Below are 113,648 nucleotides of genomic sequence, written 5' to 3'. Positions count from 1 at the left end.
GTCAAATATGCATCCGAGCATAGGGTGAGAATAGCGAACGATGGCAATCAAGCAAGAAAACGTAAACCTGCTGGAGCGCAGCAAGACCAAGCCGCCCAAGCTGTACAAGGTGATCCTGCTGAACGACGATTTCACCACCATGGAATTTGTGATCGACGTTCTGAAGACTTTTTTTTCGATGGGCCAGGAACGAGCGACGCAAGTCATGCTCCAAATACATAATGAGGGTTCGGCCGTGTGCGGCGTCTACCCGAAAGACATCGCCGAGACCAAGGTATCTCAGGTATCGGCGTTTGCAAAGCAGCATGGGCATCCTTTACGATGCCAGACGGAGGAAAATTAAATGATCGCGCAAGAACTGGAAGTCAGCCTGCATCTGGCATTTGTCGAAGCCCGCCAGAAACGGCACGAATTCATCACGGTCGAGCACCTGTTGCTCGCCATGCTGGACAATCCGTCGGCAGCCCACGTGTTGCGTGCCTGTGGCGCGGATATCGAGGAATTGCGTGCAGTGCTGGTGCAGCACATCGAGACCCACACCCCGGTGGTGCCAGGCACGGGCGAGGTGGACACACAGCCTACCGTCGGCTTCCAGCGCGTGATCCAGCGCGCCATCCTGCACGTGCAATCCACCAACAAAAAGGAAGTGACCGGGGCGAACATCCTTGTGGCGCTTTTCGGCGAGAAGGAATCGCATGCGGTCTATTTCCTCAACCAGCGCGCCATCACCCGCCTCGACGTGGTGAACTACATCGCGCACGGCATCAACAAGACCGCGGAAATACAGCCTTCGACGCAGAAGACGGCGAATGAAACCGATGCCGATCAGGAAGGCAGCAACGACAGCGCGCTCAAGAATTACACGCTGGATCTCAATGCACACGCCTTGGCAGGCAAGGTCGACCCGTTGATCGGACGCGGCATGGAACTGGAGCGTGTGATCCAGACTTTGTGCCGTCGCCGCAAGAACAACCCTCTGCTGGTCGGCGAAGCCGGCGTCGGCAAGACAGCCATCGCCGAAGGCTTGGCACGCAACATCGTCGAAGGCGAGGTGCCCGACATCCTGAAAGATGCACACGTCTATGCATTGGATATGGGCGCCTTGCTGGCCGGTACCAAGTACCGGGGCGATTTCGAACAGCGCCTGAAAGCGGTGCTGAAGGAATTGAAGGACGCACCGAACGCGGTGCTGTTCATCGACGAGATCCACACACTCATCGGCGCGGGAGCCGCGTCTGGCGGTACCATGGATGCGTCCAACCTGCTCAAGCCTGCGTTGTCGGGCGGGCAGCTGAAATGTATCGGCGCCACCACCTATCAGGAATATCGCGGCATCTTCGAAAAAGACTCGGCCCTGTCGCGCCGCTTCCAGAAGATCGACGTCTCCGAACCCTCGGTCGAACAGACGATCGAGATCCTGAAAGGACTGAAGTCGCGCTTCGAAGAGCACCACAGCATCAAATTCAGTTCCGCCGCCATCACCAGCGCCGCCGAGCTTTCTGCGCGTTACATCAACGACCGCCATCTGCCGGACAAGGCGATCGACGTATTGGACGAGGCCGGTGCAGCGCAACGCATCTTGCCCAAATCGAAACAGAAGAAAGTCGTCGGCAAGCACGAGATCGAGGAGATCATCGCCAAGATCGCCCGCATCCCTGCGCGCACCGTGTCGCACGACGACCGCAATGCGCTGAAAAACCTCGACCGCGACCTGAAAGCCACCGTGTTCGGGCAGGACAAGGCCATTGACGCGCTGGCCCGCGCCATCAAGATGTCGCGCAGCGGCCTCGGCAATCCGCAGAAGCCCATCGGCAGCTTCCTGTTCTCCGGCCCCACGGGTGTCGGCAAGACGGAGGTGGCGCGCCAGCTTGCCTACAGCATGGGCATGCCCATACACCGCTTCGACATGTCCGAGTATATGGAACGCCACGCCGTCTCTCGCCTGATCGGCGCTCCTCCCGGCTATGTCGGCTTCGATCAGGGGGGCTTGCTCACCGAAGCCATCACCAAGCAACCCCATTGCGTGCTGCTGCTGGACGAGATCGAAAAGGCTCACCCGGACATTTTTAACATCCTGTTGCAAGTGATGGATCACGGCACGCTCACCGACAACAACGGACGCAAGGCCGATTTCCGCAACGTGGTGATCATCATGACCACCAATGCCGGCGCCGAAGCACTCAACAAGACTCAGATGGGCTTCACCAGCGTCTCTTCCGCAGGAGACGAAATGGTCGACATCAAACGCCTGTTCACGCCAGAGTTCCGCAACCGCCTGGATGCCATCGTTTCGTTCGCACCGCTGTCGAAGGAGATCATCCTGCGCGTAGTGGACAAGTTCCTCATGCAGCTGGAAGAACAATTGCACGAAAAGAAAGTGGATGCACTGTTCACCGATGCGCTCAAGGACTACCTGGCGGAACACGGTTTCGATCCGTTGATGGGCGCCCGCCCGATGGCGCGGTTGATCCAGGACACCATCCGCTCGGCCCTGGCCGACGAACTGCTGTTCGGCAAGCTGGCGAACGGCGGCAAGGTCACCGTGGACGTGAAGGACGGCAAGGTGGTGCTGGAGTTTGAAGAGGAAGCCGTCCCTGCCTGATTCCGGTTACCGGGGGCGTTTCGCCCCCTCCCCCACCGGTCCCCTGCACTTCGGTTCGCTTGTCGCCGCCGTCGGCAGTTTTCTCGACGCGAAGCATCACCACGGCACCTGGCTGGTACGCATGGAAGATCTCGATGCACCGCGCTGCATGCCGGGTGTGGCAGAAGACATCCTGCGCACGCTGGATGCGTTCGGCCTGCATAGCGATGAGCCCATCCTGCATCAGAGCCAGCGCACGACGGCTTATGCCGAGGCATTGCGCAAGTTGCAAGTCGGCGATGCAGTGTATCCGTGTTGCTGCACGCGCAAAGAGATCGCAGATTCCGCATTGCACGGCATCGATGGACCGGTCTATCCCGGCACATGCCGCAAGGGCATCCCGGCCGGGCGTGAAGGGCGGGCCTGGCGCGTGCGAACGAACGACAAGCCGGTTGAATTTGATGATGCATTACAAGGCCGAATCTCCCAGCGCTTGGAAAGCGAGGTCGGCGATTTCGTGGTGAAACGCGCCGATGGCCTGTTTGCCTATCAGCTGGCAGTGGTGGTGGACGATGCGTTCCAGGGCATCACACATATCGTGCGGGGTGCCGACCTGCTGGATTCCACACCGCGCCAGATACACCTGCAACGTTTGCTTGAACTCCCCAGGCCACGCTACATGCACCTGCCTGTCGCGGTGGACAAAGCGGGGGAAAAGTTGAGCAAGCAGACGCTGGCTGCGCCAGTGGATGAATCGCATCCCGCCAGGACGCTGTTGCGCGTGCTGGATTTCCTGCAGCAATATCCACCAGAGAGTTTGGCCACCAGCGACGTGAGAACGATTCTGGATTGGGCGATACGATACTGGAACCCCGCCCGCCTGCAGGGAATCACGATGCTCCCCGTATCCGCCTGAACGGTCAGTTCGCTCCCCGGCGCTGCCGGACGAATTCGAAGATGGCTGGAAGGAAGGAAACAAAAATGATGGCGATGATCATCAAGGTGAGGTTGTTCTTGATGACCGGGATGTTGCCGAAGAAGTAACCCGCCAGCGTCAAACTGCCGATCCAGGCCAAGCTGCCCAGCGCGCTGAACACCACGAACAGCCGATAGCGCATGGTGCCAATGCCTGCCACGAACGGAGCGAAGGTGCGAACGATGGGCAGGAAGCGTGCGAAGATGATGGTCTTTCCGCCATGCCTTGCATAAAAATGGCGAGTCCTCTCCAGATGCTCGTGCCTGATGAAGCGCTGACCGGAGCTGTTGAGCAGCCGCAGCCCCAGCAAGCGCCCGATCCAGTAATTGGTATTGTCGCCACCGAAAGCCGCGAGTACCAGCAAAGGCAGCAGGATATGCAATTCCAGCGAACCCATGCCGCACAAGGCTCCCGTCACGAACAACAGCGAATCGCCCGGCAAAAAGGGGGCGACGACCAGCCCGGTCTCGGAGAAGATGATGGCGAACAGGATGGCATAGATCCATACGCCATAGTCATGCACCAGTGCCAGCAGGTGTGCATCCAGGTGCAAAATGATGTCGAGCAAGATCGGAGCCCCTGGCTTACGGCAACACTTCTTCTGCTTCGGTCTTTTCCGGCTTGATGAAATCTTCGCGCGACACGCCGAACATCATCAGCAACGGGCTGGCCACCAGCACCGAGGAATAAATACTGAACAGGATGCCGATGGTCAGCGCCAATGCAAAGTAGTGCAACGTTTCGCCGCCAAGAAACAGCATGGAGGTCACCATGATCTGCGTGCAGCCGTGGGTGATGACGGTACGCGACATGGTGCGGGTGATGGCGTTGTCGATGATCACGGCAACTTCGGTCTTGCGCATCTTGCGGAAGTTCTCGCGGATCCGGTCGAACACCACTACCGATTCGTTCACCGAATAGCCCAGCACCGCCAGCACCGCAGCCAGCACGGAAAGCGAGAATTCCCACTGGAAGAAGGCGAAGAAGCCGAGAATGATGACCACATCGTGCAGGTTGGCGATGATCGCCGCCAGACCGAATTTCCACTCGAAGCGTATCCACAGATAACCGACGATCCCCAGGCTGACCAGCAACAGCGCCATGGCGCCGTTATCGACCAGATCCTTGCCGACTTGCGGTCCGACGAATTCGACACGGCGCAGTTCGACATTCGCATCCTGCTGATGCAGGGTGTCCATCACCTGCTCGGAAAGCTTGGCGCCAGCCTTGTTCTGCTTGAGCGGAATCTGCACCAGCACATCCTGGCTGGAACCGAAGTTCTGTACCAGTGCGTCGTTCAGGCCGATGCTGCGCAGCTGTCCGCGCACCTTTTCCAGATCGGCCGATTGGGCGTAATGCACCTCCATCACCGTGCCGCCGGTGAAGTCCACACCGAAGTTCAGCCCCCTGGTGGCCAGGAAAAACACGGCAAACAGGAAAGTCACGAGCGAAATGGTCGTGGTGTAACGACCATAGCTCATGAACGGGATGTCTTTTTTGATACGGAAGAATTCCATGTCTTAATTCCCTTATGCGTCTCGCTACGCGAGCGGACTAACCTATCGCGACCTTGTTCAAACGCACCTTGCTGCCATAAATCAGGTTCACCAGCGCGCGCGACACCAGCACCGCGCTGAACATCGATGTCAGGATGCCCAGGCACAGCACAACGGCAAATCCCTTGATCGGGCCGGAGCCGAACATGAACAGGGCGACACCGGCGATCAGGGTGGTGATGTTGGAGTCCAGGATCGTGGCAAAAGCGTTCTCGTAGCCGGCATGGATCGCCGTTTGCGGCGGCACGCCGTTACGCAACTCCTCGCGGATGCGCTCGTTGATCAGCACGTTGGCGTCGATCGCCATGCCCAGCGTCAGCGCGATACCTGCCATGCCGGGCAAAGTGAGCGTAGCCTGCAACATCGACAGCAAGGCAACCAGCAGCAGCAGGTTCGCGCCCAGTGCCAGCACCGACACCGTGCCGAACATCAGGTAATAGACGACCATGAACACGGCGATGGCGATGAAGCCGATCTTGGTGGAATCGAAACCGCGCTTGATATTGTCCGCCCCCAGGCTCGGGCCGACGGTGCGCTCCTCGACGATCTCCATCGGCGCGGCCAGCGCTCCGGCACGCAGCAGCAACGAAGTATCCTTGGCCTCCTCCGTGTTCATCTTGCCGCTGATCTGCACACGCCCGCCGCCGATCTCTTCGCGGATCACCGGGGCGGTAACAACCTCTCCCTTACCCTTCTCGAACAGGATGATGGCCATGCGCTTGCCGACGTTCTCGCGCGTGGCTTCCTTGAATTTGCGCGCCCCCACCGCGTCCAGGTTGATATGCACGGCAGGCTCGTTGCTGCGGCTGTCGAAACCGGGTTGTGCATCGTTGATGCGCTCGCCGGTCAGGATCACGGTCTTCTTCACCAGCAGTGGCGTACCGTCGCGATCCTTGAACATATCGGTGCCGAAAGGCACGGCTGCCCCGTCGACATAATGGTGCTCGTCATCCACCAAACGCACTTCCAGCGTGGCGGTACGCCCAAGGATATCCTTGGCGCGCGCGGTATCCTGCACGCCCGGCAACTGCACCACGATGCGGTCGGCCCCTTGCTGCTGGATCACCGGCTCGGCCACCCCCAGCTCGTTCACCCGGTTGCGCAATGTGACCAGGTTCTGCTGCACGGCGGATTCCTGTATGCGAATCTGCTCTTGCTGCTTGAGATGGGCGAGCAACAGGAACTCGCCGCCTTCCTCGCGCGTGCCGAATTCCAGCCCGCCGAAATGCTGCTTGAGCTCCTCCTCGCCTTTGCCGCGCGCATTGGCATCGCGGAATCGGGTGGTAATCGAACTGGCATCGCGGGTGACGCCGGAATAGGGGATGTTCGCTTCACGCAAAGTACTGCGGATATCGCTGGAAGCCGATTCCAGCGCCTTGTCCAGCGCAGCCCTCATGTCGATCTGCAGCAGAAAGTGCACCCCTCCGCGCAAGTCCAGACCAAGGTACATCGGCAGGGCATTCAGGTCGGCCAGCCACTGCGGCGAACGCGCCAGCAGGTTGAGCGCCACCATATAGTCGTCGCCAAGCTGGGCATGCAGCAGGTCTTTCGCCTTGATCTGCGTATCGGTGTCGTTGAAACGCGCCTTGACGCTGGTGGCATCCAGCGACATGGCTTGCGGATTCAGTTGCGCCGCCTTCAGCGCCTCTTCCACCCGCGCCATCAGGGCCGTATCGGCCTTCAGGTTGGAACGCAGCGGCAGCACTTGTACCGCCGGCGCTTCGCCGTACAGGTTGGGCAAGGCATACACTAGGCCCAGCAGCAGTACAGCCAACACCAGCAGGTTCTTCCACAGTGGATAGCGGTTCATTGCGACACCTTGATTTGCGGCATGGTTGAAATGGATCAGATCGACTTGATCGTACCCTTGGGCAGGACGTTCTGCACTGCGGCTTTTTGCACCTGGACCACGACGTTGTCGGATATCTCGACCGCCACATTGTCTTCGCCGACCTTCACGACTTTGCCGAGCACGCCGCCGACGGTGGCGACCTCGTCACCCTTCTGCAACGCCTCTATCATGGCCTTCTGCTCTTTGACGCGCTTTTGCTGCGGGCGCAGGATGAGGAAATAGAACACCGCCAGCAAGGCGACCAAAGGCAGGAACTGCATGAAGTCCCCGCCCTGCGGGGCCGCCGCTGCGCCGTCCGCATAAGCGTTGCTGATGAACATCTCGCTGATAGAAATCATAACCACTCCTGTCGAAAAATAGGGTTCAAAAATCAAAGGCGGGCATTCTATCACGGAAGACATGACTGTCTTGCTACGCGCCCGCCGGCCTACAAACCAGCCCGCGCCCGGCGAAATCCGGCCGCAAATTCGGCAAACTGTCCGCGCTCGATGGCCGCACGCATGTCCGCCATCAGTTCCTGGTAGTAATGCAGGTTGTGGATGGAATTCAGCCGCGCACCGAGTATCTCGTTGAGACGGTGCAGGTGGTGCAGGTAGGCACGGCTGAAATTCCTGCAGGTATAGCAAGTGCATTGCGCGTCCAGCGGACTGGTATCCAGCCGGTATTGCGCATTCTTGATGCGCACATCGCCGAAACGCGTGAACAGGTGGCCGTTGCGCGCATTGCGCGTAGGCATCACGCAGTCGAACATGTCGATGCCATGCCCCACCGCATCCACCAGGTCTTCCGGCGTCCCCACGCCCATCAGGTAGCGCGGCTTGTCCTGCGGCAGTTGCGGCGCAGTGTGCTGCAGGATGCGCAGCATATCCTCTTTCGGCTCGCCCACTGACAGGCCGCCGATGGCGAAACCGTCGAAACCGATATCCATCAATCCGCGCAGCGATTCGTCGCGCAGCTGCTCATGCATGCCACCTTGCACGATGCCGAACAGCGCGTTGACATTGCCCTCATGCGCCCGCTTGCTGCGCTCGGCCCAGCTCAACGACATGCGCATCGACTCCCCTGCCACTTTCTCGTCTGCCGGATAGGGGGTGCATTCGTCGAAGATCATCACAATGTCGGAATTCAGCACGCGCTGGATGCGCATCGACTCTTCCGGGGAGAGGAAACATTTGTCGCCGTTGACCGGCGATTTGAATTCCACGCCGCCGCCGGTGATCTTGCGCAGCGGCCCCAGGCTGAAAACCTGGAAACCGCCCGAATCGGTGAGGATGGGCCTGTCCCAGCCCATGAAGCGATGCAGGCCGCCGTGGGCGGCGATGACTTCCAGCCCCGGGCGCAGCCACAGATGGAAAGTATTGCCGAGCACGATCTGCGCCCCCATGTCCTTCAGCTCCTGCGGGGACATCGCCTTGACCGTGCCATAAGTGCCGACCGGCATGAAAGCTGGTGTCTCCAGCTTGCCGTGAGCCAGATCCAGCGTCCCGCGACGGGCGGCACCCGAGGTGTTATGTAAAGTGAATTTCATTGTTCTCTTTCTATCAACATCGCATCGCCATAGCTGAAGAAACGATATTCCTGTTCCACCGCATGACGGTACGCCGCAAGCATCTTATCCATGCCCCCGAAAGCGCACACCAGCATGAGCAAGGTGGATTTCGGCAAATGGAAATTGGTGAGCAATACATCGACCACCCTGAAACGGTATCCGGGCGTAATGAAGATGGCCGTCTCGCCAGCCCCCGCCGCCAATCCGCCGCCGGATGCCGCACTTTCCAGGGCGCGCAGGCTGGTCGTCCCCACCGCGATGACCCGCCCCCCCTTTGCCATCGCTGCCGCAACTGCATCCACTGTGGCTTGCGGAATGCTGTAGCGTTCGCTGTGCATGACATGCTCATCGATCCGTTCGGCGCGCACCGGCTTGAAGGTCCCTGCGCCGACATGCAAGGTCACGTAGGCGATATCCACACCTTTGCCACGCAGGGTTTGCAGCATCTCCTCGCCGAAGTGCAATCCGGCCGTGGGGGCCGCCACAGCGCCGGGCTCCCGTGCAAACACGGTCTGATAGCGTTCGTCGTCCTCCGCTTCGGCAGCATGGGTAATATAAGGCGGCAAGGGCAAATGGCCATATCGCTCCAACAGGGTATATACCGGCTCATCGCCCTCGAAATGCAGCCGGAAGAATTCGCCGTCACGCCCCAATACCCGCACCCACAACTTTTCGGCCAGCAACAACCGGCTATCCGGTTTGGGGGCCTTGCTGACGCGGACTTGCGCCAGCACGCCATGCTCATCCAGCACCCGCTCGACCAGCACCTCGACCTTGCCCCCACTCTCCTTTTCGCCGAACAGGCGGGCCTTCAGCACACGGGTATCGTTCAGAACCAGCAGGTCATGTTCCCGCACCAATCCCTGCAGATCGACGAATTGATGGTCTTGCAGACCCGATCGCCCAACCAGCAACAAACGGCTCGCCCCTCGCCGGGCGGGCGGATGCTGGGCGATCAATCGCTCTGGCAAAATGAAGTCGAATTCGTCGGTGCGCATGAAAACCCACTGGATACCGGAAGAAAAACGCGCATTGTAGTTGATGAGGGGTGGCGTTTCATGGATAATTCGCGCCCTTCCCTTGCCGGGGTGATGGAACTGGTAGACGTGCCGGACTCAAAATCCGGTGCCTGAGAGGGCGTGGGGGTTCGAGTCCCCCCCCCGGCACCAAATTCGCGGTTTGTGTCAACGCGACAATAACCAGCCGCGTTATAGGTTCCGACACAGTAGTGTCATAAACGTTTATCAACTACTCATGGAGCCTCAAATGAAACTGATGTCCACTCTGATCGCTGCCGTATTCGCTCTGGTTTCTTTCTCTGCCGTTGCCGCTGATGCCGCTGCTCCTGCCGCTGCTCCTGCCGCCGCTGCCGCTCCTGCTGCTGCCAAGGAAGAAGCGAAGCCAGCCAAGAAAGCCCACAAGGCTAAGGCAAAGAAAGCCAAGAAGTCCAAGAAAGCCAAGGCCGCTGACGCAGCTGCCAAGTAATCTGGCTTCATCCAAGAAAGGCAGGGGCAACCCTGCCTTTTTTATTTCGTTTAGAATCCCCCCATGATCTGGAAACCACACGCCACCGTCGCAGCCGTCCTCGAGCAGGATGGCAAGTTCTTGCTGGTGGAAGAACACACCCCGCATGGCCTGCTGTTCAACCAACCAGCCGGGCACTGGGAAGCAAACGAGACCCTGCCCGCAGGGGCGGTACGCGAAGCATTGGAAGAATCCGCCTACGAATTCGAGCCGGAATACCTGATCGGCGTCTATCGCTGGCATTCCACCGCATCCGACACCACCTATCTGCGTTTTGCCTTCGGTGGTCGCATCCTCGCCCATCATCCCGAACGCGCGCTGGACAAGGGCATCGTGCGCGCAGTATGGATGACGCCGGATGAGATCCGTGCCACCCAGGCACGCCATCGCAGCCCTCTGATCCTGCGTTGCGTCGAAGATTACATCGCGGGCAAGCGTTATCCGCTGGATTTGATTACGCACTATGAGTAAAGGGCAATCCCTCACCCGAACCTTCTCCCAGAGGGAGAGGGGCCAATCGTGAAAAGCAATCGTAAAATCACTGTCGTCGTCGGGATGTCCGGCGGCGTGGATTCTTCCGTCACGGCACTCCTGCTGAAACAACAGGGCTACGAGGTCATCGGCCTGTTCATGAAGAACTGGGAAGAGGATGATGACAGCGAATACTGCTCTTCGCGCCAGGACCTGATCGATGCCGTCGCCGTGGCCGATACCATCGGCATCCCCATCGAGGCGGTGAACTTCGCCAAGGAATACAAAGACCGTGTATTCAGCTACTTCCTGCGCGAATACGAGGCCGGGCGCACGCCCAACCCGGATATCCTGTGCAATTCGGAGATCAAGTTCAAAGCCTTCCTCGATCACGCCATCCGCCTGGGTGCCGATGCCATCGCCACCGGACATTATGCGCAGGTGCGCGAAGCCGATGGCGCATTCCAGCTGTTGAAAGCCAGGGACGACAGCAAGGACCAGAGCTATTTCCTGCACCGGCTGAACCAGCAGCAACTGGGCAAGGCAATGTTCCCGCTGGGGCAACTGCTCAAGTCGCAGGTGCGCGATATCGCCCGCGAAAACGGCCTCGCCAACCACGCCAAGAAGGACAGTACGGGCATCTGCTTCATCGGGGAACGCCCGTTCCGCGAATTCCTCAACCGCTACCTGCCCACCAAGCCCGGTGACATGGTCACGCCGGAGGGTAAAGTGGTGGGGCAGCACATGGGGCTGTCGTTCTACACCTACGGCCAGCGCCAGGGGCTGGGCATCGGCGGTTCGCGCGAGACCACCGGCGAGCCGTGGTTCGTCGCCGGCAAGGACATGCCGCACAACCGCCTGATCGTGGTGCAGGGCCACGATCACCCCTTGCTGCTCAATCCGCAGCTCGATGCACTGGATATGCACTGGATCAGCGGCCATGCACCCGACACCGCGCGCAGCTACGCCGCCAAGACCCGTTATCGCCAGCAGGATGCTGCCTGCCACATCGCCCTTGCCAGCGCCGATACCGCGCACTTCACTTTCGACGAAGCGCAGTGGGCCGTCACGCCGGGCCAGTCCGTCGTGGTTTACGACGGCGAGATCTGCCTCGGCGGCGGCATCATCAAGTAACCTGCGCTCCCATGTCCATCAACCTGAGTCCCGAGACCATCCGCCTGCTGCTGATCCTCGCTGCCACCGTTGCAGCTCATGCCGCGGCACGGCTCGTACTGCAACATGCGGAAAAGATCGCTGCCCGCACCAGCAACATATGGGATGACTCGCTGATCGAGGCTGCACGCAGACCGCTGCCGGTCCTGATCTGGCTCGGCGGCATCTCTTTCGCGCTGCACCTGATCCATCGCCAGACCGGCGAGCAGTTGCTTGAATACGTTGCTCCCGCCCGCGACATCGGCGTCGTTGCCTGTATAGCCTGGTTCCTGTTCAAGCTGATCCGCGAGCTGGGCAACAACGTGGTCTCCGCACGCAGCCGGGCCGGAGAGGAAGTCGATCGCACCACGGTAGACGGCCTGAGCAAGGTGGCGCGCATCACCGTGGCCGTTGCCGCCGCGCTGGGTGTGATGCAAACCCTGGGATTCAGCATCTCCGGCGTGCTGGCCTTCGGCGGCATGGGCGGCATCGCAGTCGGCTTCGCCGCGAAGGACCTGCTGGCGAATTTCTTCGGCGGCCTGATGATCCACCTGGACAGGCCTTTCAATGTGGGCGAAACGATACGATCGCCGGACAAGCAGATCGAGGGCAAGGTGGAACATATCGGCTGGCGCCAGACCCGCCTGCGCGCCACCAACATGTCACTGATCTATGTGCCCAATGCCCTGTTCACTTCCATCGTGGTGGAGAACCCGTCGCGCATGTCGCACCGCCGCATCCGCGAGACCATCGGCCTGCGCTATGACGATCTCGGCAAGATGAGCGCCATCGTCGCGGAAGTGCAAGCCATGCTGCAGAACCACCCCGATATCGATACCGGGCAGGACACGGTGGTGGCTTTCGATCAATTCGCCGACTCCTCGATCAACCTTGTATTCCAGGCTTTCAGCAAGCACACCAAGCTGTCCCAGTTCCATGCGAGCAAACAGGACATCCTGCTGCGAATTTCTGACATCGTTGCCAAACACGGCGCCGCGTTCGCCTTCCCCACTCGCACACTGCACCTGAACCAGCCTGCCTCCTGACGTTGCGCGGGAATTGACTATTGCCTGTCTCGTCCGCCCTTCCCCAGCGCGCTGGGAAAAGCGGGAAAGGGGGAACGGGCACAGCAAACTCCCTTGCCAAGGTTAAGACATGCCGTGCCCGTTGGCGCGCTTTCACGTAAAATGCGCGCCTGAAACTTTTCCAGCCCATACACCATGACTCTCTCGGCACTCACCGCACTCTCCCCGCTGGACGGGCGTTACCACAGCAAACTGGAAGGCCTGCGCGGCCACTTCAGCGAATACGGCCTGATCCGTTATCGCGTATTGATCGAGATCGAATGGCTCAAGGCGCTGAGCAACGAGGCCGGCATCAAGGAATTGCCGCCGTTCTCCCCCGCCTCCATCGGCCATCTCGTGCAGCTCGCCGCACAGTTCTCCGAAGCCGATGCGGAGCAGATCAAGGCCATCGAGCGCCGCACCAATCATGATGTGAAGGCCATCGAATACTGGTTGCGCGAGAAACTTGCCGACCTTCCGGAGACCGCCAAGGCGCTCGAATTCATCCATTTCGCCTGCACCTCGGAAGACATCAACAACCTGAGCCATGCATTGATGCTCAACCACTCGCGCGCCGAGGTGATGCTGCCCACGCTGCAGGTCCTGATCGAACGCCTGCAACATCTCGCGCACCAGCATGCCGACCTGCCCATGTTGTGCCGCACCCACGGCCAGACTGCCACCCCCAGCACCCTGGGCAAGGAAATGGCCAACGTGGCTTACCGCCTGCGCCGCGCTGCGCAGCGCATCGCCGACGTCGAAATACTGGGCAAGATCAACGGCGCGGTGGGCAACTACAACGCGCACCTGTCGGCCTATCCCGATGTGGATTGGGAGAGCTTCGCGAAAAGATTCGTCGAGGCGCGCGGACTGACCTTCAACCCCTACACCATCCAGATCGAGCCGCACGATTGCATGGCCGAACTGTACGACGCCTATGCCCGCGCCAACACCATCCTGATCGACCTGAACCGCGACATCTGGGGGTATATCTCGCTCGGTTATTTCAAGCAGAAAGTGGTAGCCGGCGAAGTCGGTTCCTCCACCATGCCGCACAAGGTCAACCCGATCGACTTCGAGAACTCCGAAGGCAACCTTGGCCTGGCCAATGCGCTGCTGAAGCACCTGTCCGAAAAGCTGCCGGTTTCGCGCTGGCAGCGCGACCTCACCGACTCCACCGTGCTGCGCAACATGGGGGTCGCGCTGGGCTATACCCTGCTGGCCTACGAGTCCTGCCTGAAAGGCCTGGGCAAGCTGGAAGCCAACCCGCAGCGCCTGGCAGAAGACCTGAACAACAGCTGGGAAGTGCTGGCGGAGCCGATCCAGACCGTGATGCGCCGCTACGGCATCGAGAACGCCTACGACAAACTGAAGGAACTGACGCGCGGCAAGGGTGGCATCAACAAGGATAGCCTCGCTGCCTTCATCCAGACGCTGGACATCCCGGCCGGCGAAAAACAGCGCCTGCAGGCGCTGAGCCCGCAGACCTACACCGGCAAGGCTGCGGAACTGGCAAAACGCATCTGAGTCATTTTTCAGTCCGCACAAACAACAAGCCCCGCATCCGCGGGGCTTTGTTCATTCAGGCTGCCGCCTGCACCGGTATCTTGTCCCGCCTGTCGATAATGCGGTTGTTCTCGTCCACATAGACCAGCGTGGGATGGTACTTCTGCAATTCCAGTTCGGAATAGATGGAGAATGCCGCGATGATGAGGATATCGCCCGGCTCGGCCTTGTGCGCTGCCGCGCCGTTCACCGAGATGATGCCCGAGCCGCGCTCGGCACGAATGGCATACGTGCTGAAACGCTCGCCGTTGGTGACATTGTAGATGTCGATCGCCTGATATTCCCTGATGCCGGAAGCATCCAGCAGGTCGTCGTCGATGGCGCACGAACCCTCATAATGCAGTTCTGACTGCGTCACGCGCACGCGGTGCAATTTGGCCTGTAGCATGGTTCGTTGCATGGTCACCTCCTGAGCCCTCTCTAACTTTCTCCCGCGAACGGAGGAAAGGATGAACGAGAAAGCGATCTTAAACTCCAGCCCAAAGTTCGGGGGCGCGAATTATAAACGCCCCGGAATCAAAGACCAACCTCGATATTGTCGATCAGCCGGGTCTTGCCCAGCCTGGCAGCCGCCAGTATGACCAGATTGCGTTCTCCTTCACCCGGAACGCCAAGATCGGCCTGTCTGCGCACCGCAACATACTCCACCTGCCAGCCCCGCTTGGCAAGCGCCGCACCCGCCTTTTCCTCGAGATCGGCATAACCAGCCTTCCCTGCTTTCAGAGCTACTCCCATCCCACGCAAAGTTTGACTCAAAAAAGCCGCTTCGGTTCGCTCTTCTGCGGACAAGTACTGGTTGCGCGAGGACAGCGCCAGGCCGTCCGCCGCACGGGCAGTTTCCGCGCCGATGATCGTGATGGGCAGGTTCAACTGGATAACCATTTGACGGATGATGGCAAGCTGCTGGTAATCCTTCTTGCCGAAGATGGCGATTTGCGGCTGCACCAGATTGAAAAGTTTCAGCACCACGGTCGCCACGCCGAGAAAATGGCCGGGGCGGAAAGCTCCGCATAATTCGCTGGCGATGGGAGGCGGTTCAACGAAGACGGTCTGTTTTTCCGGATACATCTCGCCCACCATCGGGGCAAACACCACGTCCGCCAAGCCCTGCAGCTTGGCGCAGTCGGCTTCCAGCGTGCGCGGATACTTGTCGAAGTCTTCGTTGGGGCCGAACTGCAGGGGATTGACGAAGATGCTGACCACTACGCAGCTGCCGTGCCGGCGGGCGATACGCACCAGTTCGAGATGCCCTTCGTGCAGATTGCCCATGGTCGGCACAAATGCGACCGACTGTTCGCCAGCCAGCCTTGCGCGCAGTTCGGCTACGGAATGAACGAGTTGCATCAGAAGCAATGTTCCTGCGCAGGGAACGCCCCCGACTTCACTTCGGCAACATAGTTGGCGACCGCCTGGGCGATGGAACCCGCACCAGGCATGAAGTCCTTGACAAAGCGCGCTTTTTTGCCGGGATAGATGCCCAGCATGTCGTACACCACCAGCACCTGCCCGGAACAAGCGGCGCCCGCGCCGATGCCGATGGTGGGAACGGCCAGCTTCGCAGTGACTTCCGTCGCCAATGCCGCAGGAATGGCCTCCATCAACACGATGCCCGCCCCGGCCTGCTGCAAGGCCAGCGCATCGCGCAGCAATTTCTGGGCGGCAGCGTCGCCCTTGCCCTGCACCCGGTAGCCGCCTAACTGGTGCACCGACTGCGGCGTGAGGCCGATATGTCCGCACACCGGTATGCCGCGCGTGCTGAGGAACTGCACCGTGTCGGCCATCTCCTCGCCCCCCTCGATCTTGACCATGTGCGCCCCCGCCGCCATGAGCTGCACGGCATAGGCAAAGGTCTCGCGCGGACTGACTTGCGACGTGCCAAACGGCATGTCGGCAACGATGAACGCCTGCTGCGAACCGCTCGCCACACACGCAACGTGGTATGCCATCTGCTCGATGGTTACCGGCAAGGTGGTAGCGCGCCCCTGGATGACCATCCCCAGCGAATCGCCGACCAGCAAAACATCCACGCCGTTCGCTTCCATCATGCTAGCGAAACTGGCGTCGTAGCAGGTCAGCACGGCGATCTTTTCGCCCTGGTTACGCATGGTCTGCAATGTCGTGAGCGTCTTCCGCATCATGAGCCTACGTTGAAATATTCACGCCGCCCGCGCATCTTGCCGATGCGGTCGAGCAGCAGGTTGAAGTGATCGGCATTATCCACAAAATTCAGGTGTTCGCTGTTTACCACCAGCAATGGCGCATCGTCGTAATGATGGAAGAACTCGCCGTAACTGTCGGCCAGGCGCGCCAGGTAGTCATCCTGGATCGTGCGCTCATAGCGATGCCCGCGCCGCCGCACCCGCTCGGACAGCGTGTAAGCAGGCGCCTGCAGGTAGATCACCAGATCCGGCGTGGGCGCCTGCGGCGACAGCCCCTGGTAAATGGTCTGGTAAAGCTTGTACTCGTCATCGCTCAGGGTCAGGCGAGCGAACAGCGCATCCTTCTCGAACAGGTAATCGGAGACCGTGCGGCTGCGGAACAGGTCCATCTGCGCCATGTCGCGCGCCTCGTTGATGCGCTGGAACAGGAAAAACAGCTGCGTGGGCAAGGCGTAGCGTATCGGGTCCTGGTAGAAATTGGCCAAAAAAGGGTTGTCCTGGGGCTTTTCCAGCAGCGGCTGCGCTTCGGCATGATCGGCCAGACGCTGCGCAAGGCTGGTCTTGCCCACGCCGATAGGGCCTTCCACCACGATGTAGCGATATTTACTCAGGGACATTCCGGCAAAACCTTTCTAACATCGGCGCTTGGCCCGCGAACTGGCCGGTCGCCATGTGCCTAAACCACTTTCTCAAGCTTCTGATCTCCGCAACGCAGCGCCGCCTCCGCTGCCGGACCGATCCCCGGGATCAGGCAGTCCGGTGCGAGTTCCAGCAAGGGCTGCAACACGAACGCACGCAGATGCATCTGCGGATGCGGGATGGTCAGCCCGTGCTCATGATGCTGCAAGTCGTCGTACAGCAATAAATCGAGATCCAGCGTACGCGGCGCATTGCAGAATTCGCGCGTCCGGCCATACTCGTGCTCCAGCGCCAGCAACGCATCCAGCAAGGCGCGCGGTGTCAGTCCGGTCTCCAGCTGCGCCACCGCGTTGATGAAATCCGGCTGCTCGAGATATCCCACCGGGGCGCTGCGATATAACGAAGATCTGCGCACCACACGCAACTGCGGCAACCGCCCCAAGGCATCCAGCGCGCTCGACACCTGCGCCAGCGGATCGGCCAGATTGCTGCCCAACCCAATGAATGCCGAATGCTTCATCAGTCTATGGGCAATTCCGCCTGTACAGCAGCAGGTTTCTTGCTGCGGCGGCGGCGTTTCTTGGGTCCGTCGCTGTCTGGCTGCAGCATCTCGGCGCGGCGCTCGTCGCCGGCATGCTGGAATTCTTCCCACCATGCCCCCAGTCCTGCATCCACCTCGCCGCTCTCGCAGCGCAACATCAGGAAATCGTAGGCGGCGCGGAAGCGCGGCAATGCCAGCAGCCGGAAGGGGCGCTGCCCGCCGCGCTGCTCGAAACGGGGCTGCAGCAGCCATAGCTCCTTCATCACCGTGTCGTACCGGCGCGGAATGGCAAGCTGCGCGCGCTGCCTGTCCAACACCTCATCCATCGCCGCATGCATCGCTGCCACCGGGCGCTCGCCGGCTTCCTGCCGGCCCTTCCAGGCCGCCAGCACCTCGTGCCACAACAAGGCGGCAAACAGGAAGGCGGGCGATGCCGGTTTCTCTTCGGCAATGCGCTGATCGGTGCTTTGCAGCGCCAGCATGACGAATTTCTCGCCCAGCGGCTGTTCCAGAATCACGTCCAGCATCGGCAGCATGCCGTGGTGCAGTTCCATCGCGCGCAGTTTCTTGATGCAGGGCATGGCGTGTCCGGACAGCAGCAGCTTGAGCATCTCGTCGAACAGGCGCGCTTCCGGCACGTTGCTCAACAATTCCTTCATTTTCGAGATCGGTGCCGCGGTGGACGGATCCAGCTTCATGCCCAGTTTGGCGGAAAGACGTACCGCGCGCAGCATGCGCACCGGATCCTCGCGGTAACGCACTTCCGGGTCGCCGATCATGCGCAGGGTGTTGGCGCGGATGTCTTCGTAGCCGCGGTGGTAATCGAATATCTCCTGCGTGGCGGGATCGTAGAACAGCGCATTGGCGGTGAAGTCGCGCCGTGCCGCGTCCTGCTCCTGGTCGCCGAATTCGTTGTCGCGCAGGATACGTCCATGCTCGTCGGTTTCCGCATCTTCCGCATCGATAGCGCGCCGGAAGGTGGAAACCTCCACCGTCTCCTCGCCGAACATCACATGCACCAGGCGGAAACGCCGGCCGATGATGCGCGCGCGACGGAACACCCGTTTCACCTCCTCCGGCGTGGCATCGGTGGCGACATCGAAATCCTTGGGCTGGCGGTTCAGCAACAGGTCGCGCACCGCGCCGCCGACCACAAATGCCTTGAATCCGGCGGCCTGCAAGCCGTCGGTCACGCGGCGCGCGCCGTAGCTGATGCCATCCCGGCTAACCTTATGTATCTCATATGGAATCACATGCGCCGAGCCCGCCGTACGCGCCGGAACAGTCTTGCCGAACACCCGCTTGATCAGTCTTTTTATCATCGTCAGAAAAGTTGAAATCGCCGCGTTGATGCGGCGACAGGCGGAATTATACACCGCCCCTCGGGACCTTCCGTTCAGCGCAGGGAGATGACCGGCCAGCCGTGCTTTTCGGCATGTGCGCGCAAGGTCGCATCGGGATCGACGGCGACCGGGTGCCGGACCTTGGAGAGCAGCGGCAAATCATTCAGGGAATCGCTGTAAAACCATGTTTCATCGAAGCTTCCCCAATTCCAGCCGCGCCCGGACAGCCAATTCTCCAGACGCACCACCTTGCCTTCGCGAAAGCTCGGTACCCCGGCGACATTGCCGGTGAACTCGCCGTCGTTCTCCTCCGGTTCGGTCGCGATCAGGTGCGCCACACCGAAGGCGCGCGCGATGGGAGCGGTCACGAAGCTGTTGGTGGCGGTGACGATCACGCACACATCGCCTGCCAGCTGGTGCCTGGCCACCAGGTCGCGCGCCTTCTCCCCCATCATCGGGCGCACCTTGCGGCGCATGAATTCCTCGTGCCACTCGTCCAGCAACTTGCGCGCATGGCGCGACAAGGGCTTGAGCTGGAAATCGAGGAATTCGCCTATGTTCAGCGTGCCTGCCTTGTATTGTTCATAGAATGCAAGGTTCTTTGCCTCGAACAGCTCGCGGTCGAGCACGCCCTGTTCGATCAGGAACTGCGACCATTCGAAGTCGCTGTCGCCGTTCAACAGGGTATTGTCCAGATCGAATAAAGCCAGATTCACCACTCTCACCCCCAAAACAAGAAGCCAAACCTGACGCACCATGCAGCCAAGCTTGCGATCAGTAACAGCTTCAGACTTGACTGACCGCGCCTAACGGCTGTACCTGCAACAGCCGATCCCTTTCGAAAATTCGGCACCGGGCCACCACCCTCAACCGGCGCGCATCACCTCTTTCAGCAACGGCACGGATGCGGCTCGCTTCAGGCGCATGCAATGTTCGTCCAACGCGTCCAGCGTCGCCAGCAGGGCAGGCAGGTCGCGACGTCCGTGGCGCAACAGGTAGGTCGTCACCTCCTGCGGCAATTCGAATCCGCGCGCCAGGGCGTGCTGCCGCAGCGCCTGCTCTTTTTCCGCATCGCTCAACGCATGCACCTGATAGACCAGCCCCCAGCCGAGGCGGGTGCGCAGGTCGTCGCGCAGCGCCAGAAAAGCCGGCGCCTGCGTGCCGCTCACCAGCAACATGCCGCCGTTCTCGCGCTGGCGGTTGTATAGCGAGAACAAGGCAATCTGCCCTGCATCGTCCAGTTCTTCCACATCGTCCACCGCCACCACCTGTGCGGCTTCGGGCACTGCACCGCTGGCATAGACCGCCGCCAGTCCGGATGCACGGGCACGCCCCACCGCCGCCTGCAGCAGATGGCTCTTGCCGCTGCCGGCTTCGCCCCAGACATACAGTCCGCGATCGCCCGCTGCCGCGGCGAGCGCATGATTCAACGCGGCAAGCAGTTCCCCGTTGCGCCCGGCGACGAAATTTTCCAGCGTCGGAATCCATTCCGGGGCGATGCCCAATAGCAATTGCGTCATGGCCAGATGTACGCCTTGCACATCGGCAAGCAGCCACTCAGGCGGTACAGCCCGGCCGGCAAAACGACAGCGGCGGTCTGCCGGAACATGGCAGCGAAGCGGGATGAGGTCATTTCGGGTAAAATTCGCGGCTTGGAAACGTGCCGCACTTTACCTTTAAGAAAGCGAGAACTCAACTTGAGCCAGCCCACCAACAGCCTTTCCTACCGCGACGCCGGGGTCGACATCGACGCGGGCGACCAACTGGTCGAGAACATCAAACCCTTTGCCAAGCGCACCATGCGCCCCGAAGTCCTGTCCGGCATCGGCGGCTTCGGCGGCCTGGTCGAGATTTCGAAGAAATTCAGGGAGCCGGTGCTGGTCTCCGGCACCGACGGCGTCGGGACCAAACTCAAGCTGGCGTTCGAATTGAACCGCCACGACACCGTCGGCATCGACCTCGTCGCGATGAGCGTGAACGACATCCTGGTGCAAGGCGCCGAGCCGCTGTTCTTCCTCGACTACTTCGCCTGCGGCAAGCTCGACGTGCCCGCCGCCACCGAGGTCATCAAGGGCATCGCCAAAGGCTGCGAGGATTCCGGCTGTGCGCTGATCGGCGGCGAGACCGCCGAGATGCCGGGCATGTACCCGGTGGGCGAATACGACCTGGCCGGCTTTGCCGTCGGCGTGGTGGAAAAGAGCAAGATCATCACCGGCGAGCATATCGTCGCCGGCGACGTGGTGCTGGGACTGGCTTCCAACGGCGCGCACTCCAACGGCTACTCGCTGGTGCGCAAGATCATCGAGCGGAGTAAACCTGATCTGAACGCCAGGTTCGACGGCGAGCGCACGCTGGCCGACTGCATCATGGCGCCGACCCGCCTGTACGTGAAGCCGATGCTGAGCCTGATGGCAAAGATCACCGTGAAGGGCATGGCGCACATCACCGGCGGCGGCATCACCGAGAACGTGCCGCGCGTACTGCCGGCCAACGTGGTCGCCGATATCGACAGCAAGACCTGGCAGATGCCCAAGCTGTTCCACTGGCTGCAACAGGGCGGCAATGTAGCCCAGCAGGAGATGTTCCGCACCTTCAACTGCGGCATCGGCATGGTGGTGGTGGTCAGCGCGCAGGATGCGGATGCGGCAATCGATCACCTGCGATCCGTCGGCGAGACTGTATCGCGCATCGGCGTCATCCGCGCACGCAACGGCGACGAGCACCAGACCCAAGTCCGCTGAGCCGTGAAAAGCATCGTCATCCTCATCTCCGGTCGCGGCAGCAACATGCAGGCGCTGCTGGAGGCGAACCTGCCCTGCCGCATCGCCGCAGTGATCAGCAACCGCGCCGATGCGCAAGGCCTGGAGATCGCCAGGGCGCGTGGCATCCCGACCGCCGTCGTGCCGCACCGGGACTATGCCGACCGCGCGTCCTTCGATACCGCACTGGCGGCGGCGATCGACCGCCATGCCCCCGATGTGATCGCACTGGCGGGTTTCATGCGCATCCTTACCGACCAGTTCGTCGAACGCTATCGCGGCAAGCTGATCAATATCCACCCGTCGCTGCTGCCGGCCTATCCCGGCATCGACACGCATGAACGCGCGCTACAGGACGGCATCAAGATACACGGCTGCACGGTGCACTTCGTCACCCCCACGCTCGATCACGGCCCCATCATCATCCAGGCCGCCGTGCCCGTCATGCGCGATGACACTCCGCAGACCCTGTCCGTCCGGGTCCTGCGCGAGGAACATCGCATCTACACGCAAGCCATCCGCTGGTTGTGCCGCGACCAGGTATGGCTGAACGAACAAGGCCGGATCTCCAGCAACCGCCTGGAGCAGCCGGGAGCGACACTCATCTCACCGGGAGTGGAATAGACCATGCGCTCATACATCGCCCTGCTGCTGTGCTGCATCCCGCCCGCGCTGTTCGCCGCCCCGCCGGCCCAGCGCATCGAGGCGAGCTACGACGTCTCCACCAAGGGCGTGAAGATCGCCGAGATCACCGAAAAATTCACGCGCAGCGGCAACCATTACCGCATCGAGAGCGTGACCAAGCCGGTCGGCCTGCTGGCCCTGTTCAAACCCGACACGCTCCATGTCGTCAGCGAAGGAGATATCACCGCACAGGGACTGCGCCCGCAGAACTTCATCTACCGGCGCTCGCAGGAAACGCTCAAGAACACCGCCGCGAGTTTCGACTGGGGCCAGACCACCCTCATGCTCAGCGACCGTTACGGCCAGCGTTTCGAACCGCTGCCGCCGGATACGCAGGACCGCCTGAGCGTGCAATACCAGTTCCGCTACATTCCCTTCCTGCACGAACACAAGGAACTGGTCATGCATATCACCAACGGCAGCAAGATCGACACCCGCCATTACGTGATCCGTTCCAGGGAAATGCTGTCGGTTCCGATGGGGACGCTGGAAACGCTCTATCTGAGCACCCCGCCCGAAGCGACTGCCTGGAAGACCGAGATCTGGCTGTCGGTCGAGAACGGCAACGTTCCCTGCAAGATCGTATTGACCGAGGACAGCGGCGACCAACTGACACAAGTCCTCACCGCACTGAGCATCACCCAGTGAAACTCAGGCTGGACAGCACGCCGCGCCGCGTCGCGCTCGCCATCGGCATTTCCCTGCTGCTGCATGGCCTGATGCTGTGGGGACCGGAGATCCGGTTGCCCAGCTTCAGGCCGGCGCTACCGTCCCTGACCGCCAAACTCGAAGCGCTGCCGACCGAAGCGGTGAAGCCAAAGCCCAGACGCAAACCCAAAGCGGCGGCGCAACCACCGGCCCCCTCCTCGACCGCATCCGTGCCGGCGGCATCGCCGCAGCCGGATGTCGCGCAGGCTGCCAGTGCGGCGGTCGCGGCCAGCGCCCCCGTCTCGACCGAACCCATCGCATCGGCTGCCGACCATGCCGCCAAACGCCCGCCCTTGCCCCGGCATGCGCAACTGACCTTCGCCGTGAACAAGGGAACCAGCAATTTCCGCGTCGGCGAAGCTATACATACGCTCGAGATCAAGGACGGCCGCTATGTGCTGAAATCGACCACCACTACCGTCGGCCTGGCCAGGCTGTTCAAGAGCTACGAACTGGACCAGTACAGCAACGGCAGCTACGACAAGGATGGCCTGCATCCCGAGCTGTTCACCGAAGAGCGCATCGAGAAGGTCGCCACCCAGCGCAATGCGGTGGAGCTGGACCGCACGGCGCAGCAGGCGCGCTTCTCGAATGGCATCGAGATGGAACTGCCGCCGGACACGCAGGACATCCTGAGCGTGCTGTACCAGTTCCCGCCGCTGGCCCACGCGGAAACCACCACCGTCTCGGTCTGCAACGGCAAGAAGATCGAGCAATACCAGTTCGCGGTCTTCGTCAACGAAACGATCGACACGCCGCTCGGCAAACTGCTCACCGTGCATTTGCGCAAAATTCATGGCCCCGATGAAGAAGGTCTGGAAATATGGCTGGCTCGGGAATATCGATTGTTCCCGGTCAAGATGCGTTTCCTGGAAAGAAACGGAGATATCACCGGCGAGGCTGTCATCACCGACATCCGCGTGTCGGAAGAACAAGGAGCAAGAAGCGATGCTGTTAACTGAATACCGTCTCGACCTGGTGGTGCAAGCCCTGCGTAGCGCATTGAAGATGGAACATCCGGCCGATGCCGTGTTGCGCCATTTCTTCCAGGCCGAACGCATCGGCTCCAATGAACGTGCACTGGTCGCCGAAACCCTGTTCGGCGTTTTGCGCCATCGTTTGCTGCTCGAACACAGCTGCACGCTCGATGACAAGGGACAGGCCACGGCGCGGCGCATGGCGCTGGCGTACTGGGTCAGGTTCGGCGGCTACAACCTGCGCGAACTGGAGCCCCTGCTCAAGGCCAAGGAAGCCGAGTGGCTGGGCAAGGTCAAAGGAGTCGCCGGCGAAGCCCTGCCGCTGTCCATCCAGGCCGAACTGCCGGACTGGATCGTCGACAAGCTGCGCCCACACCACAGCGAAGCGGACATCCTCGCGCTGGGCCTCGCCATGCAGCAGCCGGCGCCGCTGGACCTGCGCGTGAACACGATGCTGGCGAACCGCAACGAGGTGCTGCAGGCGCTGCAGTCCGAGGGGCTGAACGCGCAGGCCACGCCCTGGTCGCCGGTCGGCATCCGCCTGAAGGACAAGCCGGCGCTGAACAGGCATGCGCTGTTCCTCACCGGCAAGTTCGAGGTGCAGGACGAGGGCAGCCAATTGCTGGGATTGCTGCTCGCGCCCAAGCGCAACGACATGGTGGTCGACTTCTGTGCCGGCGCAGGCGGCAAGACGCTGATGCTGGGGGCGCTGATGAATTCGCAAGGCAGGCTGTACGCCTGGGACATCTCGGAGAAACGCCTGGCCAACCTCAAGCCACGGCTGAAACGTTCCGGACTCAGCAATGTGCAGCCGCAGCTGATCGCCCACGAGAACGACAGCAAGGTGAAACGGCTGGCCGGCAAGATCGACCGCGTACTGGTCGACGCCCCCTGCAGCGGCCTGGGGACGCTGCGCCGCAACCCCGACCTCAAGTTCCGCCAATCGGCGCAGAGCGTGGCCGAACTCAACGAAAAACAGGCCGCGATCCTCTCATCCGCTGCGCGCCTGCTGAAACAGGGCGGGCGGCTGGTATATGCCACGTGCAGCGTGCTGCATGAAGAAAACCAGGCCATCGTGGAAGCCTTCCTCGCCACCCATCCGTCATTCACGCTGGTGCCTGCAGGTGAAGTGTTGCGGCAGCAGCATATCGACCTGGCGATGGGCGATTACCTGCAGCTGACCCCGCAACTGCACGGTACCGACGGATTCTTCGCCGCCGTGCTGGAACGCACGGGCACCTGACCGGCGGCCGGCCCCCGCTAGGACACCTGCTGCGGTGTTCCCGCCGTCCTGAACCTGTCGGCCATGGATCGCAGCCAGACGATGAAATCGTCCACATAGGTGAATACCACCGGGATCACCAGCAGGCTCAGGAAAGTCGAGGTGATCAACCCGCCGATCACCACGATCGCCATCGGCGAGCGGAAGCTGCCGTCGCCCACGCCGAGGTCGAGCGCCACCGGCATCATGCCGGCGCCCATCGCCATGGTGGTCATCACGATGGGACGCGCGCGTTTCTTGCATGCATCCAGCAACGCCTCGGTACGGTTCATGCCGCGTTCGCGCCGCGAGACGATGGCGTATTCCACCAGCAGGATCGAGTTCTTGGTGGCGATGCCCATCAGCATGATGATGCCGATCATCGACGGCATCGAGATCGCGGTATGGGTCAGGAACAAGGCCAGGAAGGCACCGGGGATCGACAGGATCAGCGCCCACAGGATCGTCGCCGGCTGCATGAAATCCCGGAACAGCAGCACCAGCACGATATAGATGCACATCACGCCGGTGAACATCGCCAGGCCGAAGCTGGCAAACAGTTCCTGCATCATCTCCGCATCGCCGACCGGCGCCAGCTCGATCCCGGCAGGCATGTTCCTGATGGATGGCAGGGCCAGCACGGCGGCCTGCACTTTGCCCAGCGGCTGCCCGGCCAGCTCGATCTCGAACGAGATGTTGCGCTGGCGGTCGTAACGGTCGATCTCGGCCGGACCGCTCTCCAGGCTGAGGTTAGCCACGCTGCCCAGCAATACCGGCCCGCGCGAGCCCTGCACCACCAGATGCGACAGCAGTTGAATGTCCTGGCGGGCATCGTCGCGCAGCTTCACCACGATGGGCAGCTGCCGGTCAGTCAGGTTGAGCTTGGCCAGCGACTGGTCGTAATCGCCGTTGGTGGCCACGCGCAGGGTTTCGGCGATCTGGCTGGAGGTCACTCCCAGATCGGCCGCACGGGCAAAGTCCGGACGCACCACCAGTTCCGGGCGCAGCACGCTGGAATTGGACACCACGTTGCCGATGCCATGGATGGTGCGCAGCTCCTGCCCCACTTTCAGCGCATAGCTGGCGAGCAATTCGCTGTTCTCGCTGGTCAGCACCAGCTGGTATTTGTCGGAAGAAGACCCGAGTCCGACCTTGAACCGCACCCCGGGCAGCGCCATCAGCGCCTCGCGCAACTGGTCCTCGATCTGCTGCTTGCGCAGCTTGCGCTCGCCCCTGGGCTTGAGCTGGATGGACAACGTGGCCTTGCGCACATCGGATGCGCCGCTCGGCTCGAACACATTCCCCCCGGTCGAACCTGCGCCGATGGCGGTATAGACCAGCGTCACGTTTGGGTTCTGCATGATGATGTTGCGCGCCTGTTCGGCCATGGCGTAAGTCTGGTCGAAGCGGGTCCCCGGCGGCAGGGTCAGCGTCACCTGGGTCTGCGACAGGTTGTCCTTGGGCTGGAAGGCGGTGGGCAGGGTCCCGGCCAGCACGAACGAGCCGACGAAGAACACCGCGGTGAAGGCCAGCGTCTTCTTGCGGTTGTGCAAGCACCACTGCGCCCAGGTCAGGTAGATCTGCAGCCATTTCGGCATCGCATGCAGCTCGCGCGGACGCAGGAAATAGGCCGACATCATCGGCGTCAGCAGACGCGCCACCACCAGCGAGAACAACACTGCCACGGCCGCCGTCCAGCCGAACTGCACGAAGAACTTGCCCGGAATCCCGCTCATGAAGGCCGTCGGCAGGAACACCGCGACCAGCGTGAAGGTCGTCGCGATCACCGCCATGCCGATCTCGTCGGCCGCCTCCATCGCCGCCTGGTAGGGCGTCTTGCCCATCTCCAGGTGGCGCATGATGTTCTCGATCTCGACGATGGCATCGTCCACCAGCACCCCGACCACCAGCGACAACGCCAGCAAGGTCACCAGGTTGATGGTGAAGCCGAACACATGCATCAGTGCGAACGTCGGAATGACCGCCAGCGGCAAGGCCGTCGCCGCCACGATGGTGGCACGCGTGTTGCGCAGGAAGAAGATCACCACGATCACCGCCAGCAGGGAGCCCTCGAAGATCATCTCCATCGAGCCCTTGTAGGTCTCATAGACCTGGTCGACCGTATTGAACACGCGCTCCACGGTGACCTTCGGGTGCGTTTGTTTCAGGCTTTCCAGCGCCCTGGCCACCCCGTTGCCCACTTCGACATCGCTGGCACCGAGCGAACGGATGATCTCGAAACCGACCACTTCCTTGCCGTCATGCAGTGCAGCGGAACGGCGTTCGGCGATGGAATCGCTGACGTCTGCCACCTGGTCCAGCCTGATGCGGCGGCCATCGCGGATGCTGATCTCCATCTGCGCCAGCTGTTCGGCCGTCTGCACCGTCGCCAGGGTGCGCACGGATTGTTCCATGCCGCCGAGATCGGTGCGCCCGCCCGGCGCTTCCTGCTGGATCTTGTTCAGCTGCGTGGACACTTCCGTGGCGGTGATGTTCAGCGCCAGCAGTTTGGCCGGATCGAGTTCGACGCGAATCTGGCGCGTCACCCCGCCGACACGGTTGACCGCCCCGACACCTTTCACGCCGAGCAGCAATTTGGTGATGTTGTTGTCGACAAACCAGGACAGTTCTTCCTCGCTCATCTCAGGGTCGGCGATGGTATAAGTGACGATCGGCTTGCCGCTCAGCTCCACCTTGGTGACCACCGGATCGAGCATCTCCTTCGGCAGGTCGCTGCGGATGCGCGTCACCGTCGAGCGCACATCTTCCAGCGCCTCGCGCGTATCGCGTTCCAGCCTGAACTCGGCAGAGATGACGGCAGTGCCGTCGGTGACGTGGGTATACAGATGCTTCAGGCCCTGCGCACTGGCCAGCGCGTTCTCGATCTTGCGCGCCACCTCGGCCTCCATCTGGTCGGGGGAGGCACCCGGCATCGAGGCCGTGACCATCACCGTCGGCAGGTCGATGTCGGGGAACAACTGGATCTTCATGGATTTGAACGACATCACGCCGAGGAACGTGAGCATCGCAAAACCGAGTACCGCCGGAATGGGGTTGCGTATCGACCAGGAGGAAACGTTCATTTCACCACCTGCACGACGTCGCCCTCGGTCAGGAACGCCCCTCCGCTCTCGACCACCGGCTCGCCCTGCTTGAGCCCCTGCCTGATCTCGACCCGGTCGCCATTGCGCTGGCCGACCGCCACTTCGCGCTCGTGCACATGGTTGTCAGCGCCCACGACCAGCACGAAAGTCTTGCTGCCGCGTTGCAGCACGGCCGCCTGCGGCAACGACCACAACGCCTTCTTGCCGCTGATGTCGAACGTGCCGCGTGCGAACAGGCCGGCAACGACGCCCGAGCTGTCGGGCAGGGTGACCAGCGCATAACCGTAGCGTGTCTGCAGATTCACCGCGGGCGAGATGGCGCGCACCGTACCCTTGATGACGCGGCCTTCCCCGACGGCGACTTCGGCCGCCATGCCCTTGCGCAGCAGCATCAGTTCCTCGGCGGTCAGTTCGGCACGCCATTCCAGCCGCCCGTTGCGGATCAGCCGGAACAGTTCCGCCCCCGGCTGCGACATGGAGCCGGAATTGGCGCTGGCTGCGGAGATGACCCCGTCATAGGGTGCGACGATGCGGCCTTGTGCGGAATGGGATGCGTTCGGGTCGTCGCTGAGGCGCGCGAAGTTATCCAGCGTCACCAGCACATCGCCCTGCTTCACATGGTCGCCGATGCTGGCCTTCACCTCGGCGAGGCGCACGCCCTGCACCTGCGCGCTGATGATCGCCTCCTGCCACGGCACAATGCTGCCGTTGGCCGTCAGTGTGCGTCCCCATTTGTCTTCGTGCAGCATCGTGGTACGCACCGTCAGCGCAGGACGGCTTACCGCAGTTGCAGCGGGCTCGGCACTGGAGCGGCCGCTATCGAGCATCCAGGCGATCGCCCCGGCCACGAGCAGCGTCGTCAGGGCGATCCTGGATATCCTGGGGGCATGTTTGCTGGTCTGGATCATTGCTCTTGTTCCTTATGATTCGCGTTGGGCTTTTGTTCGTGCAACAACCGTACGGCGCTTGCGATCCGCCTCGATCAGCGCCGCCGCATAATCGACCAGCCTTTCCGCCATCGCCTCGCTGGCCTTCTGTCCAGCGATCAGCTTCGGGGCGAAATTGCTGACGGCCGCACGATTGTGGAAATAAAAGGTGGCCATACCGAGCAGCGCAAAGGTGATGCGGTCGACCTCGGCATCCGGCTTCTTCAAACCGAACTCGCGGCATAACAGCGCCTGCAGTTTCTCGTGACTCGGCCGGAACGCCTGCATCATCGCATCGCCCAGCACACCGCTGGGTTCGGCCTCCTCGCGCGCGTGCAAGCGCATGAACAACTGCAGCATCGGGTCTTCCTCGGCGACCGGCGGAAAGAACCACTGGTAAAAGGCATGCAGCCCCTGTTCGAGAGAGACGCTCGCGATGTCGAGCGTGTTGAACGTGTTGCATTCGTTCAGGAAAGGCAGGCGGAACACCTCGCGGTACAGCTCCGCCTTGTCCCCGAAGTGATAATGGATGGAAGCCAGATTGACGCCGGCGCGCTTGCATATCGCGCGTGTCGTTGCCGCATGGTAGCCGACCTCGGCGAACACCTCGCTCGCCGCCTGCAGCAAACGCCAGCGCGTCTCTTCCTGGGCGGCAGGCTGATGCCCGAGCACGCGCAGCGCTGTCTGCATCAACAGGCACCTGTTTTCTTTTTTGGCGGTCACATCGCGGCCCGGGTCCGTGGAGGGACGCCCAAGGTAATTCAGTCATTTGCTTAAGTCAAGCGACTGAATTTATTCCGAGGGCTGACCCGCCGGTCAGCGGGCGAGCAGTTTTTCGAACTCGGCCGGCGACACGGCATGCGAATACAGGTAGCCCTGCAGGTAATCGCAGCCCAGCCCGACCAGCATATCCCGCTGCGCCGCGGTCTCGACACCTTCGGCGATGGTCTTGATGCCGAGCTTGTGCGCCATCACGATGATGGCCTCGATCAAAGCCTTGCTGGATTCGACTTCATTGCCATCCTTGACGAAAGAGCGGTCTATCTTCAGGTAATCGATGTCGAACTGCGTCAGGTAGGAGAGCGCCGAGAAACCGGTGCCGAAATCGTCGATCGACACCTCGATCCCCAGCTTCTTGAACTCGACCAGCTCGTTCCTGACCCTGATCGAATCCGTGATCAGCAACCCCTCGGTGATCTCCACGGCGATGCTGGAAGGCGGCAGGCCCGAACGGACCAATCGCTCATGCCAGGGATGCCGCTCGGCACGGACGAACTGGATCGGCGATTTGTTCACACTCACCTGGACCAGAAGACCGGTGCTGTGCTTCCATTGTTCGACTGCCTTGATCGCCTCGATGAACACCCATTCGCCGATCTCCAGTATCAGGCCGGATTCTTCGGCCAACGGAACGAAGGTGGCCGGGCTGATCATGTCCCGGACGGGATGGTTCCAGCGCAACAGCGCCTCGGCCTTGACTATCCTGCCGCTCGCAGCTTCGACGATAGGCTGGTAGTAGACCGCCAGTTCGTTCCTCGCGAGCGCCTGGCGCAGGTCGTTCGTCAGGCGCATCTTTTCCTGCGCCTCCTGCTGCAAGGACGTGGTGAAGTAGCTGAATCCGTTGCGCCCGGCATCCTTGGCGGCATACATGGCCTGGTCGGCATGCTGCAGGAGCTCCTCCAGGTTGCCCGCATCTTCAGGATAGAGCGTGATGCCGACGCTGGCCGACACATGCCCGAAATCCCCATCGCCCAGATCGAAAGGGCTGGCGAGTTCGCGCAGGACGTTCTGCACGATGCGGTCTATGTTCGCGGTCTCGGCATATTCCGGCAGGATGACGGTGAATTCGTCGCCGCCCAGGCGGGCGAGCGTATCCGTCTCGCGTATGTGTTTGCGGATGCGCCTGGTCGCCTCGATCAGCAACGCATCGCCCTTGGCATGTCCCAGCGTGTCGTTGACCTCCTTGAAGCGGTCCAGGTCGATGAACAGCAGCCCGAGGGAATGTCCCGTCCTGGCGGACTTCCTGGTTTCCTGTTCAAGGCGATCAAGGAACAGGCGCCGGTTGGGCAGCCCCGTCAAGGTATCGAAGTTGGCATGGCGCCAGATCTGCTCTTCCTTCTTCTTCTGCTCGGTGATATCCGAGAACAGCGCCACATAGCGATGCACGCTGCCGTCGTCGCGCTTCTCCACATTGATGGTCAGGTGTTCCGCATACACGTTCCCGTCCTTGCGCCGGTTCCACAGTTCGCCGCGCCAATGCCCGGCTGCCTGTAACTGCAGCCACATGTCCTGATAGAACTCCTTCGACTGCAGGCCGGATTTCAGGATCCGCGGCGTCTGCCCGATCACCTCCTCCGCCGTATAGCCTGTCAGCTTGGTGAAGGCAGGATTGATCGCGACGATGCGCGACTCGGCATCCGTGATCAGCATGCCTTCGCTGCTGCTCCGGTACACCGATGCCGCAAGGCGCAACTCGTCCTCGTTCTGCTTGCGTTGCGTGACGTCCACAAATACGGCGAGCGAGGCCGGCTGATTCTCGAACAGCACCGAGATGGCACCAACCTCGGCGTAAAACACGCTGCCGTCCAGCCTGACCAGTTTTTCCTCGATCACCGCCGAGTTCTCCCCCTGCTCGATGGCGGCGCGGGCGCGCTGCATGACGATGCCCCGATAATCGGGATGCACCAGCTGCAGTACCTGGGTGCCGACCAGGCTTTCGGACTCCCCGGCCCGCAACAGCGTTGCCGCCGTCTGGTTGGCGAAGAGCACCTTTCCGTCGCGATGGATGAGGACGCCATAGGGCAGCAATTCGATCAGGTGACGGTACTCCATCTCGCTCTGGAACAGCCTGACGGTATACAGCTTGCGCTCGGTGATATCGTAGAACCAGCCCAGCACCGCATCTTCGCCGCGATACCTGATCGGCATATAGGAGGCGAGCGTCCAGACCGAACCGCTGCCGGGGATATGCAGCTGGACCTCGCGGTTGATGATGGGCTTTCCGCGCGACAGTTCGGCCAGGATCTCGTCGTATTCATCCTCTCTGGCGTAATACTTCCCGGGATCGTCGCCGATGGCATTGGGATTCCTGATCAGTTCTGCATAGCCGGCATTGCAGAACAGCACTTTCCGCTCCTGTCTGGAAGCGATCCGCACGGCGATGGGGCTCAGGTTGAGTATCTCCAGCAGGCGCTGCTCGTTCTCGACCACCAGATCTTCCGCTTTCCGTTTCTCGGTGATGTCGTTGCCGATGGCGATCAGGAAACTGGCCTTGCCGCTGCCGTCCAGGATCAGTGCGTTCGTCCAGTTGAACAGCCGCACCTTCCCGTCGCGGCTCATCCAGAAGTTCTCGTAGTTTGTCGAGATCTGTCCGGCCAGGGCCGACTCGAACACGTGCTCGACCCCAGCCTGCTGCCAGGGCGGCAGGAACTTGCGCCAGAAGTAGGGCCTGTCCCTGACTTCGTCGAAACGGTAGCCGGTGAATTCTTCCGCCGCACGGTTGAAGCGGACGATGGAGCCATGGCGGTCGAGCACCAGGATCAGGGGGCCGGCGGACTGCAGGATGGCGGCGACGAAATCGCGCTCCTCCTGCAAATGCCTCTGCAGCTGCTTGCGTTCCGTGATGTCGCGCGAAGAGTTGAACAGCACCGGCTTGCCGCCCAGCATGAGCGCAAACCCGCTCACCTCCACGTCGAAGATCGTACCGTCCCGGCGTCTGTGGCGCGTTTCGAACTGGGATCGGGCCGGATAATCGAACTGCTTTTTGACGACGGCACGCAACTGGCCGGCATCCTCGAATCCCGCATCCCACTGCGACACATTCATCCCGATCACTTCATCGCGCCGGTAACCCAGCATGCTGCAGAACGAGTCGCTGGCCTCGATCACATTGCCGGCAGCATCGAGAATATGGATCCCGTCGCTGGCATTGCGCAACAGCGCCAGGTTTTTTTCGTTCTCCTGCTGCAGCGCCTCCCTGCTGTCGATCAGGCTCTGGTTGAGATCGACCGCAAGCTGGATGGCGCGCCTGCGGCCATTGATCGTCAGCCAGGTGATCAGCGCGAGCAGCAGGCTGACCACGCCCCCGCCGGCCGCGATCCAGTAAGGCTGGCTGGTGTTGAATCGCGCCTCCATGGCCGGCTGGGAACCGATCTGCATGGTCCATTCATGGCCGGCGATCTGCAGATGCCGGATCGCCAGGAAGCGCGGATCGGGATTGTGGCCGGAACCGGATTCGTACATCAGGGTGGGGCCGGATATCTCGTTTCCATCATGGAAACGGATGTCCAGTTCGTTGGCGCGCTCTCCGAAAATGCCGCGCATCAAGTCGCCCATGCGGAACGGCGAATAGACCCATCCGGCCAGATTGGCACGCCGCTCGGCCAGCGTGGCATGCGGCGTCCCTCCGCGGTAAACCGGGAAATAGAGCAGGAATCCGGCTTGCACATCCTGGCTGGTCTCCTGAACCAGTTCCACCTTGCCCGACATCGCGGCCTGCGCGGTATCGCGCGCGGCCTCCATCGCTCCGCGCCGCACCGACTCCGAATACATGTCATAGCCGAAAGCCCGCCGGTTGCGCCAATCGAACGGTTCCAGATAGATGATCGAGGTATAGGACTCGCGCGCGCCCGCGGGCCTGACTGTGTAGTCGGGAAAGCCTTGCCTGCGCATGGAGGCGATATGGCCTGGCAATTCCCGCGGCGCGATACGCAGCGAAAAACCGATGCCCTGGATGCCGGGGTATGTCGTGCCCAGATTCAGGCTCGCTACATATTTCCTGAACTCGTCCCGATCGACTTCGCCGGTGGCATCAAACAGGGCTTGCGCCCCGCGCAGGGCCTCCTGATACAGATGCAGCCGGTTCTCCGTCTTGTCGACCGTGTCGTTCACGCGGAAGTCGAAATAATCCCTGGCGTTCTGCTCGACCGCCTGTTCCTGCACATTCCATAGCAGGTAGGTGGCGATCAACGAAACCATCAGCACCAGCCAGGGCAGGTAGCGGCCGTAATTCTTCCATTTGCTCGCCTGGGATTGATCGATCAGGAACTGACCGGAAGGTATCGATGTTTGAATGTCGTTGCCCATGAATCGCCATTTCGCCTGCCCATGCAGTCGAACCGAAATGCCCGGAGTGGGAGATGAATAATTTTTATATGTAGGAAGGTTCCGGCTATCCATGCCATGCCGGCATCGAACGGCCTTGCAGGGTGAACAGGGAATCAATCATGCACTGGCCGGATTATAACAACTAACCCGACCAATCGAACGTACGCCGATGCACCATATTACCCTTTAAACTCATGTGGATATGCATGGGAATGGGGGTTGAAAACAGGCTCCAGGCAACGGCCCGATGCCGCACACACAGCAAGCCTGATCGCCCCCATAATCCCGGACGACACCCCGGCTGGCTCAAATCCTACCGAGCGGGCCGAAAAAGATTCATAATCGGCGCAGAAAATTCGAACGGGAGGGGATATGTCGCGCAATTCTCTTTGCACCATCGCCGTTGCAGCTGCGCTTGCGGGATGCGCAGCGAAACCGGTCGTCGTGGCCGACGACTCCCCCCTCCACCCCACCGCCGTGATAGAACGGCATGTCGTCAACAACGGCATCAAAGGCTTCTTCCCCACCGAAAGCACCGAACTGGGTTATGTGCGCAGCAACATGCGCCGTGACGAATCGATGTTCAAGGGCACCGGCACCTTCTCCGGCTATCTGATCGGATCGAAATCGGGGATCCGGATTTCGCGCATCGACCGCAACCTGCAGTGGCTGCTCGACACTGAAAAACAGGAATACAGCGAATGCCCCCTGAAGGGTTGCGCCGAAACCTCGAAGCGGGCAGCGCCCAAACAAAACGATACTCAGCAACCGCCCAAGGCGCGGCATGAATCCGGTTGCACCATGAGCATCGCGCACACCAGCTTCACGGTAAAGGCGACTGGGCAAAAGAAGACCATCAACGGTTTCGACACGGACGGATACCAGGTCGCCTGGGTGGTCAAGCTGCGCGACAACGCGGCGCGCAATTCGACCAGCACGTTGAACATGGACATCTGGACCACGCCGATGTCCCGTTCCATACGCGATGCGCTGAATATGGAAGAAGCCTACGCCCGCGCATTTGCGGGGGCCGTTGCCCCTGCCGGCAAGCAGCAGATACTCCCGTCCGATGCCGCCAAGCTGATCGCGGCATACATGGCAAGCACCCTGAAACAGGCAGATCTCAAGGCGTTCCTCGACGCTGGCAGGCAAATGGAAAAGATCAGGGGATACCCGATCTCGACCCATCTGGCATGGAGCATGGACGGCAACGCCTGCGCGCCCAAGGAAACCAGGGAAGAGCCGGCCCGCCAGGAATCGATCTCGGCCAGCCCGCAAGGACTGGTTTCCGGCCTGACCGGGATGTTCGCAAAACAGAAGACCGAAGAGACGATGAAAGCGGCCGAGGGCGAGCCGATATTGTCGTTCACCGTCGAGGTCAAATCGCTCAAGCTCGACCAGCTGCACGACAGCCTGTTCACGGTGCCGGCGGATTACCGCCTGGTGTCGAAACCATAAAGCCTCTGCGAGCCGGTAGTCGGCTGCGTTTCAGTTGCGCGGCGCAGATCGATCGGCGGGAGCATCCGGTTTCTCCAGGATGACCAGCGCGATTCCGCCGAGTATGGCGACAGATGCGAATGCCAGACGCAGCGTGAGCGGTTCGGCCAGGAATGCGACCCCGCCGACCGCGGCCAGCACCGGGACGCTCAGCTGTACGGTCGCCGCATGCGTCGCTTTCAGCGCGGGCAGCACGGTGTACCAGACGGCATAGCCGATCCCGGAGGCCAGCGCACCGGACAATACCGCGTACAACAATCCGGCGCCATCCACGGCAGCAGCATCATGCAGCGACAGGCTCAAGAAAGCGGCAATCGCGGCTGCTCGCAAGAAATTCCCGGCGGTCACCCTGGTCGGATCGCCGGCCCCCTTCCCGCGCAAGGAATACACGCCCCACGCGACACCGGCGCCCAGCATCAACAAGGAGCCAAGCAATGGCGGCGCGGACAGTCCCGGCAGCAGCAGGCCGACCAGTCCGGCGAGCGCAAGCACAAGGCCCGCCAGCTGTATTTTTTGCAGCCTTTCTCCCGCCCGGATGCCGTATCCGATCATCGTTGCCTGCACAGCGCCGAACAGCAACAATGCGCCGGTGGCGGCGGGAAGGCTCACATAGGCAAAGGAAAACCCAGCCGCATAGGCGAATAACGCAAGCGCCGACCACCAGTTGCCCTGGCCCGGGAGCGCGCCGCGCTGCATCCGCACGACCAGCCACAGCACCGCCGCACCGGCGGCCAGCCGGATCGCGGTGAAACTCGCCGCATCGATGCCGGAATGCCGCAATGCGACGCGGCACAGCAGCGAATTGCCGGCGAACGCGAGCATCGCCAGCGACGTCAGGGCAATGATGCGCGTACGGGATCGCGCTGTGCTGGTTGCCGGCATCCGCTGCTTCAGAACGGCAGGTCCCGGATCAGCAGCTTGACCAGTGCGTCTGCGCTATCCTGCAGCATCGCCTTGGGATGTTTGTCGCAATACACATCCGTCCAGTCCTGGATCGAGATCTTGTCCGAGTTCCGGATGAAGTCCCGCGCGAGCATCTCGCCGTACATGCCATTCGCCCCGGAGAGATAGCCATTGAGCCAGACCGCATACGCCTCGGCATCGGCGGGCCTGTTCTTCCTGTCCTGCCATTGCGCGCAGGAGACCGCCCCGATCACGGTGTTCGCATTCGCCGGCCCCGCCGCCAGACCGCACACCAGTATTGCCAGCAATATATAAACCTGCGTCTTCATGGATCACCTCCGGCGAAATGTTTTCACGATATCGGCACATACCCGGTCGCCCGCTTGGTGACAGACCGGCATCAGGACATTTACAACTCGATACTCTGGTAGACGATCTCGACCACCACCAGTTCTTCCACGCCGTCGGGCAGGCGCAACATCACGGCATCCTCCACGCGCGCCTTGAGCAGCGTACGCGCCAGCGGCGACACCCAGCTGATCAGCCCGCTGCCGGCATCCGCCTCGTCGATGCCGACGATGCTGTAGGTCCGCTCCGTGCCGTCGCCGTGGCACACCGTGACCGTCGCGCCAAAGAACACCTGTTCGCAGCCCCGGCGCTGTTCCGGATCGATCACCTCGGAATTTTCCAGTCGCTTGGCAAGGAAGCGCAGGCGGCGGTCGATCTCGCGCAGCCGCTTCTTGCCATAGATATAGTCCCCGTTCTCCGAGCGGTCGCCGTTGGAAGCCGCCCAGGCCACGGTCTGCACCAGCGCCGGACGTTCCACATCCAGCAGGTGCATGTATTCCTCTTTCAGGCGGCGGTAGCCCGCCGGGGTGATGTAGTTCTTGCTGCCGGCGGGGATGGCGGGCAATGACGGCCCCGCATCGTCGTCATCGTCGTCGGTTTCACGGGTGAAGGCTTTGCTCATGTTCATTGCAGCGTTTTGGTCTCTGCCAAATAGTAACTGAAAAAACGCCTGCGGTAGTGGTACGGATATTGCTGAATTTGGCACTCCATCATTCAACACGACAAGGTGCACCATGCTATTCGACACTTACGAACAAAAAAGTTTGCTGTTCAACATGAACTTCAAAGAATCCGAGGGGGCTTATGCCGCCTATCGCGGCGACCTGGTGCTGGAGCTGGGCGAGATCGGCGACGCGCTCGGCCACCGCAAGCCGCCCACCGCCACCATCAAGAACACCATCGTGCTGGCGGAAAAGGACCGGATCAAACTGTACGTCGGCAGCCTCGACGAACTCGCCCTGCTGCCGAAGGTGCTGGATTACTATCGGGCCGATTTCGCCCCGGATGTCCGCATCATCCTGTTCGTAGTCAACATCGGCAAGCCGCTGGTGATCGAGATCGACGGCCTGTCCATCGCCGCCATCGGCATGCAGGAAGGACTGATCTGGAACGAGCTGATCGACATCGCCGCGCTGGACAAGGGCGACTTCAAGGGGCAGTCGGCGACGGAGAAGATCGTCACGGTCTACCAGGCCCTGACCGACTACAAGCCGAAGGGCGACAAGGTCCCGTTCGATGAAGCCCTGAAACGGACGGTCGAACTCAAGCGCGCAGGACGCGGACCTGTCTGATCCTGACTGTCGCATCGACTGCCGATTGTCGCGTTCGCGACAACCGGCAGCCCACCCCGGGAGACCACATGCCACACATCGGACTTTTCTTCGCCAGCAGCACCGGCAACACACGGCGTATCGCCAAACTGATTAAGAAGCGTTTCGACGACGACATCATGGCCGACGCGCTGAACGTCAACAAGGCCAGCGCCGGACTGGTAGCCGGATATACCCATCTGATCCTCGGCACCTCCACGCTGGGCGGCGGCCAGTTGCCCGGCCTGTCCACCGATTGCATGGGCGGGGGGTGGGAGGAGTTCCTGCCGCAGCTGCAGCAGGTTGATTTCAGCGGCAAGACCGTCGCCCTGTTCGGCCTGGGAGACCAGGCCAGGTATCCGGAGGAATTCGCCGATGCGATGGGCATCATCCACGAGTTCGTCGCTGCGCGCGGCGCCAAGGTGGTCGGTGCATGGCCTGCCGACGATTACGATTTCATCTCCTCCAGAGCATTGCTGGACGACCGCTTCGTCGGCCTCGTGCTGGACCAGGAGAACCAGAAGTCGCTCACCGATACCCGGCTGGATTCCTGGCTGAAATTGATCGCGCCGGAATTCGGCTTGCCGCTCTAGCGCCATCCCTCCCGGCCTCGCTCCGTGACACCCTCCTCGTGTCACGGAGAACGATGCTGCACGACCGTGCCACAACGCGCCAATCAGGCGTAACATTCCGCCTGCAAGCCCACAAGCAGTCTGAAGATGTCCTTTGGTTTCTTTCATGCAAGCTAAGGAGAGGCGCGATGACCGGCAGCACACAATACATTTTCGAATTCGAAAAAGGCGACGGTAAAAACAAGATGCTGCTCGGCGGCAAGGGGGCGAACCTGTGCGAGATGACGCAGATCGGCCTGAACGTCCCCCCCGGCTTCACCATCACCACCGAGGCCTGCCTCGCCTACCTGGAAAAGAACCAGCTGCCCGCAGGCCTGATGGACGACATCAAGGCCCACATGAAGTCGCTGGAGAAGAAGACCGGCAAGGGCTTCGGCAGCAGCGACAATCCCCTGCTGGTCTCGGTGCGTTCGGGTTCGTCCATGTCGATGCCGGGCATGATGGACACCATCCTCAACCTCGGCCTCAACGAGATTTCGCTCAAGGGGCTGATCAAGCAGACCGCCAACGAGCGTTTCGCCTACGACGCCTACCGCCGCTTCATCCAGCTGTTCGGCAAGATCGCGCTCAACATCGGCGACGAACATTTCGACACGCACATGACCGCGATCAAGCGCAAATTCGGCGCCTTGCAGGATGTCGATCTGAAGACCGAGCATCTCAGGGAAGTAGCGGCCGGATTCCTGGAGATCGTGCAACGCCACAGCGGCAAACCGTTCCCGCAGGATCCTTACGAACAGCTGGAGATCGCGGTGGGCGCGGTGTTCCATTCCTGGATGGGCAAGCGTGCGGTGGATTACCGCAAGCAATTCAGGATCACCAAGGACATGGCCAACGGCACCGCAGTCAACGTCTGCACCATGGTGTTCGGCAACATGGGCAACGATTCCGGCACCGGGGTGGGCTTCACCCGCAATCCCGGCACCGGCGAGAACCTCATCTATGGCGAATACCTGACCAATGCGCAGGGCGAGGACGTGGTGGCGGGGATCCGAACGCCCAAGGCGATCTCCGAAATGGAAAAAGAGATGCCCGAGATCTACCACCAGCTCATCGCGCTGCGCGACCGGCTGGAATCGCATTATCACGAAGTGCAGGATTTCGAGTTCACCATCGAGAAAGGCATCCTGTACTGCCTGCAGACGCGCAACGGCAAGATGAATGCACGCGCCATGGTGCGCACGTCGGTGGAGATGTTCAACGAAGGACTGATCACCAAGGACCGCGCGCTGCTGCGCATCGATCCGGCGACGCTCGAACAGCTGCTGGTACCGCAACTGGCGCCCAACTTCCGCGGCAAATCGCTGGCGCAGGGCCTGCCCGCCTCGCCCGGCGCCGCCTCCGGCAAGATCGTGTTCGATGCGGACACGGCCGAGATCCGCGGCCGCGCCGGCGAGAAAATCATCCTGGTGCGCGAGGAGACCAAACCGGAGGACATTCACGGCTTCTTCCAGGCCGAAGGCATCCTGACCAGCCGCGGCGGCAAGACCTCGCACGCCGCCGTCGTCGCCCGCGGCATGGGCAAACCCTGCGTCTCCGGCTGCGAGCAGATCGTCATCAACGATGTGTTGCGCAGTGCGCAGATCGGCGAGACCACCCTGCATGAAGGCGACGTCATCACCATCAACGGCGGTACCGGCCACGTCTATGCAGGCGAGGTGCCGACCGTGCATGCCGAATTTTCCGGCGAGATGGCGACGCTGCTGTCCTGGGCGGACGAGGTGGCCAGGCTCAAGGTGATGGCGAATGCCGACACCCCCAACGATGCCGCACGCGCGCGCGAATTCGGCGCGATGGGTATCGGCCTGTGCCGCACCGAGCGCATGTTCAACAGCACCGACCGCCTGCCCATCGTGCAGGAGATGATCCTGGCCGAAACGACCGAAGCGCGCCAGGCGGCACTCGATCGCCTGCTGCCGATACAACGTGCCGACTTCAAGGGCATCTTCAAGGCGATGAAGGGGCTGCCCGTCACCGTGCGCCTGCTCGACCCGCCGATGCACGAGTTCCTGCCCACCGCCGCGCAGCTCGAACTGGAGATCGCGCACCTGCACCAGCTGCGCGACACCATCAAGGGACTGGAAGAGCTGCCGGATACGCTCAAGATGCTCAATCCCAAGCTGTACCAGCAGTATGCCGACGGCCTCACCAAGCTGATGGGCGGGCTGGGCGAATTCAAGGAGTCGCACCTGGAAGAGGACGTGATCAGCAACAAGGAAGTGGTGCTGAAGAAGGTCCGTGCGCTGGCCGAAGTCAACCCGATGCTGGGCCATCGGGGCGTGCGGCTGGGTATCACCTATCCCGAGATCTACTCGATGCAGATCCGCGCCATCCTCGAAGCGGCGGCGCTGTGCGCCAACGAGGGCATCGAGATCCATCCCGAGATCATGGTGCCGCAGGTGGCGACGGTGGAAGAACTCAAGCGCATCCACAGCTATGTGCAGCGCATCCATGAGGAGGTGAAGGCGACCCACGGCATCGACGTGAAATTCAAGTTCGGCTCGATGCTGGAAGTGGTACGCGCCTGCATGCGCGCCGGGCGCATGGCGGAAACCGCCGAGTTCTTCTCGTTCGGCACCAACGACCTGACCCAGGCCACTTTCTCGTTCAGCCGCGAAGATGCGGAGAACAAGTTCCTGCCCGCCTACACCGAGAGCGGCATCCTCGAAGACAATCCGTTCGAGGTGCTGGACATCAAGGGCGTCGGACAGTTGATGAAGATGGCGGTACAGAAAGGCCGCGCCACCAACCCCGAACTGAAAGTCGGCATCTGCGGCGAACACGGCGGCCATCCCGGCTCCATCCGTTTCTGCCACTACGTCGGACTCAATTACGTTTCCTGTTCCGGTCCGCGCGTACCCATCGCACGCCTTGCAGCCGCCCAGGCCAAGCTGCTGGAAAGCCAATACCAGGAACCGAACTGACGCCCGTCATACCCGCAGCAGCCTCCGGCCGCGATACGGGCCGGAGGCCCCTCCCCCCTTCAACCGCAAGCCTCCCCGCCGCACTTCGTTGCAAATCCCACAACGCGTTCCGCGCAGCGTGACAAGTCCGACAAAGTACGGATCGCGCGCGCAGGAATGATGCGGCAAACCGCTTGGCAAGCGGGAAAACCGACTTTTCCAAATGCAGGCACGCGCTTTGCTTATACAATATCGTTATGTATGAATATGCATAACGAAAGTCGACGACCTGCCCGGCGTACTGCTTTCTTTCGACAATTCAACGATCAAGGAAATCTCATGCTAAATCTGAACCATGGCTGCAAACTGGCGCTCGGCAGCGCCGTGCTTGCCGCCAGCGCCGCCTATGCGGACACGCCTGCCGACCAGCCACTGCCGGACTTCAAATTTTCGGGGAACATCCGCGCTTATTCCTTCAGCAGGGATTACACCAATAGCACCCTGACCGACCTGCACTCCACTTCGCTGGGAGGCCGGCTGAAAGTGGAGACCGCGAGCCCTGACGGCCTCGGTGCGGCATTGGGCGTGTATTTTGCGCAGGACATCGGCCTGAACAATCACGACCAGAACAACAAATACATCAACCCGCTGCTGATGGGGACGGACTACGGGATATACACGCTCGGCGAGGCCTACGTCCAGTACAGGAAGCCGGAGTTCCTGGCGCGGATCGGCAACCAGAACATCGACAATCCCTGGATCAACCCGTCCGACGGCTTCATGATCCCCAACCTCTATCAGGCCGGGGTCGTCTCGTACTCGCCCATCCCGGGCCTGCAGCTTGAAGGGGACCGCGTCTTCCGCTACGAGAACCGTACCGCATACAGCTTCTCGAACAGCAACATCTTTGCCCTGCCATACGACAACCCCCATTACACCGGCGGCAACATCGGCGCAGCGGCTTTTGGAATGACCTACAAGAACGACGGCATCAGCGCCAGGACCTGGCTGTACCGCTTTTACGATTTCGCGCAGATGGCATGGCTGCAGGGCGGATACAAGATGAACCTGGACGGGGTGTCACCTTTCGTCGATCTCCAGTTCATGCGCGAAACCGGCGACGGCGCCAACCTGCTCGGGGCAGTCGACAGCAAAGCCTACGGCGCCAAGACCGGCATCGCCTTGCCGGACAAACTGGGCAGCGTTTATTTCGCCTTCAACAAGGTGCCGGTCAATCCGACCGCCGGGATTTCCAACGGCAATCTGCTGTCGCCGTATACCCAGGTCTACAATACCGACCCGCTCTACACGACCGTGATGAACTACGGCCTGGTGTCCTCGCGCGGTGCCGGCCACGCCTGGAAGATCGGCAGCAACCTGAAGCTGCTGAACGAGAAGCTGGATGCCGAGATCACCTACTCCCGCTACGACACCGCCCCTTATGTCGCCAACGTCAACGCGCTCATGCTGGATCTGGCCTATCACCTGGACGGTTCGTTCGCGGGCCTGACGATCCGCGACCGCCTGGGCATCGAACACGGACTGGCGAGCTGGGGCAGCTCTTATGTGGACAATCGCGTGATGCTGCAGTACGCCTTCTGAACCCGCATCGGCAGGACCGGCAAGGCAGCGGCCCGGATTACGCGGTGCGTATCCCGGCCGCTTTCGCCGATGCACGGATTCACTTCGCCGCCGAATACGTCATACAATCGCACCAGGTGCCGGGCACCAGAAACGGGAAACGCAAAACAATCAGGGAGAATGGCATGAAAACATGCTGGAAAAAGGCGGCTCTCGTCCTGTTTGCCGTCGGCGGAACGATGCTCCTCGGCGGCAATGCACAGGCATACATCGACATGCCGGAACGGGAACACGTCCAGACGCTCGTCTGGATCATGGAGGCGGTCACACTGGTCACCATCGTGACGGTGTTCTGGTTCCTCTGGCGGATCGGCAAGCGCGCCCAGCAAAGCAGGAATCCGAAACAGGACGATACGCCGGAGTGACCGCATGCATCGCCCCGGCGTATATGCCGGGGCCCAGTCAAGCAGTTACCCGTGAGGTCCTACCTGAACCAGCGCTCCATCGACGCCAGCAGTCTGTCTATCAGCCCGAAACGGGCCAGTATGAAGAACAGCGCGATCCCCAGCAGTGTTCCGATCCCGAACGCTTGAGCCATCGGATTCATGATCTATCTCCTTTAACCTTGATTGATGAAATTCGTTTCGCGCCGACACCAGGTCAAAACATTTCCCACACCTTATCCCGGTTGACATACGCCAGCGCCCAGGCGCCGATGGTGAAGGCCCAGGCGATGATCTTGACGATGATCGACTTGATGATCAGCATGTCCAGTTGCAGCAGCACGGTGAATGCGGTGATGTTGAAAGCGATGATCATGTAGACGATCACGGCGGGTAGCTTGAACATTGGGTACTCCTTCCCGTTGAGTTGTCGAATCCTGTTGCCCGCTCAGGGCGCCTTGGCGGCATGTCCAGCCCGCCCCTGTGCGTTGGCGGTGTTCTGTTGCACGCATTGTTGCCAGCGTCCGCTCGCTTCGTTGCCGGGGTCCTGCTCCAGGTAGCAGGCGCATTTGCAGGCAGCCGCCCGGTAGCAGGCCCCCATGTCGCCGCCTTTGCACGATTGCTGCTGGATCTCGCACTGGCTGTTGCAGACTTTGGCCAGCTGGCGTTCCTTGAGTTGCTGTTCGAGCGGGATCTGCGCCGGGATCTGTTGCTGCGTGTAGATGCCCCAGGCCATCATGGCGACGCCGGCCAGAAAGAAGGCGCCCACCGGCCAATTGAAGCGGATGAACAGGGTGCGCAGGGTGTCCCGCCAGGTGGCATCGCGGCGCGCTTCGCCGAATTCGAAACTCAACAGGCCGGCAGTACCGGTCTTGGCATGCAGACGGTCGCAGGCGTCGATGCATTCGCCGCAGTCGATGCAGCTGTCGTCGATGGTGATGTGGGTCGGTTCGATGCGGGTGATGCAGCTGGCGGCGCAGTAGTTGCATTTGTTGCATTCGGCGGCGCGGGTGCTGTCGTAAGCGATGTGCAGGGCGTCACGGGTCTTGAACATCTTCTGGCCGATGCGGTACAGGCAGGCGTAGTCGCACATGAAGTAGCGAATGACCGCGATGTCGATGAAGATGAGGAAGACGGTGAAGTAGTAGAGCCTTTGCATGAAGGCGGAGAGCTGGCCGCTGGGACCTGCGCTGAAGAACGAGCGCACTTCGCTGAACGGGAAGAAGAACAGGAAAGGGATGAGGGCGAGGACCAGGGAGACGGCCAGGAAGGTGAGTCCGAGCAGGGCCCAGTTCCAGATCTTGTTCTTGGCGGCGGCGACCTTGAGGCCTTCGCCGTTGACGTCGACGCTGGCGCGTTTGCCCAGCAGTTTGTAGGTGAGGTTGTTGGCCCATTCGGACAGCAGGTTCTGCGGGCAGGCCCAGCCGCACCAGGCGGTGCCCAGGGTCATGTAGATGATGAGGGGGACGGTGATACCCACCAGGGCCAGGCCGAATACGAAGGCGAAATTGGACCACCAGATCTGGCTGTCCAGCATGGTGAAGCTGGCGGTACTCAGGTCGATGCGGAAGAAGCCCAGCGCCGGGATCAGCGCAATCAATGCCAAAGTGCCCAGTTGCACGAGCCTTCTCTTCCCCCGGTACGCCGATCTTTCCATCTGGTTGCCTGCCTGCTCTGTGCTGATGCAGCCCCGGACTGCATGCGTTCCGCTCGCATGCGGGACCGGGCCATTGCGCCTGCCTGTTGACGGGATATACCTGAAATCCATCCGGTATATTAGTTAGTATTAATATACCAATATTCAAATCGCCCCGCAAGTGTCCGCGACAAGCGACGGCAGATCATTCGTGCCGATCCAGCGTCGCGAGCATCGTTGCGACATCGACGAGTTTGTCGCGCGGCGCCCCGCGCCATTCCCCGCGCGCGACTTCGATCCGGTCGAGCTGTTTCCAGTCGTCGAAGGAAACCGGCTGCACGCCGCGTCCGCGCAGCAGATCGATGATCGCTTGCCGCTCCGGCAATATACGGGCCGGAAGCCCGATCCCGTCGGCCATCATGTGCTCGACGACGCGGGCCGAGGCCGCCTTGTGCGAACCGATGAGCCCTTGCGGTCCGGTCCTGGCCCAGCCGACGACATATTCATTGGCGACCACCGCACGGCTGGCCGCATCGACCACGCGCCCGTCCTCGTTGGCGATCACGTGCGCCTTTTCGTCGTACGGGACTCCGGCAATCCGTTCGGCGCTGAACCCGATCGCCGGCAGCACCATGCCAACCTGCAGCGTCTCGAACACACCGGTACCGCGCGCAGCGATGCTACCGTCGGGCCGCATCTCCAGCCGGTTCTTCTCCAGCCTGAGCCCGGCCACGTTGCCGTCGGCACCGGCAAGGACCTCGGTCGGCGCAAGCAGGAAACGCATATGCAGTTTGCGCGTCTTGCCCTCCGGCAGCCGCGCAGCAAATGACCGCAGCACTTTCAGATTCTTGTCTTGCGGCGAATCCTGCACCGGCTCCGGCACGGCTCCAGCGGCGATCTCGTCCAGTTCGACGACAGGCTCGGCATCCGCCATTTCGCCGAGCTCCTTCAGTTCGGCCGAGGTGAACGATGCCTGTGCCGGGCCGCGCCGGCCAAGGACGAACACTTCGCGCACCTTGCTGTCGCGCAGGGCTTCCAGCGCATGCGCAGCGATGTCGGTCTTTTCCAGCTCGGCAGGCGTACGCAACAGGATCCGCGCCGCATCGATGGCGACATTGCCGTTGCCCACTACCGCCACGCGCGACACCGACAGGTCGATCTTCGCGTCGCGGTAATCGGGATGTCCGTTGTACCAGCCGAAAAACACGCTCGCCGGGGTACACCGCGGCATGCCTTCGCCGGGAATGCCGAGCCGGCGGTCTGCCTCATTGCCGACCGCGTAGACGATCTGGTGATAGTGCAGACGCAGGTCCTCCACCGTGATGTCGCTGCCGAGACGGACATTGCCCAGGAACCTGAATGCGGAGCGCGCTGCCGTCCTTTCATAGACGCGCGTAACAGCCTTGATGTTCTGGTGATCGGGAGCGACCCCGCCGCGCACCAGGCCATACGGAGTGGGAAGGCGGTCGAACATGTCCACCTCGACCGCTGCGTCCGTGCGCCTGAGCAATGCCTCCGCGGCATAGAATCCGGCAGGCCCCGAGCCGATGATCGCCACACGCATCAACCACCTCCACAGCACAAGTAGATGCGCCGCATTATGCGGGATTCCGGCGGCCCCGATATGCCTCCGTCCCGGGGCGTGTCATTTTTGCCGTTGGCTGGCAGATGTGCCGAAACCGGATCACCCTTGTCCTATCGCAGCGGCCAGCGCATCCGCCAGCCTGCCTGCGCCCGGCCAGTCCAGTTCAAGCGTGCCGGTCCGCACGGCAATGCCGATCCCGCCATCCCGTACCGCACCGACGAAAGCAGCGTCGCTGGCGATCGGGCTCAGGTATATCTCGCGCTCCGGGCTGATGCCGCAGCGCACCGCCGCCAGGGCAAATGAGAGGCTGGACGCCTCGACCGGCGTGAATCTCAGCACCAAGCCATCCGCGAACTCGACCTTCACCAGCGGCCCCAGTGCGCGGTGCAGGCAGCCGCTCACGACGAACGGCGGCACGCGCGCTTCAACCATGCGCCCCCCTTGCCGCCTTGAGCAACCGCAGGCACTGCGGATTCGCGGCCAGTTCCAGCGCAGTAAAATCGTCCAGCGTCATCAGGCCGGCATCCGCGCCCGCATCCAGCAACAGCCCAACCAGCGGCGTTTTGCCGGCCGAGGCACAATAGATCAGGGCCGTGGCGCCGTTGACGTTCTGGCTGTCGAGCGGCGCGCCGGCCCGTATCAGCGCAGCTGCACAGGCCAGGCTATCGGCAAAGCAGGCGAACCACAGGGCGCCGTTCCCGTCCGCATTCAGCAAGGCCGGATCGGCACCGCGCGCCAGCAACGCATCGAGCGCCTGCGCATCGCCCATGCGGGCCGCATGCATCAGCGGCGTGGTGGCGTTCGCTATCGTGCCGTCGATACCGGCTTGCAGCGTATCGGGCAGCGCAAATCCGGCCCGCAACAGCCAGTCCCGCAGCGAGCGGTCATCCATGTCCGCCCTCCTCCTCTGCTTCGTATGCCGGCAACGTCAGCAGCCGCGGATCGTCCACCGCCATCCCGACGGCATAGTGGTAGATCACCTGGAAACGGTTGTCCGGCAGGCCGAGCAACTCATGGTCCGCATCGTCGAAGAAGCAGCCGATGCCGGTACCGCGCCATCCTGCCGCTTCGGCCTCCAGCGTGACCACATGCCCCAGCATGCCGGCTTCCCAATGCAGGTGGCGATAACCAGCGGGATCGGCCGCAACCGGCCCGGCAAACTCTGCCAGCAGCATGAAGGTGACGGCTCCCTCGGCGGCGATGGCCTGGTGGCAACATAGCGTGCGTGCCGTCTTGCCGGTCCGTGCAGCGACCAGCTGGAACAGCGGCAATCCAGGATCGGCGGGCTGCCAGGAGAACGTATCGCGCAGAACAGACTGCAGCATGCCTTTGGCCGCTGCGGTGCGGGGCAGCGCATACAGGCCCGGTTCGATCCCCTCCACCCGGTGCACCAGCAACAGCGGATGCACCCGGGCTGGATGCGGCCACAGCTTCCACGCCGGAGAACCGCCCGGCAGCAAAGCGGTCAGCAGGCGCCTGAATACGCCGGCCGGCATCGTCGAGCGACCGTCGAATGCCTGTGCACTGCGGCGCCGCAGGATCACTTCGACGGCATCGATATCGGCAGCGCAGTCGCTCCTGCACACGGCGGTATCTGCAGACGCCGCCCCGGCGACCGGCGGAGCACCCCGCGTCGCGACAGCCACTTCGTCGATCACCGGCCATCGGTACAGCGGCCGGGGGTCGAGCAGGCCGGGCTTGCCCGCCCAGTGCTGCCAGTCCGGCGGCAGCACGACGTCCGTTTCCAGTGCAACCAGCACCTCGGCCTCCTCCTGCTCCACCCCGGCAAAATCGCCGGCACGGTCCAGCCCCAGATGTCGTGCCGCGCCGACCGTATCGATATTCAAGAGGCGCGGTCGCCAGCCTTGCAATGCCGCCGCATAGCTCACTGCAGCGAGCACATGACCGAGATCGAGCTGGCAATAACGGAAGGCGCGTTCGCCGTATTTCCATGCCTCGCGCCAGTGGATGGAGCTGAAGCCCAGACATGCGCCGCGCGCCCGCACCGGAGTGCCCCACGCACGGCGCTCCAGCGCATGATGCAGGTTATGGTAGTGATAGAGCCCGTCATCCAGCCCTGCCACACCGGCGGCGATCAGCCATGTCTCGGTGGGATGCAGGTTGCCGGACGAGGGATGCGCGCGCAGGGACCAGCGCGATCCGGCATATTCCTTCCATGCCGTCAGGCCCACGCACAGGCGCAAGAACGATCCCAGCCCGGCGCTGTCCGGCGGAACGGCCGGGCGTCCGGCCGCGACCTCGCCCCAGGGAATGGCGGCTACGGCGATATCGCGCGGCAATGCGATCCGCTGCGTGCCCGCCCAATCGCGGAACGCCGCAGGCTGGGCATCCCAGTCCAGGGTGCCCGGACCCGCAGCATAACGATCCAGAGCATGCTTGCTGCGGGCGTGGTAGGCCAGCACGGTCGCAAGCCGGCTATCGCTCATGGCTTGCCGGGTTCGCAGAGCTCTTCGCCCAGGCAACCGATCGGTTCGGACAGCACGCCCGACGCCGCAGTCTCGAAGCGCACCAGGTAGATCTCCGCATCCGGCATCTCCTGCGCATGGCCGACGTTGACGACCACGCCACGCGTACCGGCGACCGTCAGCAGTGCGCCCGGCGCGACACCGGGGATACCGCTCTCGCCGCTCTCTTCCAGAGGCTCGTTGAACAGGTCCTGCGCAGCGAACACCATGTCACCCATCTGGAATCTGCTCATCGTCGACCTCATACGCAAGGGATCAGTTTCGCCTCGCACCGCAACGATTCGTCGTCGCCCCATGCCGTAACCATCTCGACGAACCAGCGCGGGTCGCGCGGGTGCTGGCAGAACAGATCGTACTCGGCAAAGAAGCTGTTGTCGCTGTTGATGGTCAGGCTGCCGCAACGGTCATGCCGCGTATTGCGCCAGATGCCCTCATAGCCGGGCAACTGGTTGCCGGGATCGATGACGCGGACAAACTGCAGTGCGGATGGTTCGATCTTCGGCGCGGCACCGATCGCCGTGTAGCGAACCGCCTCCTGCTGCAGCGCCGCAACGACGCGTTCCACCAGCATCTCCAGTTCTGCCGGAAGCCGCGATGCCGCTGTGCCGGCTACCATATGTCCGCCGGCGCGAGCAGCCGCTCTACCGGCTTGTCGCCCAGCAGGTGTTCTTCGAATATCTGACTCACGTCCGCCTTGCTGACATTGCCGTACAGGATGCCTTCGGGATAAACCAGGACATTCGGCCCCATGCCGCACGGGCCGATGCAGCCGCTCGGCGTCACCAGCACCCTGGCAAAGCACTGGCGCTGCTGCCACTGCCGCATGAATTCTTCCACCACCTCGCCGCATCCCTTCTGTCCGCAGGAGCCGCGCGGATGACCTGCGGGCCGGCTCTGCGAACAAACGAACACGTGTTTTGCCGGCCTGGTCATGGTCAGGCTCCCGCCGGCATGGGTTGGTGGGTATGACACTGCTTCGGACACACGCGCCCGCACGAGCCGCAGCCGATGCAGTCCAGCATATCGGCGAGCGTCATCACCATGCTGTTGTCTTCATCCTCGTCATAGTTCTCGTCGTCCTCGCTGCGTTCCACCAGTTCGAACACCTTGCGCGGGCAAACCTTGTAGCAGCGGCCGCAACCGATGCAGTTGGCCGCGTTCAGTGCGGTGACGAAGGTGGGTTCGTAAGGCGTGCCGCCTCGGGTGATGCCGGTGATGTTGGCCATTTTTATTTCTCCATCTCTAAACTTGCATCTCTTTCTGCGCCGCACTCAATCTCGCGTTCGCCTCGGCCCAGGCCTGGCACGCGTCGTAAGTCGACTGTGCGATGCCGGGTATCTCGCGGTAGCCGGCAGGCAATTTGTCCTCGACCAGGTCGTGCAGCTGCGAAGCCCATTCGCTGGCGATGCGCTTCAGTTTCTTCACCTCCCTGTCGAGGTTCTTCAGCTCTTCTTCGGTCATGCGGCGCTCCTTACATGCCAGCGACTTCGGGATATTTGCCCACGATCTCCAGCGCGACCGACAACAGTTTGTCCGCCTCGTCCTTCATCTTCGACAGGCTCTCGTAACCGTAGCGGTGCACGTCGCGCAGGGTCTTGTCCATCACCACCAGCTTGCCCACGGTGATCACCGCGCGGCCGAACCCTTCGTGGGTGATATTGATCATCGGCACGGCCATCAGGCCGCACTCCTTTTCCACCAGCGAGGCGATGGCGTTGTAGAACGCCTTGATGCGCGACAGCAGGATCTCGTCCGGATCGCCGATCACCGGGATGGCGCGGCGCTGCTCCTTGGTCACCACGTAGGGGGCAAGGATGCGCTCCACCGGCCAGCCGTCGTAGGTGCCGTAGCTGTCGATGGCGCGCATCTGCTTGACCATCTCCTGGATGAAATCGGTGGACAACAACGGGTCCTGCGCTACAGCTTGATTCATGGTGTTTCTCCTTTAATAAATTCAAAACCTTTGAGCCACGCGGAACACAGGGACACGCAGAATCGGTTAACGGGGGAATGGGCGGTTGCTCGCAAAACCCGCTTACTCCTCTGCAATCTCCGTGTGCTCTGTGGCCAATCTTTTCTTGCCTTCAACCTTCATGTGCGGTGCCCAGCCGGTGATGCGGCCGAGCAGCAGGCCGACTGCCAAGCCAACGGCCGCGCCCACCACTGCGGCCACATCGCCATGTGAAGCCGTCACACCCGCACCGACCAGGGCCAGCACGCTCGGCAGCAGGTAGGCCAGCAGCCCGGCCTTGAGCATGTCGCCCTCATCCATGCTCAGCTGCAGCTCGTCGCCGGCGCGCACGCCGGCATCGCACTTCACTTCGATGGCCTTGCGGTTGCCTGAAAAATACTTGCCCAGGCCGGATACGCCGCATGCGCTGCGCGACTTGCAGCCGCCGCAGCCGGATTCGCCGTTCGGCTCGACCAGGGCCGTGCCGTTGCCCGCAGAAACCACCTTTGCCGATGTCTCGATCATTCCTGCCACTCCTCGTCTTCGGCAAAGCGTCCGCCGACCGACTGTTTCTTCAGGTGCTTCGCCAGCCATACCGGCGGCTCATTCGCCATGCTCCTCTGCAGGCTGCACAGCAGCTCGTCGATGAGCGTGCCCTCGTCCACGCGCATCGGCTGGATGCCTTTGGCCAGCAGCTGCTGGATGGCCGAGGCCCCCACCGCATTGCAATACACCGCAGCACAATCGCCCAGCAGCTCCACCTTGGCGGCGAGCTTGCCTTCATGGCCGTCCATCGCTGTCTCGATGAATTCGGCCACCTCGATGAGCCGTGTCTCGCTCTCGCCCAGCTCGTAAACGGCAAACGATTCGGCCGCGCCGAAGTGCTGGTTGACCGCACGACGGTCGCTGGTCGCAAAGGCGATCTTCACTTTCATGGCATGCACCTTAGTGCTTTCCACCAGCCGCAGATGCCGCATGGCGCACTCCTCGGTGGTAGATGGAAACGTAGGGCTCGGGCTCGCGATGCCCATGCTCCGCCAGCACATTGGCCAGGTCGAACAAGTACTGGCGCGTACCGCGATAGCCGACCCACAGGCGCTGATAGCCGCCCAGCAGGTCGTACTGCGGAAAGCCGGCGCGCAGCAACGGCACGCCGAGCCGGCGCGCCGTCTCCACGGCATGCGAATTGCCGATCACCAGCTGTGCCCCCGTTCGCATGGCAGCGGATTCCAGGTCCTCCAGGTCGCCGATGCCAACCTGGGCTGCGGCCACTTCGTTGAGGATGTCGGCACGCGCCGGCGCCACTGCGGCGACCACCTCCCCCCCCATCTCGGTGACCAGGCGCGCATGGCCATAGAGCAGATCGGGATCGGCCGCGATGGCGATGCGTGCGAAACCCAGCATGAAATGCGCGTCCACCATCGCGTCCTGCAGTTGCGCGCGCTGGCGTTCGATTTTTTCCGGCACCGGCCTGCCGCTGATCCCGGCCAGCGCCGAGACAAAGCCGTCCACCGCATCCAGCCCCATCAGGCTGTTGAAACGATAGTCCGGCACCCCGGTCTGTTCTTTCAGGTAATCGGCAGCCGCAAACAGCGAATTGCCCAGCACCAGCGTGGCGATGGATTCGCCCATGCTGGAGATATCGTTGACCGGTGTGCCGCCCACCGTCAGCGGCGAGCTCTCCGTCTCGGCAAGATGTCCGTCGAGCGAATCGCCCAGGTCCGGCAGCACCAGCGGACGCAGGCCGAACGCCTCGACCAGTTCCTTGACGTGTTCGATGTCGCCGGGCGTCAGGAACGATCCGGCCAGCACGTTGACCTGTTTCTTGCGTCTACCCACATTGCTTTTCGCATTTGCCCCCTCGCCCGCAGGCGGGAGATAACCGGCGACTTGCCCGCTTGCGGGCTTGGTCGAATGGCTAGTAGTTCCATCAGGGTTGGGGTGAGGGACATGTTGGGGAAGCAAGGTTTCTAGCACTGCCTTCACCGCCAGCGCATAGCCGCTTTCCAGGCAGCCGGTGAAATCGGGGGTATTCACCGGCACCACGGGAATATGCGCGAACTCGGGATAGGCGATGTAGAAATCCTTCACTAGCCGCTTGATGTCGGTGCCCTGCGTTTCGGAAAGCCCCGTGGTCGGCAGGCCGATCAGCGCCGGTTTGCTTTTCTCGCAGATGGTTTTCAAACCGAGGATCACGTTTTCGTCTGCACTCATCACGGTGGAAACCTGGTCCATCGCGGTGGTCTGCAACGGGATGGGTTCGCGGAAGTGGCGCACGAAATAGACCTTGCCGAAGGCGGTGCAGCCCTGCGAACCATGCATCATCGGGATCGCCCGGTTGATGCCGAGGAAGGCCAGCGATGCGCCGACCGGCTGGCTGGCCTTGAGCGGATTCACCGCGAGCGCCTTGTTGCGTTTCAGGATTTCGGCCATGTCACCTCCCAGTCATGCCGGCACAGGCCGGAATCCGGAGAAAATAATCAGCCCGCATAGAGGAAAACTCCAATCTGCAGTCCCGCTTGCGCGGGATATATTGATCAACCGGATTCCGGCCTGCGCCGGAATGACGGGTTAAATTTAGCGCCATGCTCACGCCCCCAACTCCACACCCGGTACGCTCGATTTCGCCCACGGTGCCGGTTTGCGCACCGACTGCCACACCGGGCTCTGCAAGGTCAGTGCGAGCTGGCGCGCCAGTTCGACCATGCCGCTGTAGCCTTCGTAGCCGAACTCGCGTTCCTGGTTGATGTCGAGGAACGGGATCTTCGCTTTCAGCGCGGTGTACATATTGCGTCCACCGGCGATGAGGATGTCCGCCTGGTATTCCTTCACCACGCCGAGCAGCGCCTTGGGGCTGCCGTCGGTGATCATCTTGGTCTTCTCGCCCATGATCTCGCGGATGCGCGCCTTGTCTTCCTCGGTGGATTTGCTGGTGCCGGTGGCCACCACTTCCATGCCCAGGTCCTGCAAGGCGGAAACGATGGACCACGATTTCACGCCGCCGGTGTAGAGCAGAACGCGCTTGCCGCGCAGACGTTCGCGCCACGGCTCGAGCGCCACGTTGATCTTCGCTTCCTCGCGCGCGATGAGCGCCTCGGTGCGCTCGGTCAGCGCAGGATCGTTGAGCAACTTGGCGAATTCGCGGAATGCCATCGAGGTATCGGTCACGCCGTAGAAGCTGCCCTCGAAGAACGGGATTTTGTAATCGGTCTGCAGTTTGCGCGCCACGTTGAGCAGCGCCTTGGCGCACACCACCATGTTGGCTTCGGCGCGGTGCATGGTCTGCACGTCGCGGAAACGCGCATCGCCGGACAGCGTGCACAGGATGCGCAGGCCGAGCTCGTCGAACAGCGGCAGCACGTTCCAGAATTCGCCGGCGATGTTGTATTCGCCGATCAGGTTCACGTCATGCACGGTGATGCCGGGACGCTGCGCTTCGGCCGGAACCGGCAACGGCTCCACCGTGCCCACCACATGCTTGAACATCGCCTCGCCCGCGATGCGGTTACCCAGATTCTTGGTGCCGTAGAAACCGGCGCAATCCACCGGCACCACCGGTACGCCGCACTTTTCCGCCGCGGCCTTGCACACGGCGCCGATGTCGTCGCCGACGAGCGCAGGCACGCAGGTGTTGTACACAAATACCGCTGCCGGCGAATAGCTGTCCACCGCCTGCCTGATGGCGTGGAACAGCCGCTTCTCGCCACGCCCCATGATGACGTCCTGCTCGGTCAGGTCGGTGGTCATGCCGATACGGTACAGGGTCGGGCCGGACGATCGCGTGCCGCGGTTGTCCCAGGAACTGCCGGCGCAAGCAATCGGGCCGTGCACGATGTGCGCCACGTCGGCGATCGGCAGCAAGGCGATCTGTGCGCCGTCGAACGAACAGCCACCAGCCGTCGCGCCCGGCTTGGGTCGCGCGCAGCCCGACTTGGACTTGGTGTTATGGGTGCATGCCGGTTCGTTCAGCAGTTCGGCGATGTCCTTGGCTTGCATGGCATTCACTCGCGATTGATGACAGCCTCATATTCGCAAATGCCGTGCCAATGACACCACATTGATTCCAATAAGTTTTATTGCGGAGCGTGTTGTAGCAAACCCGACAAGCGCACCGCACGCAACAAATTCGGGATATCCGCGAACCCCGGCCGCCCCACCTCAAAGGCTGTCTCGCGGAGGATTTGCATTCGCATCGATTTGCTACGATTATGGCCGTCCCGGTTCGGCCAGCAGGAAACGGCAACGTGAATTTGCCGTGATCGACAACCGTAACGACCGGATCCTTCGCCCCACGACTGAACGAAAGGAGACATCATGATCACGCGCCGCACGTTCCTGACCGCCACGACCGCAGTTACCGCCGGAGCCGCCCTCGGCATCGCTCAATCCGCCAGTGCGAAACCTGCATCGCACACGAGCAAATATGCCGGACCGCACGAATTGCCCAAGGGCCTGACCTTGCTGTCGATCTCCCAGCCCGACGGCAGCGAGACGCTCGGCATAAAGACCGGCAGCGCCGTCATCGATGTTCGGGCAGCATCCAGCCTGCTCGGCATCCCGGCGCCGCTGACGATGGAGGAACTGCTGCGCAAGGGAAATGCGGCCGCGCTCACCAGGATCATGGCCAGCAATGGCAGCCCGAAGATCAGGCCCGCCCTGCTCGACGAAGCGCACATCACTTACGGCCGGCTTTTCACCAATCCCGGAAAGATCGTCTGCGTCGGCCTCAATTACAAACGCCACGCACACGAGATCGGCATGCCGGAACCACGGGTACCGCCGCTGTTCAACAAGTTCAACAATGCGCTGGCCGCGCACAATTGCACCATCGAACTTCCGCCTGCCGGGATCGCGCACAAATTCGACTACGAAACCGAGTTACTGATCGTCATGGGCAAAGCGGCCCGCAATGTATCCGAAACCGATGCGCTCGATTACGTTGCCGGGTATTGCACGGCGAACGACTTTTCCGCCCGCGACCTGCAGCTGGAACTGCCGAGCAGCCAGTGGATGATCGGCAAGACACTCGACAAGTTCGCGCCGATAGGCCCCTATTTCGTCTCGGCCGACCTGGTTGGCGACCCGAATAACCTGAAGCTGGAGACTCGGGTGAACGGCGAGATACGCCAATCCTGGAACACCAACGATTTCATCTTCAACACCCAGCAGATGATCGCCTATATCTCCAGGCACTGGACGCTTGAGCCCGGCGACATCATCTTTACCGGAACCCCGCATGGCGTGATCCTGGGATATCCGAAAGACAAGCAGGTCTGGCTCAAGGCCGGCGACGAGATCGTCAGCTCGATCGAGAAATTGGGCGAGTTGAAATTCAGGCTCGCATAGCCCCTTACAATAGCCGGGATGGCGCATACCGGACCGGACACTATCAGGCAGCAGGAAGATCCATGACCACGAACACGCCGCGCAAGGCATTCAGCAAGACCACAGAACACCTGGATGGCTGCCAGCTCTCGACCGCTTTGAGCAACGAGCACGCCCTGTCGCTGGCAGAGATGCTTGCCAGTTCCGAGCCGTGGGCAAGCCTGAAATTCTCCGCCGCTTCGTTAGCAAGCTATCTGCTCCGTGACGATGCGGCACTGCGCCGATACGCGATCTCGGTCGACGGCGACCTGGCGGGGGTGATCTGCATACGCCATCCATGGCTGCGCGGCCCCTATATCGAGCTGCTGGGCATGTCCCCCGGCTACAGGGGACGCGGCATCGGCAAACAGGTATTGGCCTGGGCAGAGACGGAAGCACGTTACGAAGCCAGGAACCTGTGGGTCATCGCCTCGTCGTTCAATCATCAGGCCCTGAATTTCTATCAAGGCCTGGGCTTCTACCCGATCGGCCCGATCGAGGGACTGGTCGCTCCCGGATTCGACGAGATATTGCTTCGCAAGCCCCTGGGCTGAAACCTCGACCCCAACCCGGAGATCGCAGCTATGGCAAAGTGGCTCATCATCGCCGGCATCATCCTCGTACTGCTCGGCATGGCCTGGCCCTGGTTGTCCAAACTCGGCCTCGGCCATCTTCCGGGCGATATCCATATCGAACGGAAAGGCTACAGCTTCCATTTCCCGATCACGACCAGCATTGCTGTCTCCCTGCTGCTATCCCTGCTGTTCTGGATATTCAGGAAGTGATCCATGGTCGCCGCGCCTGGCCGGCGGCGTATTGAGCCTGGCAACGACAAAGAGGCATAATGCAGCCCGGCGCTGCGACAGGAATTGCTGCCCAGCGCGGTCGGACGGATATCACTGCAAAGAGGAATCATGCGCGCACTCGCTGCCACCACGCTTCTCCCCCGCTTTCTCGGCCTGCTCATGCTGGCCTTGCCGCCGCTTGCCCATGCCAGCCTGCCCCAGTCCTCCAATGTTCCCGGCGGCATTGCAGTCGTTCCGCTCGGCAGCACTGCAGCGGCGGACCGGCCGCAAACCTGGCTCGGCAACCAGCCTGTGCTGGTCACTGCCGACCACGATCAATGGTATGCGGTGGTCGGCCTGCCCCTGGACATGAAACCGGGTCCGCATGAATTGAGCGTCAAAATAGGCAGCGAGACGAAAGTGGAGTCCTTCGTGGTAAGCCCCAAGGACTATCCAGAGCAACATGTCACACTCAAGGACAAGAGCAAGGTGGACCTGTCGGCTGCCGACCTGGCCCGCGCCGAACGCGAAATATCCACCATCAAGGAACTGAAGCGCCATTGGCGCACTGCGACCGATACCGACCTGGCCTTCATCGTTCCCGCCGAAGGCAATCTGGCAGGGCGCTTCGGGGTGCGTCGATTCTTCAACGGCGAGCCACGCTCGCCGCATGCCGGTCTTGATGTGGCAGTCGCGAGCGGCACGCCGGTCAAGGCCAGCGCACAAGGCCAGGTGCTGGCGATCGGCGATTATTTCTTCAACGGCAAAACGATCTTTGTCGACCATGGCAACGGGTTGATCACCATGTACTGCCACCTTGCGCGGATCGACGTGCGGGCGGGCGAAACGGTGGGCAAAGGCCAGCTGCTCGGACTTTCCGGCAAGACAGGGCGCGCCAGCGGCCCGCATCTGCACTGGAGCGTGGTGCTTAACGGAGCGATGGTCGATCCTGAACTGTTCATCCCGGCGACTGCCCGTCAATAGTTGCCTCGAAAATTGCCGGATAGCGATTGCGGCCAGTCCGGTCGATCGCTGATGTCAGCTCCCCGCTTCCCATGTATTGGCGCAAAAAAAAGCCCGGCCTAAGCCGGGCTCCCCAGATATGTTCGTTGGGTCAAAGCAGAACCATGCCGCTATCGGTTTGGTTGGCCAGCAAACACGATCATGAACACCAGCACGATGAACGGCGACATGACAAAAACGAGTGGCAGAGCAATCATGGAATCCTCCCGAACAGGTTGAATGAAGCTGAAACGACGCGCAGACCACAATTGAAAGCGTGCCGGGGTAAAAAACCCATGACAACTATGGGCCTAAAAACCCATGACTGTCAAATTGTTATTTATCCCTGAAAAGCATGTGTGAATTTGCAGTGGCGCCGCATTCTTTCCCCGGCGGCGATATCTGGTTGCCGCGCAACCGGATATCCGCACCCGCCCGCACTTTGTTTCGAGCTTTATTTCGAGGTGCTATCCAGAATGTGCCGGAATTGCCGTTAAACCGTTACCTGTCATCGCCATGCCATCGAAATCCGGAGTCATAACATGCTAGAAACACTGAAAGTACGCAGCCGTCTGGGAATCATCGTCCTCGCCGCCTTTGTCGGCTTTGCCGTGCTTGCCACAGCTTCCATCTTCCACCTGCGCGACACCATGATGCAGGATCGCCAGACCAAGACCCGTCATCTGGTCGAGGTCGCCATCGGCGTCGTCAACGCATTCCACGAACTGGAAGTACAGGGAAAACTCAGCCGCGACGAGGCGCAGGCCCGTGCCGCCGATGCGGTGCGCCGCATGCGCTACGAGCAGGACAAGGAATATTTCTGGATCAACGACATGCAGCCCAGGATGATCATGCACCCGATCCGCCAGGATCTGCAGGGAAGCGATCTCGGCGATTTCAAGGACAAGGCGGGCAAGCTGCTCTACGTCGAGATCGTCAATATCGTGAAATCGCAGAAGGCCGGCTTCCTGGACTATATGTGGGCACGCTCCAAGGATGCGAAACCCGAACCGAAGATCTCCTACGTACAGGGTTTCGAACCATGGGGCTGGGTGATCGGCACCGGCATCTACATCGATGACGTCGAAACGGCCTTCTATGGGCAGATACAGACCTATGCCTTGTTGCTGAGCGCCATCTTTGCTGCGGTCATCCTGCTTTCCTATTTCGTTGCACGCAGCGTGCTGCGTCAGTTGGGCGGAGAACCGGCTTATGCGGTGGAGATCATCCGGAATGTCGCCAGCGGCGACCTGACCGTCACCGTCAATACCGACTCCGGCAATCCGGCCAGCCTGTTGTCATCGCTGGCCAACATGCTGCAAAGCCTGCGTAGCATGATGCAAGGCGTGGGCAACAGCGCTCAACAAGTGACCAACGAGTCCCGTGCCATCGCCCAGACGGCACACGAAGTCGCCATGGCTTCCAACACCCAGGTGGACGCCACCTCCTCGATGTCTGCTGCAATCGAGGAAATGACCGTCAGCATCAGCCATATCTCCGAAAACGCGCAGGAAACCGAAGTGAATTCCACCCGTGCGGCGGAACTCGCCCAACAGGGGGAAAGCAGCGTCACTTCGGCATCCGATGAAATGAGCAAGATCGCCGGCACAGTGGAACAGGCTTCGTCGCAAATCCGCGAACTGGCCAACAGGGCCAACGAGATCGCCTCGATTGCCAGCGTCATCACGGATATCGCCGCGCAAACCAACCTGCTCGCGCTCAATGCGGCGATCGAAGCCGCACGCGCAGGCGAACAGGGGCGCGGATTCGCGGTGGTCGCCGACGAAGTGCGCAATCTGGCGGAACGTACCGCCAAAGCCACCGTGCAGATCGACGAAATGATCTCCATCATCCAGAACGACACCAAGCAGGCCGTCACCGTCATGGATGACATCGCACCGCAGGTGCAGATCGGCGTCGATCTTGCCCGAAGTGCCGCCGCACTGCTGCGGGACATTCGCACCGGGGCGGGCGAAACGCTGGTCCGCATTCGCGAAGTGGCGAACGCCACGCGTGAACAAAGCTCGGCGAGCAACGATATCGCCATCCAGGTCGAACAGATCGCCCAGATGGTCGAGAGTACCAGCACCTCAATGGCGGGCACCGCGCAAACGGCCGATCGGCTGGATCGCCTGGCCGGAGAATTGAATAACGTCGTCGGACGCTTCCGTTACTGACGCCCACGCGAGAGCGGATCCCCCCGTAAAACGGAAACCATCCCGCCTCGCTTGCGACTCCTAGACTGAATACGGTGCCGCCACCCAGTTCCTGATCAAGACGGCCTCGGTATCCGGCAGATAACTGAAGCCGGCATCCAGGTCACGCGCCACGGCATAGGCGACCTTGGGCGGGGCGATGGTGCCAGCCACCAGATGCGCATACCAGGCCGAGGCATATCCGGCGGCACGGTCGAATGCCTGCAACTGCGCACACATCTCCACGCCGGCCAGGTCCGGGTTCCACTGGAAGGGTTTCAGTTCGCGCGCATGGCGCGACACCAGCGACGCGGACACCACCGGATTGCGATAGCGGTCCTGATGTTCGCGCAGCGCGACGATCCAGTGGTCGCTGAAATGGCCGCGCGCAGCGGCGCTGCTGTGCGTCCATTCGGAAAGCAGGCGCGACAAGCCGGCATTGCGGGCATCCGAAGCCGCGGCCCTGGCGACGGTCTGCCGCATATCGATCAGCCTGCGGAAACGATAACGGGGTGCGGCCACCGCCTGTGCTTCCAGCGTTTCGGGCAGGATCGGTTCCGTCAGCTCCTGCAGATCTTCCGGCGGCTTGCCGGCATCGACCAGCTGACGGTCGAGCACTTCCTGCAACTCTTCGACTTCCAGCTGCAGGAAATCCGCCGGCGCCGGGCCGCAGGCCGCGACAAAGTAATGCGTACGTCCGATGTGGCGCGTCACCAGCAATCCGCTGCCTGCGTAGCGCTCGACCAGCTCGTGCATGTCGCCGCCGCAGATCTGCAACTCCGCCTTCGCCCAGGTTTCCAGGCTGTCGGCAACGCGTCCGCCATCCGGCCTGATGATGCCGCCGGGGCGGTACCAGCCGCCGCGATTCAGCGCATAGCGGAAGGCACAGCCCGGCCGTATGCAGTTGGCCGCCTCCAGCAAGGCGCTGTGATGCGGGCGCGGAGGAAGGGCCTCGATCTCGCCGGCCAGGTTGTACAACATGGATTCATCAAGCGCATAGATACTCATTGGTCGTCCCCAGGAAAAAATTCATTCAGGCGCTGCCGCACCGCAGCGCGCACATCCGCCTCGGCGTCGTCCAGCGATCCGGATATCGATTCCAGAGGTGCCCGCTGTACAGCCTCCAGGCGCACCACCCAATCCGGGTCCGCCAGCATCTTCGCCGCATCGGCAGGCAACATGCGCGAGGCGGCGATGCGCCGCACTTCGTTATCCGCGTCTTGCGCCAGCATGCTCAAGGCGAACGACGGCAGCCGGCGCGCCACCTCCTTGCGCACTTCCCGGTCCGCATCGCCCACCATGCGCCGCAACTGCCCATGCGGCAGGCGCCTGGCGGCCTGCAAGCGCACCAGGTAATCCTCGTCCGCGATCAGCGCATCCAGGCGTTCCGGGGCAATGCGTTCGGCCACCGTCATGCGCACCTCGCGATCACTGTCGTGCAGGTAATCGTCGAGTTCGTCGATCGGCAAACGGCTCGCCACCACGCGGCGCACCACTTCATCCGCATCGCGCGGCATCTGCCGCACCCGCTCCAGCGGCGCATAGCGCGCAGCGATGGCACGGCGCTCCCAGAATCCGTCGTCCAGATAATCCTCGGCGAGCTGCGGATTGCGTCGCAGGAAACGGTCGATCTGCCGCCCGCTCTGCGCGACCAGGCAGATGTCGCCCGGCACACATCGGCCCTCCGCCAATAACGCGCGCTGGGGGCAGGCCGAGCAATCGGCATACATCCTCCCCGCCAACGGTGACGCCTCCGATTGACGTTCCGGCATCTTCAGGACTTCCAATTGTCGCTCCGCAATAAATCCCCATGGCAGACGAGCAACCCCCGTGCCAGCACACCGGATCGCGCACAAAGCCCGCAGCGACGCGGATTGGCCATAAGGTGTGGAATTGTCGGCGCGGCGGGTTTTGTAGCGATTGCGACAAAACCGCGCGAGTCAGGACAAGGGCTTGCGCAACACCCTCATTTGCGAAGAAGTAAATCCGAGCTTGCGATAGAAATCCAGCGCTGCCGCATTGTCGCGGTCGGCCAGCAGGGTGGCGCGCGTCATCCCCTGTTCACGCGCCCACGCCAGCACATGCTCCACCAGCCGCCGTCCCAGTCCGCCGCCGCGATGTTCGCGGCGCACGATCACGTCTTCCAGCAGCAATACGCGCCCGCCTTCCGCGGTGCTGACGGTGATCAGCGCGTTGGCCATGCCGGCCACCCGGCCGTCGATGCGCAGCACGAACAGGCGGCCGACTGCCGGGTTGTCGAGGATGGCGCGCAGACCGCGCAACTGCCTGTCGCGCCCGGGCTGGAAATCGTTCTCCAGCGTGAACAGCTCGGCCAGCAGTTCGGCGAGCTGCGGCAGTTCTGCTGCGGTGGCGAAGCCGATCTCAATGTTCATGCAGCCCTGCTCCCGATACAAAGATGTTCCCGCCGCCGGTTCGGCCGGCGCCCGGCATTCAAGCCATCAGCGCCACGCTCTTCACCTGCGCATACACTTCCATCCCGACCGCCAGATCGAGCAGGTCGCGCGAACGGCGCGTGATGCGCGACAGCAGCACCTGCGCATCGCCGACCGTCATGCGCACGTTCACCTTGTCGGCCCCCTCGTCGCGGATCTCGGCGATGTGCGCGCGCAGGATATTGCTGATGCTGGAACCGTGCGGCTGCTGCGTGGCGATGCTCACGTCGCGCGCCAGCACCCGGGCACGCACCCGGCTGCCCGGCGCTTGCGCCACCTTGCCCACCCACAGGCTGCCGCCGGCGAAGTCGACCCGCGTGAGGTGATAGGTTTCATCATGCTGCGCCACGGTTGCCTCGACCACCGCCCCGGCATCGTCGAAATGCGCAATGGGCAGATCGAGCCGCGCAAACGTCTCTGCCAGCGCACCGCTGGCGATGACGCGCCCCCGTTCCAGCAGCACCAGGTGGTCGGCCAGACGCGCCACTTCGTCCAGCGCATGGCTGACGTAGAGCACAGGGATTTCGAGTTCGCGATGCAGGCGCTCCAGATACGGCAGGATGTCCTGTTTGCTGCTGGTGTCGAGCGCAGAGAGCGGCTCGTCCATCAGCAGGATGCGCGGGCTGGTGAGCAGCGCGCGGCCGATGGCGACACGCTGCCTCTCGCCGCCGGAAAGCCTGGCCGGGTCGCGGCGTTCGACGAGGCGCTCCAGGCCCAGCCATTCCACCACCTGCTCCAGCCGCACCTTGCGCTCGGCGGCAGGAATGCGCTGGTAACCGTATTCCAGATTGGCACGCACCGACAGGTGCTGGAACAGGCTGGCTTCCTGGAACACGTAGCCCAGCGGACGTCGGTGCGTGGGCACGAATGCGGTTTCGTCCTGCCACGTCTCGCCGTTCACCTGCAATGTGCCGGCGGCATGTTCCAGCCCGGCGATGCAGCGCAGCAAGGTGGTCTTGCCCGAGCCGGAAGGTCCGAACAGGGCGGTGACGCCCGTCGCCGGCGCGCTGAATGCGGCATCCAGCGCAAAGCTTTCCAGTTGCAACCTGAAATGAGCTCGTATCTCGCTTGCCGGCCCGTCGTTCATCGCACGACTTTCAACAGTTTGCCGCCCGCAAGATAGAGGGACAGCAGCACGACGAACGAGAACAGCACCATGCCTCCCGCCAGCCAATGCGCGGTGGCGTATTCCATCGATTCGACATGGTTGTAGATGGCGACCGAGAGCACGCGCGTCTCGCCGGGAATGTTGCCGCCCAGCATCAGCACCACGCCGAATTCGCCGACGGTATGCGCGAAAGCAAGGATGATCGCAGTGATGAAACCCGGGCGCGCCAGGGGCAATGCCACGCTGAAGAAGCGGTCCCACAGGCTCGCGCGCAATGTCGCTGCCACTTCCAGCGGGCGCTTGCCGATCGCCTCGAACGCATTCTGGATCGGCTGCACGGCAAAGGGCAGCGAGAACAGCACAGAACCGACCACCAGCCCGGCGAAGGTGAACGGCAGCGCGCCGAGATGCAGGGCCCTGGTCAACTCGCCCACCGCGCCATGCGGCCCCATCAGCAGCAACAGATAGAAGCCCAGCACGCTGGGCGGCAACACCAGCGGCAACGCCACCAGCGCCGCAACCAGCCCCTTGTACCACCTGCGGCTGTGCGCCAGCCACCACGCCAGCGGCGTGGCGATGAGCAGCAGCAGGAAGGTCGCGACGCTCGCCAGCTTGAGCGTCAGCCATACCGCCTGCAGGTCGTCGGCGCCTAGCGCATCCATGGCAGTCCTGGATCAGGGCTTGTCATAGCCGAAGCTGCGGATGACCGCCGCGGCCTGTTCGCTTCGCAGGAATTTCAGGAAAGCCTGTGCCGCGGTCTGATCCTTTGCGCCACTCAGCAACACGGCGCTTTGGCGTATCGGGCTGTACATGTGCGGCGGCACCAGCCACCACGAACCTGCGGTCACCTTGCCGTCCTGGGTGACCTGCGACAGCGCGATGAAGGCCATGTCGGCATTGCCCGTGGCCGCAAACTGGTAGGTCTGGGCGATGCTCTCGCCCGTCACCAGTTTGCCTTGCACCGCGGCGTTCCAAAGTCCCATGGTTTGCAGCGTCTCCTCTGCGGCCAGGCCGTAGGGCGCGAGCTTGGGATCGGCATAGGCCAGCTTGTCATAGCCCCCCTTGCCCAGCACCGCTCCCTTGTCGTCCACGAACCCGGGCCTGGCGCTCCACAGCACCAGCTTGCCCAGCGCATACACGAAGCGCGTGTTGGCGACCGCCAGCCCTTCCTGCTCCAGCAGCTTGGGATTCTTCTCGTCCGCCGCCAGGAACACATCGAACGGTGCGCCCTGCTTGATCTGGGAATAGAACTTGCCGCTGGAACCGAAGCTGAGCTTCACCGTATGCCCGCTCTGCTTCTGGAACAACCCGGCGATCTGCTGTGCCGGCGCGGAGAAGTTGGCCGCCACCGCAGCGTTCACCTCGCCCGCATGCGCCCCATCCATCGCACCGAACAACAGTGCGCCAACTGCCAGCCACCGATTCAGATTACGCGTTTTCATCGCCGCTCCGCCTTATGCATTGACAGCCAGAATGACATGCGATGCCTTGATCAGCGCACACGCCTTGACCCCTGCCTTGAGGCCCAGCGACTTGATGCTGTCGTTGGTCACCACCGCAGCGACGGTCTTGCCGCCGGCCAGCTCGATGATCACCTCGCCGTTCACCGCGCCTTCCTGGCAACGCACCACCGTGCCGTGCAGCTCGTTGCGCGCACTGGTCTTGAACCCGTCCGAGGTGGTCACGATCACCCACGGTGCCTTGACCAGGGCATACGCTTCAGTGCCGACCTTGAGGCCAAGATGGCCGACACTCTCGTTGGTGATCACCGCGGCCAGCACATCCCCGCCGCCGATCTCCATGATCACCTCCGCATTGATCGCCCCGAGCTTGATGCTCTTGATCGTGCCAAGGAACTGGTTGCGCGCACTCGTCTTCATATCGAATCTCCTGATCAAATGATAATACTCGTCAAAATCGTCCATGACCTGTGCGAGCTTCTTCAGCACCTCTTCGCGTTCCTGCTCCAGCCGCCGATACGCTCCTGCCACCCGGCGGCCATGAGTGGTAAGGGTGGTACCGCCCCCCTTCTTGCCGCCGGTCTTGCGCTCGACCAGGGGCTGCTCGGAAAGATTGTTGATCGCCTCCACCGCTTCCCACGCAGCCTTGTAGCTCATGCCCATCGCATTTGCCGCCGCCGAGATGGAACCCGTCGCATCGATACGCTCCAGCAGTTCCAGGTGATCCCAGCGACGTCCCCTGGCGATCTTCAGCCTGGACACCGTCCCGGTCCCGGTTTTTTTCTCGACTATCGATTGAGCCATGACAGAACCCCGCACGTTATAACCAGTCACACCCTGACGATGAGCAAAAGCGATGCCAATTTATGCATTTCCGCCTCCCATCCCTCGCCCACACTTGCTTCACGCGAATCTGCAGCGCCTTCCGGGCAGATCCCACAACATCCTGATTTGTATATTTTTAGACAAATTGTGTCGTTCGCTACAAACAATGCGGGGACGTCCGCCGGCCCCGATCTGCCAGCGTTATGCATCAAAATATACAACCGGATCGATTATCTCACAGGAACCGCAGGGAAACGGCGGGAGGAAGCCCGCGGCAACATGCATCGCGCCAGAGGGCTGGCGAGGGAAAAGAGGGATCAATCGCGCGGAAATTCATACCCGAATCCGCGCATCACCGCGCGCGCTTTCTCGCTCTGCAGGAAAGCCAGGAACGCCTTCGCCGCGACCGGGTCTTTCGCTAAGCTCAACAGCACTGCACTCTGCCGGATGGGCTTGTGCAATTCGGGCGGGACGATCCACCAGGAACCCTGCGTCACCTTGCCGTCGCGCATGACCTGCGACAGCGCGATGAAAGCCAGGTCGGCCTTCTCGGTTGCCGCAAGCTGGTAGGTCTGCGCAACGGTGTCGCCCCTGGTCAGTTTGTCCTGTATCGAATTCCACATGATCAGCTTGGTCAGCGTCTCTTTCGCCGCCACGCCGTAGGGCGAGGACAAAGGATTGGCGATCGCCAGCGCGCTGAAATTTCCCTTGTTGAGCACCGCGCCGTTGTCATCCACCAGATTCGGTTGCGCACTCCACAGCACCAGCCTGCCGGTGGCATAGACGAAGCGCGAACCGCCGACCGCCGATCCTTCCTGCAGCAAACGTTTCGGGAACTCTTCATCCGCGGACAGGAAGACATCGAATGCAGCGCCGCCCCTGATCTGCGCATACAACTTGCTGCTCGCACCCAGGCTGACCTTCACCGTGTGCCCGCTCTCCTTCTGGAACAAAGGGACAAGACGCTCCATCGGCGCCGCAAAGTTGGATGCCACCGCCACGCTGATCTCGCCGGCCATTGCAGGCGTGCTCATCAGTCCGCACAACAGCAGGAGCGTGGCGACAAAGGCATGCAATGGGAAAGTCATCATTCAACTCCGGATCAGGATGGGTGCAATGATAGCAAGCTGCATCAAGGCCAGCGACTATATAGGCCTTTTGGCATATTGACCGGGAGTTGTCGGGCAGGTACGGTACGAGCCAGCCAACATTCACCGACTTCTCGCCAAAGGCTCAGGAATGCCTTCACCCGCCGCCACCCCACAGCCGCCCTACTACGCCGTCATCTTCACCTCCGTTCGCACTGACGGCGACAACGGCTACGGCGAGATGGCCAAACACATGGTCGAACTCGCGGTCGAGCAGCCCGGTTTCCTCGGCGTCGAAAGCGCGCGGCAGGAGATCGGCATCACGGTTTCGTACTGGTCCAGCCTGGAAGCGATCAAGACATGGCAAGAGCATCTCGACCACCGTCAGGCACAGCGCCGCGCCGGCGACTGGTACGCGCGGTTTCGCGTCCGCATCTGTCGCGTCGAGCGCGAATATGGATCCTGAGGCCCGACATGGCTGCTCTTCCGGCCATTAAGTTCCGGCAGCATACAAATGCGATAAAAATTGATAGCCTTGGCGGTCTTTGCCGTACAGACAGAAACATCACTTCAGATATCTACCTAAAAGGAATCTCGCAATGAAAAGAAGCATCGGATCTTTGCTGTTGGCTACCTGGCTCATCGTCACTGGCCTGGCGCACATCCTGCATTTCAGTTTTTCCGGCATGGGTACGGTCATGTCGGTCGTGGCGATCGCGGCCGGCATACTGATCGTGCTGGGACTGTGACCGGATCGCAAGCCCGCTAGCGAACCGCTTCCGCACTGCCGAAAGGAAGACCTTGCGATCAAAGTGCCTCAGTATCGGCCTGGCCCTGCTGCTGTTCGGCTGCAAAGGGGAGGTCAACGACGACTGGCAAAAGTCGGCCATCCCGCCGATCAGGCCCGACGCGGCGGTCAAGCTGCGCGTCGTGCACGCCATCAATCCTCGCCTCGCCCGCTTCTCCCCCGACCACCTGAAGATCATCCTGGCATCGGCCCAGCTGACCGTGTGGAAGAACTTCGGCGTCTACATCGAGTTCACGGATGTGCCGGAAATGCGCATCGACCAGCTGTTCGCGCTCATCCCGCCTGCCGTCATGCAGGAACGCCTGTCGTCCATATACGATTTCAAATCGGGCAAGGGCGACCGGCAGAAGCTCGTCGAGGGCATCGATGCCACGCTGACCGAGCGCGGCACGAAACTGGAGGATGCGCTCTCCTTCGCGGCCCCCTACCTGCCGGCAAATGCCCACCCCGAAGACCTGATGGCGCTTTCCGGGCTGTTGGCCGATGTCATGCTGGAGAGGCTGCAGCAATGGCGCCGCCTCAATGCCGCCGACGGCGCACCGGTGCTCGATGCCTCGCCGTACAACGAATGGGTGTACTGGGACACGCTGGGTTACGGCAACCTGCCATACGACCTGGTCATCACCAACCAGCCGATCGCGAGCGCCGAATACTACGGCGCGGACCTCCACTCCGCCATTCGCGGCGGCCTCACCGTCGGCACCACGTCGTTCAGCCGCGACAGCAAGTACGGTTCGTACATCGTAATGAGCACCTTCCCGTTCCAGGATGACTCCGCGCTGACGAAGCTGTTGCGCGGCGGCGAACAGTATTCCGAAGAGGATGCGGCGGAACTCGCCGGTGCGTATCTGGCGCACGAGATCGGGCACCTGCTGTTCCAGCTCGGCCATCCGTTCGGGCAGAAGAGCTGTGTCATGAATCCCGTCAGCATGCTGCGCTTCAGGGAGTGGGCCCGGCAGCTCGACGGCGCCGAATGCCGCATAGGCAGCCGCCCCGAGATGACCGCAGGCGCCATCCCGCCGACCTACAATGCCGCCTGGATGAAGATGCTGCAGCCCCGCTAGGCAAGACCATGGACAAAGCCGAGATACGATTCTCCGGAAAGGTTCGCGATTACCTCCTGTCCTCGCTGCGCGAGCCGGAGATATTGCAACGTCTGCGCGCGGAGACCGCGCGCGACCCGCACGCCATCATGCAGATACCGCCGGAACAGGGGCAATTCATGTCGTTCCTGGTCAAGACGCTGGGGGTCAGGCAGGCGCTGGAGATCGGCACCTATACCGGCTATAGCGCCTTGTGCATCGCACTGGCGCTGCCGGACGACGGCCGCCTCATCGCATGCGACATCAACGAGGGCTGGGCGGACATCGCCGGAAGATACTGGCAGGAAGCCGGCGTGGCGCACAAGATCGATTTCCGTTTCGGCAAGGCGCTGCGCACGCTGGATGGCCTGGTCAAGTCCGGTGCGGCCGGCAGTTTCGACTTCATCTTCATCGACGCCGACAAGGTGAACTACGATGCCTATTACGAACGTTCGCTCGACCTGCTGCGGCCGGGCGGCGTGATGGTGATCGACAATGTGCTGCTGTTCGGCGCAGTGGCCGACAAGAACCTGCTGGATGCCGATCTCGGGGCAAGGATAGGCGATGCGGATATCGAGGCCATGCGGAAACTGAACGCGAAGATCAGCCGCGATGCGCGCATCGACCAGACCATGCTGCCCATTGCGGATGGCCTGACGCTGGTGCGCAAGCGGTAAGCCCCGCTCCGGGGAATCGATACGGAAGACTTTCGTTTGGGAGGCACACGTGGAACAAGCAGACCCCGCAGTCAATGCCCTGTATACCTATACCAAAGCCTTGTCGGTCGCGCTTGGCTACCGCGACCGCCTGACCCAGCTGCATTCCGAACGGGTGCAGGTTCTTTCCGCCGCGATCGGCACGGCTTGCGGCCTGTCATCCAGCGAACTGCTGGCACTCAGGATCGCCGCCTCGTTCCACGATATCGGCAAGATCGGCATCCCCGATCACATCCTGCTGAAACCGACGCAGTTCGACGATGCCGAATGGGAGGTCATGAAGACCCATACCGAGATCGGCGAGAAGATCATGGCGGCAACCGCACTCGAAGGAGCGGATCATGCCGCCCGGATCATCCGTCACCATCACGAGCATTACGACGGGTCGGGCTATCCGGACGGACTGGCGGGAACAGGCATCCCGATCTGCGCGCGCATCATCTCCATCGCCGACAGTTATGACGCGATGGCAGTGACCAGGTCATACCACCACGCGCGAGCGCACCCGGAGATCATGGCCATCCTGCACCAGGAAACCGGCGAGAAACACGACCCCGCCCTCATGCAGATATTCAGCGAGCACATCGAAACCAGCGAGTTCAGGGCGGGCAGGAGCTAGTCCGCATCGGCCCGGCTTACGCCATGCATGGCGTAAGTCGCCCCTGCCGCATCCCGGAAGAAACGCAGTCACTCGTCCACATACGCCAGCACCACGCCGATGGCCTGCGCCGGATCGTCGGTCAGGCTGAGGCAGTGTTCGCTGCCGTTGATCAGGTACAGGTTGAATCCCTCCCGCCGCAACGCAGGCGGCAGGCGCGCCGGCATATCCTCGTCGCTGCACAGGGTGAAACGCAGGTCCGGCCAGGTCTGCTTCAGGCTGGCCAGCGCATCGTCGTTCAACTCGCCGAATGCGGCAGCCGCACTGGCGATCCGGCTCAAGGTCTCCGGCACGATCATTGGTCGGCTTCCGCGGCAAACCTGCTCAGCGATTTCGCCTGCACGCCGAGGATCTTGGCCAGCCAGGGCGGCGGCGCGTCCAGCACGGCCTGCAGGCGTTGCAACGCGATCTCCGACTTGCCGCCCTCGGGCGTCTTCACCGGATGCACGTTAACGCGCACCGCCTTGGCCGCGGCCGGCCCGCCGATGGATTGCACGTAGACGATCTGGCAATCGCCGATGAGTTCGGCGCGCGCGCTGTTCTTGTCTTCCGCCTCATCGGTGATGAAAGTCGGGCGCACGTCGATCAGCCGGATCTCGCCGCGGCCCACCTGGTAGACGAGGAAGCGCGGACAGGAACCGAAATGCCCGTCCACATTCTCTTCGGTATTCGAGGCGACGGCCACGCGCAGGCTGCCCGGCATGTCCCCCTCCCGGTAGGGCTGCGGCTTGGGCAGGTTCTCGACGTCGCCGGCATCGCCCCACAGCTGACGCACTGCCAACTTGAGGCTCGCCGGATCGACATCCGGCTCCACTGTCTCTTCGCCGGAAAGCATCAGCTTGAGGTCGGCCACCGTCAGCTTGGCCAGCTTCTCCTCGGTGATGGGCAGGCCGAGATGGTCGCCGATCCGCGTGGCCAGCGCGGCGACGTCCACATCGTCCATGGTGCGTGCCGCCAGCGCGATGCGCAAGGCAGCGGATTTGGTGATGATGCCGTTGTTCATGGCGATACTCCTTCAGGCCAGCCCGGATGAAACTGCCGATCCGGGCTGTCGCTCGTTAAGCTGCCAGTTGCGTGATGCAGCCCTTGATCGGGCACACTTTCACGCATTGCGGTTTGTCGTACTCGCCATCGCACTCGGTGCATCCGCTTGCGCTGATGACATACAAACCCTTCTTCACACTGATGGATGCCGTCGGGCATTCCGGTTCGCAGTCGCCGCAAGCGGTGCACAGATCTGCGTTGATCTTCATTGCCATGATTAATCTCCTTTCAAGTTCAGGGAAGGGAGAAGAGCGGCCGCAAGCGGCCTGAAGGGGGAAGGGGCACTGCGGTCCTAGTTTTAAGCGCCACAGACGAGCTCCCTTCCCTCTTTACCCTTCCCCGCAGTTACTCCGCCGCATCCAGACGGCGCGCCCGCACCGAGTAAGGCAACCGTGCCGGTGCCGGCTGCGGCTCGATGTAGTACGTGCCGCCGTTGTTCAGCTTGATCTCGCCCCCCCACTTCTCCGAGGTGTCGAACTCCATCGAGACGATGGTGTCCTCGAGATCGCGCTTGGGCAGGTAGAACTGGTAACTGCCCTTGGCATCGCGACGGATCATGATGTTTGCCATTGCAACTCCTTGAGTTGCAGTACTGAGCGCTGAGTGCCGAGTACCGAGTAAAAACGCCCTGCTCACTCAGCACTCAGCCCTCGCGGCTCAGTCCTGCCTTTAACGCACGAGATCGTGGTTGTAGTCGGTCGTCCCCATCCCGCGGGTCTCTTCGTCCAGGCGCTCCATCACCGCATTCACGATGGTGGTGAGCATCTGCATGGCGCCTTCGTAACCCAGCGTCGTCGCACGATGCAGGTGGTGGCGATCGAAGATCGGGAAGCCGATGCGAATCAGCGGGACCTCGAACTCCTTGCCCTTGTGCAGCGTATCGCGCTGGATGAACTTGCCGTAGCTGTTGCCGATCATGAAGTCGGGTTTCTCGGTCAGCACCAGCGAACGGAAATGCCACAGGTCGGCGCCGGCAAACAACTGGGTGTTCTTGCCGTAAGGCGTCTCGTCCAGCATCTTGCGCATGGCCTTCTCCCATTTCTTGCCGCCGTTGTTGCACAGCACGTGCAGCGGCTCGACTCCCAGCTCGGTGAGGAACTTGGTCATGCCGAAAGTGAAATCGGGATCGCCGTACAGGCTGATCTTCTTGCCATGCAGCCAGGTGTGGCTGTCCATCATCATGTCCACCAGGCGTCCGCGCTCCTTGACCAGCGAAGGTGCGATCGGCTTGCCGCTGGCTTCGGACACCTTCATCAGGAACTCGTCGGTCCACTCCAGTCCCATCGGGATGCTCATCTTCGGCACGTCATGCTTCCAGGTGGCTTCGACGAATTTCTTGGTCTTTTCCAGCTGCATGGGCTGCAGCAGGAAGGTGGTCCTGGCGTTCGGCGCATCCTTCACTTCAGCCTGGGTGGTGCCGCCCGCATACATGCGGAATTGGCCGTCGGCCGGCGTATCGAGCACTTCGGTAGGATCGCTCAGCATGGTGTAAGGCACGCCCATCTCGCCCAGCATGCGGTGCATCACACGGTAGTTGCCGAGGTAGGTCTCGAAACCGGGAACGATGTTGATCTTGCCGTTCTTGCCCGGTTCCTTGTCGTCCATGTGGTTCAGGGTGAAGTAGCGGATGATGCCCTCGAACATGTTGTCCCAGCCGGTGACGTGCGAACCGACGAACGACGGGGTGTGCGCGAACGGCACCGGGTACTCTTCCGGTACGTGACCGGCATTCTTGCTGTTGCGGATGAACGCGTTCAGGTCGTCGCCGATCACCTCGGCCATGCAGGTGGTGGACACCGCGATCATGTCCGGCTTGTACATCGCCTTGGCGTTCTCCAGGCCGTCCTTCATGTTCTGCTGGCCGCCGAATACGGCTGCGTCCTCGGTCATGGAATCCGACACGCAGGAGACCGGCTCGCGGAAATGACGGTTGAAATAGGTACGGAAGTACGCCACGCAGCCTTGCGAACCGTGCACATACGGCAGGGTCTTCTCGAAACCGAGCGCGCACAGCACGGCGCCCAACGGCTGGCAGGCCTTGGCCGGATTGACGGTCAGCGCCTCGCGCTTGAAGTTCAGCTCGCGATACTCCATCGTGGTGGTCCAGTTGAAGGTCTCCTGGATCTTGCCCGCATCGTGGCGCTCTTCAAAGTTGTCCTGCTTGTTCTTCAGCGTTGCCTTGTATTCGTCCTGACGGAATAGCGGATAACAAGGTTTGATATCGTCGACTTGTTGCATGTTTGTCTCCTTAGCCGCACTGCTCATGCGCAGATGCCGGCACAGATTGATTATTGGACGGCGGCAAGCGCCGTCCCCAAACTACTTACGCAGCCTTCTTCTCCTCGACCGGCTCGGCCTGCTTCAACCAGGGCGGAGTCAGCTTGCTCCAGCAGGGATTATTCAGGGTCATGTCCATGTCGCGGGCGAAGATGGCGAAGCCGTCATAGCTGTGGTACGGACCGGAATAGTCCCAGCTGTGCATCTGGCGGAAAGGCACGCCCATCTTCTGGAAGATGAACTTTTCCTTGATGCCGGAACCGACCAGGTCAGGCTTGACCTTTTTCACGAATTCTTCGAACTCGAGTCCGGTGACGTCGTCGTACAGCAGGGTGGCGTTGCCCATCTCCTTGATGGTGCGGTCGTAGTCGTCGTTGTGCGCAAACTCGTAACCGGTGCCGACCACTTCCATGCCGAGATCCTCGTAGGCGCCGATCACATGCCGCGGACGCAAGCCGCCGACATACAGCATCACGCGCTTGCCCTGCAGGCGGGGCTTGTACTTGTCGATGATGGCCTGCATCATCGGCTTGTACCTGGCGATGACCTTCTCGGTGTTGGCCTTGATGGTGTCGTCGAAGAAATTGGCGATGTTGCGCAGCGACTCCTCGATCTTGGTCGGGCCGAAGAAGTTGTATTCCATGTAAGGAATGCCGTACTTCTCTTCCATGTGACGGCTGATGTAGTTCATGGAACGGTAGCAGTGCAACAGGTTCAGCTTGGCCTTGGGGGTGTTCTCCATTTCGGCCAGGGTGCCGTCGCCGGACCATTGCGCGATCACGCGCAACCCCATCTCTTCCAGGATGGTGCGGGTAGCCCAGGCATCGCCGCCGATGTTGTAGTCGCCGATGATGGTCACGTCATAAGGCGTGGAAGCGAACTCCCTGGTGTCGCGGTTGCCCAGCACCCAGTCGCGGATCGCATCGTTGGCGATGTGGTGGCCCAGCGATTGCGACACGCCGCGGAATCCTTCGCAGCGCACCGGTACGACCGGCTTGTTGATTTCCTTGGCTGCCTTCTTCGACACCGCCTCGATGTCGTCGCCGATCAGGCCGATCGGGCATTCGGATTGCACCGAGATGCCCTTGTTCAGCGGAAACAGCTGTTCGATCTCGCCGATCAGTTTGGCGAGCTTCTTGTCGCCGCCGAACACGATGTCCTTCTCCTGGAAATCGGAAGTGAAGTTCATCGTGCCGAAGGTGTTCACGCCGGTGGTACCGACGTAATAGTTACGGCGACCGGCGCGGGAATACTGGCCGCAGCCGACCGGGCCGTGGGAAATGTGGATCATGTCCTTGATCGGGCCCCACACCACGCCCTTGGAACCGGCGTAGGCGCAACCGCGGATGGTCATCACGCCCGGCAGCGATTTGCGGTTGGAGGTGATGCACTTCTTGGACTGCTCGATGGATTGATCGTTGACCGCCAGGTGCTTGGCGCGGTCTTTCTTGGCTTTCTCGGGATAGACCTCGAGCACCTCCTGAATGAGGGCTTCGGTCTCTTCGCGTGTCAATGCTGTCATTTCATTCTCCTTTATTGACCCACCAATCTGTGGAGTCTGTCAGGGTTGGGGTGGCCGGGAATTACCCGGCACACACTGCAAAGTCAAAAACATTTTTGCCACAGAGTTCACAGAGACCAGAGAGAAAGACAACACCGTAAAACCGGCGGATTGGCATTTCCGGACTCTGTTCGCGTTTCTCCGCAAACCCTCTCTGCGTCCTCTGCAGCTAAATGGTTTTGCAGTTTCAGGCTGCCACTGCCGCCTTGCCGATGATGGATTCGTCCTCTGCTTCCATGATGCCGAATTCCATCAGCAACGCTTCCAGCTCGTCCATGGTGATTGGAGTGGGAATCACAAACTTCTTGTTCTCCACAATCTTCTTCGCCAATGCGCGGTACTCGTCGCCTTGCTTCGCCTTCGGATCGTATTCGATCACGGTCATACGACGGATCTCGGCGTGCTGCACTGCGTTGTCGCGCGGGATGAAGTGGATCATCTGCGTACCCAGTTTTGCAGCCAGGGCCATGATGAGTTCGTCTTCGCGGTCGGTGTTGCGGCTGTTGCAGATCAGGCCGGCCAGACGTACGCCGCCGGAATTCGCATACTTCACGATGCCCTTGGCGATGTTGTTGGCGGCATACATCGCCATCATCTCGCCGGAACACACGATGTAGATCTCCTGCGCCTTGTTCTCGCGGATCGGCATCGCGAAACCGCCGCACACCACGTCGCCCAGCACGTCGTAGAACACGAAGTCGAGGTCTTCGTCATACGCGCCTTCTTCTTCGAGGAAGTTGATGGCGGTGATCACGCCGCGGCCTGCGCAACCGACGCCGGGCTCAGGGCCACCGGACTCGACACACTTCACGCCGCCGAAACCGACGGACAGCACGTCTTCCAGTTCGAGGTCTTCCACGCTGCCCGCTTCGGCGGCCAGTTCCATCACGGAGTTCTGCGCCTTGGAGTGCAGGATCAGACGGGTGGAATCGGCCTTGGGGTCGCAGCCGACGATCATCACTTTCTTGCCGGCTTCAGCCAGGGCTGCCACCAGGTTCTGGGTCGTGGTGGACTTGCCGATCCCACCCTTCCCGTAAATTGCGCATTGACGCAGTGCCATGTTAGTCTCCTTAGAGGTTGCCAAATTTGAATCGCGATTGAAAACTGTCGCTCGCACCTTCTACATCGCAAGCTCCGTGCCACCCGTCCGACAAACGCACAACCGCATGAAATGCTTGAGAAAAATTATTCAGCGCACAACACACCTGCGGATGTGGAACGCAACAAAGATCCGGCCTTTGTAGCAGTGCCGACAAGCCAGAATGTCGCCCTGCCGCGCACGGCACGACTGCCCATCAACCGCTGCAACCTGCCCGCCGACATCCTCGGCGGACTCACCTTCCAGCACTCCCCCGTCGCACTCGAACTCGACGGCGTCGCCCAATTCCATCGCGGCCTGTTTGCGCTGCTGGCCGGGATCGCAGACGCAAAAGAAAGAGCCGACGCATTCACCATGCACATGAACGCCTCGTTCTACCTCGACGAACCGGAACAGGCAGGCTACACATCCAAGGCGACACACAAGAGACAGAAAGCCGATTACCTGCGCATGGTGCGCGGCTGGAGCTTCGATGCGGATGGCCGCGAAGGTGCGGCACTGAAGGGTTGGGTGGAATCGCGTTTCGGATTGCTGCCCAGACACCACGGCGGACAGATACGCGACCTGTCGGGTGAAGCTTACCGCCGCTACCTGGAGATGCGAGCGACGGCGCTGTATGGAACCAATGCGCTGGAATCGCAGTTCGACCTGCTCTACTCCTATTGCCAATACGAGCTCGCACGCCGGCATCCCGGCCAGGCACATCTCACCCTGTATCGCGGCGTGAACCGCGTGGACGACTATGAGACGCTGGCCACGCTGGACGACAAACGCAGAGTGGTGCTGTTCAACAGCCTGAGCTCGTTCACCGCCAACCGCGAGCGCGCCGACGAGTTCGGCGACTACCTGCTCACCGCACAGGTGCCGCTGGCCAAGGTGTTCTGCCATACGAGATTGCTGCCGGGCATGCTGCAGGGCGAAGACGAGTACACCGTGATCGGCGGGTTGTATGAAGTGAGTATTGCAGCGTATTGACTTGGCTTTTGAACCAGCAGCATGGCCTCATGCACATTCCCGGATATGCGCAGAGCTGATGCAGACCTTCAATCGTACTTGCCGGCCAGCCACTGCTCGAATTCATCCGGTGGCAATGGTCTGGAGTACAGATATCCCTGTCCGTAATCGCATCCTGCGGCAGCCAGCAAGTCGTGTTGCGCGCTAGTCTCCACGCCCTCTGCGATCACTTTGAAACCCAGCTTGTGCGCCATCACGATGATGGCCTCGCAAAGCGCGAGATCGTTTGTTTCCGGGCCGAGGTTTCGCACGAAGGACTGGTCGATCTTCAGGTAGTCGATGTCGAATTCCTTGAGATAGGAAAGCGACGAGTAACCCGTGCCGAAGTCATCGATCGCCACCTGGATGCCTGCATCGCGGAATCTCAACAGTTTTTTGTTGATCTCGACCTCGGCATCCAGCAGCAATCCCTCGGTGATCTCCACGGTGATACCGTCACCGCTCACGTGCTGCTGTTCAAGATACTCTGGCCACGAGACGGATTCGGCATGCCGAATCTGTACCGGCGATTTGTTGACGCTGATCTGGAACGACGGGTGAAATTTGCTGCGCCACTGCACGACCTGCTGCACGGCCTGCCTGAACACCCATTCGCCGATCAGAACGATCAAACCGGTCTCTTCCGCCAACGGAATAAAGTCCATCGGACTGACCATGCCGCGCTCAGGATGCTGCCAGCGTATCAAGGCTTCCGCCTTGTATGTCCGGCCGCTGCACATCTCCACGATGGGCTGGTAATGGACACGGAACTGCCCGGCTGTTACAGCGATGCGCAGATCGTTGGCGAGGTGCATGCGCGCCTGCGCAGCCTTCTGCATGTCTTTCGTAAAGTAGTTGAAGCGGTTGCGCCCCGCATACTTGGCGACATACATCGCCTGATCGGCGTTCTTGAACAGGATATCCAGTTCGGTCGCATCGTTCGGGTAAAGCGATATGCCGATGCTGGCGGAAATATAGGCCGGCTCGGCATCGAGCTTGAATGGATCAGCCAGGAAGTCAAGGATGTTCTGGGCGACACGATCAATACTTGCTATATCCTCAAGTTCGGACAGGATGACGATGAACTCGTCACCCCCCAGCCGGGCGACCGTATCCGATTCGCGCACACAGGTGCTGATCCGCCGCGCAGCCTCGATCAACAATATATCGCCCATGTCATGCCCGAGCGTGTCATTCACTTCCTTGAACCGATCAAGATCGATCAGCAGCAACGCCATCGCCAGTCCGGCGCGATGCGCTTTCTTGGCTTCCTGCTCCAGCCGGTCATGGAACATCTGGCGATTCGGCAGTTTGGTGAGCGAATCATAATTTGCCTGCCTCCACATCAGCTCTTCGATTTTCTTGCGCTCGGTGATATCGGTGAAGAGGGCTACATAACGATAGCTCGCACCCTTGTCATCCCTGATGACGTTGATGGTCAGCAGCTTGATGTACTCTTCGCCGTTCTTGCGTCTGTCCCATACCTCCCCATGCCAGTAACCATCCGTGTTCAATGCGTTCCACATGGAATGATAGAAGTCCCGGTCATGCCGCCCGGATTTGAACATCCGCGGATTTTTTCCAAGCACTTCTGCCGCAGCGTATCCCGTCATCTGCTCGAAGGCCGGATTGACCGCGATGATCAGGTTGTCGGCATCGGTGACCAGGATCGCTTCGCTGCTGTTTTCGTACACCATGGCTGCCAGACGCAGCGCCTCTTCCGCCTGTTTGCGCTGGCTAAGATCCATTACGAAAGCGAAAATTCGCCCTTGCGACATGGGGGCGAAGGTCGTGACAACCTGTACCGGAAAGATGCTGCCATCTTTTCTCCTGTGTTCACTCTCGAACCGGGCATAGCCGTCGCGCTGGATAGCTGCGATATGTGCCGCAGTCTCCTCTGGTTTTTCGCGGGCCTCGATCTCCGGAACGGTCAGTGCGAGCATCTCCTCCCGGGTATAGCCAAGCTGGCGTGCGGCCGCTTCATTCACCTCGACCAATCGCCCCTGCATATCAACCATCCAGAATCCGTCCACCGCGGTCTCAATTGCGAGGCGGTACCTGGACTCCTTTTCAATTATCGCGGCTTCCTTCTGCTTGCTACTGGTGATATCCCGTTGATAACCAACCCAGAGCTCCCCCATGTCCGCGTGCTGGAACGTAGCAGCATTCAGGAAGGTGCTGATAGTCGTACCATCTTTTTTGCGGTTGAGTACCTCCCCGCTCCAGACTCCCTCTTTTTGCAGATGCTGGTTGATCTCATGCGCAGTTTCCATCTGGGATTTGCTGCCCGGCGCGTTGATAATTGAAATATGCTTGCCGTTCAATTCGCCCGGGGCATAGCCGAAGAGCGTTTCGAACTGCCGGTTGGTGTACTGAATCGTGCTGTCGCTTGCCTTGATCAGCACGATACCCTCAACGGCATTTTCCACAATCTGGCTCTGCAGCAGCAATGCCGCCGCCTTCTTCTTGTCTTCGGTGACATCAAAGGTGATGCAGACCAGGAACAGAGGTTTGCCTTCTTCATCGAAAATCGGGTTCTTGATGACGAAACCGATGCGATTCTCCTTGAGTTTCGCATTCCAGAATGGCGCCTCATATTCGATCTGCTTGCCGCCGGCGATCACTTCACGGTCTTTTTCCCGAAACGCCTCAATTTGCTCAGGAGGAAAAACCGTGCTGCCGTCGGTACCAACAAGCACATCGAACGATATGCCCCATTGCTCCTCGCAAGCATGGTTCATATAAACGATCCGTCCATTCGCATCCTTGATGAACGTGGCCGTCGGAATCGAATCGACGACATCCTGAACTTGCTTGTTGAGTTGGCGATCCATTTGGCCGGGCGAAATCGGTTTTTGATGTGTCGACTCTAATTGGGGACATGGTCGTTTTTCGCATTGTGGCAAACATGGATATTTGCCACAAGCAAAATTTACAACTGCCGCGCAGTTGAAATGTCCGGCTTGTGGGTCGCAAAGTGTGCGCCTAATATCCAAACAAATTCGGAGGCCATCATGCGCATCACCACCCTCGGTTGCAATGCCAGCATCACCGGCGATCTGCGCACCACCTGCTACCAGGTGGACGACGACATCCTGATCGACGCGGGTTCGGGCGCAGGCGACCTGAGCCTGGAACAGGCCATCGCCATCAACACCGTATTCCTCACCCACTCGCATCTCGACCACTGCGCTTTCCTGCCCATGCTGGCCGATGCGGCGGGAAGTTTCCGCAACGCCCCGCTGATCGTATATGCGCTGCCGGAAACCATCGCCACACTCAGGCAACACATGTTCAATGGCCACTTATGGCCGGACTACACCGTGCTGCCCGCACCGGGAAATCCCTACCTCCGCTTCCACCCGGTCCGGCCGGGCGAGACTGTGGAACTGGATGGACGATGCATCACCGCACTGCCCGCCAGCCATTCCATTCCTTGCGCCGCTTACCGGGTCGACAGCGGAGCGGCAAGCTGGGTGTACAGCGCCGACACCACCTTCTGCGCGGGTTTCTGGCAGGCATTGAACCGCATCGACAACCTGAAGTACCTGCTGATCGAAAACACCTTCCGCAACGACAATGCTGTCGGTGCAGCGCGTTCCGGCCACAACACGGCAGATTTGCTGACACAGGGACTGCGCATGCTGGAACGCCCGGTGGAGCTGTTCATCGTGCACATGGAAGCCGGGTATGAGGAAATCACCATGCGCGAAGTACTGCAGGCAGTTGGCGAATTCAAGCCGCAGATGTTGCAACGCGGCCGCGTATTCGAGCTCTGACCGCCCTACCCCCGCACCCTTGTCCGACAAGCTTTCCGGCTTTGTCGCTTTTCCTCCAAAGCCTGCCCCGCCGCAACCCGCGCCAATGCTGGACGGTCGCTCTGGCCCGTTTATTGCGAATGGTTGGTCGTCATTCACCAGAAGGAGTCGTCCCCATGAGTAGCGCCTTTGAAAACATTCTTGCCGGCCTGTCCGACGGCAGCGTCGTGCCCTATCTGGGCGCAGGCACACTGAACGGCGTGATCGATCCGGCCACGGGAAAAACCATCCCTGCAGACAGCGACAGCCTGATCATCGCCATGAACAACGGCCAGCCGATGGCCCCCAAGCTGATGTACGAGTTTCCGCGCGCCGCAATGAACGTGGAGTTGAAACGCGGCCGCACCGCGCTGAACAAATTCCTCGATGCCACGTATCGCGATACCCAGTGGAGCACTTCCGCACTGCACGCCTGGCTGGCACGGCAAAAGCTGCCCTACCTCATCGACACCAACCGCGACACGCAGCTGCAAAAACAATATGCCGCTACGCCCCACACGCTGATCGTCGGCGTCGCCCGCGTTTCCGGCAAGGCGTTCCGCTTCCGCATCTTCAAGTACGATGGCACGAGCTATTCGGCCATCGAGCAGGAAGCCGTGGATACCAGCCTGCCCATCCTGTTCAAGCCCTTGGGCACGCCGTTGCCGGAATCGAACTACATCGCCTCGGATGCCGACTTCGTCGACTACATCACCGAACTGATGGGCGGTTTCGCCATCCCGTCCTTCGTCAAACGCATGCGTCAGAACAAGCGCTACCTGCTGCTCGGCCTGCGCCTGAACCGCGACACCGACCGCATGGTGTTCTCCGACATCATTTTCGGCGCCGACAGGCCTGCAGGCTGGGCGCTCATCCCGCATCCGACCGACAAGGAGAAGCGCTATCTCGGCAAGCTGGGCATCGAGATCGTCAATGCCGACGTGGCCGACTTCCTCACTGCGGCACAAAGCTGGCACGGCAGCCTGGCAACCGCATGAGCAAGCATCAAGCAGTATGGGATGAGGCACGCCATACGCTGGGCATGGAAGAGATCGATTCCGCGCATCATGAATTCATCGAACAAGTCGCGGCGCTGATCGCGGCCAGCAATGCGGAGTTCCCCGCCTTGTTCCAGGCGCTGGTCAATCACACGGCGGCTCATTTCAAGGCAGAAGGCACGCTGATGCGTGCCTCACAATACCGCGGACTGCCTGAGCACGAAGGGGAACACCACCGCGTGCTGGGCGAACTGCAGCAACTGAACCGCAGCCTCAAGCGCGGGCATCTGCCGCTGGTGCGCGCTTATGTGAAAGAAGGGTTGCCGGAGTGGTTCGATACACATCTGGCGATGATGGATGCCGCGCTGGTGACGCACCTGAAGAAGCAATCGGAATAGACCAGCAGCTTTGTGAAATCCCGAAGACCTGATCCGGATCACTTTATTCCATCCGGCTCCACCCATAGAACCATTTCAGCAGGAATGGCGGTGACATTGTGGTCAACGCGATCACAATGAGCAACGCGGCATACAGTTCACCATTAAGAATGCCCTGGCTGAACCCGAGTTGCGCGAATATCAGCCCCACCTCGCCGCGCGGAATCATCGACAAACCGATAGCCATCTGGTTGTGACGCGATTCACGGATGCAAAACCCGGCCGCCAGCTTGCCGAGAAAGGCAACGAGCAACAACAATGCCGCAAGCTCCCAGATGAATGAGGAACTCCAGTTCACTGCCTTGAGGTTGAGCGATACGCCAACCATCACAAAGAACATTGGCGAGAAGGTGTGGATCAACGGGCGCATCTGTTCTTCCAGTCTGTGCGCCAGCTTCGGACTGGGCTTGAATACCAGCGCCGCCCCCTTTCCCATCCACAGCCGGAAACCGAAGTGCTGGCTAAAAGCCAGGCCCGCCGCGAAGCCCCCCATTATTTCGGGAGCACCAACGGCATGAGCCAACCATGAAAATAGCAGAATCAAAGACAGCGCCATGGTCAACAGCAATCCTGGAGTGGCGGCATGCTGATCGAAGTGTTCTATCAGTATCGAGGCCAGCTTGGCTACCAGCGGAGCGAGTACCATGAATAACAGGATGTACAAGCCGACCTCGCCAACAGCCTTGACCGAGACTTGCTGTTCCACCGCGAACTGGTACAAGATAGCCAGCACCAGTACGCCGAGAATATCGTCCAGCACCGCTGCTCCAATCACGATCTGCGCTTCGTCTGTTTGGCGCTTGCCCAGGTCATCCAGAACTCGCACGGTAATGCCAATGCTGGTGGCAGTAAGCGTGCCGCCCATGAACAACGCGGTCAATTCGGGCAGTCCGAATACCCAAGTGCTGATGCCATAGCCCAGCACAAACGGCAAACTGAAACCAACCAGCGCAACCACCACAGGCTTGCTGCCGGAACGCGCCAAACGGGACAGGTCAGTATCCATGCCCACCTCAAACAGCAGCAGGATGATGCCGATCTCGGCCAGCAGCTTCATGATGGTGTCGGGCGAAACCCATCCCAGCAAGGAAGGGCCGATCAACAGACCGGCCACCAGTTCACCGATCACCGACGGAACTCCGAGACGCGCCGCCGTTTCCGACAGCAACCGCGCCGCGACCAGGATGATGGCGAGGAAAAGAAAAAATTGGTGCAGCTCCATGAACTCAGCCTCCAAGTGGCATCGCGACTTTCCCGAATGGCCTGTTCGCGTTCTTCCTAGCATGCAGCACAGAATGATAACCGGGATCGGATCAAACGCTGCTCGACGACGCTGCCACCGCACTGGCAGCATACACCGGACGTGCCATTTTACAGGCGGTTGCGCGCCACCTCGCGGCGCTGCTTCTCGCGTTGCACGAAACGCACAGCCTAGAGTGCCTGACTTCAGCGTACCAGGCTCACCTGCCGCGAATTGTGCAAGGCACAATCGGGCGTAGTCGTCCTTGACACAGGTGTCCCGAATGTGTCGACCACAAACTGGAGGGTCGCTTGCCACATTGGCTGTCACCCGGCACGCCGCACATCTTGCACGCCATGGGCGAATGCTGCGAATGACCTAGCCATATGCAATCGTGACCACACTGATCACCGGGCTGACGCTGCTCCGACCTACCCAGCTCCGGAAACCGATATACCATTATCACGGCAATATCAGAATTACCGCGGCTTCGTTTTTGACGCAGGTGACGAATATCGAGCGATGGGCCGAAGTTCCCCCCTTTGTATTGGCAGGGATTTGACTCACACTGTGCCAAAGGACATTGGACGTTGCACAACGAACTGGGCAGAGTAAATCATGACTGATTTTCATCATCTTTCTCCGCAGGCGGCGCTGGACACCGTCGATTCGAACGCACAGGGGCTAAGCCATGAAGAAGCCGCACGCCGACTCGCACAATACGGCCCGAACCGGTTGAAGCCGGCGCGCCGGCGCGGCCCTTGGCTGCGCTTTCTGCTGCAATTCCACAATCTGCTGATCTATGTGCTGCTGGCTTCGGCCTGCATCACCTCCCTGCTTGCGCATTGGGTGGATACCAGCGTGATCATCGGCGTGGTATTCATCAATGCCGCCATCGGTTTCATCCAGGAAGGCAAGGCCGAGAGGGCGATGGATGCCATTCGCCGCATGCTTTCGCCTGAGGCAATTGTCATGCGCGAGGACAAGCGCGTGGTGATTGCGGCCGAGGCGCTGGTGCCGGGCGATATCGTGATGCTGCAGTCCGGCGACAAAGTGCCTGCCGACCTGCGCCTGCTTTCGGCAAAGAACCTGCGCATTGAGGAAGCCGCACTGACCGGAGAATCTACTGCCGTGGAAAAGAATTATCGATGCCGTTGACGAGAAAGCCGTTCTGGGCGACCGCTATTGCATGGCTCATTCGAGTACGCTGGTGGTTTACGGCCAGGGCACCGGTGTGGTGGTCGCCACCGCCGACAGCACCGAGATCGGACGCATCAGCGCCTTGCTGGGTGAAGTGCAGAGCATGACTACCCCGCTGCTGCGGCAGATGGAAGAATTCGGGCGCTGGTTGACCATGGCGATCATGACGCTGACTGCCATCACCTTTCTGTTCGGCTGGCTGGTACACCATTTCGGCATCGGCGACATGTTCATCGCCACCGTCAGCATGGCCGTGGCGGCGATTCCGGAAGGTTTGCCCGCGATTTTGACCATCACGCTGGCGCTGGGCGTGCAACGCATGGCCAGACACAACGCCATCATCCGCCGCCTTCCCGCGGTTGAATCACTGGGGGCGGTGACGGTGATCTGCACCGACAAGACCGGCACGCTCACGCGCAACGAGATGACCGTGCAGCGCGTACTCACCACAGGCCATGTGTTCGAGGTGAGCGGCGGCGGCCATGCCCCGCACGGCGGCTTTACTCTGGACGGGAAGGAAACGGACGTCACCGACGACGCCGACACCATCGACCTGTTACGTGCCGGATTGCTATGTAACGATGCCGCCCTGCATGAGAGCGGCGGTACATGGCAGGTAGCGGGCGACCCGACCGAGGCCGCGCTCATCACGCTGGCCATGAAGGCCGGGATGGATTCCGTGCACGAACATGAATCGCTGCCGCGCACCGACCTCATCCCATTCGAATCGGAGCATCGCTTTATGGCGACCTTGCATCACGATCACGCGGGGCATGCGTTCATCCTGGTCAAGGGGGCCGTCGAACAGGTGTTGGCGATGTGCAGCGTACAGCGCGTTGACGGCAAAAACGTACGACTCGATCTGTCACAATGGCACAAAAAAATGGCCGAGACCGGCGCGCTCGGCCAACGCGTGTTGGCGCTCGCGCAAAAATCCGTTGAAACCGGAAAACGCGAATTGAGTTTCGATGACATGCAAGGCGGCTTCGCCCTGCTCGGCATGGTCGGCATCACCGATCCGCCCCGCGATGAAGCCATCGCCGCCGTGCGCGAATGCCATTCTGCCGGTATCCGCGTCAAGATGATCACAGGCGACCATGCCGAGACAGCAATCGCCATCGCCAAGCAACTAGGCATAGGCAATGGTCGTGCTCTGAGCGGAATCGAACTGGATGCAATGGACGATACCGCATTGTGCCAGGCCCTGCGCGAGGTGGATGTGTTCGCGCGCGCCAGTCCGGAGCACAAACTGCGCATAGTGCAGGCGCTGCAAGCCGATGGCGAGACCGTCGCCATGACCGGCGACGGGGTTAATGATGCCCCGGCATTGAAGCGTGCCGACATCGGCGTAGCAATGGGCATGAAAGGCACGGAAGTCGCCAAGGAAGCCGCAGGGATGATACTGACGGATGACAACTTCTCCACCATCGCACACGCGGTGGGAGAGGGTCGCACTGTCTACGATAACCTCAAGAAAGCCATCGTATTCATCATGCCCACCAACGGCGGCGAGGCCGGCATGGTGCTGATCGCCATCCTGTTCGGCATGACGCTGCCGATCACGCCGGTGCAGATCCTGTGGATCAACATGGTCACGGCAGTCACACTGGCGCTGGCTTTGTCATTCGAGGCGTCCGAGGCGAACGTGATGCGCCGCCCGCCGCGCGCAGTCGGCGAACCGCTACTGTCCGGCTTCGTGATCTGGCGCATCGTTTTCGTATCTGTATTATTGACCGCAGGCCCAACGACACTGTTTCTGTGGGAAAGCGCGCGCGGTGTCGGCATTGAAGGGGCACGCACCGTCGCGGTCAACGCACTGGTGGTCGGCGAAATGGCATACCTGTTCAACTGCCGCTATTTGCTCGCCCCGGTACGCAGGTGGAAAGACTTCGTGGGCAATTTCTACGTGTTGCTCGCAGTCGCCATCTTGGCGCTGATCCAGGGAATATTCACCTACGCACCGTTCATGCAAAGCGTGTTTGGCGTAGGCGGCATCGACCTGGCTGCTTGGAGACTCGTCCTGGGCTTCGGAGGGATATTGTTTGTGGCGGTGGAAATTGAAAAATGGGTAATACGAAAACTCAAATCCGCATGAGCACAGTGCAATTTTTGCAAGCACCGACACTCTCTCCCGTAGGCACTGCCGAAATACAAGCATTACTTTTCGATCAGCAGGCCGAGCTTATTCGCCAGCCACTTGGTGGTGGTAGCCTGGATCAGGATGGTCATCAGGATGGCGATGAAGGTGACGGAGGCGATGACCTGCGCACCCGGCGCCTTCATGCCGACCAGCATGCCGGCCAGCGCACCCGGGATGACACCGGTTTCGCGCGTCCAGCACATGAACAACATCTCCTTGAAACTCCATCTGGCACGGCGATCAGGCAATGCGCACAGGAACACGGTGACCGGGCGGGCGACCAGCATGAAGATCGCCACGACAGCCGCTCCGGCAAAGAGATACTGGCTCATCAGGCCGAAGTCAACCTGAGTACCGAGCAGGATGAAGATGAACATGCGCATGATCAGCGCGGTGGTCAGGATGAAATCCTCAAGCAGCTTGTGATCCTCGTACGCGCGTGTCAGGCCGAAGGATTCCTGGTTGCCGAGCATGATGCCGAACACAAATACCGCCATGAAGCCGCTGGCATGCATGCCGTCCGCACCCATGTAGGCACCGATCACCGCCATCAAAGTGACCACCGGCGCATACTCGGACAAGAAACCGAATTTTTCGTGCGCAATCAATACCGCTGCAGCATAACCGAGCACGCCGCCGATCACGACGCCGAACAGTGACTGTTTGACCAGATCGAACAGCGCATCGGCAGCAGAGAAGTCTCCCGAACCCATCGCCACCGCCAGCACTGTGAAGGTGACGATGGCGCCCATCGCATCGTTGAAGGCGGATTCGCTCATCACGGTTTGCGCCACGCGTTCCTTGATCCTGATCTGCTTGAACACCGGCACCAGCGTGGCCGGGTCGGTGGAGGCCAGTGTGGAACCCAGCAACAGCGCAACGATGAATGGTACGCCGAGCAGGTAGTAGGCTGCCACGCCGGTGATGAACGCCGTGACCAGCACGCCGATGGTGGCGATCACCAGCAGCGTGATCCACACCTCCTTCAGCACCCCGAGCTTGATCGACGCACCGCCGTCGAACAGGATGTAGCTGGAGCCGAAGATCAGGATCAGCTGGTTGACGGTCGAATCCGCCTTGATGTCCACCAGGCCCAGCACGCCGGGACCGATCAGCATGCCGACCAGCAGGAACACCACCACATCGGGCACCTTGACCAGACGCGCCAATAAACCGGAAAACGTCCCGATGCCCAGGATGATGCCGAAAACCAGAAGCGTGTGTTTTGCGAGTTCCAGGGCTGCAGAGGATTCCATTTCGTTCCCAATTCAGGCGTTAATCGTCGTCGTCATCTCCTTCGATGCGACGGCGCGGCACAGTAGCCGGATCGGCTGTGATGGCGCGGTATATCTCCACCCGGTCGCCGGGCCTGAGCGTCGCGTCAAGTTGGGCGACTTTACCAAAAATACCGACCGTGCAATTGGCTAATTCGAGCTCCGGAAATTTCTTCAGGATGCCGGATTGCTCGATGGCGGCCTGCACGGTGGCCTCTTCCGCCACGTCGATACGCAGCCAGAGTTGTTGTGCTGGTTCGGAATACGCGACGCCGATCTGCATGCTCCCTCCCCTAACTCGCCGCCGCTTCAGGCACGGCCGCGGTTGCAGCACGCGCCGCACGGCGGCTCTCGATGACGCGGCGACCGGCCAGCAGGAATCCCAGCACCATGAAACCGCCGGGCGGCAGGATCATCAGCAGGTAGCCCTTGTAATCGGGTATCACGGTGGTCTCGAGGAAGGCGAAGGCCGGCCCCAGCAGCAGGTGCGCATTGGCGAACAAGGTGCCCGCGCCCAGCACTTCGCGGATGCCGCCGATGGTGGTCAGCGCGAAAGTGAAGCCCAGCCCCATCATCAAGCCGTCCATCGCCGCCTCGCCTACGCCGTACTTGGCGGCGAACGCTTCGGCGCGACCGAGCACGGCGCAGTTCGCCACGATCAGCGCGATATACAGGCCCAGCACCTTGTACAGGTCATGCGCCCAGGCATTCAGGCTCACGTCCACCAGCGTCACCAGCGTCGCAATCAGCACGATGTAAACAGGGATGCGCACGTCCGGGCTGATCAAATCGCGCACCGCCGAAATGATCGCATTGGAGGCCAGCAGCACGGCCGTGGTCGCCAGCCCCATGCCGAGGCCGTTGGTGGCGCTGCTGGTCACCGCCATGGTCGGGCACATGCCGAGGATCTGCGCAAAGACGATGTTGTTGTCCCACAGGCCGTCCCTGGTGATGCGTGCGTAATTTCCGCTCATTTCAAATGCCCTCCGAACCCGTCATTGATGGAACTATAGCCATTCGACTAGGCTGGCAAACAACGCCAGCCAAGTCGCTGGTTATCCGGCGCAGGCCGGAATCCAGGCAATCAGATAATTTCTCACGCAGCGAGACCAAATTGCGGTTTTGTCCGCTACGCGGGCTGCTTGTTTTTGCTGGATTCCGGCCTGCGCCGGAATGACGGCTTGACGAGATCATGATTTATCTCCCGCGGGAGCGGACTCGTCCAGCAACACACTCCGGTTCTGTTCAAAGAATTCCAAGCCTTCCTTCACCGCCCTGACCACCCCGCGCGGGGTGATGGTCGCGCCCGCGAACTGGTCGAACACGCCGCCGTCTTTCTTCACGCCCCACTTGTCCGCCGGCGGCTCGCCCAGCCATTTGCCTTCGAAGGCATGGATCCAGTTGCTCTTGGCGGGCTCGATCTTGTCGCCCAGGCCCGGCGTCTCCTTATGGCTGATGACGCGCACACCAAGGATCCTGCCCTCGCGCGACACGCCCATCACGCACACCAGGGCGCCTGCATAGCCATGGCCGATCATGCGGTACACCACTGCCTCGACCTTGCCCTGCCGGCGTGCGCGATACACCAAGACATCGCCGCCCTGGCCGGACAGCGTGACGGTATCCTTGAGCAGGTCGTTCTCGTATTCCCCCGGCAGCACCTGTGTCAGCGACTGTTTCAGGTCGGCCGCTTCCGCCGCCTTGATGTCGGCTTCGGTCAGGTGCGCGGCATAGGCCAGCGCCGCACTGGTGAGCAGGGCCACGCTGCCGAGCAGCACACCCTGGTAAAACAACTTGCCGCGCAGTTTTTCGAGTTTCATCGTCCTATCCTTTCGCTGCCAGCGCCGCGCCCTTGCGGTCCCGCCCGTAGATGCGCGGTTTGACGTACTGGTCGATCAGCGGCGTGACCGTGTTCATGATCATCACGGCGAACGCCACGCCTTCCGGATAGCCGCCCCAGGTGCGGATGATCCAGGTCATCAGGCCGCAACCGAAACCGAAGATGAGCTGTCCCGTGGCGGTATTCGGCGAGGTCACAGGATCGGTGACGATGAAGAACGCGCCCAGCATCAGGCCACCGGAAAGCAGGTGATACATCGGCCCGGCGTAATGGCTGCCATCGACTGCATTGAAGACCAGCGCAGGCACGGCAGCGCCGAGCAGCATGGCGACCGGCGCGTGCCAGGTGATGATGCGGCGCGCGATGAGGAACAAGCCGCCGAGCAGTATCAGCAATGCAGCCGTCTCGCCCAGGCTCCCGGCACGGCTGCCCCATAGCGCATCGAGCGGTGCGTAATATCCGACCAGCGCCTGATCCAGCCCGACACCGCGCGTGAACTCGGTCTTCACATGGCCGAGCAGCGAGGCGCTGGCCATGCCGTCCAGCGGCTGGCTCATGAAGGTGATGCGCAGGCTGTCCAGCCAGCCCGGCGCATGCGCCGAGCCCAGCGGTGCGGGTGCAACCCAGGTCGTCATCTCCAGCGGGAACGAAATCAGCAGCATCACGCGTGCCGCCATCGCCGGGTTGAACACGTTCTGCCCCAGCCCGCCGAACACCTGCTTGCCGATGACGACGGCGAACAGGCTGCCCAGCGCAGCGATCCACCAGGGCGCGAACGGCGGCAACGAGATCGCCAGCAGCCATGCGGTGAGAATGCCGGAACCGTCCAGCAGCACCGGGCGCAGGGCGCGCCCCTGCAGCCGCACCGCGAATGCCTCGCCGGCAATGGCCGCGAGCAGCGACACTGCCCACAGGTTGATCGCCGGCCAGCCGTACAGCCAGAAGCCGAACAAGGTGGCAGGCGTGAGCGCCAGCAACACCGTGCCCATCACCTTGCCGATGGAGACGGGAGCATGCGCGTGCGGGGAATGGGCGATGGGGTTCATGTTCTGCTCCTCTGCACGGATAACAACCCCGTCATTCCGGCGCAGGCCGGAATCCAGATGATCGAATGATTTCCCGCACGGCAGGACAGCACTTCAGTTTTGTCCGCTACGCGGGTTGCGTCTCCGGCTGGATTCCGGCCTGCGCCGGAATGACAGGCTTTCAAGTTCATTGCAGTCATGCTGCCTCCGTTGCGGCCTTGGCGGCCGCCTCTTTTGCCGCTCGCTCTTTCGCCTCGCGCGCGGCCTTGCGTCTTGCTGCCGCCTCGGCACGTTCGCGCTCGATGCGCGCGATGCGCTCGCTGCGTGCGTCAGCCAGCTTCCTCGTCGCTTCCTGCTTCAGCCTGGCGCGCTCCTGCGCGGCAAGATCGCCCTTGGCATAGTTGAAGTAATGCACCAGCGGGATATGCGCCGGGCACACATACGAACAGGAACCGCAGGCGATGCAATCCTTCAGGCCGAATGCGACCGCGCCGGCCAGGTCGGATGCGCGGATGCGGGAGGCCATCTCCAGCGGCAGCAGGCCGACCGGACAAGCTCGCACGCAGGTGGAACAGCGGATGCAGGGCGAAGCTTCCGCCTGTCCGATCTCGGATGCCGTGAGTGCGAGCACACCGCTGGTGCCCTTCACCACCGGCACGCCGGTATTGGTGAATTGCTGCCCCATCATCGGGCCGCCCAGCACCAGGCGGGCAGCAGGTTGCGCGTAGCCGCCGGCGAATTCGATCAGTTCCTGTACCGGCGTGCCGACCAGCGCTTCCACGTTGCAGGCCGTCCTGATCGCCGCGCCGCTGATCGTGACGATGCGCGAAACCAGCGGCCTCCCGTGACGGATCGCCTGTTGCACGGCGAATGCGGTGGCGACGTTGTGCACCAGCACACCGATGTCGGCGGGACGGCCGCCGGCGGGAATCTCCTTGCCGGTGAGCACCTGGATGATCTGTTTCTCCGAGCCCATCGGGTACATGCTCGGCATCGCCACGACCTTCACGGCAGTGCCCTGTGCCGCCGCTCGCATCGCTGCGACGGCTTCCGGCTTGTTGTCTTCGATGCCGACCAGTGCCTCCTGCGCATCGACGGCCATCGCGATCAGGCGGATGCCCTCGACGATCTGCGCTGCCCGCTCGCGCATGATGCGGTCGTCGCAAGTCAGGTAGGGCTCGCATTCGCCGCCGTTCATGATCAGCGTCTGCACGCCGCTGCTGCGGCTCAGGTTGAGTTTGAGCGCGGCCGGGAAAGTCGCCCCGCCCAGGCCGACGATGCCCGCTGCGGCTACCCGTGCAGCAATGTCTTCGGGCGGGAGCGCAAACGGATCGGCCACCGTTTCCGTCGCAATCCATTTGTCTGCGCCATCGCTTTCCAGCGTGATGGTCGGCACCGGCAAGCCCGATGGGTGCGGCGCAGGAAAATCGCCCAGCGCAGCGATGACGCCGGAAGTCGGCGCATGCACGGACGAGGAGACCGCACCTTGCGCCGCGGCGAGCAACTGTCCTTTCAGCACCCGCTCGCCCACTTTCACCACCGGCGTGGCGGGTGCCCCGATATGCTGCTGCAACGGCACGAACAACTTCTTCGGCAGCGGCAGAACCCGGATATCGCGCTCGGCCGACAAGTCCTTGCGACCTTCCGGATGCACGCCGCCCCTCAACTTGAACAGGCCGTTCGTGGCGACCCTGTCGAACCATGAGCGGCGCTGCGCCAGCACCGCCGGCTCCTTCGACTGGTTCAGGGAGAACGGTCGAACTGGCCGTGAATTCAGCATGCTGCCTCCCTCGGTTTATGCCAGTGCCACGATTGCAGCGTCACCGGGATGGGTTGCAGCGTCACCGATTCGGTCGGGCATACTTCAACGCATTTTCCGCACGCGGTGCAGGCTTCGCGGAACACCGAATGGATCTGCTGCGCAGCCCCCATGATGGCGTCGGTGGGACAGACCTTGAAGCAGCGCGTGCAGCCGATGCAGATCTCCTCTTTCACTTCGGCGATCATCGGCACGCTGTCTTTCACATCGGACAGGTTGGCTTCGACACCAAGCTTGGCCGCGAGCGCCTGCACCACGGCTCGGCCGCCGGGCGGGCACAAGGTGACGGGTGCGCTGCGGTCGGCCAGCGCCTGCGCCGCGCCGGCACAGCCGGGGAAGCCGCATTGACCGCACTGCGACCCGGGCAGGATGGCCTGTATCTCGGCGACCAGCGGGTTGCCTTCCACTTCGAGGCGACGCGACGCGACGCCGAGGAAAAGCCCGAGTGCCGAACCGAGTAGCGTGAGGCTGACGATAGCGACGAACATTCTTACTCTCCTGAATACCTTGAAACCTCAAGCGTTGAACAAGCCCGCCGTTCGTGGTGCACCCGCAAGGGGCAGGCCGTGGCTGCAGAGAACCTTCGTCCGGACAGCACACGCACCGCTTGTCGAACCATGAATCGGGGACGGGCACTCAATGCGCAGCGAGACTCGCCCTGCGGCACGCGCAGGGCGAACGGCCTTGTTCAGCGCCCCCACAAATTTGTTTTCCAGACTCATACCAATCCCGAAAAACCCATGAAGGCCAGCGCCAGCAGGCTTGCGGTAATGAAACCGATCGGTGCTCCGACGAAGGCGGAGGGCACCTGCGCCAGCGCCAGCCGTTCGCGCAAGCCGGCGAACAGCAGCAGTACCAGGGTGAAACCGACGGCCGAACCGAAGCCATACAGCAGGCTGCTCACGAAGGGCAGTTTCTCCTGCGTGGTCAGCAGCGGGATGCCCAGTACCGCGCAATTGGTGGTGATCAGCGGCAGGTAGATGCCCAGCACCTGGTACAGCGCAGGATTGGTCTTGCGTACCACCATCTCGGTGAACTGCACCACCACCGCGATGACCAGGATGTAGACGAGGATGCGCAGGTAGGTCATGCCGAGCGGCACCAGCAGCCAGTGCTCCAGCATCCAGCAGGAGGCCGACGCCATGGTCATCACGAAGGTCGTGGCCAGCCCCATGCTGACGGCGGTATCGGTCTTCTTGGAGATGCCCATGAACGGGCACAACCCCAGGAACTTCACCAGCACCACGTTGTTCACCAGCACGGTGCTCAGCAGCAGTAACAAATATTCGCGCATATCGATCGTCTCCTGTGCTGCTCAGTGCAAGCGGCATGCCAGAACCGGCACGGCGAGCGGAGGCGCACAAAATCAGGCGTTTGGTGCCGAAACGCACCAGACAGGTGCGAAAAACCTTTGTCGTTGTCGGGTCGTGCCGCGCACCGATGTAGCAAATGCGACAAGCCGCGCGCTTCCGGCGACATTGAAGCGCAACGAAAAATTACCGGCACAGATATTGCTGAACGGTAACCGTCCGTATGCAATGGAATCGTCATGGCCAAACCGAGCGAGCCGCAACAACCGAAACAGGCAACATCCGCCGCAGATGACGGCGGCAGTGTCCCGGCACACCTGTTCCGCCAGGCGGTGGAACAGGCGGCGCTGGCGATCTCCATCACCGATGCGCACGCCAACATCCTGTATGCCAATGCCGCGTTCCAGCGCATCACCGGGTACGGACAGGACGAGATCGTCGGGCACAACGAATCCATCCTGTCGTACCGCGTCACGCCCAAGCTGGTGTACGAAACGCTGTGGGCACAGATACAACGGCAGCGTCCGTGGAACGGCCTGCTGGTGAACAAGCGCAAGGATGGCGACCGCTATCTGGCCGATGTCACCATCACCCCGGTGGTGGGGGAAGCGGGCATCACCACGCATTACCTCGGCATGCACCGCGACGTCACCGAGGTGCACCGGCTGGAACGGCAGGTGCAGAACCAGAAGACGCTGATCGAATCCGTGGTGGATGCGGCGCAGGTCGCCATCGTGCTGCTCGACGAACAGGAGCATGTGCTGCTGGACAACCAGGAATACAAGAAACTGATCGGCGATCTCGGCAAGGAACCGGCGGTACGGCTGCTTGCCGCCCTGCGCGAACAGATGGGCGACGCATTCGCCAAGGCTTACGACAAACATCGCAACATCGCCGCGCGCGAGGTCTGCATCGAAGCTTCCGGCCGGCCGTCGCGCTGGTTCTCCTGCGCGATCTCCTGGTTCGAGGAACACGATGTCGGCGCGGATGCATTCTACGAACCGTTGCGACGCCACTACCTGTTGCTCACCATCCAGGATATCAGCGAGCTCAAGCGCCAGCAGGAAGCGCTGCGCATCAACAGCCTGCGCGCGCTGCTGTCGGAACAGGAGCGCATCCAGAGCCTGCGCGAAACGCTGGCGGGTGCGGTGTACCAGCTGGAAGGCCCGCTCAACATGCTCAGCGCCGCCGCCAACATGATGGGGCGTCGCCGCGAAACGGGCAGCGACCTGCCCGCCGCGAGTGCGCTCGAAGAAGCGATGCAGAAGAGCCGCGAGGTGCTGGAAACGCTGCGCGCCTGCATTCCGGACCACAACGGCGAAGCCGCGCAGCCGCTCAACCTCAACGAGATACTGGCCGATGTGCTGAAGCTCGCCACGGCCAGCCTGCTCGGTGCCGGCATCGTGGTGGAATGGCTGCCGTCGGAAGGTGCGGCCATGATCTCCGGCCATCCGGCCCAACTGTCCAACCTGTTCAAGCAGCTGATCTCGAATGCCATCGAGGCAGTGAACGAACAGCGCGGCGGCCGGCGCGAACTGCGCATCGCCTGCACCCTGTTCGCCGACCATCTCGAAGTGTTCGTCGAAGACAGCGGCCCCGGCATCGCCGACGATCTGCGCTACAAGGTGTTCCAGCCGTTCTTCACCACCAAGGGCGCCGCGCGGCAGCATCTCGGTCTCGGCCTGGCGATGGCGCAGGAAGTGGTGATCCGCCACGGCGGCACCATCGACATCGATCCCGGTTACCACAACGGCTGCCGCGTGCGCGTGCAGCTGCCGCTGGCGGCGGGGGGCAATCATGCCTGACCTGCGCCTGGAACTCGACCTCTTGCACGCCGAGCTGGAAACGCTGTATCAGGTGAGCCGCGTGCTGTCGCACTCGCTCAATTTCAAGCAGACGCTGGACGGCGTGCTGCATGCACTGCACGAAGGCATGGCACTGGAACGCGGCATGGTCAGCCTGATCGACGCCGCCAGCGGGGAGTTGCAGGTATCGCTGGTGTACGGTGTGTCGGACACGGTCACCGAGGAAGTCAGCTACCTGCCCGGCGAGGGCGTGGTCGGCACCATCCTCAAGACCGGCCAGAGCATCGTGGTCGAATGCATCATGGACGAACCGCGCTTCCTCTCCCGCCTCGGCATCTACAACCCGCGGGGCGCATTCGTCGGCGTGCCCATCCGCATCGGCGCCAAGGTCGTCGGCGTGCTGGCGGCACAGCCGGCCCCTGCCATCAAGAAGTCGCTCGACGAATACCAGCGTTTCCTGGAGATGGTCGCCAACCTGATCGGCCAGAGCGTGCGCCTGTCGCAGGAAGTGGCGCAGGAGAAACTGGAGATCGCCGAGGAACGCGACGTGCTGCGCCGTACCGTGCGCGGGCAATACGGCTTCGACAACATCATCGGCCATACCCAGCCGATGCGCCGCATCTTCGAGCAGGTGCGGCTGGTGGCAAAATGGAACACCACCGTGCTGATCCGCGGCGAGACCGGCACCGGCAAGGAACTTATCGCCAACGCCATCCACTACAACTCGCCGCGCGCGCGCGGCAGTTTCGTCAAGCTCAACTGCGCAGCATTGCCGGAAACCTTGCTGGAGTCGGAACTGTTCGGCCACGAGAAAGGCGCCTTCACCGGCGCCGTGGCGCAACGCAAGGGACGCTTCGAGCAGGCCGAGGGCGGCACGGTGTTCCTCGACGAGATCGGCGAGATCTCCGCTTCGTTCCAGGCCAAGCTGTTGCGCGTATTGCAGGAGGGCGAACTGGAACGCGTCGGCGGCACCCGCACGATCAAGGTCGACGTGCGCGTGGTCGCCGCCACCCATCGCGACCTGGAGGCGGAAGTGGAGAAAGGCCGTTTCCGCGAAGACCTGTATTACCGCCTCAACGTGATGCCGCTGTACCTGCCGCCGTTGCGCGAGCGCATGGCGGACATCCCGGAGATCGCACGCTTCCTGGTGGAAAAGATCAGCACACAACAGGGCCGTCAGCTCAACCTGACCGATGCCGCGCTGCGCATACTGATGCATCACGACTGGCCGGGCAATGTGCGCGAGCTGGAGAATTGCCTGGAGCGCGCCTCGGTGATGACCGAGGGCGACACCATCGACCGCGATGCCATCCTGCTCACCGGCATCGACGAGAAGATCTCGACCAGCCGCGGTTCGATCCACGAACTCGATCTCGACGACCCCAACCTGGACGAACGCGAAAAGGTCATCGCCGCACTGGAGCAGGCCGGCTGGGTGCAGGCCAAGGCGGCTCGCCTGCTCGACATGACGCCGCGCCAGATCGCTTATCGCATCCAGACGCTGAACATCAAGGTGCGGCAGATCTAGCCGTTCCGCAGCCGCATCCATTCCGCCGCCTCGGCACAGGCATGCAATTTGCTGCCTGCTGCGCAAGGTGGAAAAAACGACACTCCAACCGACAATGACGGGAGCAGATGCTTGCCGTTGTTTCATTTACTCCAAAACAAAACGGGACATATATGGCGCTCAAAGACATCAAGGGATTCTCCGACAAAGCAAGGACAGACCTGGAATTGCAAGCAAAACTCATCGCCTGCCAAAAAGTGCGCGAGCTGCTCGCGCTGGCACAGGAGCACGGTTTCAATTTCATCGAGGATGAGATGTACCCGCCCAACGAGCCGCAATTCACGGCCGACCAGCTTTCCGAGAGGCTGGCCAAGGCCCTGTTGCGCGCGTGAACCGCATGGATGCCGCACGCGATCAGCGCCGGGAAGCGCTCAGGTTCTTTGTCACTTACACCGGGGTCAAGCTGCCGTTCAAGCTGGTAAACGAACTGCAAGCCGGCGAAGTGGAGAACCGCAATACCTACTTCCGCGGCTACTTCGACACGCAGGATCGTCTGTCCGGATTCGACAAACTCGCTTATGGCGAGATCGAGCTTGCACACCGCTACACCTACCATGACAACGGCAAGCTGAGCGCCGCCGAGATCACCGACATCGACGGCGAAACGACGCTGCTGGTATTCGATACGGAAGGCAATGCACAGTGAATTCTGTTCGGGCCTTATCCCAAGCAGGGCAAGTTGCCGCAAGGTCGGCAAAAGTCGCCTGGCCTGCGGAGCCCCTTTTTCGCGATTCCCGCATTCGTATCCGGACGGAATTCCACCTCTGTTCGACGCATGGGGGTTTCGAATCGGGACTAAGGTGGACATGTTGTTCCACTTACCCAGGAAGTATCACTCATATCTGAAACAGCAGGCCAGGAGCGTCCAATGCGCAACAACCAGCCAGTAACCGGTCGCGAATATCCCTTCCCCGAGGGGAAGACCGTCATCTCCTACACCAACCTCAAAGGCCAGATCACCCGTGCCAACGATGCATTCGTCGAATTGTCCGGCTACGCCAAAGACGAGTTGATCGGGCAGCCGCACAATCTGGTGCGCCACCCCGACATGCCGCCGGAAGCGTTTCGCGACTTGTGGGACACCCTCAAGAAAGGACGGCCATGGAGCGGCCTGGTGAAGAATCGCCGCAAGGACGGCGATCACTACTGGGTGCGCGCCTATGCCTCGCCGTTGGCGGATGGCAGCGGTTATGTTTCGGTACGTGTGGCCGCCTCGCGCGAGGAGATCGATGCGGCCGAACAACTGTATATCCAGATGAACCGCGATGCGCGCATCAGCCTGGACGAAGGCCAGGTGGTCAGCGGCAACGCACTGGCCAGGCTTTTCCGCCGGCTCAACAACATCAGCATTGCAGCGCGGCTGTGGTTGCTGACCGCCAACGGCGTTGCCGGCTTCATCCTGGCCATCGCAGCCATCTGGTATGGCCTGGACACGACGACGCTCACGATCATCGGCGCGCTGGCCTCGATCGCCTTGCTGATGCAGGCATGGAAAGTCATCAACAAGATCAGGCGCTGTTTGAACGCATCCAGAGTTGCGGCCGAAACCATCGCCGCCGGCGACCTCACCAAGCCACTGCCGCTAGCCAGCAAGGACGAACTGGGCGACCTCAATGCCGCACTCTCGGTGATGCGCAACAACCTGCACGAACTGATCGCCAATGTACGGGAAGGAATTACCTCGTTGAACCAGTCGTCCGGCGATGTCTCCGTTTCAGCCAATAGCAGTTCAAAGATCAGCCAGATGCAGTCCGAAGCCGCCTCCGGCATGGCATCGGCGATGGAGGAACTGTCGGTATCGATCGACCAGGTAAGCGAGCATGCCGATAACGCGCACCGCGTCAGCCAGCTCTCCAGCGAAAAGGCCGTCGAAGGCGGCCGCGTGATCCACAGCGCGGCAACCGAGATGGAGAACATCGCCCAGTCCGTCAATCATGTCGCAGAGAAGATCCACGGTCTGGAGGAATATTCCAAACAGATATCCGGCATCGCGGAGACGATCCGCGAGATCGCCGACCAGACCAACCTGCTTGCGCTGAATGCCGCCATCGAGGCGGCCCGCGCGGGGGAACAGGGCCGCGGCTTTGCCGTGGTGGCCGACGAGGTGCGCAAGCTGGCCGAACGCACCGCCAATTCGACCAAGGAGATCAGCGGCATGATCGTCAAGATACAGGACGGCACCGGGGAAGCCGTCAAGGAAATGGGCGTCAGCGTGACGAGAGTCAACGAGGGGGTCGAACTGGCGCGCAAGGCCGGGGACTCCGTCAGCAGCATCCGGGAAGCCGCGGAGAATGCCGCGCGCGACGTCGACGACATCACGCATGCGATCCAGGAACAATCGCTGGCAGCACGCGACATCGCACAGCGCATCGAAAAGATCGCCCAGGGAACCGAGCAGAACACGCTGGCTTCCTCGCAGACGGCTGCCTCAGCCAGGCAGATGGCGGATCTCAGCAGGAACCTGGATGAATTGGCGGCGCGCTTCAGGATCGCCTGAATTGGGCCGGGTCTCTTGCGCTCCACGCGCGTTGAGAGCCGCGGCGAAGCAAACATCGCGAAAAATCGTCGGCCATGCCCGCCCGGTGGCTCCGGGAAATGCTCACGAATTGAGCGATGCCCAAAAACCGCATATACGGTTTACAGTTAGAACCGCTGCCGCACACTTATCTGAATAGTTATCCACAGCTATTGTGCATAACAGCGGTTATCGGGATTTCTCCTTTGAGCACGAGTCCGCTCATGCAATGCTTCGCGGTAGCGCTTCCCACAGGCGAATTAACTCATTCTCGACCTGCCCCCAATAACCCTGTCGACCGCATGTAATAGGCCTTGGCCTATATATTTCGGCATATATCAATGCATACCTGCCGCTGTTAACCTGCTACGGCAATTCCAGGCAAAATTCTCGGGACGCATGAGTCACAGCAACCGAAGTCGGCGTTAACGCAAGCGGTCTATACACGATATGAAAAACACATTGCCGAATATCAGCTACAACCTTTCCAATCCCTGTAACGAAAAATACCGCTATATAGAAATCAACGGCGAGCCGATCCACTGGATCGAAGACCCGGACAAGTTCTATGCGATCTTCGGATTCACCCAAGACATGCGGCAAGCTGGCATGCTGCCGGAAGAATTTATCTGGGGCGAATACCGCAACAATCGGCAGTTCGATTTCACCGCCTGCATGCAGACCCAGATCATCGAGTATTTGAGGGTGCATTCGCACAAGTTCTTGCAGAAATATGGCAGCCAGTGCGAAAAATGGTTGGCGACACTTGCACAGTTGCGAACTTCCACCAATGCAGCGTGTCCTGCCTGCAAAATGAAGCCCGTCTGTTCAAATTAGGCGTCGTCTCGCATCAATCGAACTTTCGCATCGATCCCCGCAGTTCCATTTAGGCTCCCGCCTTAACCGCGCCCCGCATACGCATACTGCTGCCTGCGTAAAATCCAGGTAAAAGATATAGCCCTGCGCAATTAAAGTTCTAGATACAGGCATAGGCCATCAATCGCATAGACCTTTCCACACACAAGGTTTAATGTCGCATCAGGCAATTTTTCGGGAAGATCATGCTCCAGGAATCTTGGATTAGCCTCACCACTGCGCATGTCGACGGCCTGTCGGTAGTACTGGACCAGCATGCCTGTGTCGCCACCACCGATCTGCAGGGGCAGATCACCTTCGTCAACGACAAGTTCTGCCAACTCAGCCAATACCGTCGCGAAGAACTGGTTGGCCAGAATCACCGCATCATCAATTCCGGCTACCACGACAAGGCGTTTTTCCGCGACCTGTGGCAGACCATCGCCAGCGGTAAAACATGGCAAGGGGAAATATGCAATCGCGCCAAAGACGGCAGCCTGTACTGGGTCGCAACTTCAATCGCACCAAAGCGCAACAAGAATGGCGTTCACGAAGGTTATATCGCACTCCGCACGGACATCACACAAACCAAAAAACACGAACTGCACCTGGCCAAGCAGAATGCGCTGCTGCAGGAGACCCAGAAACTGGGGCAAGTCGGGCATTGGGAGTTCGATATCTACAGCAGCGCCCTGGAAGGTTCCGAGGAGATATACCGCATTCTCGAAGTAGACCCGCACGCTGCTGCACGCTCGCTGGGCCATGCCAAGTTTTCGCTGATCCATCCTGAAGACCGCGAAGCGGTGATGCGCAGATTCTGCGAGTCGCTGTCCAGATGCAGCAGCTACTGTGTCGAGTATCGCCTGCTGTTCGCCGGCGGCCGCATCAAGTGGGTGAAGGAATGCGGCACCACGCATTTCGACCCGCATGGCAAGCCCCTGTATACGATCGGCTCGATGCAGGACATCGATCAGCACAAGAAGGCCGAAGAACGGCTGCGCATCGCTTCCATCACCTTCGAGACCCAGGAATCCATCGTGGTCACCGATGCCAACGCCCACATCGTCAGCGTCAACAAGTCCTTCGAACGCCTGACCGGCTATACCGCAGCAGAGGTGATCGGCCAGAATCCCAGCCTGCTGAAATCGGGGCGGCACGATGCGGAGTTCTATAAGCAGATGTGGGCCGCGTTATTCGAAAACGGGAACTGGACCGGCGAAATATGGGACAGGCGCAAGGATGGGCATGTCTATCCGAAGTGGATGAACATCTCGGCGGTGCGCAATGAAGCCGGTGAGATCACGCATTTCGTGGCGATCTCGATGGACATGACCGACAGGAAGCTGGCCGAGGAAAAGATCCATCGGCTGGCGTTCTTCGACACCTTGACCGACTTGCCCAACCGTCGATTGCTGGTCGACAGGCTGGGCCAGGCGATAACCCACAGCCTCCGCACCTGCGCATTTGGCGCGATCTTCTTCATGGACCTGGACGACTTCAAGATCATCAACGACACCAGAGGCCATGATGCCGGCGACATGTTGCTGATCGAGGTCGCGGCCAGGCTGAAGTCATGCGTGCGGGAAAACGATACCGTGGCGCGGCTGGGCGGGGACGAGTTCGTCGTGATATTGCAGGATCTCAGCAATACGCGGGAGACCGCTGCCGCCCAGGCGGAAAATGTTGCCAGGAAAATCGTTGCATCGCTCAGCTATCCGTACCATCTGTCGAGCCACGAGCACCACTGCAGCGTCAGTATCGGCGTGTGCTTGTTCCAGGGACACAATGCCAGCATAGAAGAACTGTTGAAACAAGCCGACACCGCCATGTACCAGGCAAAATCCGCCACCGGCAGCGGCATACGTTTCTTCGAATCTTCCATGCAAAGGGCGGTCGAACTGCGAGCCACGCTGGAGCAGCAATTGCGTCACGCACTCCCCAACAATGAGCTGCATCTCCATTTCCAGCTGCAAGTCGACAACCGGCGCAACATCATCGGGGCCGAGATCCTGCTGCGCTGGCTGAATGCGAATCATGGCGTGGTCTCCCCGGCAGACTTCATTCCATTGGCTGAAAATACCGGGCTGATCCTGCCTATCGGCCAATGGGTGCTGGAGACCGCATGCGCACAGTTGCAGCGATGGCAACAAGATGCCAGCACCAGCCACCTGCATCTCGCGGTCAACGTGAGTGCGCGCCAATTCCGGCAGGAGAACTTCGCCGACCAGGTCAAGGAAATGATGAACCGGTTCAACATCAACCCTGCACTGTTGAAACTCGAACTGACCGAAAGCCTGGTGCTGATCGATGTCGAGGACACCATACAGAAGATGCATTCCCTGAAAGAGCTTGGCGTGAAATTCTCCATGGATGACTTCGGCACCGGCTATTCGTCCCTCAGTTACCTGAAACGCTTGCCACTCGACCAGATCAAGATAGATCAATCCTTTGTACGCGACATCGTGAGCGACAAGAGCGACGCCGTGCTGGTGCAGACCATTATCGACATGTCCAGAAACTTCGGCCTGGAAGTGATCGCCGAAGGGGTGGAGACCGATCAGCAGCTTGAAATCCTGCAACGCAATGGCTGCCACGCATTCCAGGGATACCTGTTTGGCAAACCGGTCACGCTGGATGAATTCGAAGACCTCCTGGGCCAACTTCCCGGCAAGATCGGCATATCTGGTAAATCAAGTCACCACTCGAATGGTGATCCATCCACAAGCACAGGAGAGTCTTGATGTTACGCAAATCCGTCCTGGCAGTCAGTTGCCTCCTCTTTCCGGTCGTCACATATGCCGGCACCGCCGACATCCGGGCTTCCAACAACCAGATCGGCATCCAGGCCATCTCCACCAACGTGGATTACACGGAAACCGGCAACGGCATATTCGGCACCGCGACCGGAACGCTGGATACGGAAAAAGGCGATGTGCCCGGCTCCGCCATTTTCCTGTCAACCATGACCCAGAGTAACCAGTATTTTGCGGCGGGGTATGATCACTCCAGCGGTCAGACCACCTATACCGGCATGCCCATCACAGGCGGCGTTTTCGGCTCCATCGTCGGGGTATCCAGCGCAGCGCTGACCAATTTCAATGTGCGCTTCGGGCAAGGCTTTGAAATCGGCAGCGTCGGAACGAGATCCATCACGCCGTTCATGCTGACCCCCTACGTGGAGGTCGGCCATCACAAATGGGACCGCGGGGTGAATTACGGCGAGACCTATACGCACAATTATTTTGCGGTCGGTACCTTGTGGCAGATTTCGCCCGCTAACAGCAGACTGGTCCTTTCCGCCAATGCCATGCTGGGCACCACCTTCGGAGCCAACATCGTGGTGAATTCCGGCCCCGGCCTGAATGGCTTTTCAGGCGCGCTGGGGAACTCGACGCTCTACAAGCTTGGCCTCGCCGCCGACTACGCATTCTCGAACCACTTCCACGGGAATGCCGGCATCGACTACATGAGTTTCGGCTATGGCATGAGTGCCGTGTATCCCGTCGGCGGCGGATTCGTCGCCTGGGAACCGGACAGCCGGACGAACTACACCATCGTCAAGCTGGGCGCGGGTTATGCGTTCTAGCGTCGGGCGCGGGGCGGACTGCATATCCGTCCCGCCGACAATTCGCCATCAAGGCCTGCATTTGTAGGTTTTGAACGTGCGTTTCCCCGGCTCGGACGACACATCTTTTACAACCGTATCCGCGCCTGAATCTACCGCATAATTGCGTGCCAACTGGAGCAGGTTGGCTTCCACATCGTCGGTGCTGCGATGGAAGAATCCAACTTTGGCCAGCACGCTGACCGTAACCTCTCCTTTGGCCTGACAGCCGCCCACCTGATTTATCTCGGCCAAGGCGACCCGGTCGCTCCCCTGGCGCACCTCGATCATGCTGCTGGCGCAGCCGCCCAATGCCGCAATCAGCGAAAACCCGGCAACCATCCACATCGTTTTTGAAAATCGCATGCTGTCTCCATATCCATTGATGAATCATTTCAGCCTTCCAGTGTACTGAAAGGCCTCCGCAAATGCCAAACATCGACGACCAGTTGTGTCATTGCCGTCTAAATGATCGTCCAGACTGGACAGGCCGTCGGGGAGCCGCATCCGCTCGCTCGATCCGGCAATCCGCCAATGTTCCAATAATGGAATATTGCATGCCACAAATAGCAATTTATCCCGCGATTTGAAACGAATAACATGGGGCCATCTTCAATACATCAAGATGGAAATCACCATGGATATCCTGCCAGCCAACTTCACTACCGGCCTTTCCGGAGTGCAGCCAACGCGATCCGCCACCAGGCAGTACGCAACTGCCGCCGTTGCCATGCACTGGCTCATGGCCTTCGCCATCGTCGGCCTGTTTGCCTTCGGCCTTTATATGCACGACCTGCCGCTCTCCCCCTGGAAGCTGCGCGCCTATTCGTGGCATAAGTGGGCCGGTGTGAGCATTTTCGGGCTGGCCGTCGTCAGGCTTGCCTGGCGCATATATAACCGTCCGCCGGAATTGCCGCCGCACATGGGACGTGCGGAACGCTTCATCGCGCACAGCGGCCACAGCTTGCTTTATCTGCTGATGTTCACGATCCCGCTATCGGGTTGGCTGATGAGTTCCGCCAAAGGTTTCCAGACCGTGCTCTTCGGCGTGCTCCCCCTCCCCGATTTGCTGTCGAAGAACAAGGAACTGGGCGATATGCTGCAAACTGTGCACTGGAGCCTGAATCTGGTGCTGGCAATCCTCGTCGCAGGCCACGTCGCCGCAGCGCTCAAGCATCACTTCGTCGACCGGGACGACGTCCTCGCGCGCATGTTGCCCCGCCTCGGCAAGTCGCGCTGATCGCCGGGACGTGGCAAATGAGGGGCAGAAAATACCGGGTGTCTCAGCCAATGAAAGGAAGCAATCATGTTAACGGTTCGTAAAAGCAGCGATCGCGGATTTGCCGATCATGGCTGGCTGCAATCGTTCCATAGTTTTTCCTTCGCCGACTACTATGACCCCGCGCATATGGGATTTGGCCCACTGCGCGTGATCAACGAGGATCGCGTCGCCCCCGGCCAGGGCTTCGCAACGCATGGCCATCGCGATATGGAGATCATCTCCTATGTGCTCGATGGCACGCTGGAGCACGAGGACAGCATGGGCAACGGATCAGTCCTGCGTTACGGCAATGTGCAACGCATGAGTGCTGGCACAGGGGTCAGGCACAGCGAATTCAATCATTCGCAATCGGCACCGGTACATTTCCTGCAGATCTGGATCGAGCCCAATATGAAAGGGATTGCACCTGGCTATGAAGAGAAGACTTTCGAGCTGGAATCCAAGCAAGGCCGGTTGCGATTGATCGCCTCGCCAGACGGGCGAGATGGCTCCGTCCTGATCCATCAGGATGCCGTGCTATACGCATCCATACTCGATGCCGGGGACCGCATCGAGCATCCCCTCGCCTCCGGCCGCAGGGCTTATCTGCACGTTGCATCCGGCCACCTCGCCGTCAATGGAATCGGGCTTTCTGCGGGAGATGCGCTGATGGCAAGCAACGAGCAACTGGTCAGCCTCGGACAGGCTGCCAAGGCTGAGGTCCTGTTATTCGACCTGCCGGACTGATACCAGACCGGCAGAGATCCCCCTGCAGGCAATCACAACTTCGCCGTCCCTTTAAAACTCATAGGCGGCACCGACGGCCAGCATTGTGATGTTGTTCTTCGTCGTATTGTTGGCCGGTGCGAAATACTCATAGTTCGGGAACCGCACCCCGACATAATTCACCAGCTCGCCCCTGACGGACAGATGCTTGATGATCCTGTACGAAAAACCGCCGCCGAACATCGGCCCCGTGCTGTTCGCCGAAACGGTACTCGTGGGGCCATCGTAGGTTACAGCGGCATCGAACAAACCCAGCTTGAAGAAAAGCTTGCCGGCCGGCGTGATGTCGATCCCGCCCATGGCGGCCAGGCTCAAAGCCCCGCTTGCATATCGGTACGAGGTGAAAACGGTACTGGCGCCGTTGGTGGCCGCCACCCGCCCCCTGATGGAACCCAGGCTCGCCAGATTGGCTTCCCATCCGAAGTTGTCCGTCACCCATTGCCCGCCGAATATCCCGGCCAGGCCGCTGCCCGTGTTTTGTGACACGGTCACCGTCGGATATCCGGAATTCACCATCGTCTGGGCCGCCGTCCCCCTCATGTCGGGAACCGACGACACGCCCACCTCACCGCCCGCATAGAAGCCGTCGGCCGCTGCCAGTGAAGCTGCGAGATTCGAAAGCAGTACCGCTGCGAATATTCTGGCTGTCGTATTCATTGCGCCTACCTCCACAAAGATGTGAACAAGCTGACCGATGTGCAATAACATCGCGAGGCTTGCGCTGCCACTCTAGCACTTGGGTGTGCGGGAAACAACGACTGGCCGTGAGCAAAAACCGGCAATACCCGCTTGCAGGATCGGGCCCGACACTGGATGATGCGCAATCGAATGGGTATAGCGCGGCCAGCCCTCCTCAACATATCGACACGAAAGTTATGTAGTGAAAAAATTCTTTATGGTTTTCATACTGATTGCAGTCGGCTGGGTATTGATCAGCGTCATCTGGTCAAGCATCTCGATGCACCTGGCGCAATCCGTCTTCCACAAAAGTTAGGCGGTTGGGCATTCGGAGCCTCCGCACAGGACATGCGCCCGCTTTCGCCCTGTGACCAATAATTTCCGGGAACACGACATGACCGATTGTTGCTCATCCCCCGATTGCAAAACTGAGCTCCCGAACAGGCATCGCTGCCCAGCCAACGGACTGGAGTATGCGGAAGTTTCCGTCCGCACGATTCATCATCACATCAAGGCTTCCTGGTCCTGGACGCCGACCGCTTCCCGTTATTTCTTCTGCGACGATCCGGCGTGCGATGTGGTGTATTTTGGCGACGACGATTCCACCATCGTCATGTCGCAACTGCGCACCCGCACAGGAATAAAGGAAAGATCAGACGACAGCCCGCTTTGTTATTGCTTCGGCATTTGCAATGCCGACTTGCGGCAAGACCCCGCGATCAGGGATTTCGTGATCGCCCAGACCAAAGCCGGTCGTTGCTCCTGTGCAACGAGCAACCCTTCCGGACGCTGCTGCCTGAAGGATTTTCCCAAGGCAAGGGATACTGCGAGCATGGCGAATGGAGCAACAGGTGCTGGCGTCACGGAAGACAAATGAGCAGAATGGCGCCAAGCGCAAGTGATCGGCCGGAATCTCCCACTTAACGAGAGGTGCACGAATGAGCAGGCTGCTGTTAACGATATTGCTGTCGATACTCACGCTTCCGGCATGTGCTGCCGATGTGGCCGGGATCTTCGACAGGGGAAGCACCCAATTCTCGCTGGTGGCGGGAAGCGGCTCCGCTTTCAACAACAGCTACCTGATACTCGGCGCAGGCACGACCTATTACGTGGCAGACGGAGTGGGTGTGGGCCTGTCTTACGAAAACTGGTCGGGGAGCAGCCCGGGCATCAACAAGATCTCGCCTTCCGTGCAGTACGTCTTCAATCGACAGGCTTCCTTGTGGCCCTATATGGGCGGATTCTATCGCCACTCCGTTATCTCCGGACTCCCCGGCATCAATTCGGTCGGCGCCAGGGCGGGCGTCTATTTTGCGGCGGGCCACAGCAGCGTCGCAGGAGTTGGACTTGCCTATGAGTCGTACCTGAATTGCCAAACGGCCATTTACAACTCCTGCAGCGAAATCTATCCGGAAATAAGTTTCATTTTCGGATTCTGATATATCCTCCATCCGGCCGACTGATGGCATTGCTACGTCACCGGTTTATCGCCATTCATCAGCACCTCCCCCCCCTGCTTATCAAGTTCGGTAAATCCCCCAGGTGATCCATAACCCGGGAACGGGATGCCTCAAGTTCGCCCTGACCAATCGAAAAAACCGGAAATGCGATTGGCGATTGGCCGGGAACAAACAGCCTGACCATTTATCCGGCCAATGATATGAATAATGCTAAACTGCGATGGCATTCAGGGATTCTGGCCTGGCAGGCCCGGCCTGGATTTGCAGAAAGCCAGCACTTCGAAGTCGGTTGCAATTTGCAGGAGTTGCCGCATGAATGCACCAGCGCCGCGTCGCATCTATCGGCTGTTCGACTTTGTTCCACACGCGGTTTCGGCAATCGCCGTCACCGTCGGCGTTTTAGTGCTTATCGGCTGGATATTCGATTTTCCCCTCTTCAAGAGTGTTCTCCCCGGCCTGGTTTCCATGAAGGTCAATACCGCAGTGGGCTTCATTCTGTCGGGCATTGCGCTATGGAGCTTCGAGACCGGCGTCCAGGGGCGCCCCCTGCGGGCCATCGCGCAAGCATGCGCCGCCCTGGTGATGCTTCTGAGCATACTCACGCTGCTGGAATATCTGAGCGGCGCCGATCTCGGCATAGATCAGCTGCTGATTCGGGAAGTCACCCACCTGCCGGGCGATATCCCGGGCAGGATGGCTGTCAACACCGCCCTCGGTTTTGCCGGATTGGGTGCCGCCCTGCTGCTGTTGAGCCTGGGGCAGGGCGGCCGGGTTGCGGCCATCCATGCACTGGCCGTCGTGCCCATCATCTTGGGCGGCTCGGCACTGATCGGCTACGGCTATGACATCGAGGATTTCCTGCGGGAGAGGCTCAACTACACGCCGATGTCCATCAATGCCGCAACAGTCTTTGTGCTGCTTGCGGTCGGCATATTGAACGCGCGCGCGGATTATCCGTTGCGGCGCTTCGCGACCGGCAACACGCCTGCGGGCGTCATGGTACGGCGCCTGCTGCCTGCGGCGGTCGCCTTCACGGTGGCGACAGGATGGTTGATCCTGCAAGGCTACCATGCCGGCTATTTCGACGAGACCTTCCTCCTCGCCCTGTTTACGGCAGTAAACATCGCCGGCCTAGCTGCACTGATTCTGGGGATCGCCGGAAAACTCTATGACACCGCCATCCAGCGCGAACGCATGGAGCAGGCATTGCGCGAAAACGAGGAGCAGCTGAACACCATCATCAATATTCTGCCGACGGGACTCTGGATGCTCGACGCTGCAGGAAAAGTGGCATTCGGCAATCCTGCCGCACAACGGATCTGGGCGGGCGTGCGCTATATCGAACTTGATCGCCTCGGCGAATACAAGGGCTGGCGGGTTGACAATGGGCAACCGATCGGGGCGCATGAGTGGGCCGGTGCGCGGGCGTTCGAAAAAGGTGAAACTTGCATTGAAGAAGAAGTCGAGATCGAATGCTTCGACGGCACGCACAAGATCATACTCGACTCGGCCGTGCCGCTGCGCAATCCCGACGGAAGCATACGCGGCGCCATCACCGTCAACCAGGACATCACGGAGCGCAGGCGCATCGCTGACGAATTGCGCAAGTCGGTCAAGGAGATCGAGGATTTGTACGATCACGCGCCATGCGGCTATCACTCGCTCGACGAAAACGGAGTAGTTACCAGGATCAATCACACCGAGCTCGCGTGGCTGGGCTTTAGCCGCGACGAAGTGATCGGCAAGTTAAGATTCCCCGATCTGCTTACGCCCTCCAGCCTGCAGACGTTTCAGGAGAATTTCCCACGCTTCAAGCAAAACGGCTATGTGCACGATCTGGAGTTCGAGCTGAAGCGCAAGGATGGCTCGCTGCTTCCGGTTCTGCTGAGCGCAACGGCCATCTATGACCCCTCCGGCCGTTATGTGATGAGCCGCAGCACTTTGTTCGACCTGACCGATCGCAAAAAACTGGAACGCGAACTGGAGCAACAGGCACGCAAGGATATGCTGACCGGCCTCAATAACCGCCGCCACTTCTTCGAACTCGCCGAGCTGGAGCTCACGCGCGCCAGGCGGCATGGCAAACCGTTCTCGTTGCTGATGCTGGACCTGGACAATTTCAAATCCGTTAACGACACCTACGGACATCACATCGGCGATGTGGCACTGAAAAAGCTGGGCGAGGTCGCCATGCGCACATTGCGCGAGATCGATATTGTCGGCCGTCTCGGCGGCGAAGAGTTTGCCGGACTGCTGCCGGAAACCAATGGCGCACAGGCGCAGGAGGTGGCGGAACGGCTGCGGCAGGAAGTCGAAAGGGCGGCCGTGAAACTGGAAGACGACTCTGCCCTCCATTTCACCGTGTCGATCGGGCTGGCCAGTCTTCAAGCCGCGGATGCCGATGTTGATAGCGTGCTGAAACGCGCCGACGCTGCGCTGTATCGGGCCAAGCACGCGGGACGCAACCGGGTATGCAAAGAAGAAATGGAATAATTTCAGCAATGGTCGTTCTGGGCAACAGCAATGTTATTTCGGTATGATGGTTCTATTCCAGAAAGAACAGGCACCACATATGCAGCGAACAGCCAAACTGGGATTCCCTGGACTCCACCCTCGGTATCGAAATGCCATGCTCGGCATGGCCAAAATCCTGTTGACGCTTGCAGTCATTCAACTGACGGCCTGGCTATTGCCCGCCTGGCCTGAATTCAAAGGCATCCCCAATTACCTTCCGCTGCATGTCTTCCTGGAAACGATATCCATCGTCGTCTCCATGATGGTATTCGCCGTCGGCTGGAACACGAACCGGCAAAAGGTATCCGGGAATATCATCCTGCTCGCTTCCGTCTTTTTTTCGGTGGGCATTCTCGACTTCTCCCATACCGTGTCCTATGGGGGAATGCCTGATTTCATCTCGCCGAACGACTCGGAAAAACATCTGAATTTCTGGTTGTCGGCGCGCTTGTTTGCCTCCGTTGTCCTGCTGGTGGTAGCCATCAGGCCCTGGATGCCGTCAATATCAACCGCCACCCGCTATCTGACCTTCGGCTCGCTATTGGCCGTGACGTTGATGATCAACTGGGTGGTGATCTATCACCAGGACGCGTTGCCAGACACGTTCATTCCCGGGCAGGGGCTCACCGCATTCAAGAAGAATTTCGAGTACCTGCTGATCATTATCAACATATTCACGGCGGCAATACTGTGGGCGAAAATGCGGCAACCGCAGCCGTTCAATGTCCCGCTGCTGTTCGGTGCGGTATCCACCCTGGCGATGAGTGAATTCTACTTCACGCTGTACACCACCATGACCGGCAGCTACAACGTGCTCGGGCATGCATACAAGGTGATCGCCTATCTGTTCATATACCGTGCCATCGTGGTCGAAGTCATCGAGGAGCCGTACGCCCTGCTGGAACAGGCCAAGGAAAAGTTCAGCCGCATTTTTGATGCGATCACCGACGGTGTCGAACTGGTTTCGATGGACGGTCATATTGTCGACATGAATCGCGCCGATTATGAGCGCATGGGATATACGAAGGCAGAAGTGGCAGGCATGCCGATCGGCCGCTTCAGCACACCGGAGAACGCCGCCAAAGTTCTGGAAAGAATCGAGCAGATCGCAAAGTCCGGCCATGCCACATTCGAGACCGCCCGCATTTGCAAGGATGCGTCCATCATCCCTCTTGAGGTTAACTCCCGCGTCGTCGAGATAGACGGACAAAAAGTGCTTCTGGGCATCAGTC

Annotated in this window: 114 protein-coding genes and 1 tRNA gene (1 of these 115 running past the window's edge); 50 read left to right on the top strand and 65 right to left on the bottom strand. The window is 61.0% G+C overall.

Annotated features, from left to right (window positions below; translation table 11 throughout):
• Window positions 1-40 precede the first annotated feature (40 nt).
• The 3 genes from clpS to gluQRS are packed head-to-tail and all read left to right on the top strand — an operon-like array spanning window position 41 to window position 3,497.
• Window positions 41-343 carry an ATP-dependent Clp protease adapter ClpS gene (gene clpS, locus L6418_RS04450; RefSeq protein ID WP_237248267.1) on the top strand — a complete coding sequence of 101 codons (303 nt, stop codon included), beginning with the start codon at window positions 41-43 and terminating at the stop codon, window positions 341-343.
• The gene (clpA, locus tag L6418_RS04445) at window positions 344-2,602 is read left to right on the top strand and encodes an ATP-dependent Clp protease ATP-binding subunit ClpA (RefSeq protein WP_237248266.1); all 2,259 of its coding nucleotides are present in this window, start codon (window positions 344-346) and stop codon (window positions 2,600-2,602) included.
• Window positions 2,577-3,497 (top strand): tRNA glutamyl-Q(34) synthetase GluQRS, encoded by a 921-nt coding sequence (gluQRS, locus tag L6418_RS04440; RefSeq protein WP_237248265.1) that lies wholly within the window; start codon window positions 2,577-2,579, stop codon window positions 3,495-3,497. The genes clpA and gluQRS overlap by 26 nt, the downstream gene beginning before the upstream one ends.
• Before the next feature lie 4 nt (window positions 3,498-3,501).
• On the opposite strand, the gene L6418_RS04435 is transcribed toward gluQRS, so the two are convergent.
• From L6418_RS04435 to queA, 6 genes are all read right to left on the bottom strand, one after another.
• A complete protein-coding gene (locus tag L6418_RS04435; RefSeq protein WP_237248264.1) occupies window positions 3,502-4,125 on the bottom strand; it encodes a DedA family protein in 624 nt (207 codons plus the stop codon).
• A 16-nt stretch (window positions 4,126-4,141) separates the two neighbouring features.
• Complete coding sequence (gene secF, locus L6418_RS04430; RefSeq protein WP_237248263.1) at window positions 4,142-5,074, bottom strand: protein translocase subunit SecF; 933 nt, start codon at window positions 5,072-5,074, stop codon at window positions 4,142-4,144.
• 37 nt (window positions 5,075-5,111) lie between these two features.
• The gene (gene secD, locus L6418_RS04425) at window positions 5,112-6,923 is read right to left on the bottom strand and encodes a protein translocase subunit SecD (protein ID WP_237248262.1); all 1,812 of its coding nucleotides are present in this window, start codon (window positions 6,921-6,923) and stop codon (window positions 5,112-5,114) included.
• 35 nt (window positions 6,924-6,958) lie between these two features.
• A complete protein-coding gene (yajC, locus tag L6418_RS04420; RefSeq protein WP_237248702.1) occupies window positions 6,959-7,285 on the bottom strand; it encodes a preprotein translocase subunit YajC in 327 nt (108 codons plus the stop codon).
• 107 nt (window positions 7,286-7,392) lie between these two features.
• On the bottom strand, window positions 7,393-8,493 hold the full coding sequence (tgt, locus tag L6418_RS04415) for a tRNA guanosine(34) transglycosylase Tgt (protein ID WP_237248261.1): 1,101 nt from the start codon (window positions 8,491-8,493) through the stop codon (window positions 7,393-7,395).
• Entirely contained in the window at window positions 8,490-9,512 is a 1,023-nt protein-coding gene (gene queA / locus L6418_RS04410; protein ID WP_237248260.1) for a tRNA preQ1(34) S-adenosylmethionine ribosyltransferase-isomerase QueA, read from the bottom strand. Before queA ends, tgt begins: the two co-directional genes overlap by 4 nt.
• Window positions 9,513-9,596: 84 nt before the next feature.
• Between queA and L6418_RS04405 the strand changes: the two genes are divergently transcribed.
• From L6418_RS04405 to purB, 6 genes are all read left to right on the top strand, one after another.
• Window positions 9,597-9,683 (top strand) — tRNA-Leu (locus L6418_RS04405).
• A gap of 97 nt (window positions 9,684-9,780) precedes the next feature.
• Entirely contained in the window at window positions 9,781-9,999 is a 219-nt protein-coding gene (locus L6418_RS04400; RefSeq protein ID WP_237248259.1) for a hypothetical protein, read from the top strand.
• Window positions 10,000-10,062: 63 nt separating this feature from the next.
• A complete protein-coding gene (locus tag L6418_RS04395; RefSeq protein ID WP_237248258.1) occupies window positions 10,063-10,509 on the top strand; it encodes an NUDIX hydrolase in 447 nt (148 codons plus the stop codon).
• A 48-nt stretch (window positions 10,510-10,557) separates the two neighbouring features.
• Window positions 10,558-11,643 carry a tRNA 2-thiouridine(34) synthase MnmA gene (mnmA, locus tag L6418_RS04390; RefSeq protein WP_269807825.1) on the top strand — a complete coding sequence of 362 codons (1,086 nt, stop codon included), beginning with the start codon at window positions 10,558-10,560 and terminating at the stop codon, window positions 11,641-11,643.
• Window positions 11,644-11,654: 11 nt separating this feature from the next.
• A complete protein-coding gene (locus tag L6418_RS04385; RefSeq protein WP_237248257.1) occupies window positions 11,655-12,707 on the top strand; it encodes a mechanosensitive ion channel family protein in 1,053 nt (350 codons plus the stop codon).
• A gap of 174 nt (window positions 12,708-12,881) precedes the next feature.
• A complete protein-coding gene (purB, locus tag L6418_RS04380; RefSeq protein WP_237248256.1) occupies window positions 12,882-14,252 on the top strand; it encodes an adenylosuccinate lyase in 1,371 nt (456 codons plus the stop codon).
• A gap of 55 nt (window positions 14,253-14,307) precedes the next feature.
• On the opposite strand, the gene panD is transcribed toward purB, so the two are convergent.
• From panD to hda, 8 genes are all read right to left on the bottom strand, one after another.
• A complete protein-coding gene (gene panD, locus L6418_RS04375; protein WP_237248255.1) occupies window positions 14,308-14,691 on the bottom strand; it encodes an aspartate 1-decarboxylase in 384 nt (127 codons plus the stop codon).
• A 116-nt stretch (window positions 14,692-14,807) separates the two neighbouring features.
• The gene (gene panC / locus L6418_RS04370) at window positions 14,808-15,635 is read right to left on the bottom strand and encodes a pantoate--beta-alanine ligase (protein ID WP_237248254.1); all 828 of its coding nucleotides are present in this window, start codon (window positions 15,633-15,635) and stop codon (window positions 14,808-14,810) included.
• Complete coding sequence (panB, locus tag L6418_RS04365; protein WP_237248700.1) at window positions 15,635-16,426, bottom strand: 3-methyl-2-oxobutanoate hydroxymethyltransferase; 792 nt, start codon at window positions 16,424-16,426, stop codon at window positions 15,635-15,637. Before panB ends, panC begins: the two co-directional genes overlap by 1 nt.
• The gene (locus L6418_RS04360; protein WP_237248253.1) at window positions 16,426-17,067 is read right to left on the bottom strand and encodes a deoxynucleoside kinase; all 642 of its coding nucleotides are present in this window, start codon (window positions 17,065-17,067) and stop codon (window positions 16,426-16,428) included. The genes panB and L6418_RS04360 overlap by 1 nt, the downstream gene beginning before the upstream one ends.
• Window positions 17,068-17,126: 59 nt before the next feature.
• The gene (gene folK, locus L6418_RS04355) at window positions 17,127-17,609 is read right to left on the bottom strand and encodes a 2-amino-4-hydroxy-6-hydroxymethyldihydropteridine diphosphokinase (RefSeq protein ID WP_237248252.1); all 483 of its coding nucleotides are present in this window, start codon (window positions 17,607-17,609) and stop codon (window positions 17,127-17,129) included.
• Window positions 17,609-18,952 carry a polynucleotide adenylyltransferase PcnB gene (gene pcnB, locus L6418_RS04350; protein WP_237248251.1) on the bottom strand — a complete coding sequence of 448 codons (1,344 nt, stop codon included), beginning with the start codon at window positions 18,950-18,952 and terminating at the stop codon, window positions 17,609-17,611. Before pcnB ends, folK begins: the two co-directional genes overlap by 1 nt.
• 74 nt (window positions 18,953-19,026) lie before the next feature.
• A complete protein-coding gene (locus tag L6418_RS04345) occupies window positions 19,027-19,689 on the bottom strand; it encodes an HAD family phosphatase (protein WP_237248250.1) in 663 nt (220 codons plus the stop codon).
• 150 nt (window positions 19,690-19,839) lie between these two features.
• Window positions 19,840-20,493, bottom strand: coding sequence for a DnaA regulatory inactivator Hda (hda, locus tag L6418_RS04340; RefSeq protein WP_237248249.1), 654 nt, complete (start codon window positions 20,491-20,493; stop codon window positions 19,840-19,842).
• A gap of 177 nt (window positions 20,494-20,670) precedes the next feature.
• Between hda and purM the strand changes: the two genes are divergently transcribed.
• From purM to L6418_RS04315, 5 genes are read left to right on the top strand one after another with little or no spacing between them, the layout of a single operon-like run.
• Window positions 20,671-21,714: a phosphoribosylformylglycinamidine cyclo-ligase gene (gene purM, locus L6418_RS04335; protein WP_237248248.1), complete on the top strand. Its 1,044-nt coding sequence runs from the start codon at window positions 20,671-20,673 to the stop codon at window positions 21,712-21,714.
• A gap of 3 nt (window positions 21,715-21,717) precedes the next feature.
• A complete protein-coding gene (gene purN, locus L6418_RS04330; protein WP_237248247.1) occupies window positions 21,718-22,356 on the top strand; it encodes a phosphoribosylglycinamide formyltransferase in 639 nt (212 codons plus the stop codon).
• A 3-nt stretch (window positions 22,357-22,359) separates the two neighbouring features.
• Window positions 22,360-23,064 (top strand): DUF3108 domain-containing protein, encoded by a 705-nt coding sequence (locus L6418_RS04325; protein ID WP_237248246.1) that lies wholly within the window; start codon window positions 22,360-22,362, stop codon window positions 23,062-23,064.
• The gene (locus tag L6418_RS04320) at window positions 23,061-24,086 is read left to right on the top strand and encodes a DUF3108 domain-containing protein (protein ID WP_237248245.1); all 1,026 of its coding nucleotides are present in this window, start codon (window positions 23,061-23,063) and stop codon (window positions 24,084-24,086) included. The genes L6418_RS04325 and L6418_RS04320 overlap by 4 nt, the downstream gene beginning before the upstream one ends.
• Entirely contained in the window at window positions 24,073-25,344 is a 1,272-nt protein-coding gene (locus L6418_RS04315) for an RsmB/NOP family class I SAM-dependent RNA methyltransferase (protein WP_237248244.1), read from the top strand. The genes L6418_RS04320 and L6418_RS04315 overlap by 14 nt, the downstream gene beginning before the upstream one ends.
• Window positions 25,345-25,361: 17 nt before the next feature.
• On the opposite strand, the gene L6418_RS04310 is transcribed toward L6418_RS04315, so the two are convergent.
• From L6418_RS04310 to L6418_RS04295, 4 genes are all read right to left on the bottom strand, one after another.
• Window positions 25,362-28,445 (bottom strand): efflux RND transporter permease subunit, encoded by a 3,084-nt coding sequence (locus L6418_RS04310; RefSeq protein ID WP_237248243.1) that lies wholly within the window; start codon window positions 28,443-28,445, stop codon window positions 25,362-25,364.
• Window positions 28,442-29,374 carry an efflux RND transporter periplasmic adaptor subunit gene (locus L6418_RS04305; protein WP_237248242.1) on the bottom strand — a complete coding sequence of 311 codons (933 nt, stop codon included), beginning with the start codon at window positions 29,372-29,374 and terminating at the stop codon, window positions 28,442-28,444. The genes L6418_RS04310 and L6418_RS04305 overlap by 4 nt, the downstream gene beginning before the upstream one ends.
• Window positions 29,375-29,386: 12 nt before the next feature.
• Entirely contained in the window at window positions 29,387-30,082 is a 696-nt protein-coding gene (locus L6418_RS04300; RefSeq protein WP_237248241.1) for a TetR/AcrR family transcriptional regulator, read from the bottom strand.
• 126 nt (window positions 30,083-30,208) lie between these two features.
• A complete protein-coding gene (locus tag L6418_RS04295) occupies window positions 30,209-34,477 on the bottom strand; it encodes a PAS domain S-box protein (protein ID WP_237248240.1) in 4,269 nt (1,422 codons plus the stop codon).
• Between the two features lie 393 nt (window positions 34,478-34,870).
• Here L6418_RS04295 and L6418_RS04290 point away from each other — a divergent pair, with 393 nt between their 5' ends.
• Window positions 34,871-35,956 carry a hypothetical protein gene (locus L6418_RS04290; protein WP_237248239.1) on the top strand — a complete coding sequence of 362 codons (1,086 nt, stop codon included), beginning with the start codon at window positions 34,871-34,873 and terminating at the stop codon, window positions 35,954-35,956.
• Window positions 35,957-35,986: 30 nt separating this feature from the next.
• Here the strand turns inward: L6418_RS04290 and L6418_RS04285 are convergent, their stop codons facing one another.
• The 3 genes from L6418_RS04285 to greB form a co-directional block, all read right to left on the bottom strand.
• Complete coding sequence (locus tag L6418_RS04285; protein ID WP_237248238.1) at window positions 35,987-36,877, bottom strand: DMT family transporter; 891 nt, start codon at window positions 36,875-36,877, stop codon at window positions 35,987-35,989.
• A gap of 8 nt (window positions 36,878-36,885) precedes the next feature.
• The gene (locus tag L6418_RS04280) at window positions 36,886-37,227 is read right to left on the bottom strand and encodes a hypothetical protein (protein ID WP_237248237.1); all 342 of its coding nucleotides are present in this window, start codon (window positions 37,225-37,227) and stop codon (window positions 36,886-36,888) included.
• 80 nt (window positions 37,228-37,307) lie between these two features.
• Window positions 37,308-37,868 carry a transcription elongation factor GreB gene (gene greB, locus L6418_RS04275; protein ID WP_237248236.1) on the bottom strand — a complete coding sequence of 187 codons (561 nt, stop codon included), beginning with the start codon at window positions 37,866-37,868 and terminating at the stop codon, window positions 37,308-37,310.
• Between the two features lie 154 nt (window positions 37,869-38,022).
• On the opposite strand from greB, the gene L6418_RS04270 reads away from it, so the two are divergent.
• The 5 genes from L6418_RS04270 (at window position 38,023) to L6418_RS04250 (ending at window position 44,097) form a co-directional block, all read left to right on the top strand.
• Window positions 38,023-38,538, top strand: a complete 516-nt coding sequence (locus L6418_RS04270) for a hypothetical protein (protein WP_237248235.1) — start codon at window positions 38,023-38,025, stop codon at window positions 38,536-38,538.
• A gap of 68 nt (window positions 38,539-38,606) precedes the next feature.
• On the top strand, window positions 38,607-39,149 hold the full coding sequence (locus tag L6418_RS04265) for a flavodoxin (protein WP_237248234.1): 543 nt from the start codon (window positions 38,607-38,609) through the stop codon (window positions 39,147-39,149).
• Window positions 39,150-39,316: 167 nt separating this feature from the next.
• Window positions 39,317-42,112: a pyruvate, phosphate dikinase gene (ppdK, locus tag L6418_RS04260; RefSeq protein ID WP_237248233.1), complete on the top strand. Its 2,796-nt coding sequence runs from the start codon at window positions 39,317-39,319 to the stop codon at window positions 42,110-42,112.
• A 318-nt stretch (window positions 42,113-42,430) separates the two neighbouring features.
• The gene (locus L6418_RS04255; protein WP_237248232.1) at window positions 42,431-43,693 is read left to right on the top strand and encodes an OprD family outer membrane porin; all 1,263 of its coding nucleotides are present in this window, start codon (window positions 42,431-42,433) and stop codon (window positions 43,691-43,693) included.
• 44 nt (window positions 43,694-43,737) lie between these two features.
• Entirely contained in the window at window positions 43,738-44,097 is a 360-nt protein-coding gene (locus tag L6418_RS04250; protein ID WP_237248231.1) for a hypothetical protein, read from the top strand.
• Window positions 44,098-44,156: 59 nt separating this feature from the next.
• On the opposite strand, the gene L6418_RS13435 is transcribed toward L6418_RS04250, so the two are convergent.
• The 17 genes from L6418_RS13435 to nifE all read right to left on the bottom strand — a co-directional run bounded on the left by L6418_RS13435 (window position 44,157) and on the right by nifE (window position 55,769).
• A complete protein-coding gene (locus L6418_RS13435; protein ID WP_269807824.1) occupies window positions 44,157-44,279 on the bottom strand; it encodes a hypothetical protein in 123 nt (40 codons plus the stop codon).
• 53 nt (window positions 44,280-44,332) lie between these two features.
• Complete coding sequence (locus tag L6418_RS04245) at window positions 44,333-44,521, bottom strand: hypothetical protein (protein WP_237248230.1); 189 nt, start codon at window positions 44,519-44,521, stop codon at window positions 44,333-44,335.
• Window positions 44,522-44,563: 42 nt separating this feature from the next.
• Window positions 44,564-45,736, bottom strand: a complete 1,173-nt coding sequence (locus L6418_RS04240; protein WP_237248229.1) for a 4Fe-4S binding protein — start codon at window positions 45,734-45,736, stop codon at window positions 44,564-44,566.
• A gap of 220 nt (window positions 45,737-45,956) precedes the next feature.
• On the bottom strand, window positions 45,957-47,315 hold the full coding sequence (locus L6418_RS04235; protein ID WP_237248228.1) for an FAD-dependent oxidoreductase: 1,359 nt from the start codon (window positions 47,313-47,315) through the stop codon (window positions 45,957-45,959).
• A 120-nt stretch (window positions 47,316-47,435) separates the two neighbouring features.
• A complete protein-coding gene (locus L6418_RS04230) occupies window positions 47,436-47,768 on the bottom strand; it encodes a hypothetical protein (RefSeq protein WP_237248227.1) in 333 nt (110 codons plus the stop codon).
• Complete coding sequence (locus L6418_RS04225; RefSeq protein ID WP_237248226.1) at window positions 47,761-48,228, bottom strand: ankyrin repeat domain-containing protein; 468 nt, start codon at window positions 48,226-48,228, stop codon at window positions 47,761-47,763. The genes L6418_RS04230 and L6418_RS04225 overlap by 8 nt, the downstream gene beginning before the upstream one ends.
• Window positions 48,221-49,783 carry a nitroreductase family protein gene (locus tag L6418_RS04220; protein WP_237248225.1) on the bottom strand — a complete coding sequence of 521 codons (1,563 nt, stop codon included), beginning with the start codon at window positions 49,781-49,783 and terminating at the stop codon, window positions 48,221-48,223. The genes L6418_RS04225 and L6418_RS04220 overlap by 8 nt, the downstream gene beginning before the upstream one ends.
• Complete coding sequence (locus L6418_RS04215; RefSeq protein ID WP_237248224.1) at window positions 49,780-50,055, bottom strand: nitrogen fixation protein NifZ; 276 nt, start codon at window positions 50,053-50,055, stop codon at window positions 49,780-49,782. Before L6418_RS04215 ends, L6418_RS04220 begins: the two co-directional genes overlap by 4 nt.
• Window positions 50,056-50,063: 8 nt before the next feature.
• Window positions 50,064-50,438: a hypothetical protein gene (locus L6418_RS04210; RefSeq protein WP_237248223.1), complete on the bottom strand. Its 375-nt coding sequence runs from the start codon at window positions 50,436-50,438 to the stop codon at window positions 50,064-50,066.
• Window positions 50,432-50,755 carry a ferredoxin gene (locus L6418_RS04205; protein WP_237248222.1) on the bottom strand — a complete coding sequence of 108 codons (324 nt, stop codon included), beginning with the start codon at window positions 50,753-50,755 and terminating at the stop codon, window positions 50,432-50,434. Before L6418_RS04205 ends, L6418_RS04210 begins: the two co-directional genes overlap by 7 nt.
• Before the next feature lie 2 nt (window positions 50,756-50,757).
• Complete coding sequence (gene fdxB / locus L6418_RS04200; RefSeq protein WP_237248221.1) at window positions 50,758-51,048, bottom strand: ferredoxin III, nif-specific; 291 nt, start codon at window positions 51,046-51,048, stop codon at window positions 50,758-50,760.
• A 16-nt stretch (window positions 51,049-51,064) separates the two neighbouring features.
• Entirely contained in the window at window positions 51,065-51,283 is a 219-nt protein-coding gene (locus L6418_RS04195; RefSeq protein WP_237248220.1) for a CCE_0567 family metalloprotein, read from the bottom strand.
• Between the two features lie 10 nt (window positions 51,284-51,293).
• On the bottom strand, window positions 51,294-51,755 hold the full coding sequence (locus L6418_RS04190) for a NifX-associated nitrogen fixation protein (RefSeq protein WP_237248219.1): 462 nt from the start codon (window positions 51,753-51,755) through the stop codon (window positions 51,294-51,296).
• Window positions 51,756-51,857: 102 nt separating this feature from the next.
• Window positions 51,858-52,298, bottom strand: a complete 441-nt coding sequence (locus tag L6418_RS04185) for a SoxR reducing system RseC family protein (RefSeq protein WP_237248218.1) — start codon at window positions 52,296-52,298, stop codon at window positions 51,858-51,860.
• The gene (locus L6418_RS04180; RefSeq protein ID WP_237248217.1) at window positions 52,295-52,750 is read right to left on the bottom strand and encodes a NifB/NifX family molybdenum-iron cluster-binding protein; all 456 of its coding nucleotides are present in this window, start codon (window positions 52,748-52,750) and stop codon (window positions 52,295-52,297) included. The genes L6418_RS04185 and L6418_RS04180 overlap by 4 nt, the downstream gene beginning before the upstream one ends.
• A complete protein-coding gene (gene nifN, locus L6418_RS04175; protein ID WP_237248216.1) occupies window positions 52,719-54,206 on the bottom strand; it encodes a nitrogenase iron-molybdenum cofactor biosynthesis protein NifN in 1,488 nt (495 codons plus the stop codon). The genes L6418_RS04180 and nifN overlap by 32 nt, the downstream gene beginning before the upstream one ends.
• Before the next feature lie 156 nt (window positions 54,207-54,362).
• Entirely contained in the window at window positions 54,363-55,769 is a 1,407-nt protein-coding gene (gene nifE / locus L6418_RS04170) for a nitrogenase iron-molybdenum cofactor biosynthesis protein NifE (protein ID WP_237248215.1), read from the bottom strand.
• Between the two features lie 318 nt (window positions 55,770-56,087).
• On the opposite strand from nifE, the gene L6418_RS04165 reads away from it, so the two are divergent.
• The 5 genes from L6418_RS04165 to L6418_RS04145 all read left to right on the top strand — a co-directional run bounded on the left by L6418_RS04165 (window position 56,088) and on the right by L6418_RS04145 (window position 61,101).
• Entirely contained in the window at window positions 56,088-57,119 is a 1,032-nt protein-coding gene (locus L6418_RS04165; RefSeq protein ID WP_237248214.1) for a fumarylacetoacetate hydrolase family protein, read from the top strand.
• A gap of 62 nt (window positions 57,120-57,181) precedes the next feature.
• Window positions 57,182-57,691 (top strand): GNAT family N-acetyltransferase, encoded by a 510-nt coding sequence (locus tag L6418_RS04160; RefSeq protein ID WP_237248213.1) that lies wholly within the window; start codon window positions 57,182-57,184, stop codon window positions 57,689-57,691.
• 30 nt (window positions 57,692-57,721) lie between these two features.
• The gene (locus tag L6418_RS04155) at window positions 57,722-57,922 is read left to right on the top strand and encodes a DUF2905 domain-containing protein (RefSeq protein WP_237248212.1); all 201 of its coding nucleotides are present in this window, start codon (window positions 57,722-57,724) and stop codon (window positions 57,920-57,922) included.
• A 129-nt stretch (window positions 57,923-58,051) separates the two neighbouring features.
• The gene (locus tag L6418_RS04150; protein ID WP_237248211.1) at window positions 58,052-58,906 is read left to right on the top strand and encodes a peptidoglycan DD-metalloendopeptidase family protein; all 855 of its coding nucleotides are present in this window, start codon (window positions 58,052-58,054) and stop codon (window positions 58,904-58,906) included.
• Window positions 58,907-59,466: 560 nt separating this feature from the next.
• Complete coding sequence (locus L6418_RS04145) at window positions 59,467-61,101, top strand: methyl-accepting chemotaxis protein (protein WP_237248210.1); 1,635 nt, start codon at window positions 59,467-59,469, stop codon at window positions 61,099-61,101.
• Window positions 61,102-61,161: 60 nt separating this feature from the next.
• On the opposite strand, the gene L6418_RS04140 is transcribed toward L6418_RS04145, so the two are convergent.
• The 8 genes from L6418_RS04140 to modA (L6418_RS04105) form a co-directional block, all read right to left on the bottom strand.
• Complete coding sequence (locus L6418_RS04140; protein WP_237248209.1) at window positions 61,162-62,127, bottom strand: hypothetical protein; 966 nt, start codon at window positions 62,125-62,127, stop codon at window positions 61,162-61,164.
• Complete coding sequence (locus tag L6418_RS04135; RefSeq protein ID WP_269807841.1) at window positions 62,124-62,849, bottom strand: 4Fe4S-binding leucine-rich repeat protein; 726 nt, start codon at window positions 62,847-62,849, stop codon at window positions 62,124-62,126. Before L6418_RS04135 ends, L6418_RS04140 begins: the two co-directional genes overlap by 4 nt.
• A gap of 210 nt (window positions 62,850-63,059) precedes the next feature.
• Window positions 63,060-63,533: a GNAT family N-acetyltransferase gene (locus tag L6418_RS04130; protein ID WP_269807823.1), complete on the bottom strand. Its 474-nt coding sequence runs from the start codon at window positions 63,531-63,533 to the stop codon at window positions 63,060-63,062.
• Window positions 63,534-63,570: 37 nt separating this feature from the next.
• Window positions 63,571-64,659 (bottom strand): molybdenum ABC transporter ATP-binding protein, encoded by a 1,089-nt coding sequence (gene modC / locus L6418_RS04125; protein ID WP_237248206.1) that lies wholly within the window; start codon window positions 64,657-64,659, stop codon window positions 63,571-63,573.
• Window positions 64,656-65,342 carry a molybdate ABC transporter permease subunit gene (gene modB / locus L6418_RS04120; protein WP_237248205.1) on the bottom strand — a complete coding sequence of 229 codons (687 nt, stop codon included), beginning with the start codon at window positions 65,340-65,342 and terminating at the stop codon, window positions 64,656-64,658. The genes modC and modB overlap by 4 nt, the downstream gene beginning before the upstream one ends.
• Before the next feature lie 12 nt (window positions 65,343-65,354).
• Window positions 65,355-66,122, bottom strand: coding sequence for a molybdate ABC transporter substrate-binding protein (modA, locus tag L6418_RS04115; protein WP_237248204.1), 768 nt, complete (start codon window positions 66,120-66,122; stop codon window positions 65,355-65,357).
• Window positions 66,123-66,134: 12 nt separating this feature from the next.
• Window positions 66,135-66,944 (bottom strand): TOBE domain-containing protein, encoded by an 810-nt coding sequence (locus L6418_RS04110; RefSeq protein ID WP_237248203.1) that lies wholly within the window; start codon window positions 66,942-66,944, stop codon window positions 66,135-66,137.
• Between the two features lie 338 nt (window positions 66,945-67,282).
• On the bottom strand, window positions 67,283-68,053 hold the full coding sequence (modA, locus tag L6418_RS04105; RefSeq protein ID WP_237248202.1) for a molybdate ABC transporter substrate-binding protein: 771 nt from the start codon (window positions 68,051-68,053) through the stop codon (window positions 67,283-67,285).
• 151 nt (window positions 68,054-68,204) lie between these two features.
• Here modA (L6418_RS04105) and L6418_RS04100 point away from each other — a divergent pair, with 151 nt between their 5' ends.
• The 5 genes from L6418_RS04100 to L6418_RS04080 all read left to right on the top strand — a co-directional run bounded on the left by L6418_RS04100 (window position 68,205) and on the right by L6418_RS04080 (window position 71,278).
• Entirely contained in the window at window positions 68,205-68,519 is a 315-nt protein-coding gene (locus L6418_RS04100) for an antibiotic biosynthesis monooxygenase (RefSeq protein ID WP_237248201.1), read from the top strand.
• 133 nt (window positions 68,520-68,652) lie between these two features.
• Window positions 68,653-68,802, top strand: a complete 150-nt coding sequence (locus tag L6418_RS04095) for a hypothetical protein (protein WP_237248200.1) — start codon at window positions 68,653-68,655, stop codon at window positions 68,800-68,802.
• A gap of 52 nt (window positions 68,803-68,854) precedes the next feature.
• Entirely contained in the window at window positions 68,855-69,925 is a 1,071-nt protein-coding gene (locus tag L6418_RS04090; RefSeq protein WP_237248199.1) for a hypothetical protein, read from the top strand.
• Window positions 69,926-69,933: 8 nt separating this feature from the next.
• A complete protein-coding gene (locus L6418_RS04085; RefSeq protein WP_237248198.1) occupies window positions 69,934-70,620 on the top strand; it encodes a class I SAM-dependent methyltransferase in 687 nt (228 codons plus the stop codon).
• A gap of 49 nt (window positions 70,621-70,669) precedes the next feature.
• A complete protein-coding gene (locus tag L6418_RS04080; RefSeq protein ID WP_237248197.1) occupies window positions 70,670-71,278 on the top strand; it encodes an HD-GYP domain-containing protein in 609 nt (202 codons plus the stop codon).
• A gap of 68 nt (window positions 71,279-71,346) precedes the next feature.
• Here L6418_RS04080 and L6418_RS04075 read toward each other — a convergent pair whose 3' ends face one another.
• From L6418_RS04075 to nifH, 7 genes are all read right to left on the bottom strand, one after another.
• The gene (locus L6418_RS04075; protein WP_237248196.1) at window positions 71,347-71,616 is read right to left on the bottom strand and encodes a DUF6129 family protein; all 270 of its coding nucleotides are present in this window, start codon (window positions 71,614-71,616) and stop codon (window positions 71,347-71,349) included.
• Window positions 71,613-72,320: a dinitrogenase iron-molybdenum cofactor biosynthesis protein gene (locus L6418_RS04070; protein ID WP_237248195.1), complete on the bottom strand. Its 708-nt coding sequence runs from the start codon at window positions 72,318-72,320 to the stop codon at window positions 71,613-71,615. The genes L6418_RS04075 and L6418_RS04070 overlap by 4 nt, the downstream gene beginning before the upstream one ends.
• Before the next feature lie 55 nt (window positions 72,321-72,375).
• Window positions 72,376-72,576 (bottom strand): 4Fe-4S binding protein, encoded by a 201-nt coding sequence (locus L6418_RS04065; RefSeq protein WP_237248194.1) that lies wholly within the window; start codon window positions 72,574-72,576, stop codon window positions 72,376-72,378.
• 130 nt (window positions 72,577-72,706) lie between these two features.
• Window positions 72,707-72,931 carry a putative nitrogen fixation protein NifT gene (gene nifT, locus L6418_RS04060; RefSeq protein ID WP_237248193.1) on the bottom strand — a complete coding sequence of 75 codons (225 nt, stop codon included), beginning with the start codon at window positions 72,929-72,931 and terminating at the stop codon, window positions 72,707-72,709.
• Window positions 72,932-73,030: 99 nt separating this feature from the next.
• Window positions 73,031-74,599 carry a nitrogenase molybdenum-iron protein subunit beta gene (gene nifK / locus L6418_RS04055; RefSeq protein ID WP_237248192.1) on the bottom strand — a complete coding sequence of 523 codons (1,569 nt, stop codon included), beginning with the start codon at window positions 74,597-74,599 and terminating at the stop codon, window positions 73,031-73,033.
• Between the two features lie 85 nt (window positions 74,600-74,684).
• Window positions 74,685-76,160, bottom strand: a complete 1,476-nt coding sequence (nifD, locus tag L6418_RS04050) for a nitrogenase molybdenum-iron protein alpha chain (RefSeq protein WP_237248191.1) — start codon at window positions 76,158-76,160, stop codon at window positions 74,685-74,687.
• A 226-nt stretch (window positions 76,161-76,386) separates the two neighbouring features.
• Window positions 76,387-77,259, bottom strand: a complete 873-nt coding sequence (nifH, locus tag L6418_RS04045; RefSeq protein ID WP_237248190.1) for a nitrogenase iron protein — start codon at window positions 77,257-77,259, stop codon at window positions 76,387-76,389.
• A 153-nt stretch (window positions 77,260-77,412) separates the two neighbouring features.
• On the opposite strand from nifH, the gene L6418_RS04040 reads away from it, so the two are divergent.
• Complete coding sequence (locus L6418_RS04040; RefSeq protein WP_237248189.1) at window positions 77,413-78,273, top strand: NAD(+)--dinitrogen-reductase ADP-D-ribosyltransferase; 861 nt, start codon at window positions 77,413-77,415, stop codon at window positions 78,271-78,273.
• A gap of 68 nt (window positions 78,274-78,341) precedes the next feature.
• Here L6418_RS04040 and L6418_RS04035 read toward each other — a convergent pair whose 3' ends face one another.
• The gene (locus tag L6418_RS04035; RefSeq protein ID WP_237248188.1) at window positions 78,342-81,125 is read right to left on the bottom strand and encodes a PAS domain S-box protein; all 2,784 of its coding nucleotides are present in this window, start codon (window positions 81,123-81,125) and stop codon (window positions 78,342-78,344) included.
• Window positions 81,126-81,305: 180 nt separating this feature from the next.
• On the opposite strand from L6418_RS04035, the gene L6418_RS04030 reads away from it, so the two are divergent.
• The 3 genes from L6418_RS04030 to L6418_RS04020 all read left to right on the top strand — a co-directional run bounded on the left by L6418_RS04030 (window position 81,306) and on the right by L6418_RS04020 (window position 83,484).
• Window positions 81,306-82,070 (top strand): 3',5'-cyclic-nucleotide phosphodiesterase, encoded by a 765-nt coding sequence (locus tag L6418_RS04030; RefSeq protein WP_237248187.1) that lies wholly within the window; start codon window positions 81,306-81,308, stop codon window positions 82,068-82,070.
• A gap of 155 nt (window positions 82,071-82,225) precedes the next feature.
• On the top strand, window positions 82,226-83,086 hold the full coding sequence (locus tag L6418_RS04025) for an SIR2 family protein (protein WP_237248186.1): 861 nt from the start codon (window positions 82,226-82,228) through the stop codon (window positions 83,084-83,086).
• Window positions 83,083-83,484: a bacteriohemerythrin gene (locus tag L6418_RS04020; protein WP_237248185.1), complete on the top strand. Its 402-nt coding sequence runs from the start codon at window positions 83,083-83,085 to the stop codon at window positions 83,482-83,484. The genes L6418_RS04025 and L6418_RS04020 overlap by 4 nt, the downstream gene beginning before the upstream one ends.
• A 43-nt stretch (window positions 83,485-83,527) precedes the next feature.
• Here L6418_RS04020 and L6418_RS04015 read toward each other — a convergent pair whose 3' ends face one another.
• Complete coding sequence (locus tag L6418_RS04015) at window positions 83,528-84,877, bottom strand: cation:proton antiporter (protein ID WP_237248184.1); 1,350 nt, start codon at window positions 84,875-84,877, stop codon at window positions 83,528-83,530.
• 504 nt (window positions 84,878-85,381) lie between these two features.
• Between L6418_RS04015 and L6418_RS13460 the strand changes: the two genes are divergently transcribed.
• The gene (locus tag L6418_RS13460; protein ID WP_332875551.1) at window positions 85,382-85,921 is read left to right on the top strand and encodes an HAD-IC family P-type ATPase; all 540 of its coding nucleotides are present in this window, start codon (window positions 85,382-85,384) and stop codon (window positions 85,919-85,921) included.
• 31 nt (window positions 85,922-85,952) lie between these two features.
• Window positions 85,953-88,058 (top strand): HAD-IC family P-type ATPase, encoded by a 2,106-nt coding sequence (locus tag L6418_RS04010; RefSeq protein WP_332875550.1) that lies wholly within the window; start codon window positions 85,953-85,955, stop codon window positions 88,056-88,058.
• Window positions 88,059-88,120: 62 nt separating this feature from the next.
• Here the strand turns inward: L6418_RS04010 and L6418_RS04005 are convergent, their stop codons facing one another.
• The 8 genes from L6418_RS04005 to rsxA all read right to left on the bottom strand — a co-directional run bounded on the left by L6418_RS04005 (window position 88,121) and on the right by rsxA (window position 95,355).
• Window positions 88,121-89,359 (bottom strand): sodium:proton antiporter, encoded by a 1,239-nt coding sequence (locus L6418_RS04005; protein ID WP_237248183.1) that lies wholly within the window; start codon window positions 89,357-89,359, stop codon window positions 88,121-88,123.
• Between the two features lie 19 nt (window positions 89,360-89,378).
• The gene (locus L6418_RS04000) at window positions 89,379-89,660 is read right to left on the bottom strand and encodes an RnfH family protein (RefSeq protein ID WP_237248182.1); all 282 of its coding nucleotides are present in this window, start codon (window positions 89,658-89,660) and stop codon (window positions 89,379-89,381) included.
• 10 nt (window positions 89,661-89,670) lie between these two features.
• Entirely contained in the window at window positions 89,671-90,351 is a 681-nt protein-coding gene (locus L6418_RS03995) for an electron transport complex subunit E (protein WP_237248181.1), read from the bottom strand.
• Window positions 90,352-90,567: 216 nt separating this feature from the next.
• On the bottom strand, window positions 90,568-91,197 hold the full coding sequence (gene rsxG / locus L6418_RS03990; protein ID WP_237248180.1) for an electron transport complex subunit RsxG: 630 nt from the start codon (window positions 91,195-91,197) through the stop codon (window positions 90,568-90,570).
• Window positions 91,198-91,201: 4 nt separating this feature from the next.
• A complete protein-coding gene (locus L6418_RS03985; protein WP_237248179.1) occupies window positions 91,202-92,263 on the bottom strand; it encodes an RnfABCDGE type electron transport complex subunit D in 1,062 nt (353 codons plus the stop codon).
• A gap of 175 nt (window positions 92,264-92,438) precedes the next feature.
• The gene (rsxC, locus tag L6418_RS03980) at window positions 92,439-94,022 is read right to left on the bottom strand and encodes an electron transport complex subunit RsxC (protein WP_237248178.1); all 1,584 of its coding nucleotides are present in this window, start codon (window positions 94,020-94,022) and stop codon (window positions 92,439-92,441) included.
• The gene (locus tag L6418_RS03975) at window positions 94,016-94,549 is read right to left on the bottom strand and encodes an RnfABCDGE type electron transport complex subunit B (RefSeq protein WP_237248177.1); all 534 of its coding nucleotides are present in this window, start codon (window positions 94,547-94,549) and stop codon (window positions 94,016-94,018) included. The genes rsxC and L6418_RS03975 overlap by 7 nt, the downstream gene beginning before the upstream one ends.
• Before the next feature lie 230 nt (window positions 94,550-94,779).
• The gene (rsxA, locus tag L6418_RS03970) at window positions 94,780-95,355 is read right to left on the bottom strand and encodes an electron transport complex subunit RsxA (RefSeq protein WP_237248176.1); all 576 of its coding nucleotides are present in this window, start codon (window positions 95,353-95,355) and stop codon (window positions 94,780-94,782) included.
• Window positions 95,356-95,610: 255 nt separating this feature from the next.
• On the opposite strand from rsxA, the gene nifL reads away from it, so the two are divergent.
• From nifL to L6418_RS03930, 8 genes are all read left to right on the top strand, one after another.
• The gene (gene nifL, locus L6418_RS03965) at window positions 95,611-97,176 is read left to right on the top strand and encodes a nitrogen fixation negative regulator NifL (RefSeq protein ID WP_237248175.1); all 1,566 of its coding nucleotides are present in this window, start codon (window positions 95,611-95,613) and stop codon (window positions 97,174-97,176) included.
• Window positions 97,169-98,704, top strand: coding sequence for a nif-specific transcriptional activator NifA (gene nifA, locus L6418_RS03960; RefSeq protein WP_237248174.1), 1,536 nt, complete (start codon window positions 97,169-97,171; stop codon window positions 98,702-98,704). The genes nifL and nifA overlap by 8 nt, the downstream gene beginning before the upstream one ends.
• A gap of 152 nt (window positions 98,705-98,856) precedes the next feature.
• Entirely contained in the window at window positions 98,857-99,075 is a 219-nt protein-coding gene (locus tag L6418_RS03955) for a Nif11-like leader peptide family natural product precursor (RefSeq protein ID WP_237248173.1), read from the top strand.
• A gap of 5 nt (window positions 99,076-99,080) precedes the next feature.
• Window positions 99,081-99,389: a DUF6156 family protein gene (locus tag L6418_RS03950; protein WP_237248172.1), complete on the top strand. Its 309-nt coding sequence runs from the start codon at window positions 99,081-99,083 to the stop codon at window positions 99,387-99,389.
• A gap of 222 nt (window positions 99,390-99,611) precedes the next feature.
• On the top strand, window positions 99,612-101,240 hold the full coding sequence (locus L6418_RS03945) for a PAS domain-containing methyl-accepting chemotaxis protein (RefSeq protein WP_237248171.1): 1,629 nt from the start codon (window positions 99,612-99,614) through the stop codon (window positions 101,238-101,240).
• A gap of 468 nt (window positions 101,241-101,708) precedes the next feature.
• The gene (locus L6418_RS03940) at window positions 101,709-102,095 is read left to right on the top strand and encodes a hypothetical protein (protein WP_237248170.1); all 387 of its coding nucleotides are present in this window, start codon (window positions 101,709-101,711) and stop codon (window positions 102,093-102,095) included.
• Between the two features lie 224 nt (window positions 102,096-102,319).
• Window positions 102,320-104,854, top strand: coding sequence for an EAL domain-containing protein (locus L6418_RS03935; protein WP_237248169.1), 2,535 nt, complete (start codon window positions 102,320-102,322; stop codon window positions 104,852-104,854).
• Window positions 104,854-105,699, top strand: coding sequence for a hypothetical protein (locus L6418_RS03930; RefSeq protein ID WP_237248168.1), 846 nt, complete (start codon window positions 104,854-104,856; stop codon window positions 105,697-105,699). The genes L6418_RS03935 and L6418_RS03930 overlap by 1 nt, the downstream gene beginning before the upstream one ends.
• A 48-nt stretch (window positions 105,700-105,747) precedes the next feature.
• Here L6418_RS03930 and L6418_RS03925 read toward each other — a convergent pair whose 3' ends face one another.
• Entirely contained in the window at window positions 105,748-106,083 is a 336-nt protein-coding gene (locus L6418_RS03925) for a DUF4156 domain-containing protein (RefSeq protein ID WP_237248167.1), read from the bottom strand.
• Window positions 106,084-106,354: 271 nt separating this feature from the next.
• Here L6418_RS03925 and L6418_RS03920 point away from each other — a divergent pair, with 271 nt between their 5' ends.
• Window positions 106,355-106,957, top strand: coding sequence for a cytochrome b (locus tag L6418_RS03920; protein ID WP_269807822.1), 603 nt, complete (start codon window positions 106,355-106,357; stop codon window positions 106,955-106,957).
• Between the two features lie 66 nt (window positions 106,958-107,023).
• A complete protein-coding gene (locus tag L6418_RS03915; RefSeq protein ID WP_237248166.1) occupies window positions 107,024-107,725 on the top strand; it encodes a pirin family protein in 702 nt (233 codons plus the stop codon).
• A gap of 51 nt (window positions 107,726-107,776) precedes the next feature.
• On the opposite strand, the gene L6418_RS03910 is transcribed toward L6418_RS03915, so the two are convergent.
• Window positions 107,777-108,421: an outer membrane protein gene (locus L6418_RS03910; RefSeq protein WP_237248165.1), complete on the bottom strand. Its 645-nt coding sequence runs from the start codon at window positions 108,419-108,421 to the stop codon at window positions 107,777-107,779.
• A 415-nt stretch (window positions 108,422-108,836) separates the two neighbouring features.
• On the opposite strand from L6418_RS03910, the gene L6418_RS03905 reads away from it, so the two are divergent.
• The 4 genes from L6418_RS03905 to L6418_RS03890 form a co-directional block, all read left to right on the top strand.
• Window positions 108,837-109,319: a putative iron-sulfur cluster-binding metallochaperone gene (locus tag L6418_RS03905; protein ID WP_237248164.1), complete on the top strand. Its 483-nt coding sequence runs from the start codon at window positions 108,837-108,839 to the stop codon at window positions 109,317-109,319.
• A gap of 61 nt (window positions 109,320-109,380) precedes the next feature.
• Window positions 109,381-109,881, top strand: a complete 501-nt coding sequence (locus L6418_RS03900) for a hypothetical protein (RefSeq protein ID WP_237248163.1) — start codon at window positions 109,381-109,383, stop codon at window positions 109,879-109,881.
• Window positions 109,882-110,214: 333 nt separating this feature from the next.
• Window positions 110,215-112,395 carry a diguanylate cyclase gene (locus tag L6418_RS03895; RefSeq protein WP_237248162.1) on the top strand — a complete coding sequence of 727 codons (2,181 nt, stop codon included), beginning with the start codon at window positions 110,215-110,217 and terminating at the stop codon, window positions 112,393-112,395.
• A gap of 145 nt (window positions 112,396-112,540) precedes the next feature.
• A protein-coding gene (locus tag L6418_RS03890; RefSeq protein ID WP_237248161.1) for a PAS domain S-box protein crosses the window boundary here: on the top strand, window positions 112,541-113,648 show its 5' portion. 2,249 nt of this gene lie beyond the right edge of the window; only the first 1,108 of its 3,357 coding nucleotides appear in the window; it begins with the start codon at window positions 112,541-112,543; the stop codon falls past the right edge of the window.

It is taken from the genome of Sideroxyarcus emersonii (genome assembly GCF_021654335.1).
GTDB lineage: Bacteria > Pseudomonadota > Gammaproteobacteria > Burkholderiales > Gallionellaceae > Sideroxyarcus > Sideroxyarcus emersonii.
Note: the sequence above shows the minus strand (reverse complement) of the source record. Positions and strands in the feature narration are given on the sequence as shown.

Coding starts and splice junctions, on each gene's coding strand:
- clpS (WP_237248267.1), top strand. CDS start 41: ATGGCAATCAAGCAAGAAAACGTAAACCTGCTGGAGCGCAGCAAGACC.
- clpA (WP_237248266.1), top strand. CDS start 344: ATGATCGCGCAAGAACTGGAAGTCAGCCTGCATCTGGCATTTGTCGAA.
- secF (WP_237248263.1), bottom strand. CDS start 5,074: ATGGAATTCTTCCGTATCAAAAAAGACATCCCGTTCATGAGCTATGGT.
- secD (WP_237248262.1), bottom strand. CDS start 6,923: ATGAACCGCTATCCACTGTGGAAGAACCTGCTGGTGTTGGCTGTACTG.
- yajC (WP_237248702.1), bottom strand. CDS start 7,285: ATGTTCATCAGCAACGCTTATGCGGACGGCGCAGCGGCGGCCCCGCAG.
- tgt (WP_237248261.1), bottom strand. CDS start 8,493: ATGAAATTCACTTTACATAACACCTCGGGTGCCGCCCGTCGCGGGACG.
- queA (WP_237248260.1), bottom strand. CDS start 9,512: ATGCGCACCGACGAATTCGACTTCATTTTGCCAGAGCGATTGATCGCC.
- L6418_RS04400 (WP_237248259.1), top strand. CDS start 9,781: ATGAAACTGATGTCCACTCTGATCGCTGCCGTATTCGCTCTGGTTTCT.
- L6418_RS04395 (WP_237248258.1), top strand. CDS start 10,063: ATGATCTGGAAACCACACGCCACCGTCGCAGCCGTCCTCGAGCAGGAT.
- L6418_RS04385 (WP_237248257.1), top strand. CDS start 11,655: ATGTCCATCAACCTGAGTCCCGAGACCATCCGCCTGCTGCTGATCCTC.
- purB (WP_237248256.1), top strand. CDS start 12,882: ATGACTCTCTCGGCACTCACCGCACTCTCCCCGCTGGACGGGCGTTAC.
- panD (WP_237248255.1), bottom strand. CDS start 14,691: ATGCAACGAACCATGCTACAGGCCAAATTGCACCGCGTGCGCGTGACG.
- panC (WP_237248254.1), bottom strand. CDS start 15,635: ATGCAACTCGTTCATTCCGTAGCCGAACTGCGCGCAAGGCTGGCTGGC.
- panB (WP_237248700.1), bottom strand. CDS start 16,426: ATGCGGAAGACGCTCACGACATTGCAGACCATGCGTAACCAGGGCGAA.
- L6418_RS04360 (WP_237248253.1), bottom strand. CDS start 17,067: ATGTCCCTGAGTAAATATCGCTACATCGTGGTGGAAGGCCCTATCGGC.
- folK (WP_237248252.1), bottom strand. CDS start 17,609: ATGAAGCATTCGGCATTCATTGGGTTGGGCAGCAATCTGGCCGATCCG.
- pcnB (WP_237248251.1), bottom strand. CDS start 18,952: ATGATAAAAAGACTGATCAAGCGGGTGTTCGGCAAGACTGTTCCGGCG.
- hda (WP_237248249.1), bottom strand. CDS start 20,493: ATGACGCAATTGCTATTGGGCATCGCCCCGGAATGGATTCCGACGCTG.
- L6418_RS04325 (WP_237248246.1), top strand. CDS start 22,360: ATGCGCTCATACATCGCCCTGCTGCTGTGCTGCATCCCGCCCGCGCTG.
- L6418_RS04315 (WP_237248244.1), top strand. CDS start 24,073: ATGCTGTTAACTGAATACCGTCTCGACCTGGTGGTGCAAGCCCTGCGT.
- L6418_RS04310 (WP_237248243.1), bottom strand. CDS start 28,445: ATGAACGTTTCCTCCTGGTCGATACGCAACCCCATTCCGGCGGTACTC.
- L6418_RS04305 (WP_237248242.1), bottom strand. CDS start 29,374: ATGATCCAGACCAGCAAACATGCCCCCAGGATATCCAGGATCGCCCTG.
- L6418_RS04300 (WP_237248241.1), bottom strand. CDS start 30,082: ATGCAGACAGCGCTGCGCGTGCTCGGGCATCAGCCTGCCGCCCAGGAA.
- L6418_RS04295 (WP_237248240.1), bottom strand. CDS start 34,477: ATGGGCAACGACATTCAAACATCGATACCTTCCGGTCAGTTCCTGATC.
- L6418_RS04290 (WP_237248239.1), top strand. CDS start 34,871: ATGTCGCGCAATTCTCTTTGCACCATCGCCGTTGCAGCTGCGCTTGCG.
- L6418_RS04285 (WP_237248238.1), bottom strand. CDS start 36,877: ATGCCGGCAACCAGCACAGCGCGATCCCGTACGCGCATCATTGCCCTG.
- L6418_RS04280 (WP_237248237.1), bottom strand. CDS start 37,227: ATGAAGACGCAGGTTTATATATTGCTGGCAATACTGGTGTGCGGTCTG.
- greB (WP_237248236.1), bottom strand. CDS start 37,868: ATGAGCAAAGCCTTCACCCGTGAAACCGACGACGATGACGACGATGCG.
- L6418_RS04270 (WP_237248235.1), top strand. CDS start 38,023: ATGAACTTCAAAGAATCCGAGGGGGCTTATGCCGCCTATCGCGGCGAC.
- L6418_RS04265 (WP_237248234.1), top strand. CDS start 38,607: ATGCCACACATCGGACTTTTCTTCGCCAGCAGCACCGGCAACACACGG.
- ppdK (WP_237248233.1), top strand. CDS start 39,317: ATGACCGGCAGCACACAATACATTTTCGAATTCGAAAAAGGCGACGGT.
- L6418_RS04255 (WP_237248232.1), top strand. CDS start 42,431: ATGCTAAATCTGAACCATGGCTGCAAACTGGCGCTCGGCAGCGCCGTG.
- L6418_RS13435 (WP_269807824.1), bottom strand. CDS start 44,279: ATGAATCCGATGGCTCAAGCGTTCGGGATCGGAACACTGCTGGGGATC.
- L6418_RS04245 (WP_237248230.1), bottom strand. CDS start 44,521: ATGTTCAAGCTACCCGCCGTGATCGTCTACATGATCATCGCTTTCAAC.
- L6418_RS04235 (WP_237248228.1), bottom strand. CDS start 47,315: ATGCGTGTGGCGATCATCGGCTCGGGGCCTGCCGGATTCTATGCCGCG.
- L6418_RS04230 (WP_237248227.1), bottom strand. CDS start 47,768: ATGGTTGAAGCGCGCGTGCCGCCGTTCGTCGTGAGCGGCTGCCTGCAC.
- L6418_RS04225 (WP_237248226.1), bottom strand. CDS start 48,228: ATGGATGACCGCTCGCTGCGGGACTGGCTGTTGCGGGCCGGATTTGCG.
- L6418_RS04220 (WP_237248225.1), bottom strand. CDS start 49,783: ATGAGCGATAGCCGGCTTGCGACCGTGCTGGCCTACCACGCCCGCAGC.
- L6418_RS04215 (WP_237248224.1), bottom strand. CDS start 50,055: ATGAGCAGATTCCAGATGGGTGACATGGTGTTCGCTGCGCAGGACCTG.
- L6418_RS04210 (WP_237248223.1), bottom strand. CDS start 50,438: ATGGTAGCCGGCACAGCGGCATCGCGGCTTCCGGCAGAACTGGAGATG.
- L6418_RS04205 (WP_237248222.1), bottom strand. CDS start 50,755: ATGACCAGGCCGGCAAAACACGTGTTCGTTTGTTCGCAGAGCCGGCCC.
- fdxB (WP_237248221.1), bottom strand. CDS start 51,048: ATGGCCAACATCACCGGCATCACCCGAGGCGGCACGCCTTACGAACCC.
- L6418_RS04195 (WP_237248220.1), bottom strand. CDS start 51,283: ATGACCGAAGAAGAGCTGAAGAACCTCGACAGGGAGGTGAAGAAACTG.
- L6418_RS04190 (WP_237248219.1), bottom strand. CDS start 51,755: ATGAATCAAGCTGTAGCGCAGGACCCGTTGTTGTCCACCGATTTCATC.
- L6418_RS04185 (WP_237248218.1), bottom strand. CDS start 52,298: ATGATCGAGACATCGGCAAAGGTGGTTTCTGCGGGCAACGGCACGGCC.
- L6418_RS04180 (WP_237248217.1), bottom strand. CDS start 52,750: ATGCGGCATCTGCGGCTGGTGGAAAGCACTAAGGTGCATGCCATGAAA.
- nifN (WP_237248216.1), bottom strand. CDS start 54,206: ATGGCCGAAATCCTGAAACGCAACAAGGCGCTCGCGGTGAATCCGCTC.
- nifE (WP_237248215.1), bottom strand. CDS start 55,769: ATGCAAGCCAAGGACATCGCCGAACTGCTGAACGAACCGGCATGCACC.
- L6418_RS04165 (WP_237248214.1), top strand. CDS start 56,088: ATGATCACGCGCCGCACGTTCCTGACCGCCACGACCGCAGTTACCGCC.
- L6418_RS04160 (WP_237248213.1), top strand. CDS start 57,182: ATGACCACGAACACGCCGCGCAAGGCATTCAGCAAGACCACAGAACAC.
- L6418_RS04155 (WP_237248212.1), top strand. CDS start 57,722: ATGGCAAAGTGGCTCATCATCGCCGGCATCATCCTCGTACTGCTCGGC.
- L6418_RS04150 (WP_237248211.1), top strand. CDS start 58,052: ATGCGCGCACTCGCTGCCACCACGCTTCTCCCCCGCTTTCTCGGCCTG.
- L6418_RS04145 (WP_237248210.1), top strand. CDS start 59,467: ATGCTAGAAACACTGAAAGTACGCAGCCGTCTGGGAATCATCGTCCTC.
- L6418_RS04140 (WP_237248209.1), bottom strand. CDS start 62,127: ATGAGTATCTATGCGCTTGATGAATCCATGTTGTACAACCTGGCCGGC.
- L6418_RS04135 (WP_269807841.1), bottom strand. CDS start 62,849: ATGTATGCCGATTGCTCGGCCTGCCCCCAGCGCGCGTTATTGGCGGAG.
- modC (WP_237248206.1), bottom strand. CDS start 64,659: ATGAACGACGGGCCGGCAAGCGAGATACGAGCTCATTTCAGGTTGCAA.
- modB (WP_237248205.1), bottom strand. CDS start 65,342: ATGGATGCGCTAGGCGCCGACGACCTGCAGGCGGTATGGCTGACGCTC.
- modA (WP_237248204.1), bottom strand. CDS start 66,122: ATGAAAACGCGTAATCTGAATCGGTGGCTGGCAGTTGGCGCACTGTTG.
- L6418_RS04110 (WP_237248203.1), bottom strand. CDS start 66,944: ATGGCTCAATCGATAGTCGAGAAAAAAACCGGGACCGGGACGGTGTCC.
- modA (WP_237248202.1), bottom strand. CDS start 68,053: ATGACTTTCCCATTGCATGCCTTTGTCGCCACGCTCCTGCTGTTGTGC.
- L6418_RS04100 (WP_237248201.1), top strand. CDS start 68,205: ATGCCTTCACCCGCCGCCACCCCACAGCCGCCCTACTACGCCGTCATC.
- L6418_RS04095 (WP_237248200.1), top strand. CDS start 68,653: ATGAAAAGAAGCATCGGATCTTTGCTGTTGGCTACCTGGCTCATCGTC.
- L6418_RS04085 (WP_237248198.1), top strand. CDS start 69,934: ATGGACAAAGCCGAGATACGATTCTCCGGAAAGGTTCGCGATTACCTC.
- L6418_RS04075 (WP_237248196.1), bottom strand. CDS start 71,616: ATGATCGTGCCGGAGACCTTGAGCCGGATCGCCAGTGCGGCTGCCGCA.
- L6418_RS04070 (WP_237248195.1), bottom strand. CDS start 72,320: ATGAACAACGGCATCATCACCAAATCCGCTGCCTTGCGCATCGCGCTG.
- L6418_RS04065 (WP_237248194.1), bottom strand. CDS start 72,576: ATGGCAATGAAGATCAACGCAGATCTGTGCACCGCTTGCGGCGACTGC.
- nifT (WP_237248193.1), bottom strand. CDS start 72,931: ATGGCAAACATCATGATCCGTCGCGATGCCAAGGGCAGTTACCAGTTC.
- nifK (WP_237248192.1), bottom strand. CDS start 74,599: ATGCAACAAGTCGACGATATCAAACCTTGTTATCCGCTATTCCGTCAG.
- nifD (WP_237248191.1), bottom strand. CDS start 76,160: ATGACAGCATTGACACGCGAAGAGACCGAAGCCCTCATTCAGGAGGTG.
- nifH (WP_237248190.1), bottom strand. CDS start 77,259: ATGGCACTGCGTCAATGCGCAATTTACGGGAAGGGTGGGATCGGCAAG.
- L6418_RS04035 (WP_237248188.1), bottom strand. CDS start 81,125: ATGGATCGCCAACTCAACAAGCAAGTTCAGGATGTCGTCGATTCGATT.
- L6418_RS04030 (WP_237248187.1), top strand. CDS start 81,306: ATGCGCATCACCACCCTCGGTTGCAATGCCAGCATCACCGGCGATCTG.
- L6418_RS04025 (WP_237248186.1), top strand. CDS start 82,226: ATGAGTAGCGCCTTTGAAAACATTCTTGCCGGCCTGTCCGACGGCAGC.
- L6418_RS04020 (WP_237248185.1), top strand. CDS start 83,083: ATGAGCAAGCATCAAGCAGTATGGGATGAGGCACGCCATACGCTGGGC.
- L6418_RS04015 (WP_237248184.1), bottom strand. CDS start 84,877: ATGCTGCCAGTGCGGTGGCAGCGTCGTCGAGCAGCGTTTGATCCGATC.
- L6418_RS13460 (WP_332875551.1), top strand. CDS start 85,382: ATGACTGATTTTCATCATCTTTCTCCGCAGGCGGCGCTGGACACCGTC.
- L6418_RS04010 (WP_332875550.1), top strand. CDS start 85,953: ATGGCTCATTCGAGTACGCTGGTGGTTTACGGCCAGGGCACCGGTGTG.
- L6418_RS04005 (WP_237248183.1), bottom strand. CDS start 89,359: ATGGAATCCTCTGCAGCCCTGGAACTCGCAAAACACACGCTTCTGGTT.
- L6418_RS04000 (WP_237248182.1), bottom strand. CDS start 89,660: ATGCAGATCGGCGTCGCGTATTCCGAACCAGCACAACAACTCTGGCTG.
- L6418_RS03995 (WP_237248181.1), bottom strand. CDS start 90,351: ATGAGCGGAAATTACGCACGCATCACCAGGGACGGCCTGTGGGACAAC.
- rsxG (WP_237248180.1), bottom strand. CDS start 91,197: ATGAAACTCGAAAAACTGCGCGGCAAGTTGTTTTACCAGGGTGTGCTG.
- L6418_RS03985 (WP_237248179.1), bottom strand. CDS start 92,263: ATGAACCCCATCGCCCATTCCCCGCACGCGCATGCTCCCGTCTCCATC.
- rsxC (WP_237248178.1), bottom strand. CDS start 94,022: ATGCTGAATTCACGGCCAGTTCGACCGTTCTCCCTGAACCAGTCGAAG.
- L6418_RS03975 (WP_237248177.1), bottom strand. CDS start 94,549: ATGTTCGTCGCTATCGTCAGCCTCACGCTACTCGGTTCGGCACTCGGG.
- rsxA (WP_237248176.1), bottom strand. CDS start 95,355: ATGCGCGAATATTTGTTACTGCTGCTGAGCACCGTGCTGGTGAACAAC.
- nifL (WP_237248175.1), top strand. CDS start 95,611: ATGGCCAAACCGAGCGAGCCGCAACAACCGAAACAGGCAACATCCGCC.
- nifA (WP_237248174.1), top strand. CDS start 97,169: ATGCCTGACCTGCGCCTGGAACTCGACCTCTTGCACGCCGAGCTGGAA.
- L6418_RS03955 (WP_237248173.1), top strand. CDS start 98,857: ATGGCGCTCAAAGACATCAAGGGATTCTCCGACAAAGCAAGGACAGAC.
- L6418_RS03950 (WP_237248172.1), top strand. CDS start 99,081: ATGGATGCCGCACGCGATCAGCGCCGGGAAGCGCTCAGGTTCTTTGTC.
- L6418_RS03945 (WP_237248171.1), top strand. CDS start 99,612: ATGCGCAACAACCAGCCAGTAACCGGTCGCGAATATCCCTTCCCCGAG.
- L6418_RS03940 (WP_237248170.1), top strand. CDS start 101,709: ATGAAAAACACATTGCCGAATATCAGCTACAACCTTTCCAATCCCTGT.
- L6418_RS03935 (WP_237248169.1), top strand. CDS start 102,320: ATGCTCCAGGAATCTTGGATTAGCCTCACCACTGCGCATGTCGACGGC.
- L6418_RS03930 (WP_237248168.1), top strand. CDS start 104,854: ATGTTACGCAAATCCGTCCTGGCAGTCAGTTGCCTCCTCTTTCCGGTC.
- L6418_RS03925 (WP_237248167.1), bottom strand. CDS start 106,083: ATGCGATTTTCAAAAACGATGTGGATGGTTGCCGGGTTTTCGCTGATT.
- L6418_RS03920 (WP_269807822.1), top strand. CDS start 106,355: ATGGATATCCTGCCAGCCAACTTCACTACCGGCCTTTCCGGAGTGCAG.
- L6418_RS03915 (WP_237248166.1), top strand. CDS start 107,024: ATGTTAACGGTTCGTAAAAGCAGCGATCGCGGATTTGCCGATCATGGC.
- L6418_RS03910 (WP_237248165.1), bottom strand. CDS start 108,421: ATGAATACGACAGCCAGAATATTCGCAGCGGTACTGCTTTCGAATCTC.
- L6418_RS03905 (WP_237248164.1), top strand. CDS start 108,837: ATGACCGATTGTTGCTCATCCCCCGATTGCAAAACTGAGCTCCCGAAC.
- L6418_RS03900 (WP_237248163.1), top strand. CDS start 109,381: ATGAGCAGGCTGCTGTTAACGATATTGCTGTCGATACTCACGCTTCCG.
- L6418_RS03895 (WP_237248162.1), top strand. CDS start 110,215: ATGAATGCACCAGCGCCGCGTCGCATCTATCGGCTGTTCGACTTTGTT.